Source organism: Streptomyces sp. NPDC002276, from assembly GCF_053891435.1.
Window position 1 is genome coordinate 1 of the sequence record NZ_JBSFCQ010000012.1, and the last position, 115,343, is coordinate 115,343.

Consider the following 115,343-nt stretch of genomic DNA (forward strand, 5'->3'; position numbering starts at 1 on the left):
GCTCGGCGACGGCCAGTTCCGCGCCGTCGGCGACCCGGACCACCACCGCCCGCCCCGACAGCGTGCCGTAATCGACCCCGACGACGTAGGTGTCGGGATGGGTGTGATCGAGGTGCTCGGTGGTCACCGCCGCACCCTCCTTTGTTCGAGATTTCGACCAGTGTTCGATGTGTTGGATGGAGTGTAGGGAAAAATCTCAAAAATGGGGACTTCCTGCGGGGCCCGGCTCAACTTGCCGGGCCCCGGAGGAAGTTGATGTCAGCCGGAGACGGGCGCGACGGTGATGCGGTCGATGTTGGGCGCGTAGGCGCTCGCGTTGGCAAACGTGACGGTATTCGTACCAGCCGTCAGGGTGATCGGGACGGGCAAGTCCCAGTAGGTGGACCAGCTGTAGTTGTTGCGGAACATGACGGTCTGCGCGGTGCCGCCGTTGACGGAGATCTGCGCCGCCCTGGAGACGACGTTGGTGTTGTAGTTGCCGGAGCCGGAGACCTGGTTGTTGGCGTAGCGGACGTTCACGACGTAGCGCCCGGCGTTGGCGGCGCTCACCTGGAAGGTGAGGGTGTTGGCCGAGCCGTTGCCGATGTAGCCGACGTACTTGCCGCCGGAGGCCCAGGTGTCCGAGGTCGCGACGGCGGTTCCGGCGAGGGTGGCGCTCTCGGCCTCGTACGCGGAGACGCCCGTGGTGTCGGCGCTCGCGGACACCCGCAGGTCGCGCAGGGTCAGCGTGGTCGAGCCCGAAGTCGCTGCCGTGATGCGGTTGTTGCCCGCCGACAGGTACAGCCGCGAGCTCTTGTCGGTGAGCGTGCCGCTCGTGGAGGCCAGGGTGACGGCGGTGGCGCCGTCCAGGGTGAGAGTGCCGGACCCGTTCGAGGAGTAGTCGGTGTGGACGGTGTAGTAGCCGTCGGTCGGCGCGTAGACGTCGAAGGCGGCCGAGTTGCCCGAGGTCAGCGCCAGGGCGCCCGCTCCCGTCGTACCGGAGGCCGTGTAGGTGTAGGTCGGCGAGCCGGTGATGTCGGCGTACGTGGCCGGGTACGAGGTGTCGGCGGTGGAGGCCGCGGTGAGGTCGATCTTGTCGAGCGTGACCTCGTTGGTCCCCTTGGCCAGGGTGATCGTGTGCGTCCCGGCGGTCAGGGGCACCGCGGCGCCGGCCGTGGAGCGGTAGGTCCAGTTCAGCGTCGGTGAGTAGTTGATCGTCTGGGACGAGCCGCCGTCGACCGTGAGGGTCTGGGTCGCGGGGCCGCCGGACTGGTTGCCGTAGAAGACGTTGAGGTTGTACGTGCCCGTGGTCGGGACGGTGACGCTGAAGGCGACCTTGCTGCCGGTCTGGTTGAGGCTGCCGACGTCCTTGGTGCCCGAAGTGGCGTATCCGTAGGCGTTGGTGACGCTGCCCTGGGTGTAGACGGTGCCGCTGGTGATGGTCGCGTTCTCGGCCTCGTACGACGCCGACCACGGGGTGCTCGCGGCGGTGGGCGTGCCGGTGCCTGCCGGGTTGACGATGATCCGGTAGGCCGACATCGGGTCGAGGTTGGTCAGCGGCACGGTGATGCTGCCGTCCGAGGCGACCGTGTAGGTGCTGCGGGCCAGGACCGTCGGCGCGGGGCCGGCGCCCTCGTAGCCGCTCCAGGCGGTGCGCTCCACCGAGACGTTGACGGTGGATCCGAACGACGACGGTATGTGCTGCACGACCGTGTTCGCCGAGCCGGAGGTGCCGCCGCCGAGGAGGACCTGGGCCTGCTTGCGGCCCGTGTCGAGGGACGCGATGCCCTGGAGCGTGTCGATGACGTTGGCCTGCGGCGGGGTCACCTTGGCGGTCTGGCCGGTCAGGCCCGCGTACCAACGCAGCAGCCACCAGTCGCCGTTGGGGATGTTGGTCTGGCTGACGTTGCCGTCCAGGTTCCCCGCGATGTCCCAGTAAGCCTGGTCGGCGTAGACCTTGTTGCGCTCGAACATGGACATCCACTGGACCATCTGGCCCGGCACCGAGAGGTCGCGGCGGTCACCGTACTCGTTGATGTTGACCGGGCGGGGGCTGATGCCCGCGTTGGTCTCGATGGTGCGGTAGGCGGCGAGGTTGCCCTCGAAGTTGGACAGGGAGGTGGGGTCCAGCTCGTGCCAAGTGGTCATGTCCGGAAGGACGTTGTTGGCCTTGGCCCACGGGTAGAAGTCGCCCATCAGACGAGCGTCGTAGTGCGTCTCGTTGGGGCCGGCGATGCGCGCGTTCGGGATGATCGAGCGGATCTTGTTGTAGACCGTCGTCCAGTCGCTCTCGAAGCTCGCGAGCGCGCTCTGGTACGTGGCGGTGGTCGAACTGCCAAGCCCCGTGTACCAGTTGCCGTCCGGCTCGTTGAACGGCACCCACACGAACGTGCTCGCGTCGGAACGTGCCGCGACCTTGGTGACCATCGTGTCGACCTTGGCGAGGTAGTCGGTCAACCCGAGGTTCTCATAAGGCCAGTTGGCGTAGATGTCCTGCATGTAGATGAGGTTGTCGCCGCCGCCCCCGCGGGCGAACTCCGGCTGGACGACCAGCGCGTCACCGTTCGGGTGCTGCGTGCCGTCCGGTGCCTTCTGCGCGATGGACGTCATGTGCAGGGGCGTGACGATGTTGTCGCCGGGGACTCCGTCGTCGCTGAGTCCGTACAGGGCGCCGTTGGCTCCGTGCATGACCGCGCCGGTGGTCGTGCCGAGGTCGACGGTCAGCGTCGGGGTGGCCGCCTGCGCGGCGGGCACGGTCAGCGCCGTGCCCACGAGGGCGGCGGTCACCACGACCGTGCCCATGAGAGCGCGGACGGAACGGGGTCTGCGGGGTGTTCGAGGCATGGCTGTCCTCCTCCTCCCGCGGCTCTGCGGGAGGCTGTCGGGGGTACTTCGGGGGTGACCGGGGCGGCTCAACAGGCCCGGCCCGGGGGCTACTTGACGGCGCCGCTCGTGATGCCGGAGACGATGCGGCGCTGCGCGACGACGAAGACGAGGACCATGGGGAGGCTCATCATCACGACGTAGGCGAAGATCAGGTGCCAGTTGTTGAGGTACAGCTGGGCGTTGGCGACCTGGTAGAGGTTGAGCGGCAGGGTGGCCTTGTCGCCGCCGCCGAGGACGAAGAAGGCGTAGAAGATGTCGCTCCAGGCGTAGAGCATCACCATGATCGTGGCGGTGGCGATGACCGGGCGCAGCAGCGGCAGGATGATGCGGAAAAAGACCCGCACCGGTCCCGCGCCGTCCATGCGGGCGGCCTCCTCCAGCTCCTCGGGGAGGGCGCGGATGAACCCGGTCATGAAGAAGATCGAGGTGGACAGGTACATCCCGGCGTAGACGCCGATCATGCCGGGTCGGGTGCCGGCCAGGCCGAGTTGGCGCAGTTCCATGACGATGGTGATGACCGCGGGCGGGAGCAGCAGTCCGCTGATGCTCAGCGCGTACAGGGTGGTGACCAGGCGGCCCTTGCGGCGGGCGAACACCCAGGCGGCGCCCGCCCCCAGGAGCAGGACGAGGACGACGGACGGGGCGACGACCAGGAGGCTGTTGACGAAGCCCTGGACGATCTTGCCCTCGTCGAAGCTCTGCTTGTAGTTGGCGGCGGCCTGGACGTGGTGGGGCAGGGAGAGGTTGGGCTTGATCGCCTCGGCCTGCGGCTTGAAGGAGGTGACCGCCACCAGCCACAGCGGGATGCCGATGGTGACGCCCGCGATGATCAGGACGACGAGCGGCTGGACCCAGCGCAGCGGGCGCCGGTGCGCGGGGATGAACGCGGTAACGGTGGTCACTGGTTGTTCTCCCTGCGGCGCAGGCCGACGATGACGGGCACGGCGAGGACGACGACGATGAGGAAGAGAACGAGGCTCATCGCTGATGCCTGCGCGTACAGGCCCTGGCCGAAGATGCGGAACATGTAGATGTTGAAGACCTCGGTCTCGCTGCCGGGACCGCCTCCGGTGGTCGCCTGCACGATGTCGAAGGTGTTCATGGAGCCGATCAGCGCGGTCGTCACGTTGAAGGTGACCGCCGGCGCGAGCAGCGGGAACCTGACCGACCAGAAGGTGCGCCACCAGCCGGCCCCGTCGATCCGGGCCGCCTCCAGTACGTCACCCGGCATGCTCTTCAGGCCCGCCAGGTAGATCAGCATGGCCAGGCCCATCCACTTCCAGCCGTGGATGAGGGTCACCACGACCAGCGTCCAGGTGGTCGAGCCGAGCCAGGGGGTGTCGACGTGGTGTCCCGCGAGCGATGACAGCACGCTGTTGAGCGCGCCGTCCTGGGCGAGCAGGGCGCGGAAGATGTAGCCGACGGCGAGCGCGGAGATCAGTACCGGGAGGAAGAAGACCGCGCGGAAGAAGCGGTTGAAGCGGGTGTCGCGCTCCAGCAGCAGGGCCAGGGCGAGACCGAAGCCGTTCTGGAAGACGGCCACGAGGACCGCGTACTCCAGGGTGATGCGGATGTCACGGGCCATCGACCCGTCGTGCAGGATGGTGCTGAAGTTCGAGAGTCCCACGAAACCGATCTGCGAGTGGAACGCCGACCAGTCGGTGAACGGGTAGACGAAGTTCAGCAGGTTCGGCAGCAGGAAGAACACGCCGAACACGGCGAGCGCGGGCAGGGCGAACCACCACGGCTGGTTGGCCTTGCTGCGCAGGCGGGTGCGACGGGACGTCCGGTCCTGGCCGTCGTCCTGGGCTCGGTCCTTCGCGCGCGTGGCGTCGATGGCGTCCATCGTGGCGGTGTCCACCACTTTCTTACCTCCGGGTACGGTCCCGGGCCCGCCGCCGACGGGCGGCCCGGGGGAAGGGCTGGCTCGGTGGCGCCGGTCAGAAGCCGGCGACGCCGCGTGCCTTGAGGACCTGCTTGAACTGGTCCTCGGCAGCCTGGGCGACCTGGAGCGGGGTCTTCTTGCCGTAGATCATGTCGGCGAGCGCGAGGTGCATGTCGGGCGCGGTGAGCGCCTTGACCTGGAAGACGCCGGAGGCACTGGACAGGGCCTTGGCCTGGGCGATCGCGGTCTGCGGCAGGCCGTCGGGGTTGGGCACCGAGGGCTCCACCGACACGAGCTTGTTGGCCTTGATGTAGGCCGGGTAGTTGGGGCCGAGCCAGAAGGACATGAACTGCCGGGCGGCGTTCTGCCGCTTGCTGTCACCGGTGTTGAAGGCGACGACGCCGTTCGTCTGGTCCGGGGAGTACTCGGCCTTCGCCGCGCTGTTGGCGATGGGGAACCAGCCGAGCTTCTTGTCGATGTCCGCCGTGCTGGCGGTGGCCTGGATCTCGGACTGGAGAGCGGTGACGTTGACGGCCATCGCGGCGGTGCCGTCCATGATCGCCTTGCCCTGGTCGACGAAGGTCGCCGTCTTGTAGTTCTTCTGGGCCAGGCCGCCGTCGAGGACCTTCGTCTTGTACTTGGTGATCGCGTCGACGATGGTCTTGTTGGTCCAACTGTCCTTGTTCTTGTTGAGGTTGTCCCAGAAGGACTGCGGCAGATCCGTCATCTGGGCCTGCACCTGCCATTGCAGCGGCCACTTGTCGCCGCCGACCTCGAAGAACGGCGCCACGCCTGAGACCTTCGACTTGATCTTCGCGGCGTCGGCGAGCAGCTCGTCGTAACTGGCGGGCATGGTGGTGATGCCGGCCTTCGCGAAGACGTCCTTGTTGTAGTAGACGCCGAGGACCGCGGGGCTGGTGACGATGGCCGCGTAGCGGTGACCGTCGACCTGGCCGAGGGTCTTCTCCGTCGTGCCGAGCTTGGAGACCCAGTCCTCGTTGTCGAGCGTCAGCAGGTTCTTGGCCGGCTGCACGAACGGCAGGGTGCTGCCGGTGGGCTGCCAGAACATGAGGTCCGGCTTGACGCCCGAGGCGAGCTTGGTCGGGACGTTCGACTCGTACGGGTCGGGTATCACCTCGGTGGTGATCTTGGCGCCGGTGGCCTTCTCGAACGCCTCGATGGCCTGCTTGGGCTCCGAGACGCTGTTCTGGGCCACCCACATGGTGAGGTTGACGCCCTTGAGGGAGGCGGTCGGGTTGACCGAGCCCTCGGGCGCTGCGGCTGTGGTGGCACCGGTGCTGTCACTGCACGCGGTGGCGGTCAGCCCGAGGACACAGGCGGTGGCAAGGGCGGAGACGGCTCTTCTCATGGCGGATCCTTGATCGTTCGCAGAAAGGAGGCGGGGCGGTACTGCGGAGATGTGCGATGACTGCGGGGAAGACGGCTGACGGATACGGCGAGGTCGGACGTGCGTTCCGGATCATGCGTTCCGGATCATGCGTTCCGTGGCCCCGAGCTCTCCCGGAGGATGAGGGTGGGTTCGGCCGGCACCGGAGCGGGTTCCTGCCGGTCGGCGTCGAGTTGGGCGCGCAGCAGCCCGAACGCGGCGCGGCCCAGCCCGTGGAAGTCCATGCGGACGGTGGTGAGGGACGGGGTGACGAAACCGGAGTGCGGAGCGTCGTCGAAGCCGATGACGCTGACGTCCTCCGGGACCCGCCGGCCCGCGTGATGCAGGGCCCGCAGCACACCCAGCGCCAGGTCGTCGTTGCCGCACAGGATCGCGGTGACGTCCGGGTTCCGGGCGAGCTTCTTTCCGGCCTCGTAGCCGGCCTGGGCGTCCCAGCCCTTGCCGGACGGCGGGGGCGGGGTGACGCCGGCCGCTTCCAGGGCTCCGCGCCAGCCCTCGGCACGGGGACTCGCCAGGCGCCGGGATCCGGTAGAGGCGGGGAGCGCCACGTAGTGGACGGTCCCGTGCCCGAGCGCCAGCAGGTGTTCGGTGGCGGCACGGGCCGCCTCGCGGTCGTCGGCCCACACCGCCGGACGGCTGGGTGTCCGGCCCGGCGGCGGCGCTTCGACCAGCGCCGCGCACGGTACGTGCGCCGGTACGCGATCCAGAGCAGCGGCACCGAGGCGGTCGAAGCCGATGACCACTACGCCGCCACCGGTGTCGGCCGCCGCGGCGATCGTGCGGTCCAGGTCGTCCTCGGGGGTCACGACCCGTACGCCGAGGGCGTATCCGGCGGCGCGGGACGCCTCCTCCAGGCCTTGCAGGGTGGCTGCGTAGCCGTAGAGGACGGTGTTCGACGTGATGACCGTGACCGATCGGGTCACCCCGCTGGCCAGGGCGAACGCGGTGGCGTTGCGCCTGAATCCCAACGTCTCGATGGCGGCGTCGACCCGCTTGCGGGTCGTCTCCTTGACGTTCGGGTGGCCGTTGATGACCCGCGAAACGGTCTGGTAGGAGACGCCTGCCGCAGCCGCGACATCGCGGATACTGGCGGCTTTCTGTGGCCCCGGCGAGGGGTCTCCGTGGCCGCCTGAGCTTGTGTGACCGGTCACATCCATGCCAGGATTGTGAGCGGTCACAACGTAGGCGTCAAGAGACCGTAACGGGGGATTTACCTTCCGGAGGCAGCGGCCGGAGCGGAAACGAACTCCCCGCCAGGCGAGAAATCCCAGCTCGACGCCTGTACGAGACCTGCAGGACCGAACCGTCCCAGAAGGGGAAAATGCGTTGACCAGTGTCGTAGAAACAGTCGAGAGGTCCCGTGTCTGGTCGCATCCGGCGCTCGGGCTGCATGCCGTCGTCGATGCCGCCGGAGCGGTCCGGCTGGGAGCGCCCGGTCAGGACTGGGCCCGTCTGGTGCCGCTCGTCGAGGTGACCGCGACCGGGCACGGGCGTCTGTGGTCGGGGGAGCGCTTCATCGAGACGGCCATCGGCGACCGGATGACCTACCGCGACCACGAGACCGTACGGGACGGAAGCACGGAGCGTACGACGATCCGGCTGGCGGACCCCATGACCGGACTCGCCGCCGAGGTCACCCTGGAGGCGGGCGTCGGCTTCCTGCGTGCGGGCGTACGGCTCGTCAACGAGGGCGCCGGGCAACTGCGGTTGGAGAGCGTGACGACCCTGACGCTCGGTGGAATTCTGGACGCGGACGCCGGTCTCTGCGGGCTGTCCGTGCACTGGGCGGACAACGACTGGCTGGCCGAGTGCCGTTGGCGGCAGGCCGAACTCCGTGACCAGGTCGTGCCGTTGAGCCGGTCCGCGCACGGGCACGAGGGTCGCGGCTGCTTCGAGCGCTATTCGCAAGGGAGTTGGTCCACCGGACGGCACCTCCCGATGGGTGCGCTCACCGACCGGAACGGCGGGGCGTGGCTGTGGCAGATCGAGTCCAGCGCGGGCTGGCGCTTCGAGACCGGAGAGCGCGAAGGCGCCGCCTACGTCGCCCTGTTCGGGCCGGACGACGCTCACCATCAGTGGCAGCACATCTTGGCTCCCGGTGAGGAGTTCCACACTGTCCCCGCGGTTCTCGTCCGCGCGGAGAGCGGTGGCCTGGACGCCGCCTTCGCGACCCTGACCGACTACCGCCGGGGCATCCGTCGCGACCACCCCGACCATCGCCAACTCCCGGTGATCTACAACGACTACATGAACACCCTGATGGGCGACCCCACCACCGAACGGCTCCTGCCGCTCATCGAGGCGGCGGCGAGTGCTGGTGCCGAGGTGTTCGTGATCGACGCGGGTTGGTACGACGACGATGCCCAGGGCTGGTGGGACTCCGTCGGCGCGTGGGAGCCTGCCACCAACCGTTTCCCGGGCGGCATACAGGTAGTCCTGGACGCCATCACCAAGCACGGCATGACCCCCGGGTTGTGGCTGGAGCCCGAAGTCGTGGGTGTACGCAGCCCGTTGGCGCACACTCTGCCGCCGGAGGCGTTCTTCCGGCGCGGCGGTCTGCGCGTCACCGAACACGGTCGGCACCATCTGGACCTGCGGCACCCGGCCGCCCGTGCCCACCTGGACGAGGTCGTGGACCGGCTGGTCGGTGAGTGGGGTGTCGGCTATCTGAAGCTCGACTACAACATCAACATCGGGCCCGGCACGGAGAACGGGACCGAGAGCGCGGGCGCGGGACTGCTCGGGCATCATCGTGCCCACCTCGACTGGATGGCTGGACTCCTCGACCGTCATCCTCAACTGGTCCTGGAGAACTGCGGATCGGGCGGTCTGCGCATGGACTACGCCCAACTCGCCGTGGCCCAGATCCAGTCCACCAGCGACCAGCAGGACCCGCTGCGCTACCCGCCCATCGCCGCCTCGGCCGGCACCGCCGCAGCACCTGAGCAGGCCGCCGTATGGGCCTACCCCCAGCCCGAACAGAGCCTGGACGAGGTCGCCTTCACCCTCACCGGTCCGTTGCTGAGCCGTATCCACCTCTCTGGTTTCCTCGACCGCATGAGTGACGAGCAGTTCGGTCTCGTCCGCTCCGCGGTCGCCGTCTACAAGGACATCAGGCCGGAGATCGCCGCCGCGCATCCGTTCTGGCCGCTGGGCCTTCCTGGCTGGGAGGACGAGTGGATCGCGCACGGGCTGCGGGGCGTGGAGTCCACGTATGTCATGGTCTGGAGGCGGGAGGCTGGAGCGGGTGCCACCGCCGACCGCATGCTGACCGTCCCCCACCTGCGCGGCGCCCATGTCCATCCCACGGTGTTGTATCCGGCTACCGGCGACGCGGGCGCGGAATGGGACGCGGCCAACGGAAGGGTGACGGTGTCCCTTCCTCGCGCAGACACCGCCGTTCTCATCCGGTTGAGCCAGACGGAATCCTGATCAGCAGTATGAGAGCCGGTACCCACACACGCGGGTGTCGGCCTGTCAGGTAGGAATTCTTGGTCGGACGGGCGGCCTCGGTGGGCGTGATGGTGCAAGCGGTCTCCTCCGACTCGGCCTGGTCCTCGGCTCGCCGGCAGTCGTCGCCTGCGGCCGACCAGGGGATTGGTCGTGACCAGCACCGTGGTGGCGGTGATAGTCCCCATTCACCACCGACCGGTGTATCGCGGCGATCAAGCTCTGCCAGCAGCTACGACAATCCGAGTTCGAGGTAACTAATCCTCGATTTCAATTTATTGTTGGTGAGAGAGCGGTTAGAAGCGGGCAAAACCGACTGAAAGATTGCCTCAAGAAATGATTGCCTGCTTGTCTGGGTTTCTTGCGTCGGTAGGATCTCTCCGTGGCTCGCTGAAATATCCAGCCGCACCACATCGAATTGCGCGGAGGTAGCGAAATGACTCAGATCATCGTCGCCGAGCAGCTCTTCATCGGAAAGTTGGAGGCTCCCAGGATCACTTTGCTCGGCGCCCTGGACGACGAGCAGGGTGTGACCGGAATGGGGCTGGAAAGCCAGACCCCGAAGCCGATCACGGCCATCATCTACAACGGCATCTGATCGCCGGATTTCGTGGCAATGGCTGGTGCCGGTTTCCCCGGCGCCAGCCCGCCGGTGTCTTTGAACTCCGGTGTCTTTGAACTCACGGGTGCGCGGACCGACAGTGGGGATCGAAAATATGCCAAGGCGGATTTGGGTGGCCGAGGGCGTTGCGAGTGACGGGGACATGTACGGGCGTGCTCTGCACCTGCCTGACCGGCGGGGTGTCGAACGTCCGGGTCCGGGCTCCGCCGGCGGAACGGACGTCCAGCGTAGAGCGGGGACGATCCTCAAGAATCATCTGGGCGACATTCCGTCATGTCCCTGCCTGGCGGCTCTGCTGCCTGGTCCGCAGGACGCGTCTGCCCGACAAGCGGAGTCGGCGGTGCCTGTCGTGCCGGTGCGCGCTCTGGAGGCCACCGATGTCTGACAGTGCGTTGAGGGATGGTATCCAGGCCAACTTCAAGGCCGTCTTCGGAGGCCGAGAGGGCACGCTGCTGACCGACGAACCCGAACTCGCCGCGTGGCTGAGGGAGCTCGGGGTGGCGGCCACCACCTTCGACGGGGTTCTCTCCGGGCGTGTCATGCCGCCCGCGTGCGCCGTCGCCGTTCCCCTGGACTACGGGCGTCTGCCGACTCGTCTCGAACTGCGGGACATCTTTGCCCGAAGCAGCGTGCTGTGGATTTCCCTCGCATCGTTCTCCGGTGAACTCGGCGTGGCCAAATATGCGGTTGAGAGATTTTCCGAGATCGACCTCATCGGCGCGGTTGCGGCTAACCGGCGAGTGATATCCCAATTGCTTCTCGCCCGAGAAGAGGTCCGCATGTCCGGACCGGGAACCGATCTCACCATCCGGCTTCCGGAGGTTCTCCAGCTCTCCAGCCGCACCCGCGCGGAACTCTTTTCCGACGAGCACTCCACCATCGGAAACTACTTCGAAGTGGCGATGTCACCCACAGATCTGGCCGGACAGGTCGATTCCGAACTCGTCGTGTCGGGGACCCTGCGCATGGACTCCGTCCTGGTTGCCAAACATCGCGAACTGCAAGGCGAGAGAGCTGAGCATTTCGCCGCGGCGAAGGAAATAGCCGACGACATGCGCAAGGCATGCCCGCTGGACGTCACCATCGAGGACAACCACATCGTCGACGGTTTCGGCCCCTGGGCCGACGGCATCCACGCGACCAGCGGCCGCGAGTACGGCGGCGCGGTCACCGAACTCGCCATCGGCACCGGCCTCCTGGACCCGGCGCGCGTCGACTGGAGCCTCAACTGCCTTCTCAACGAGGGCGCGGCCGGCATCCACCTCGGCGTCGGCAACGGCCTCACCGGCATGCACTTCGACTTCATCTCGACGGAGGCCTGCCTTGTCCGCTGACACCAGCACCCGCCATCGCCTCGTCGACTCGCTACACCTCGAAGCCGAGCCCGACGGTGGTGCCCACGTCGTCGACGACCGCACTTTTTCCGCCGCGCATGTCAACGCGTCCGCCCGAATCGTCCTGGAGGCCCTGCGCCGGCCCCGCACCCGAGAGGACCTACAGGCCGTCCTCGCCGAAGCAGCCGAGTGCACGTCGTCAGAGGCGGCCGGGCCGGTGGCACAGCTGCTGGAAGAACTGATGTCGTACGGATGGATCGAGGAAGCATGAGTCCGAGGGCGTGACGGGTGCTTGTGGGAGCATCCGTCTCCTCGACCACTTCGTCCCAACCGCGTATTTCTGCACCTTGCGAATTCGATTCCTCCTTATCCATTTAGGGTACGTGAAATAGATACGGCAGGTTTCGTGCGATAACCAAGATACCCGTCACCTTGGATGCGGCACCGTCTCGTATTGAAGAACCGACTCCTGGGCAACGGGAAGCTTGCCAGATTGCCCTGGTCAATATGCCTTTCGTCTCCATCTACCAGCCATCCCTTCAAATTGGGCTCCTCAAGGCCCTTGCCGCCGACGCAGGGTTTCGGGCGGAGAGCTTTTACTTCAACCTCGAATTCTCCCAGATCATGGGAAGTCGTGTCTATGAACAGATGGCGCACCACCGGGGCCGAATGTTCGGGGACTCGCTCTTTTCTGTAGCAGCATTCGGTGACGAGGCGCCGGATCATCTTGCTGAAATGCTGGACCGCTTTGCGGACGATACCGATGCGTTGTTGGATGATCTGAAGTTGACCCGTGAGCAGTTGATCAGGATCAGAAACGAAAGTGTCCCCAGGTTCATCGATTCATTGTTGGAGGCAGTGGACTGGGGGAAGTTCCGCATCGTCGGTTTCACGTCCACGTTCCAGCAGAATGCGGCCTCATTCGCGTTGGCGCGACGCATCAAGCACCACTTCCCCTCGACTCTCGTCGTATTTGGCAGAGCCAACTTCGAGGGTGAAATGGGAAAAGAACTGATGGCGAAGACGGACTTCATTGACTACTACTTCGACGGGGAAGCCGACGACTCTTTTCCTGAATTCCTCAGGAGATTGTCCTCCGGCAGAGACTCGGCTGACGTGGCCGGAGTCGTAGCGAAAAGCAGGATCGCTTCGGAATCTCCGGAAGGGGGCGTTCCAGGCAGGCCGCCGCTCGACCACATGGACCGTCTCCCGGTCCCCGACTTCGAAGAATACTTCGATCGGTCCTTGAGTCTAGGGGTGATCTCCGAGGAATCGCGCAGACTCGTGGCCCTGCCTTTCGAGAGTTCTCGCGGCTGCTGGTGGGGACAGAAGCACCACTGCACCTTCTGCGGTCTCAACGGATCGACCATGGGCTTCCGTTCCAAATCATCGGCCCGCGTACGGCAGGAACTTGCTGTGCTCGCCAGGTCCTACGGGAGTGTGCGCTTCGAAGCCGTCGACAACATACTCGACATGAAGTACTTCACCGACCTCCTTCCCGAACTCCAACAAGAGGGATTCAACTACCAGTTCTTCTACGAAGTGAAGTCGAACCTGACTCGGGAAAAGATCAAGGCGCTCAGCGAAGGCGGCGTCGTGCACGTGCAACCGGGGATCGTGCAACCGGGGATCGAATCCCTGGACACCAGAGTACTGAAGCTGATGCGCAAGGGGATCACGGGCATACAGAAGCGGCTCCAGGCGGTCCCACAATTCATCCGACACGATCCACGGCGACGTCCACACACCAGACCGAACCCTCAACTCCCGCGCCGGTCACGGCAGCCAGGACCGATCCACCTCTTTGTGCCAGCCGTTGTTGAACCACATAGTGGGCGGCCAGGATGCTGCTCAGAGGATTGAACTCGATGATTTCCGGAAACTCGAAAAGAGCAGCGAAAAAGCTGAGGCAGCAGGCGAGTTTGGCCCGCGCTCGGAACCTACGCTGAACAACGGGAGATCATCGCCATCGCGGCGTCCGGTAGAGGAAAGCCCACACGCGCTACTGACACGGTCCCCGCGCCGGCGTTCATATCCCGGCGTGGATGTACGCGGCCCAGAACGTGGGAGTTCTGGGGTATTCATCCCGCAGTCGACGTGTGACCTGGTGGAGAGCCTCGGCGGTCCGCTCCGGCCGGAGGGAGGCGTTGTCGCTGTCCAGGAGTTCGACGTAGAGACCGTGGGCAACGCGAGCGGAGATGGCATCGCTGATTGGCCACATTGTGCCGACGACGTGGTGGAATCCGGCGAGTTGGAAGGCGGAGGTGATGTGGACCGCCTCGTCGGCGAGAGCCTCATTGCTCGCGGTCGTGCTGCAGGCGGACAGGACGGCGAGGCGGGCATGAGGGAGTCGGAGTTCCGACAGGGAGGCCACCGTGAGTGGCTGGGTTGTGTGGTCGTGCAGGAGCAGCCTGCTGGCTGCCGGTGTGTCCCAGTCACTGAGCCCGTGGCAGGCCAGGTGGACGATGTCATGCTGGGGTAGGGCTGCGAGCACGGTGTCCCGGGTGGCCTGTGGGCCGATCAGGAACTGCGAGGCGGGCAGCAGCCCGGCAAGGCTCTGTACTTCGGCCTGCGCGCCCGGCAACGCGGGCGCCTCAGGCGTCTCGGGCATGGCGACGATCAGCGCCGTTCCGGGGGTGCTGCGCTTCTCGTCCGCGCCGACAGTGGCGCGTCCGGTGAGGCTGTAGCGCAGGGCGCGGATCGTGGGCGTGTAAGAAGAGACCACGTGGTCCAGCACCGCCCGCCCCGTGCCGTCATGGTGACCGGCCGCGTGGAGTGGAAGGAATGTCATCATCCCGACGGGACACCACCACACGCGGGGTAAGGCCTCGCCCGCTTCGGACGGGCCGATGAATCCGAGGGCCTCCAGGACCGGCGCGGCAGCCTCCTCCCACAGCCATCTCAAGATCTCCAGAACCGTCTGCTGCGCGCGCAGAAGATCACGAGGGGAGGTACTGGTGGTGGCGTCGACAGCGAGGAGACGGTTGGTCTGATCGCGCACGGAGTCGGCCGTCAGCCCAGGCAGCTGGACCACGCGTACAGGAGTCTCGGGATCAGCCGTGAGGATCAATGCGTCGGCGCGGAATCCGCTGACGTTCACCATGACAACCGGACCGTCCGGCAGCGTCCGCCGGATCTCCTCGATGGGCGGTGCCAGGAGGAATCCGTGGAGAGCGGGCAGTCGGCGGATCCGAGCCAGGAGGTCGTCCCAGTCCCGGGCCAGCTTCTGCCGCCGGTCCACCGCATGCCAGGTGCCGGATTCTTCGGCGTCACCGCTCGCTCCGTCAGCACCGGTGGAATACGACACAGTGGGTACATCGGATGAGGCGCGACCCGATCCGATCCGGTCCGTCGTGTCCATTGCCGCACGCAACTGGACGAACTCGGCCGCGAGGTCCGGTGCTGTGGAGGTGAGTTCGCTCAAGTCGCCGTGTGCGTCCATCGCCTCGGCCAACAGCAGTGTCCTTGCCTGGTCGAGCAGTTCGACGGCGCGTTCGGGGCGTCCTGCCTGGACGGCCGCGGCGGCGGCGTCGCTCGCCAGCCCGGCCGTGCGCCCTATTCCGTGCTCCCTGTCGGCCCGAGCCAGCTCACGCGGTACGAGCCGTGGCAGCAGAGCGACCGCTTCCTCGAAGGCCGTCAATGCTGCTGGCGCATCGCCCGCCGCCATGGCGACCCTGCCCTGCCCAGCCCTGGCGATGATCTGTGCTGCGACGGGAGCCGCCGGCGACTCTGCTGCCTCTCGATACGCCTCCCCGGCCGACCGCAGCACATCGCTGTCTCCGGTCAACTCGAACTGCGCCTGTAGCGTGATGCCGTGGTTGCACAGGTAGAAGGCGCGGTTGGTGTGCCCGGACGGGCAGGCGTCAACGGCTTCCCGGCCGATGCGTACCGCCTCCCCGAGAGCGTCGCCGTCGTCGGCACCGAACAGCCGGAACTGGACCTGGAGCACTGCGGCAAGATTGGACAGGCTGCTGGCGTGATCGGAGCTGCCGGGTAGGGCGGCTTCGGCGGCCTCCCTGCCGACCCGCACGGCGTCCGTGAGGATGTCCTCGTCGCCCGTTCGTACCGCGAGAGCATGCAGCGCGGCTCCGAGGTTGGACAGGAACGCCGACCGGCCCTGGGCGTCGTTGGGCGGTATCGCCTCGACTGCCTGCCGACCGAACTCCACAGCCTCGGTGAGTGTCCCCGCGTCCCCGGTCACTTCGTACAGGGACCGCAGAGCCGTCCCCAGACCGCCCATGTGCAGGCTGAACGCTTCATGCCCTGACGGTGTCGCCTCGACCGCCTGCCGGCTGAGCCGGACGGCCTCCCTGAGCAGTGCACCGCTGCCGGTCAGTACCCCCAGAGTCTGCGAGGCCATCCCGAGGCTGAACAGATAGTGGGAGCTCAAAGGATCGCTGGGCGAACTTGCTTGGACGGCCTCGCGGCCCAAGTCCACTGCTTCCCGTAGGGTGTTGGCGTCCCCGGTCAGGTCGAACTCGATCTCCAAGGAATGCGCGAGACCGGCCAGACGCAGGGCCCGCTTCGGATGGTCGGGCGAGCTGACCTCGACCGCTTCCCAGCCTGTTTGGACTGCTTCCCTCGCGACGTCGATGCCTCCCACGAAGGACCAAAGTGTCCTGAGAGCCGCGTTGAGCAGGTACAGCCGACTGGCTCTGGCTGGATGTCCCGGCGGCGCGACGTCCAGAGAGCGGCGGAACGCGTCCACGGTGTCCCTCAGCAGGTCCGGATCGCCGGTTCGTTCGAACTCTTCGTACAGTTCAACGCCTTCCGACACACTCAGGTCATCCACGAATTCGAACATGCGCTGCTCGTCCTCGGGCCGGGCCGACTCCTCGTCGAAGTAGTCGCGCAGTCCAGGAGGTATCTGATCCGGGTACTCCAGGTACACCGCGTGCAGGAGTGGCAGCGCAGCGGCCAGGTTGTCCTGCCCCAGTGCATCCGGAAGATGGTAGTAGCGCGCCAGGAACAGCAGGCCTGCGACCTGGAGCACCTCGAAATCCCGCGTGGGAAGGCCCACCAGGTTGATCAGCTGCAACGCCTCGGACTCGGCCGTGTCGGCCTGCACGGGCGCGGAGTTGTCGTCGAGTGCCAGCTGTTCGAGACGTGCGACGATCGCCGCGATCAGGTGCTTGCGCCGTGCCCTTCGCAGCAGACCCATACGCACTACCCGTTCCCCCGGCACGATCCCGCTGATGAGAAGTCTAGTATTTCGGGGCTTGTCCCAACTCTGTTTATCTACAATCGTCTTGACCTCCCACACGATGAAGACCGACCTGCCGCACCCGAAAGCGGCTTGCGGAGGACGAGAGGCGCGCCGATGGCCGAGACCGCCGGGCGGGTGGAGCACCTGTGCACCTTGCTGGACGATGGCGAGCTGTACGCCTACGCCGAGCAGGCCGGCGCGGACTCGGTCCTGCGTCGCCTTCTGGCAGCGGTACGCGACGGCGGCGCCGATACGGATGTGAAGGAGGACCTCGACGCGTTGGACGAGGCGATGGCCAGATTCGGACTGGGTGCGGTGACTCAACCCGCACGCGCCTACCAGCCGGTCGCCGGAACCTTGCAAAGCAGGCGGGTCGTTCAGGCCTGGGCGTGCCCGACCGGCCGGCCGTGTAGTCGTGTCGAATCCGTCGCCCAGCACGCGCAAGCTCCGATCTGCGCGATTTCCGGACAGCGGCTAACGCTCGTTCGGGTGACGGTGTGAGCGGATTTCTAGACGAGCTGGGCAAGCGGCTCGCGGAACGCTGGCTGACACTGCTCGTCCTGCCCGGGCTGGTCTATCTGGCCTGCGCGGCCGTTGCCGTCATACTCGGCCAGTCGCATGCCTGGGAGGCCGTACGACTCCTCGACATCCTCGACCGGATCGCGGACCGGCCCGCGTTGTCCAGCCCCGGCGTGATCGTCCTCGTCGCCGCAGGCATCCTGGCACTGACCCTCGCGGCGGGCTTCGCCGCCTCGGGCCTGGGATGGACGATCGGACGTCTCTTGGCTGCCGACCTGCGTGGCCGCCCCGTCCGGCTGCTGACGCGGCGCCGCCAGGACCGCTGGAACACGGCCAACGATCTGGTGCAGGCCGCAATCGCCAGGTCTGTTCGCGCGCGCGGCAACTCTTCCCCCGCGTTGGCGCGCGGCCTGTCCGACGCGCTCGCCGAGCGAGAGTCGATCAGCCTGATGCCGCCTGAGCGGCCTACATGGGTCGGTGACCGACTACTGGCGCCCGGCCGACGCATCCACAAGGCATACGATCTGGATATTGCCAGCGCCTGGCCCCGCCTGTGGCTGCTCATCCCTGAGACTGCCCGCGTCGAACTCACGGCCGCCGGTGACGCCTACACAGCCGCAACACGCCTGGCCGCCTGGGCTGTGCTGTACCTACTTCTCACCTGGTGGTGGTGGCCTGCCTGCCTGATCGCCGTCGCCGTCGCGCTGCTCGCCCGGGTACGGGTCCGCTCGGCCGCAGCCGTCCTCGGCGACCTGATCGAGGCCACCGCCGACCTCTACGCCCGGGATCTGGCAGCCCAGTTGGGACTCCTGACCGGCGACACCCTGTCCCGCGAGACAGGGCTGGCCATCACGATTGCACTCCGGAAGGACACGGAGTCCCTACCAGCGCCAAATCCTCACCAGCCGTAGTGCCCCGTTTCGCAACGGCTAACACAATTTGCACTTCAAGACGATCGTGGGCCAGCTCAAAGCCATCGTGAAGCCTCCACGACTCAGGCCGCTTGGAGCGCATCACCGGCGTCGTCCTGGACCTGCTGTTCGACCTGTGGTGCGGCACGCGATCGGGCCGCTGCTCCTCGCCATCGTGTTCTGGTGGCTGTGCTGGCTGGTCGTCGCCCGGACCCCGCTCAGCCGGGTCACCCCCGACAGCGCCTCCTCCAGCGCGGAGCCGCCGTCCTGGCCGGAGCCGCGGGCATGTACGCAACCGCGCCGTTCTCCATCGCGCTCGCACAGGTCGTCGCTCACGCCGTGTTCGACTGCGTCCTGGCGTGGATGGCGCTCGAAGTGTGCCGGTCCCATCGTGTCTCCTTGCGAACAACCCTTCCTCGTGCGGCGGTTGAGCGGTTGCGTGACTGGCAGATCACGATCACGGTCCTTTCTGTATGCATCGTCAGCGGCGTTCTCTCCTACCTCCTGATCCACCTCATCCGCTGGACCGGGGCCGGCGTACCGGTCATGAAGGGCGACCAGATGGCCACCCTCGGCGTCGACAACTTCGGGACCCTCGCCATCGGACTGGTGTCGACGGTGGCACTGGAGGACGCGGTGATCGTCGCCACCACGACCGCCCTGCTGACCGCGTTACCTACTACGACAAGAAGATCAGCCAGGGCAAACACCACACCCGAGCCCTCGTCTGCCTCGCAAGACGCCGAGCCGACGTGCTCTTCGCGATGCTCCGCGACGGCACCTTCTACAACCCCCAACCCACCCCTGCGGGTTGACGAAACCCATAGGGGCACCCCCGGGGCCCCAGCGCCGGTTCACCTCATACGCGATCCGACACCTGATCACCCATCAGGTCGTCTGATGGCGTCATGGCGGCCCGCCCTCCCAGAGCCCCGTGCCCGTGCCCGTGCACGAGGTCACCGACTGGAGCGGCTACCAACAGGCACTTATCCGTACCACGTCGCTGCCCGACGACCAGCGTGGGTGTCGAGGCCGAACAGCACGGCGACGGCCGACGGACCCCGTACGCGATGCCCGGACCCGGTGGGCAGCGGAGTGATGGGCACCTTCCCGCGCGTCCAGTGGGCTCTGCCCGCGTCGGCAGGCCGAGTGTGACTGTGCAAGGGGCCAAGATCTCCCTACGGTTGGATCCGACCGCCCCGCAGGGGCACCGTGGTACGAAGGGGGCTCAGTGGAAGCCGAGTTGACGGCGCTCGCCACGACGGCGGTGACAGCTCTGACCGGCCTGATGGTGACGGAGTCGTGGGAGCAGGCCAGACTGAGGCTCGCCGGGTGGTTCCGGCGTCGCGGCGGGGACGAGAACGCACAGGGTGAACTTCAGGCCGCAGGCGAGGAGTTGGCGCGGGCCCGCGCCGACGGAGACGCGCGGACCGCCGGGCACGTCGAGGAGCGGCTGCGTGAGCGTCTCCTCCGCGTTCTGCGGGACGATGCGGAAGCCGCGGGGGAACTGGCGCGACTCATCAGCGAGTTGGCGCCGGACACGCCGGTCACCTACGTCAGTTCGGTCAGCGGTGGCACGCATCACGGTCCCGCCTTCCAGGGCGCGCACATCCACGGTGACATCACCTTCACCGTTCCGGCGCCCGTACCGGCGGGGGCGAGTCCGCGGCCGAACCAACTGCCCGCCCGGACGTACAGGTTCGTCAACAGGGACGAGAAGATCTACGAACTGGGCCAAGCGTTCCCCGCTGCTCGGGCCGGTTCCGACCGCGTCGACCTCGTGGTGGTGTCGGGGGTTTCCGGCGTCGGGAAGACAGCGACCGCTCTCCGGTTCGCGGAGACGGTTCAGGATCTCTATCCGGACGGCCAGTTCTACGTTCCCTTCGCCGGGCTGCGCGACCAGTTGGCACGGACGCCCGCAGTCGGGAGGGACACCACCGATCTGGGCGCCGCGCTGGCCATCTGCCTGAGCGCCCTGGGTGTCGGAGAGGACGCCATGCCACGGACTATTCAGGCGCGCTCCAACCAGTTGCGGTCCTACACCGCCGACCTCCGCATCCTGCTAGTGCTCGACGATGTGACCGAACCCGCGCACGTCCGCGCGTTCATCCCGAAGGGGCCCGGCAGCGGGGTGCTGGTCACGTCGCACAGGACGTTGGGTGAACTCGTGGCCGAGGACGACGCGACACCGGTCAGCCTGAAGCCGCTCGACGATCATGGTGGTCTGGCCCTGCTGACAGACCTCTGCCCGGGAGCCGTGGACGCCGATCAGGTGGCTGCCGGGCAACTGGTGAAACTGTGCGGCGGCCTGCCCGTCGCCCTGCGGATCGCGGCGGCCCGGCTCAGGACCGAGGAGGGCTTGACCACGGCCGAGCTGGTGGAGGAACTGTCCGACGAGACGGACCGGTTGGCCGGCCTGTCCCTGCCTGCCGAGGAGTTGTCCGTGTCCACCGCTCTGGGTCCTTCCTATCGGCTGCTGCCGCCTGACGCGGCCCGGCTCTACCGCCTTCTCGGCTGGCTGCCGACCGGCCGTTTCGACGCCGGCGTGGCCGCCGTCGCCGCCGACGTCGACACGCGGGTGGCCAAGCGGCTGCTCCGCGTACTTGCGGGTGCGGGCCTCGTGCAGCGGGAGACGGACGGCCGGTACCTCATGCACGACCTCATCCGGCTGCATGCCCGGGAGTGTGCGGACCGGGAGGAGCCCGCGAGCGGGGAAGCAGAACTGATCGGGCGGGTGGGCACGCACTACCTCGTTCTCACCGCGTTCGCCGACCGGGCGATCAAGAAGAACCGGATGCGGATCGCCGACCTGTCCGCACTGCTCCGCGCAGCCGACGACCCCTTCGCCGCCTCTGGTGGCCCGGTGCCGCTCGTCTGGCTGGACGCCGAGCGCGCCGCCATCCTGGGCGCCCTGCGGGCCGCTTCCCGGCACGGGTGGAACACCCTGGTCTGGCAGCTGGCCGAGGCATTCACGGCCCTGTTTCTCCACCGCCGGTATCTTGAGATCTGGCGGGAGTCGCTGGAGCTGGGCGCGCAGGCTGCCGCGGCGGACCCGGACCGGATGGTCGCAGATGCAGCCGAGTCCCGGCTGCGCAGTCTGCTCTCCCGCCCCCTGATGGACCTGGACCGGCATGATGAGGCGCGCACCCAGCTGGAGCGGGCCATTCAGTGCGCCGAGACGATCGACGATCTCGCACTGCGCGCCTCGGTGCTGGAGTTCCAGGGCCGGTACCTGGACCGGCACGATCCCGAGAACGCGGCGGCGGCGTACCGGCGTTCTCTCGCCCTCAACGAACAGGCCGGGGAAGCCCGAGGAGCGGCCATCGCCCGTGTTTTTCTCGGCAGCGCGATGTCCATCCGCGGGGACCACACCGAGGCGCTGGTCGTACTGCGCCGCGCCCACCACGACCTGCTGGCCGACGAGGAGCCGGACGTGCGCATGGCGGCCCGGGCGCTGGCCGCGATCGGCCTCGTACTCGATCGCCTGGGCGACACGGAGGCAGCGGACCGTGACCTGAAGGAGGCGGTCGGGATCCTGCGGGAACGGGACGCGACGCACTACGCGGCCGAAGCCCTGGTGGGGCTCGCCGGCATCGCACAGCGGACCGGTGCCGACACGGACGTGGTGCGGGGTCACCTCGCCGAGGCGTTGGAGATCTATGAGCGCGACGGCAATCCGGCGGCGGATGAACTACGACGGCAGATGCGGGAGTTGGACGAAGCCGGAAGGGCAGGAACCGACGGCTGAAGGCTACAGCGGGTTCACTGGACGTCCCCCGGGCGCAGGCGCAGAACGACGTCCTCCTCCCGTGGATCACCCGTCCGTACCGTGACGCAGGAGCTGTCCATCGGGAGGCCTGCGCGAAGGGCGGCGTAGACGACCGAGGCCAACACCCCCGGATCCCGGGCTCCTCCGGTGGCGGTCGCCTCCACGATCCGGCCGTCCCGGAGCCCTGCGAGGCAGGCCCGTCCTTGTACGTCCGACACGGCCAGGAGGCTTCCCGGAAGCCGGCCGAGCGTGTCCTGGACCCAGCGCATTGCGCCGGCGGTCGTCGGGTCCGTCCGTCGCCGGACGATCACCGAGGCGCTCGCGGCCACTCGCCCGTCGCGTTCGTCGTCGGTGCAGGCCAGATGCGAGAAGCATGTGGGGCCGTCGGGAGCCTCACCGGCGTATCCGGCGACGGCCGCCGGGACACGCCGTACGACGACGGTAGGCCCGCCGATGTCCTTGCCGACCTCGGTGGTCACCCGCCAGGAGGTGACTCGGGCGGTGGGCGGCTCGGGCAGCGGCAGGGCAAGCGGATACGGCGGCTCTGTGGCGGGCTTGGTGAGCTGGAGCAGGCCGTAAAGGGCGGTGCGGAGGCGGGCCAGAGCGTGGCCCGGATCGGCGAAGGCCCGCGCGGCGACCGGCGCGTACCGCTCGGGAACGTGGTCGCGTACGGCGTCCTCGATCTGCTCGTGCAGGTCGCGGCGCGGGTCGAGCCGGGGCGCCAGGTCCGCCATGGCGTGGGCGGCGGTGCCTGGCACCGCGTCGGCGCCGAACGTGGCGAGCAGGAGGGGCGTGCCCAGGGAAGCGCCGTACAGGCTGACCGATCCGTGGTCGCCGATCAGGATGTCGGATGCGACGAGGGCGGGGCGCCAGGCGTGCACGGCGGGCATGAGCAGCAGTCCGGCGTCCAGCGCGGTGGCCTGTAGCGTGCGCAGCTGCCAGGAGCCGTGCGCCGACCAGACGTTGGGGTGGACGATCGCGCCGACCTTGTACTCGTCGTAGGGAAGCCCGGCGAGGAGGCGGGCCGGAAGGTCTGGCTGCGTTCCCAACAGAGAGGTCGGCCCCCATGTCGAACTCACCATGACCAGCCGCTGGTTGTCCGCGACACCCAGCGCCTCCCGGTAGGCCGATCTCATCGGCCCACTGCTCTTCAGCTCGTCGAAGCAGGGGTCGCCCACCAGGAGGGTGCGTCCCGCGATCTTCGGGTGGGTGGCGAGCAGTTGCTCTTCCTGCGAGGGATGGGAGAGGGCCAGCCAGGCCCGGCCGGATTCGAGCAGGGAGTCCGGGACGACACCGGACAGCCGCTCGTGTGGACCGCGCGAGTCCGGGACGAGCTTCTGGAACCCCACGCCGTGCGGCAGCACGAGGACAGGGCAGTCGCCCTCCGGCACGTCGATGTTCTCGCTGGCGGACAGGATGAGATCCGGAGAGACCTCCCCCAACTGCTCCCAGGGCATCACCCGGCACCCGGCCTCGTGAAGGACGGCGAGGACGCCGGAGTCGAAGGCCGAGGTGGGGTCGTGCGCGAAGACGACGGTGACGCGGTGGTCGCCGCGCAGCAGAGCGGGGAGCGTTTCGAGGATGCGTACGGTCGAGGTGAGGGTGCGGGTGGCCACGACGAGGGTGCGTTCGCCGTGGAAGGTGCTCCACCGGTGGGCGTCGTGCCCCACGGGCACGCGAAGCGGCCGACTACCGGACAAGGCACCCGCCTCTAACAAACCAGTTCCCCCAACTGGTCAGCGGCTCGCGGCTCGCGGCTCGCGGCTCGCGGCTCGCGGCTCGCGGCTCGCGGCTCGCGGCTCGCGGCTCGCGGCTCGCGGCTCGCGGCTCGCGGCCACGATCTGGTATCACACCTCAAGCCGCGCTTCCACCCTTCATGTCGGGACGACCTCGCTGGTCGTGAACGGGTACACGGTAACCAGAGCACCGGGCAGTGCCGAAACGGGGCGGCCGTGCCACTGGGCTCAGGTGGGCAGGGGCCAGGGGCCAGGGGCCAGGAGCCCGGAAGCCGCGGTCGCTGCCAAGTATGAGCGGGAAAATTCTCCGCGAGCCTGCTGAAGTACCGCTGCTTGCGCCAGACTCCGCGGTTGCCGAACGTACTCATGTCGAGAGGGTGCGAAGGGAACGGATGGGCCTCGTTGCCGCGAAAGCGCACCTGCGTGGCGGACGACGGCTCCTCCTACGGGGCGGTTCAACTTCCGGTTCGACTACGACCCCGGACCCAACGCACCGCTGGTGCCTGTGCTGGGGTCAGCCCAGTTCGATCAGGCCGAGTCGGACCGCTTCCGCGACGGTGCCTACGCGGTTTTCCGTGCCGAGCTTGCGGTAGATGCGGACCAGATGGGTCTTGACCGTTGCCTCGGCCAGATAGAGGGCGCCGGCGATCGCCCGGTTGCTGTGCCCGTGAGCCAGGAGCCGGACGACCTCGATCTCGCGCTCGCTCAGCAGAGGGCCCGGCCCGGCGGGATGCCCAACGAACTGAGCCGCGGCTTCCGGCGCCAGCACCATGCCCCCCTCCACCGCCGCGCGTACGGCACGGAACAGTTCCTCGGGCGGGCCCGCTTTGAGGACGTATCCGCGCGCGCCGGCCTCCACCGCTCGCAGGACATCGGCCTGGCGGCCGTGGCTGGTGAGGACGACGACCCGGGCAGTGCCGGAGGCGGCCAGGATCCGGCGGGTCGCCTCGATGCCGTCGATGGCGCCGCCCGCCGTGTTGGTGTCCGACAGCCGGAGGTCCATCAGCACCACATCGGGGCGCAGTTGCTCCACCTGACGCACCGCGTCGGCGCCATCGCCGGTCTCGCCGACGACGGCGAAGCCGGGCTCGCTTTCGAGGAGGGCGCGCAGGCCGGCTCGTACGACGGTGTGGTCGTCCACGATCACGATCCGCAGTGGCGGACCGGGAGTCTCGCTCATCGAGTGGCCGCCGGGACCCGGTCCTCGGCCCGCAGGGCCGCCCGGACGCGGGTGCCGTGTCCGGGTGCGCTGTCGATGCTGAGGGTGCCGCCGAAGACCGCCAGCCGGTCACGCGCCGCGGCCAGTCCGAATCCGCGGCCGGCGCCGGCAGGTTGTAGGGCCGTCGAGTCGAATCCCACTCCGTCGTCCAGGACTTCGACGGTCGCGGTCGCCTCGTGGCCGTAGGACAGGGTGACGCTCACATGCCGGGCCCGGGCGTGTTCGCAGGCGTTGGCCAGAACGCCCTGCGTCACCCGCAGCAGGGCCACTGCCTGGTCTGTCCGCAGGGAGCAGGGCTCGTGCTCGGTACGGAAGGTGATCCTGGGCGCCCCGGCGGCGGAGCCGGTGCGGGCACACAGGTCGCGCAACGCCGCCTCCAGGCCGTCGCGCGCGAGCAGGGGCGGGGTGAGATCGTCGATGATGCCGCGGGTCTGCGCGAGATGCTCACCCAGAGCTTCGGTCACCACCCGTACCTGCCGCCGGGCGGCGTCGGGCCGGCGCTCCCAGTCCCGGTCGGCGGCCTGGAGCAGCATGCGGCTGCCGGAGATCTCCTGGGCGAGCGTGTCGTGCAGGTCCCGCGCGATGCGGGCTCGCTCGGCGAGCCGCCCGGCCTCCCGCTGCTTGGACGCCAACTCGCCCCGTGTGGCGGCGAGTTCGCGGGTCAGCCGCTGCTGGGTACGGTAGAGGAGCACGGTCGCCCACAGAGCGGTGACGGGCGGTGCCAGCACATCGGGGTCGAAGCCGCCACCGGCCCGCCGCAAGACCGCGATCAGCAGCGCGGTGAGGACACCGAGCGCCGCGGTCCGTATCGCGCGGGTGGGCATGCGCAGTGCCAGGATGGCGAGCGGCACCGCCAGCCACGCGTACCCGAAGGTGAGCCGGGCCGGGAGGCTCCAGGCCACCCAGGACCACAGCAGCAGGAGAAGGCCGAGCCAGACGGGTCGGGCCCAGGGGACCAGCCGCTCCCACCGGGCCAGTCCGCCCGCATACAGCAGGGCCAGCGCGGCCGTGGGCGGCGCGATGCGCCAGCACAGCTCGTGGTTCAGCTCGAAGAGCCGCACGAGGGTGCCGACGACGGCGATCAGGAACACCAGGTCGGGGAGATACCGCGCGGCGACGAAGGGCCTGCGTACGGCGAGGGCGGTGACGGGCACGGCTGAGGCTCCCTGGGGCGGGCCGGGCGGAGGCGGCGACAGGGCCAGAAGTCTAAGCCGTGACCTGTTTGGACGCCGCAGACACCCGGGTGATGCCGTGCCCGCGCCGATGTCAGCTCCCCGGGTGCAGACCGAGCCAGCCCGGCGACGGGTCGCCCTTGACCTCGCCGAAGTAGAGGGAGAACGTCTGCCGCAGCCGTTCGGCCGCGGCGCGGTCCTCCATGAACCTGGGGAAGCCGTCGACATGGGCGTTGGGGAACTCCCAAACCGGCTTCAGACTGGCGTTCGGAGTGACGTCCGTACGCACCGACCAGCCGTTGAAGCTGGCCATCTGGCGCTCCTGGGAGAGCACCCAGTTCAAGTAGAGCTTGGCGGCGGCCGGGTGGGCGGCGTCCTTCAGGATTGCGGCCCGCTGCCCCCAAGCCATGAAGGGGTGATCGCCCGCCGGTACGACCCACTTCACCGTGGTCGACGTGGAGACCGCGCTGCCCGATCCGCCCACTCCGATGATCTTCTTCTTGCCGTTGACCGCCTCACCCGGGGTGTTCGTGCCCCGGGCGAACTGTGGCTGCTGCGCGGCGAACTTCGCCACCCAGTCCCAGCCGTACTTCTGCTGGTAGAGGGAGTAGAGGTACAGCACCGCGTCGTCGTCGTTCGGGTAGGAGGAGGCGATGGCGCCCTTCCACCGCGCGTCCAGCAGGTCCAGCGGTGTCCTGGGCGCGTCGGTCCCGGCCGCCTGGATGTCGTACAAGAAGCTGAAGGCGATCACCATGAGCGCCGTCCACGCGCCGTCCGGGTCCTTGAAACCCTGGTGGACCTTGGAGAAGCCGGCGGGCTTGTAGCGCAGCAGCTTGCCCTCCCGCTTCCAGCGGGTGAAGTCCTGGAGCGTCTGCAACTGGACGACGTCGGGGACCAGGGTGCCGGTCGCGAGCTGGTTGTCCACACGGACGTCGTGGTACTTGCTGTAGTCCACGGAGACCGTCAGCGGGACCTTCGGGAAACGCGCTGCCCAGGCGGCCCGTACCCCCGCCGCCTGGCCGTCGATGTCCCCGCCCTGGTACAGGACGAGCTTGCCGCCCTCGGCGATGGCGGCCTCGTAGAGCTCGTCGATGGAGCGGGTCTCCTCGCGAACACCGGTGAGTGAGGCGCCGGCGGAGGGAGCAGCCTGAGCACTGGTCGCGACGGCCGCGGCGGCCCCGCCGAGAGCGACGCCGGCTCCGGTGGTGAGCAGCCGTCGCCTGCTGAAGTTCCTGGGCATGGTGGGGGGTCCTCCTGCGGGTTCCGCCGCCGGGCTCGGTTGGGGGCGGCGTACCCATCCTGTCGATGAACCGTGCTGTTCCGCGTCGCCCGAAGGCTGTCTTCGGGTTCAACCGTTAGGTTGAACGCGGACGTTGGACGCGAATACTCCGAGTGCCGAATGGTGCCGCTGCTCAACTTGCCTCTGGCGCGGAAGACTTCCGTACCCCCCTGCACACTCCGCTCTCTGCCGCTCCACCAACCGAGCGTCCATGGCGGGTGCGTCGGGTTTCTCGGATGTGGTCGATGAGAGCAGCGTCCTGCTGGCACACGCACCCGGGGGTGGGGTGCCGGTGGTCGATCATCTCGTCGGGCCGGGGCCCGAAGCGGGTGTCGTACTCGATGCGCCGTGGAGGCCCGCCGACCAGGCCTGTGCCGCGTGCGATCCAGGCGCCGACGACCAGGCAGGCGGCCTGCTGGGCCACGAACGCGGCCGAAGGACGGAACCCGTCGTCCGTTCCACCGGTCAGCTCGGCCGAGTTGATCAGCCCGCACACCGGCCGTCCGAGGAACTGCCCGACGAGTTCGCGCTGTTGATCGTCCAGGCCTTCCAGGCCTTCCAGGTCCCGATAAGCACGGACTCCAGTAGCCCACCGGGTCTGGGCAGGCCAGACTTGGTGGCCGCGTGTGTCTATTATTTACCCCATGTTTTCAGCCCCATCGAGCGGCAGCCCGCTCATTTGGTTAACCTGAGGCAGACGGACAGCAACAAGGGGTCCCACCCACACCCATGGTCCGTCCCGGGGCAGGCCGTTCACAACGGCCCGCTCTCACACGAGTAACCGGCGCCACCGCGTCCGAACTGCCTTCAACCCACACCCGAGCGGGCCTCAGGTACCGGACCGAAGAATGGCCGGTATGCCCCGAGGGTGACCCGACACATAAGGAGTGCGCGGTGACACCGGAAAAGACGAATCGCGAGCAACGCCCCAAGGAACCGACGGAGCGTGCGGGCCACCGGTCCGACGAGCTCGGCAGCCTGGCCGTGTGGGCACGGTCCGCCCCCATCCGGCTCGCCGGTTACGAGGACGACCTCGCCGAGCCCCACATCCTGCCCAGCGTGGACTGACCCCCAAAGGACCCCAAGGGACTCCAAGGGACTCCAAGGGGCCCCACGGGACCCATCGCGATCGCCGACGGCATGGGCGTGCGAAAATCGCGCCCATGCTGATCAGAGAAGCCGCGGCCGACGACTGGCCGCGGATCTGGCCTTTCTGGCACCGGATCGTCGCTGCCGGCGACACCTACACCTGGGCCCGGGACACCTCCGAAGAGGCGGCCCGGGCCCTGTGGACGTCCCCGCCCAAGCGCGTGTACGTCGCCGAGGACGAGGCGACGGGGACGATCGTCGGCTCCGCCTTCGTCACCCCCAACTACGGCGGTCCCGCCGACCGTATCGCCAACGCCGGCTTCATGGTCGACCCCGACCACGGCGGCCGGGGCATCGGCCGCGCCCTCGCCGAACACATCCTCACCGCCGCCCGCGACCAGGGCTTCCGCGGCATGGTCTTCAACGCGGTCGTCGAGACCAACCCCGCCGTCAAGCTCTGGCTCTCCCTCGGCTTCACGATCCTGGGAACGGTGCCGGACGCATTCGAACACCCCCGGGACGGCCGCGTGGGCCTGCACATCATGTACCGCGCCCTCTAGTCCTCCAGCTCTCTAGCCCTGTAGCGGGAACCTTCAGTCGAGCGGCGCGGTCTGCACCCACGGGCGCAGCTTCTCCAACTGCTCCGCCAGCTCCAGCAGCGCCGCCTCCGACCCCGGCCGCCCCACCAGCTGTACGGCACAGGGCGCGCCCGAGGGCAGCGTGCCGAACGGGACCGACATCGCGGGCCAGCCGGTGAGGTTCCACGGGGGAGTCATCGGCGAGTAGTTGGTGTTGGCCAGCACATTTCGCAGCCAGCCCCGTTCGTGCCACGGCCCGGCCTTGGGGGAGCGGCGGGCCAGCGCCGCCGTCAGCAGGATGTCGTGTTCGGCGAAGAACGGCGTGAGGCGTTCGCGCAGTCGCTCACGGCCCTTCCCGGTACGGACGCTGTTGACGAACCGGCGCCCGATCGCCGCGTGCACCCGGGTCCGCCGCGCGAGCTTCCGCGGGTCGAGCCCCGCCGCGTCCACCGCGGTGCCCGCCGTCCAGTGCGCGAGCGAGGTGGTGCTCAGGGACAGCGGATACGGCGGATCGGCGCGGTGCAGCGCGTGCCCCGCCTCGGCCAGCAACCCGGCCGCCTCCCGGACGGCGGTCGTATACGGCTTGCTGACGGCGACCCCGGCGAGCGGGCTGCGCACGGAGACGGCGATCTTCCGGGCGGTGGGCTCATCAGGGCCTACGACCTGGATGTCCGCGATGACCGAAAACATCAGCCGGGCGTCCTCGACGGTCGTCGCCAGTGGGCCGTTTTCGGACATTCCGAACCAGTCGCCGTCGCCGATACCGGCGGGCACGACCCCGAACCCCGGCTTGATGGTGACCAGACCGCAGTTGGCCGCGGGTATGCGCAGCGAGCCCATGCCGTCATTGCCGAGCGCGATCGGCGCCATCCCCGCCGCGACCGCAGCCGCGCTGCCGCCCGACGAGCCCCCTGCGGTGCGGGCGGTGTCCCACGGATTGCGGGCCGTGCCGTAGACACCCTCGGTGGTGCCGAAGACACACAGTTCGGGCACGTTCGTCAGCCCCACGACCACCGCGCCCGCCGCCCGCAGTCTGGCCACGGTGACATGGTCGTGGTCGGCGGGCGTGTCCGGGGTCGCGGCCGAGCCGACCCGGGTGGACTCGCCGGTCACGGAGAGGTTGTCCTTCACGGCCACCGGCACGCCCGCGAGCGGCAGTTCGGCCAGATCGCCCCGCGCGCCCACCGCGTCGGCCTCCGCGAGCGCGGCCTCGGCCCGTACCGCCCGGAACGCGCCGATCCGCCCGTCCAGCCGCTCGATCCGGGCGAGATGCTCGGCCACCACCTCACGGGGCGTGGCCCGCTTCTCGCGTACGGCGGCGGAGATCTCGGCGGCGGTACGGCCGATCCAGCTGGTCACAGGCGCGCTCCTTCAATCTACTCGCGAGTACGTAGGGAGAACTGTGCCTCGGCAGGGGCGTCGCGTCGAGAGGTGACGGGCCTTGGACATTCGCTCCCGTCTTGTTGGACTTTTCACGAGCCGATGCCGGGCGGGCGCCGACTGACCTGCTGGTCATCCGATCAATGGCTCAACTTGGCCGCTCCCAGCACCCGTTGACAGTCCCCGACCGCAGTCCAATCATCAGTCGTCCGATCAATCGCGACCGGTGGAGTGTCATGGCTGAGCGAGGGAAGAGACGTTTCCGGCTGATCGGCTTCGCGGCGGTGTTCGCGCTGCTTGCGGCGTCCGCAGCGCCGGCGGTCGCGGCCCAGCAGGAGCAGGCGGCACCTCCGGTGACCGTGCCCGCGCTGTCCAACTGGACTCCGCAGAGCGGAAGTTACGACTTCGGTGCCGGGGCCCGGCTGGTGGCGGGCAGCGCGAGTGAGCGCAGGGTCGCCGACACCCTCGCCGACGACCTCAAGGCGGCGGGCCACGGAACAGTGCCCGTCGTGCGGGGCGGCGCCGCCCGGCCCGGCGACATCGTGGTCGAAGTCCGGCCGAACCAGGGCTCGTTGGGCGCCGAGGGCTATGAACTCCGGGCGGGCAAAAGGCTGTCGATCACCGGAGCCACCGAGGCCGGGGCCTTCTACGGCACCCGTACCCTCCTCCAACTGCTCGCCCAGGGTGACCACATCCCGGCCGGACACACGGTCGACGTACCGCGCTACAAGGAGCGCGGGGTCGGCGTCTGCGCCTGCTACATCCACATCTCCCTGCCCTGGCTGGAGAACCTGGTGCGCGAGATGGCGTACCACAAGCTCGACCAACTGCTCCTGGAAATCAAGGTGAAGAGCGACGCGCACCCCGAGGCGAACACCTGGGGCTACTACACCAAGGACGAGCTGCGCCGCCTGGTCGCGCTCGGCGACAAGTACCACGTCGAGATCATTCCCGAGATCAACTCCCCGGGCCACATGGACCCTTGGATAGCGGACCGCCCCGACCTCCAGCTCACCGACAGCGACGGCAACAAGCAGCCCGCCCGCCTCGACGTCACCCAGCAGGCCGCGTTCGACTACTACACGAGCCTGATGGACGAGTACGCGCAGGTCTTCACCGCGCCGTCCTGGCACATGGGCGCCGACGAGTACATGCTCGGCTCCGACTACTCCAAGTACCCGCAGATGCTGCGCTACGCCCAGGAGAAGTACGGCGCGAACGCCACCCCGCAGGACGCCTACATCGACTTCATCAACCGCGTCCAGGCCTACGCCGCGAGCAAGGGCAAGCAGCTGCGCATCTGGAACGACGGCCTCACCGGCGCCAACACCGTGCCGGTGGCGCCGGGCACGACGGTCGAGCACTGGCTGAACGTCCAGGAGAAACCGAGCCGACTCATCGCCCAGGGCTACCCGTTGATGAACGCGGCCTACTCCCTCTACCTGGTGCGCGGCGGTTTCCACAGCGACACCGAGTCGCTGTACGACCAGAGCTGGGACCCGCGCAGCTTCGAGGGCGAGAAGCTCACCTCCAGCACCGGAATCACCGGGGCGAAGATCAGCCTCTGGCCCGACAACGGGCGCGGCGAGACCGAGAACGAGGTCGCCGCCGACACCGAGCCCGCGCTGCGCCACCTCGCCCAGGCGACCTGGGGCGACCCCCACCCCGACGCGACCTACGCCCAATTCACCGCACGGGGCACGGCAGTCGGTCACGCCCCCGGATGGCGTGACCTGACCCGGGTACCGGTCGCGGACGGGACGTACACCTTCCAGACGGCCGATGCCTCCTTCGACGCCACCGTGCGGCGCACACCGGACGGCTACGCGACGGTGCGGACCGCCGACGGCTGCCTGGAGATACAGGGCGGCAAGCTCACCCTCAACGTGCCGCTCCAGCCCGGGGTTTCGGCCACCCCGCAGCCCTGCGACGCCGCGAACACCATGCAGCGCTGGGAGTTGGCGCCCACGGCCGGCGGCTACCGGCTCGTGAACGCCATCACGCAGATGGCGCTGAGCGTCGCCGACGACGGCCGCCTCGTCCAGTACCCGCCGGACCAACACCGGCCCGCCGTCTGGCACTTGACCGCCCACTGACCAGAGGAGTCCCACCCCATGACCCTCTCCAGACGTCTCTTCGTCCTCTCGGCCACCGCACTCGCGGCGACCGGCACGGCTACGGCCCCCGCCCTCGCGACGCCCCCGCCCCCGTCCGACTCCCGCTACCGCATTCCCGTCGACCCGGACGACACCGAAGCCGACCTGGTCCGCAAGGCCTCCCAAGTCCGGCCCACCGCACGGCAGGTGGCCTGGCAGCGGCTGGAGCGGACGGCGTTCCTGCACTTCGGCGTGAACACCTTCACCGGCCTGGAGTGGGGGACCGGCGACGAGGACCCGAACGTGTTCCAGCCGACCGGCCTCGACACCGACCAGTGGGCCCGCGCCCTCCGCGACGGCGGCTTCAAGCTCGCCATCCTCACCGTCAAGCACCACGACGGCTTCGTCCTCTACCCCTCCCGCTACACCAACCACACGGTGGCCTACAGCAGTTGGCGTGCCGGACAGGGCGACGTCCTGCGCTCCTTCGCCGACTCCATGCGACGGTACGGCCTCAAGGCCGGCGTCTACCTCTCGCCCGCCGACGAGAACCAGTACCTCCACGGCGTCTACGCCAACGGCAGCGCACGCGCCACCCGAACCATCCCCACGCTCGTCGACGGCGACGACCGCACACCGGACGCCTTCTACACCCTGGACGCCACCGACTACGGCGCCCACATGCTCAACACCCTCTACGAAGTGCTGACCGAGTACGGCCCGATCGACGAGGTCTGGTTCGACGGCGCCCAGGGCCGCATCCCGCCGGGCCACGTCGAGGACTACGACTGGGACAGCTGGTACACCCTGGTCAGATCACTCGCCCCGGACGCGGCGATCGCGGTGACCGGCCCCGATGTGCGCTGGGTCGGCAACGAGGGCGGCATCGCGCGGGAGGACGAGTGGAGTGTCCTCCCGGTCAAGGAGGAGCAGTACGGCCGCACGGACTGGGCGCTGTCGTACGACACCCCCGACGAGGGCAGTCGCGGCGCGCTCGTGGCGGCGCGCCCGAACACCGACTACCTCCAGTGGTGGCCCGCCGAGTGCGATGTGTCGATCCACGACGGCTGGTTCTACCACCCGGGCCAACTCCCCAAGAGCGTCGACGACTTGATCGACATCTACTTCGGCTCCGTCGGCCGCAACGCGGTTCTGCTGCTCAATGTGCCGCCGGACACCGACGGCCTGCTGGCGGACCCGGATGTGGCGCGGCTGCGCGAGTTCCGTGAGCGCGTGGACCGGGAACTGCCCGAGGACCTGGCACGCGGAGCCCGGACGGTCACTTCACCGGGACGGGTCACCGTCGACCTCGGCACCCAACAGGCGGTCGACCGCGTCCGGTTGGCGGAGGACATCGGGCGCTACGGCCAGCAGGTCGAGGCCTTCGTCGTCGAGGCGTACGTCGACGGGGACTGGACCGAGGTGACCCGGGCCGGGACGATCGGCGCCAGTCGCATCCTGCTGCTGCCCGCGCCCGTAGGAGCCCGGCGCTGGCGGGTCCGGGTGACGGCGGCCCGGGACACCGTACGGATCGCGGAGTTCGGGCTGTACCGCTCGCGGGCCTGAGGGCCGGAGCTCACCTGTCCTTGAGAAGCTTCTCCAGGAAGACCACCGACTCGGGGCCGGGCAGCGCCACCAGGCTCAGCCGGTCCATGACCGCGAGATAGCGGTCGACCTCCTCCGCCTTGTCCAAGTACAGGGCGGAGGTGAGCTGTTCGAGGTAGACGACGTCCGGAAGGTCGGGGACCGGGAAGCGCAGCACGGTGATCGGACCGCCGGCCGCCGCGTGGCCGCCCACTTCGAAGGGCAGTACTTGCAGCGTGACGTTCGGCAGGGCGGCCGTCTCGACGAGATGCCGGAGCTGGTCGCGCATCACCTCGGCCCCGCCGAGCGGCCTGCGCAGGGCCGCCTCGTCCACCACGACCCACAGCCGCGGCGCTTCGGGCCGGGTCAGCAACTCCTGGCGGGTCATGCGGAGTTCGACGCGGCGCTGGATCGAGTCCGGGCTGTCGGTGGGGCGGCCGAGCCGGATGACGGCCTCGGCGTACCCGGCGGTCTGCAACAGGCCCGGGATGAACTGGACTTCGTAGGTGCGGATGAGGGAGGTGGCCTCCTCCAGCCCCAGGTGCTGCTCGAACCAGGCGGGGAAGGAGTCGCCGTAGGCGCGCCACCAGCCGGGTTCGTTGGCGCGGCGGGCCGAGTCCAGGAACTCCTGGCGGGCGTCCGGCTCGTGGAGGCCGTACAGCGTCAACAGGTCGGCCACGTCACGCTCTTTGAAGCCGACGCGGCCCAGTTCCATCCGGCAGAGCTTGGCGTCCGAGGCGCGTATGGCCGAAGCGGCCGTGTCCCGCGTGATGTTGAGGGACTCACGCAGCCTACGGAGCCGGGTGCCCAGCATGATGCGCTGGACGGTCGGACCACCGCGCTGAAGGCTCAGTACGTCCGTGCCCAGGGGGGCGTGTTCCGGTTGAGCTGCAGTCATGTTCATCCCCTCGGCGGTCGCGCCGATACTGTCCGCAAGTTCTCGGGACTCAAAACAGGATCGTAGCACCGAGGTTCCGGATAACTGCGGGGAGTGAAGGAGCCGGAAGGTGCCGGCCTGTGTCCGGCGCCTTCCGGCCATCCGCGGGTTTGCCTGACTTCAGCGGCCGGGGAGTAGGCCGTCGAAGTCGCCGTCCTTCACACCGCGGACGAACGCGGAGATCTCGGCGCTGGTGTAGACGAGCGCCGGACCTTCGGGATGGCGCGAGTTGCGCACGGCGATGTGGCCGTCGGAGAGCGCGGCCAACTCGACGCAGTTGCCCTCGGGGTTGCTGTGGTGGCTCTTGCGCCACTCCGCGCCGCTCAGCAGGGTCGCCGACATGCCGTTCGCGTGCTCGATCTGAGGCCTCATCGCTCCCCCGGAAGATCGAATGCAATTGCAGCTTCAATTGCACCCATTGGTGATGTGGAGGACGATAGCCCTCGGGGGCACCGCTCGCAAGATCATCTGCAATTGCAGCGGTAATTGCCGATGCACTTGCGTTCGCAGGGTCAGTCGGAGGACCATGTTCCGGACAGGTGTAGCGCGCGCAGTTGTTCTCTTGGGGTCACAGGGGTCGCGATGTCCGCAGAGCAAGTCGTACGGCCGGTCGACTCCCTGCGGATCGAGGGCACTTGGCAGTGGCTGTGCCGGGCCGTCGACGAGGTGGGTCGACCCGCACCGGGGCAGACCGTCACCCTGGTCCCCACCGTGGGGGACGGAGGCGACCCGGCTCTCTGTTCCGTCCTGGTCGTGCCCCCGATGCCTCAATCGGCGCACGTGGCACGGGACTTCACCCGCGCCGCGCTGGCCGATCGGGCCGGGGACGAACTCGTCGACGACATGGCGGTCACCGTGTCGGAACTGGTGAGCAACGCGCTGCGCTACGGCCGGGCGCCCAACTCCCCGGTGGTACAGCAGCCTTCACTCTGGCTCGCGGTGTGGGACCGGCTGCCGTACGCGGTCTGCGCGGTCACCGACGACAGCGACCGCATACCCGTGGAGGGGCACCCCGACGAGTTCGCGGAGTCCGGGCGCGGTCTCCAGGTGGTCTCCGCGCTCAGCGACTCATGGGGCTGGAACCTGCGGGCGGGCGGCGGCAAGACGGTCTGGGCACTGTTCCGGCTCTGACGCCGGACACACAGGAAGAGCGCGCGCAAGAAAGCGGGGCACCGGCTCAACACCGGTGCCCCGCTTCGCTGTTGCCGCTCAGACCTTGCGGCCGATACCGCAGATCGTGTCCACGCCCGACGGGGCGCGGCCCACGTCGACCGGCTCCGGGCGCCACTGCGAGATGGGGACGATGCCGGGTTCGACGGCTTCGAGCCCCTCGAAGAAGGCCGTGACCCGCGCGGGGCTGCGCAGGTAGTAGGAGCTGGCTGAGTTGGCGTTGTACACCGAGATCGCCTGGTTGAGCGCCGGGTTGGTGTCGGTGCCGTCGGTCAGCGCGAGACAGCTGCCCGGGGGCAGCGCGTCGAGGAAGCGGGCCACGACGGCCTCGGGCGCGTCCGAGTCCGGGATCTGGCCCAGGATGCCGAGCATCGTCAGCGCGATCGGCTTGCTGAAGTCCAGTGTCCGGGCCGCGGCTTCGAGAATCGTCTCGGGGTCGCGGACATCGGCCTCGACGTAGGCGCAGGCGCCTTCGGGCGTGCTGGTGAGCAGCGCCTGCGCGTGCACGAGGACCAGCGGGTCGTTGTCGACGTACACGATCCGGCTCTCGGGCGCGATGCGCTGCGCGACCTCGTGCGTGTTGTCGACGGTGGGCAGGCCGGTGCCGATGTCGAGGAACTGGCGGATGCCCGCCTCCGCGGCGAGATAGTGCACGGCCCGCACCAGGAAGCCTCGTTGGAGGCGAGCCAGCAGGGCGATGTCCGGGAACATCTTGACGATCATTTCGCCGGCCTCGCGGTCGGCGGCGTAGTTGTCCTTGCCGCCCAGGAGGAAGTTCCACACACGGGCGGAGTGCGGCCGGTCGAGCTGGAGCCGGTCGGCCAGCGGGTCTTCGGAAGTCATGGGCAAAGCCTCACACGAAGTACCCGGCGGTGTCCGGCGATTCGGGCTCGAACCGGGAGACACAGCACTTTCACACCCGGGCCGGACCCGTGCTGTCCCGCTCGATCAGCCGCGGCACCGGCACCCGCACCGTCCGTGCCGGTCCGCCGTCCAGCAGCGCGGTCAACTCCTGGGCGGCCGTACGGCCGAACTCCACACTGTCCCGGGACAGCGCCGACAGCCACGGCCGGACCATCCGGCACAGCGCGGAGTCCTCCCAGGCGACCACCGACACGTCCCCCGGTACGGAGCAGCCGAGTTCGGTCGCGGCGGCCACCCCGGCCACGGCCATCACGTCGTTGTCGTAGATCAACGCCGTTGGCGGAGAAGGGACTTCGAGGACCCGGCGGGTCACGGCGGCGCCCGCCGCGTCCGAGTAGTCGGTCGTCACCGAGTGCACCTCGGTCAGCCCGCGGCGCGCGGCCTCGGCGCGCAGGGCGCGGATCCGGCGCTCGGTGTGCGCGAGGCCCGGCAGACCGGCGATGTGCGCGATCCGGCGGTGGCCGCGCGCGGACAACTCGTCGACCACGGACGCCATCGCGCCCGCGTCGTCCGCCCACACCGTCGACAGACCGGGATGGCGTTCGTCCGGCGCACCGCCTATGACGACGGCGGGCAGGCCGAGTTCGTCGAGGAGGTCGGGTCGTGGATCGGCGGTGCGCGGGTCGGCCACCAGGACGCCGTCCACCCGGTGTTCGGCCCACCAGCGCCGGTACACCGCGCACTCGTCGTCGACGTCCTCGGCCATCTGGAAGAGCAGCCCGAGATGACGCTCGGCCAGTATCTCCTGGATGCCCGAGACGAGTTGGAGGAAGAAGGAGTCGACGCCGAGGGTGTCCGCGGGCCGGGCCAGCACGAAACCGACCGTCGCCGCACCCTCCCCGGACAGGGCCCGCGCCGCCGTGCTGGGCCGCCAGCCCAGCTGTTCCGCGACCCGGCGCACCCGGTCGCGGGTGATCTCGGAGACGCCGGGCCGGCCGTTGAGCGCGAAGGAGACCGCGCTCTCGGACACGCCGGCGCGCTGCGCGATGTCCTTCATCGTCGGCCGACGCGCGGGTGACCGCTTGCCTGACAAGCCCGCTCTCCATTCCATCCGTGCCGCGCACTAATGCGCTTGAGCCAGCACACCCTAAAGCGCATTAGTGATCGACCGCAATAGCGCCAACACACCTCTCTGAACAGGGAGGTTGTCTGGATCTGGCCAACTAATGAATTTAGCTGAGCGGAATCCATTGACGCGCCCCGCGAACAGCGTGCAAGGTCTGCCCCGGCACGATTGGCCAACCCCACTGCAAAGGAGCGACCCGCCGTGCGCATCTCCCGCAGAGCCTTCGCCGCCGCTGCCGCCGCCGTAGTCCTCATGCCGCTGAGCGCCTGCGGTTCCGGAGGAGACGACGGCGGATCGACCGACGCCTCGGGCAAGGTCGAGGGCGACATCACCTTCCAGACCTGGAACCTCCGCGCCAACTTCAAGTCCTACTTCGAGGGCGTGATCTCCGGCTTCGAGAAGCAGTACCCCGGCACCCATGTGAAGTGGATCGACCAGCCCGCCGAGGGCTACGCCGACAAGATCAGCGCCGACGCCGCCGGGGGCACCCTGCCCGACGTCGTCAACGTCTCCCCGGACCTGGTCGCCCCGCTCGCCAAGGCGGGCCTCGCGATGGACCTCGACAAGGCCGCCGCGAAGTACAAGGGCGAGTACCTGCCCGGCGCCTGGGCCAGCCACCAGATACCGGGCATGACCGGCACCTACGCCTTCCCCTGGTACCTCAACACCGGCCCGCTCTTCTACAACAAGTCCCTCTTCAAGCAGGCCGGACTCGACGCCGACCAGCCGCCGAAGACCTACGACGAACTCTTCGCCCAGGCACTCCAGTTGGCGAAGAAGACGGACGGCAAGGTCGCCACCCTCGCCAACGTCCCCACCGTCGAGGACTTCGGCCGCTACGGCGTCGAGCTGATGAACAAGGCGGGCACCGCCTTCGCCTTCAACGACGCGAAGGGCATCGAACTCCTCACCAAGTACAAGGAGTTGTACGACGCGAAGGCCCTCGACCCGCAGGCGCTCACCGCCACCCCCGAGTCGTCCGGCAAGAAGTTCCTCACCGGCGCCGTCGCCATGAACCCGGGCAGCGCCCTCGACCTCGACAACTTCAAGAAGCAGGCGCCCAGCCTGTACAAGAACATCGGCATCACCGACCAGATCACCAGCACCGGCCACGTCAACATGTACGTCATGGGCGTGATGGTCAACTCCAAGACCAAGCACACCCCCGCCGCCGTGGCCTTCGCGCACTACGTCACCGACGCCCAGCAGCAGATGTCGTTCGCGAAGAAGGTCGCCATCTTCCCGAGCACCGCCGGCTCCCTCGACGACCCGTACTTCACCAAGGAGGACGGCACCGACGAGACCCGGGTACGGATCGCGGCGGCCAAGTCCCTGAAAAACGCGGTGAATTACACGCCGGTGCTGTTCAGTGAGCAGATGAAGACGGCGCTGCGCAACGAAGTGGCCAAGGCGCTCCAGGGGAAGGAGAGCCCCAAGACGGCTCTTGACAACGCTGTCAAGCAGTGCGACACGCTTCTCCAGCAGCAGGGGTAGTCCACGATGGCCCTCTCCACCGTCTCCCGGGTGCGGCGCCAACTGCCCACCAGCCCCTGGCTGTTCGCCGCCCCCGGGCTGCTGATCACCGGCGCCTTCATCCTCTACCCGTTCGGCTCCACGCTGGCCAACGCCTTCACCGACCGGCGCACCCTGATCCCCGGCCACTTCGTGGGCTTCGCCAACTTCCGCGAGCTGTGGCACGACGACATGTTCTGGACCGGCCTGCGCAACAGCACCCTGTACATCGTCGGCGTGGTCCCCGCGCTCGTCGTACTCCCGCTGCTGCTCGCCCTGTTGGTGCAGAAGAACATCCCCGGCATCACCTTCTTCCGGTCCGCCTTCTACACCCCGGTCGTCGCGTCGATCGTCGTGGTCGGACTCATCTGGGTGTGGCTGCTGGACGAACGCGGCCTGGTCAACTCGCTGTTGGAGACGATCGGCGTCGGCCGGATCGGTTTCCTCAGCGACCAGTGGCTGTTGCTCCTGAGCGCCATGGCCGTCACGGTCTGGAAGGGCCTCGGCTACTACATGATCATTTACCTGGCCGCGCTCGCCAGTGTGCCGCGCGAACTGCACGAGGCCGCCTCGGTCGACGGCGCGGGCGCGGTACGCCGCTTCTTCACGGTCACCGTTCCCGCCGTCCGCTCCACCATGGTCCTCGTCGGAGCGCTGTCCTCGGTCGCCGCCTTCAAGGTGTTCTCCGAGGTCTATCTGATGGCGGGCCCCAGCGGCGGACCGGCCGGCGAGGACACCACCCTCGTGATGCTCGTCCAGCGCACCGGCACCGGCCTCACCGGCCGGGTCGGCTACGCCTCCGCGCTCTCGGTCGTCGTCTTCGTCGTCACCGTCGCACTGATGCTGCTCGTGCTGCGGGCCGACCGGAAGGAGGACGCTTGAGCGTCATCGAACGCACAAGACCCGTACCGGAGACGGCGGTTCGCGAACCCCGCGTCACCGACGAGCACGGCCGCCGTATCCGCGTCTGGGAACTCGCCCTGCGCTACACGCTGTTGCTCGCCGTCCTCGCCATCACCGTCGGCCCCTTCCTCTGGCAGCTCTCCACTTCCCTCAAGGGCCCGACCGAGGACATCTACAGCTCGCCGCCGACCTTCCTGCCCGAACACCCCACCCTGCACAACTACAAGAGGGTCGCCGACACCATTCCCGTCTGGGACTACGCCTTCAACTCGCTGAAGGTCGCCTCCGCCAACGTCGTGACGAACTGCGTCGGTTCGGCCCTCGCGGGCTACGCGCTGGCCCGGCTGCGCTATCGGGGCCGTCGCGTCGCCACCCTCGTCTTCATCCTCGCGATGCTGGTGCCGGTGGAGGGCATCATCATCGCCCAGTTCACCACCATGCGTGAGCTGGGCCTGAACAACACCCTCATCGGAGTGGTCCTCCCGGGCTGCATCGGCGCGATGAACGTGCTGCTGATGCGCAACGCCTTCCTCAACCTGCCGTATGAAATCGAGGAGGCTGCCTTTGTCGACGGCGCCAACGTGTGGCAGCGGTTCCTGCGGATCGCGCTGCCGTCCGTGAAGGGCACGATCGCCGTCGTCGCGATCTTCGCCTTCATGGGCGCCTGGGACGACTTCCTGTGGCCGCTCATCGTGCTCAGCGACCCGTCCAAGTTCACGCTCACCATCGGCCTCAACTATCTGCACGGCACCTTCGCCAACGACGAACGCCTTGTCGCCGCAGGCACGGTGATCGCCGTGGCCCCGCTGATCGCCCTCTTCGCCTGCCTCCAGCGGTACTTCTTCCGGGGCGTGGGCGAAGGCGCCGTGAAGGGCTGACGTCTCCTTGCATGCGGACACGTACTTTCGGACACGCACTACAGAACCAGGATCCCGATGTCTTCTGCCGTGCGCTTCGGCGTCAACTACACCCCCAGCCAAGGGTGGTTCCACCACTGGCTCGACTTCGACCTCGACTCCGTACGCGCCGACCTCGACTCCATCGCCGAACTGGGCCTCGACCACATCCGGGTCTTCCCGCTGTGGCCCTACTTCCAGCCCAACCGCACCCTGATCCGCCCGAAGGCCGTGGAACAGCTCGTCCGGCTCGTCGACGCGGCCTGTGAGCGCGGGCTCGACGTCAACGTCGATGGTCTGCAAGGGCACTTGAGCAGCTTCGACTATCTGCCCGCCTGGACCCGGACCTGGCACCGGCGCAACCTCTTCACCGACCCGGACGTCCTCGACGGCCAGGCCGCCTACCTGCGCACCCTCGCCGCCGCCCTCGCCGACCGACCGAACTTCATCGGCATGACCCTCGGCAACGAGGTCAACCAGTTCTCGGCGGACCCGCATCCGGACCCCGACCGGGCGACCGAGGACCAGGTCGACGCCTGGCTGGAGCGGATGCTCGCCGCCTGCGCGGAGGGCGCGCCCGGCAAGCCGCATCTGCACGCCGAGTACGACGCGACCTGGTACCAGGACGACATGCCGTTCACCCCGGCCCAGGCCGCCCGCCGGGGCGCGATGACGGCCGTGCACTCCTGGGTCTTCAACGGCACCGCCCAACGCCACGGCCGCACCTCCGTGCCGAGCGAGCATCACGCCGCCTATCTGGTCGAGTTGAGCAAGGCCTGGGCCGACGAACCGCACCGGCCCGTCTGGCTCCAGGAGGTCGGCGCGCCCCAGCCGCTGGTCCCCGCCGAGCACGCGGCCGACTTCGCCTCCGCGACCATCGCCAACGCCCTTGACTGTCCCGACCTCTGGGGCATCACCTGGTGGTGTTCCCACGACGTGTCCCGCGACCTCGCCGACTTCCCCGAACTCGAATACGGGCTCGGCCTGTTGACCAACGACCGCCAACCCAAGGACATCGCGCTGGTGCTGGCCGAGGCGGCCCGCGAGCCCACGTACGCGCCCGCCACCCGCGGCACGGCACTCGTCGTACCCGCCGACCCTGCGGTCCGCTCGGTGTGCGGTCCCGGCGGGCCGGTATTCGACGCCTACTTCCGACTCGTCGCCGACGGAGCCCGCCCGGCGACCGTCCTCGACGTGCGCGCGGACGACAAGGAACACCTCGCCGCGCGCGGCATCACCGAAGTCGTCACTCCCGACCAGGTACTCCCCACCCCACAAGGAGACACCAGCTCGTGAACCCCACCAGACGCACCGTCCTGCTGGCCGCCGGCGCGGCGGCCCTGCTGCCCCAACTGCCCCTGCCCGCCTACGCGGTGGGGCAGGCCGCGGTCACCGCGACCCCGCCGTACGCCAACTACTGGTACCCGGACTCCCTGCCCTCCGGCACCCCGGGCACCGGCATCACCTGGCGCAGCCTGAAGACCTGGACGGCCGCCTCGGACACGGACCTCGCCTTCAACGCCGCCGCCGTCCCGCTGGCCGCACGCTTCACCCCGACCCCGGCCAACAGCACCGCCCGCTCAGGCCAGGCCCGTATCCAGTCCCTGGTCTCCTTCGGACCGACGTCGAGCAACCCCTCCCAGGGCGCGGCCACCGCCGACTACTACGCGCTCACCCACTGGTCCTACCTCGACGAACTCGTCTTCTGGGGCGGCTCCTCCGGCGAGGGCATCATCCTGGCCCCCAACGCGCCGATCGTGGACGCCGCCCACCGGCACGGCGTACCCGTCCTCGGCAACATCTTCCTGCCGCCCGTCGCCTACGGCGGTCAACTCCAGTGGACCCGCGACCTGGTGCAGAAAGATGCCGCCGGGCACTACCCGCTCGCCGCCCAACTCGTCGCGGTGGCCGCCGCGTACGGCTTCGACGGCTGGTTCGTCAACGCCGAGACCAGCGGTGGGAACACCGCGCTCGGCACCGACATGCAGGGCTTCGTCGGCGAGTTGAAGTCCCTCGCCGCCGCGCAGGGGCAGCGGGTCACCTGGTACGACGCGATGACCGTGAACGGGACGGTCAGCTGGCAGGGCGCGCTCAACACCTCGAACCAGGCGTTCTTCCAGGCCGCGAACGACATGTTCATCGACTTCCGGTGGAGCACGAGCACACTGGCCGCCTCCGGCACGAAGGCCGACGGACTGGGCCGCAGCCGCTACGAGTTGTGGGCGGGCGTCGACGTCGAGTCCAACGGGTCGAGCACGACGGTGAGTTGGGACGCGATGGTGCCGACGACCAAGGCGCACATCACGTCCGTCGGCTTCTACCGGCCCGAGTGGACCCGCAACCACCTCCCCGCGACCCGCACCCCAGGCGACTTCCACGCCGCCGACGACCGCTTCTGGACCGGGCGTTCACTCGACCCGTCCAAGCCGGACAGCACCGACCCCTGGCGGGCACCGGCGGTCTCGGTCGCCGACCGGTCCACGGTGGGCGGCGCACTGCCGTTCGCGAGCGTCTTCAACACCGGGCACGGGCTGCGCTGGTACGAGGACGGCGCGGTCACCTCGGACGCGCAGTGGAACCACCTCGGACTCCAGGACCGACTGCCGTCCCGCCGCTGGGCGGTGCGCACGACGGGCCAACGGCCCACCGTCACCTTCGACTTCGCGGACGCGTGGCGCGGCGGCAGCAGTGTGCTGGTCGCGGGCGCACTGGACCAGCCGACGACCCTGGACCTGTACGCCACCCAGCTGCCGATCACCGATGACACCGTGGTCGACCTGACCTTCCGCACCGACAGCGGCGGCGCGAACGTCGAACTCGCCGTCGCCACCGCCGAACCGAGCACGGCGGGGGCGACACCGCCGTACACATATCTGCCGGTCGCGGCCTCGGGCAGCGGCTGGCAGACCGTGACCGTGCCGCTCACCGGTCTCTCCGGCACGCTGCACGCCATCGGTGTACGGCTCACCGCGACGCAGGGGCCGGTCACTTGGCGGCTCGGCGGACTCGCCGTGCGCGATACCGACGCGTCACCGACACCGGCCGCTCCCGCCGACTTCCTCATCAGCGCGGCCACCGGCGGCAACCTGCGCTTCGCCTGGGACGCCGCGCCCGGCGCCGTACGCCACTACACGCTGCACCGGCTGCTGCCCGACGGCACCCGGCGGTTCCTCGGCGGGACCTGCCAGCGCGCCTTCTACGTCGGCGGGCTGACGGCCGAACAGGGCGAGCAGCAGGCGTGGTTCGAACTGCGCGCGACAGGGGAGCTCTACACAGCGTCGGCCCCCGTGACCGTCGCGTACGCCTGGTAACACCCGTAGTCCCACCCGCAACCGAGCCACGGAGCACCCCACATGCATGACGACCGCAGCCTGGTCGAAGCCCGCCTCAAGCGTGTTCTCGAAGAGCGCATCCGTCCCGCCGTGTACCCCGAGTCAGTGCCGCTGGAAGTGGCCGTCTGGCACGCGCCCGACGAGCCGGTGCCCGTGGCCGAGGGGCTCGCGGGCACACCCGAACCGATCGAGGTGGGCGCCCGGTGGGGTGCTCCCTGGGGGACCAGCTGGTTCCGTGTCACCGGGACCGTCCCGCAGGAGTGGGCCGGGAAAACCGTCGAGGCGCTGCTCGACCTCGGCTTCGACGAGAACATGCCCGGCTTCCAGTGCGAGGGCCTCGTCTACCGGCCCGACGGCACCCCCGTGAAGGGCCTCAACCCGCGCAACCAGTGGGTCCGGATCGGCGCACCCGTCGCCGGCGGCGAGGAGGTGCGGCTGTACGTCGAGGCCGCGTCCAACCCGGTGGTGATGGACTACCACCCGTTCGTGCCGACGCGGTTGGGCGACAAGGAGACCGCGGGCAGCGAGCCGCAGTACACGCTCACCCGCATGGACCTCGCCGTCCTCGACGAGAACGTCTGGCAGCTCGTCCTCGACCTGGAGGTGGTCGGCGAGCTGATGGCCGAGCTGCCGGTGGACTCCGCGCGCCGCTGGGACCTCCTGCGGGCCATCGAGAAGACGCTGGACGCGGTGGACCTCCAGGACGTCAACGGCACGGCGGAGCACGCCCGTTCACAGCTGACGGGCGTCCTGTCGACGCCCGCCGTGCCGTCCGCGCACCGCATCAGCGCCATCGGGCACGCGCACATCGACTCCGCGTGGCTGTGGCCGCTGCGGGAGACGGTCCGCAAGGTCGCCCGGACAACGTCCAACATGACGGCCCTCCTTGAGGACGAACCGGACTTCATCTTCGCCATGTCCCAGGCCCAGCAGTGGGCTTGGGTGAAGGAGCACCGGCCCGAGGTGTGGGCGCGGGTCAAGAAGGCGGTGGCGGACGGGCGGTTCGTGCCGGCCGGCGGCATGTGGGTGGAGTCCGACACCAACATGCCGGGCTCGGAGGCGATGGCCCGTCAGTTCGTGCACGGGAAGCGGTTCTTCCTCGACGAGTTCGGCATCGAGAACGAGGAGGCCTGGCTGCCCGACACCTTCGGCTTCGCCGCCGGACTCCCGCAGATCATCAAGGCGGCGGGCTCCAAGTGGCTGCTGACGCAGAAAATCTCGTGGTCGCAGACGAACAAGTTCCCCCACCACACCTTCCGTTGGGAGGGCATCGACGGCACCCGGATCTTCACCCACTTCCCGCCCGTCGACACCTACAACTGCTCCATGCAGGGCCGTGAGATCGCCCACGCGGCACGCAACTTCAAGGACAAGGGGGTCGCCCGCCACTCCCTGGCACCCACCGGCTGGGGCGACGGAGGCGGCGGCACCACCCGCGAGATGGTCGCCAAGGCGGCCCGCCTGCGCGACCTCGAAGGCTCCGCGACCGTGGCCTGGGAGACCCCGAAGGAGTTCTTCGAGAAGGCCGAGGCCGAGTACCCCGAACCCCCGGTCTGGGTCGGCGAGTTGTACCTCGAACTGCACCGTGCCACCCTCACCAGCCAGGCCAAGACCAAGCAGGGCAACCGGCGCAGCGAACACCTCCTGCGCGAGGCCGAGCTGTGGGCGGCCACGGCAGCGGTCCGGGCCGGATTCCCTTACCCGTACGAGGACTTGGACCGGATCTGGAAGACGGTGCTGCTGCACCAGTTCCACGACATCCTCCCCGGCTCCTCCATCGCCTGGGTGCACCGCGAGGCCCGGAAGACGTACGAGGGCTTGGCCGCCGAGCTGAACGGCATCATCGACGCGGCCCAGCGCGCGCTGGCGGGGGAGGGGACGCGGGAGTTGGTGTTCAACTCGGCACCCCACACCCGCGAAGGCGTCCTCGCGGGCGGCGCCCAGCCACCTGTGGTCCTGGGCGAGACGGCGCTGGCGTCACGTGTCGGCGGCGGGCACGTCCTGGAGAACGGTCTGCTCCGCGTCGAGATCGACGCCCGAGGCCTCGTGGTCTCCGCCTACGACATCCAGGCCGACCGCGAGACGATCGCCCCCGGCCGGGCCGCCAACCTGCTCCAACTGCACCCGGACTTCCCGAACATGTGGGACGCCTGGGACGTCGACGAGTTCTACCGCAACACGGTCACCGACCTCACGGAGGCGGAGGAGGTCGTAGCCGACGGGAACACGGTGCGGATCGTACGGTCCTTCGGTGCGTCCCGGGTCACCCAACTGCTGTCCCTCGCACCGGGGGAGCGGCGGCTGCTCATCGACACCGAGGTCGACTGGCACGAGACCGAGAAGTTCCTCAAGCTCGCCTTCCCGCTCGATGTGCACGCCGAACGGTACGCGTCCGAGACCCAGTTCGGGCACTTCCACCGCCCCACGCACACCAACACCTCATGGGAGGCGGCCAAGTTCGAGGCCTGCAACCACCGCTTCGTCCACCTGGAGGAACCCGGCTGGGGCGTCGCCGTCGTCAACGACTCGACGTACGGCCACGATGTGACCCGTACGGTCCGCACCGACGGTGACAAGGGGACGACCACCACGGTCCGCGTCTCCCTGCTGCGTGCCCCGCGTTTCCCGGACCCCGAGACCGACCAGGGCGTCCACCGTTTCCGGCACGCGCTGGTGCCCGGCGCGGCCATCGGCGACGCCGTCCGCGAGGGCTGGCGGATCAATCTGCCGGAACGGCGGGTCACGGGTGGGCAGGAGGTCGCCCCGCTGGTGGGCGTGGACCGGGACGCGGTCGTGGTCACCGCGGTGAAGCTGGCGGACGACGGGAGTGGGGACGTCGTGGTCCGCTTCCACGAGGCCCACGGGGGACGGGCCAGGGCGACGCTGACGGTCGGCTTCCCCTTCGACTCCGTCGAGGTCACCGACCTGCTGGAGCGTCCCTTGGCCGATGCCGGGGAGGTGACCCGTGAGGGTGGGCAACTGGCTCTGCGGCTGCGGCCGTTCGAGCTGGTGACGCTGCGGTTCGGACGCGCCTGACAGCACCGCGGCCGCTCCTGTCGCGAGCGACGGTCAGTCCGCCAGAACGGCCTGCATGACCTTTCGCGCGATGGGAGCGGCCAGCTCGCCGGTGGTCGCGTCGGGGTGGGCGGCATCCCCCTCGACGACGACCGCGACGGCCACCCGAGGGTGGTCCGCCGTCATGGCGTAGGAGATGAACCAGGCGTACATACGGTTCGCGTTGTCCGTGTGCTGCTGTGCGATACCGGACTTGCCTCCGACCATGACGCCGTCGATGCGAGCCGCGGATCCGTTTCCCTTGTCGACGACCGCCTTCATGATCAGTTGCAGTTGGCGGGCGTTTTCCGTGCTGAGAGGCTGGGCGTAGCGGGTGACCGCGTGCTTGTCGGTCACGCGGCCGTCGGCCGTCCGGGTCTCGGCGACAAGGTAGGGCTTCATGAGTCTGCCGTCGTTCGCCACGGCAGCGGCGACCATGGCCATCTGGAGTGGAGTCGCGGTCGTGTCGAATTGGCCGAGGGCCGACAGCGCGGTCTGCGCGGAATCCATCTTGGTGTCGAAGTTGCTTCGGGAGATGGGGACGGGGATGGCCAGACTGTCGTTGAAGCCGAACTTCTGAGCTTGGTCGAGCATCTTCCGCTGCCCCAGATCCGCGCCGATCTTGCCGAAGACGGTGTTGCAGGAGACGCGCATCGCGGTCGTGAGGGAGGCGTCGCGGCAGGGCGGGCTTCCCTCGTTGCGCAGTTCGGTGCCGGTGCCCGGAAGGAGATAGGGGAGCGGGGAGTCGGTGGGTTCGGTGACGGTCTGATACAGCCCCGTCTCCAGGGCGGACGCCGCGGTCACCACCTCGAACGGCGAGGCGGGCGGGTAGACCTGGTTCAGCGCGCGATTGAGCAGTGGCGTGTCGCGGTCGGTCCTGAGGTCGTTCCAGGCCTGCTGGTCGCCCGTGGAGCTTCCGGTGATGCTGTTCGGGTCGTAGGAAGGGGTGCTGACCAGGGCGAGGATCGCTCCGGTCGTGGGATCCAGGGCAACCACCGCTCCCTTGTTGCGGCCGAGCCCTGAGAAGGCCGCCTTCTGGGCGGCGGCACTGATCGTGGTGAGGACGTCGCGGCCCTTGTCGTCGTCGGTCGGGGCGAGGGCGGTGTTCTCGGCCTTCTCCAAAAGGCTGGTGCCATGGGTGGGAGAAACGAAGCCGGTGACGGGTGCGTAGAGCGGGCCGTCGGTGTAGGTGCGCTGATATCGCGGGCTGTGACCGGTGTCCTTGCTGGCGGTGACCGGCTTGCCGTCCACCAGGATGTTGCCTCGGGGCCGGTCGGAGGGACCGGTGTCACCGTGTTGGCCGCCGGAGCCCGTCTGGTTGGTGAGCAGAAGGCTCGCGGTGACCGTCCCCGCGGTGAGGAGCGTGGCGACCGCGACCGATCGAGTGCGGGTGAGCCGTACCCGTGGGCGTCGGCGGCTCGCGACCGGCAGACCGGGCGACGGGGCCGGTGCCCTGGCCGGGACCGGGGGTTGGGGGTGGTGTGGGGCGTGGGCGATCGGGATGTCGCCTCGGCCGCCGAACATCCACAACTGGGGGTTCTGATGCGGGGTGACCGCCCGGACCCGGTCTCCCACGTACTCGGCCAGTTCGGACAGCCCCACGATGCCGTCACCGCCCAGGTCCGCGTCACCGGTGCGCAGGCCCTCGACGAGCGCACCGGTGAACAGGGACGGGCCGCGTCGGCCGACGGGCTGCCCCGGCACGTCATTGCCCTCGAAGGCGTATTCCACGGCGCTCGTCGCCGTGAGGACCGCGCGTCCCCGCTCGCCGACGGTGCGGCGCAGCGCCGTGAAGCTGTCCTCGACGTGGACATCGTCGTCCGAGCGGCTGATCATGCCGCGTTCGAACGCGCCGGCGTAGCAGCAGTCGAGCAGCAGTGCCACGCGCTGGGCGCTGCTGCGCATCATCAGCCGTCCGACGTACTCGGCGGGTACGGCGGTTGATTCCAGGCGGCTGCGCACGGTGTCGGAGGCGGCCAGGAAGAGCCGTCCGGTGTCGTCCTTGAGCCCGTGGCCGGCGAAGTGGAGCAGCAGGGTGTCGGCCGTGGCGCGGTCGGCGAAGAAGTCCTCGATCCTGCGCCGGAGGGCGTGCGACGACGGATTGTCGACCAGGGCGACGGTGAAGTCTCCGATCGCCGGGTCCTCCAGCACACGGGCGAGTTGTCTCGCGTCACGGGTGGGTGCCCAGAGGCTGCGCAACCGCTCGTCCTGGTAGGAGGCGGTCGCCACGAGGAGCGCGTACCGGCCGCCGCTCCTGTTCGCCTCGGTCATGGCCGGTCGGCGGTGACAGCGGCGAGCCACGCGTCGGCCAGGCGGCGCTGTTCCGGACCGTCCACGCCGGTGACTTCGAGTCTGTGCCCGTCGATCTCCAGGACCGCGGTCCTTCGCCCGGTCCGGCCCAGCCAGTCGCGTACCACCCGCACCATTTCGGTGAGCAGGGGGATCGTCGGCTCCAGTGCGACGGCGAGGGCGCCGATGGTGTCCACCGCGTGTCCTCGGGTGCCCTGTGGTGCGGGCCCCATGGAACGGGTTCCGACCCGGGCGACGTCCAGATCGAGCAGGTCCGCCCGAAGCCCGTCCACCTGCGTCAGCAGGACGTCAGGGTCTTCGGCAGGCTCTGTGACGGCCGTGAGGTTCAGCTCCGCGCGCAGTGCCATCTGCTCCCCCTGAGGATCCGGCAAGGCCTCATTGTGGCACTTTGTCGGCCCCGGGTACCGGGACAGTTCTCAACTTCCGGCAGGACGGCCGCACTTCGTGGAGAGTCGCCGCGGACGTGCCGATGACCGGCCGGTCCGGACTACGCCCCGGACTACGCCCCGAGCTGCGACCGCAGCCACTCCTCGACCTCGCCCACGTGCGAGGCCGCCGCCGCCCGGGCCGCCTCCGGGTCACGGGCCACCAACGCCCGGTGGATGGCGGCGTGTTCGCGGCGGGTGCGGGTGAAGGCGCCCTCTTCCTGGTAGCCGCGCCAGACCCGGGCGCGGAACGTCCGGGACGACAGGCCCTCCAGGATCGCGGCCATGGTGTCGTTGCCCGCGGCGGCGGCGATCTCGCGGTGGAAGGCGAGGTCGTGGGCGAGGATCTCCTCGGGGTCGTCGGTCGCGTTCATCGCGGTCAAGTGCTTCTCGACCTCGGCCAGTTGGTCCGGGGTGATGCGGGCGGCGGCCAGGGCCGTCGCCGTCGACTCCAGGATGCGGCGGACCTCCAGCAGTTCCACCAGACGCGGGCCGCGGGAGAGGTCGGCGACCACACCGAAGGTCTCCAGCAGGTCGCCGGCCTCCAACTGCGTGACGTAGATGCCCGAACCGTGCCGGGCCTCCAGCACGCCCAGCACCGTGAGCGCGCGGATCGCCTCGCGCATCGAGCTGCGGGAGATGCCCAGTTGGGCCGCGAGATCGCGCTCGGTGGGCAGCCGCTGGCCCGGCTCCAGACGCCCCTCGCCGATCAACGCCTTGATCGAGTCGATGGCGCGCTGCGTCACGGTGCCCTTCGGCGGAGCCGTCTCGTCCACGCAATCCTCCACTCACCGGGTGCGCCGCAGTCTAACCGCTCAGGTGGTCCGACCACTACGGCGGAAATCCCGGAAAAACTGCCACTGCGGGGTGTTGTTTCGGGGAAGTGGTCTGATAAATATGCGGTCATCTGCTCGGACACGCTCAACGAGGAGCCACCAAATGCTCGGCAGGACAGTGGGGATACGCAGCAGGTTGCGCATGGTCGGTGCGGTGGCCGCGGTCACGGGTACCGCGCTCGTGCTCACCGCGTGCGGCAGCACCAAGGACACCGGCGCGAGCAGCGCCGGCGGCAGCGGCGGCACCGGCAAGGTGGGGGTGATCCTGCCCCTGCTGACCTCGCCGTTCTGGCAGTCGTACAACGACTACGTGCCGAAGATGGCGAAGTCCGAGGGTGTCGACGCGCTGAAGACGGTCAACTCCAACAGCGACCCCTCGCAGCAGATCACCGACATCAACAACGAGCTGAACCAGGGCGTCAAGGGCCTGGTCGTCGCCCCGCTGGACAGCGCCGCCATCGAAGCCGGCCTCGACCAGGCGGACCGCAAGGGCGTACCGGTCGTCGCCGTCGACGTGGCGCCCGACAAGGGCAAGGTCGCCATGGTCGTCCGCGCCGACAACGTCGCGTACGGCGAGAAGGCCTGCGAATACCTCGGGGCGCACATCACCAGCGGGAAGGTCGTGCAGATCATGGGCGACCTGGCGTCCGTCAACGGCCGTGACCGGTCGGAGGCGTTCAGGGACTGCGTGAAGAAGAAGTACCCGAAGCTGAAGGTCCTGGAGATCCCCGCCAAGTGGGAGTCCGACACGGCGGCCTCCAAGCTCGACACGCTCCTCAACGCCAACCCCGACATCAAGGGCATCTACATGCAGGCGGGCGGCGTCTACCTCGCGCCGACCCTCCAGACCCTCAAGTCCAAGGGCATGCTGAAGACGGCGGGCCAGGCCGGGCACATCACGATCGTCTCGAACGACGGCATCCCGCAGGAGTTCGACGCGATCCGCAAGGGCGAGATCGACGCCACCGTCTCCCAACCGGCCGACGCCTACGCCAAGTACGGCATGTACTACATCAAGGCCGCGATGCAGGGGAAGACCTTCAAGCCCGGCCCCACCGACCACGACTCCACGATCGTCAAACTGCCCAGCGGCATCCTGGAGGACCAGCTGCCCGCGCCCCTGGTCACCAAGGACAACGTCGACGACCCCAAGCTCTGGGGCAACACGGTCAAATGAGCATCGAGAAAAGCCCGTTGACCCCTCTTGTCGAGGCGCGGGGCATCGTCAAGCGGTACGGCCCCACCGTCGCCCTCGCCGACGGTCGGCTCACCGTCCTGCCGGGCGAGTCCCACGCCCTCGTCGGCCGCAACGGCGCCGGCAAGTCCACCCTCGTCACCGTCCTCACCGGACTCCAGGCCCCTGACGAGGGCACGGTCCGCTTCGACGGCGAGCCCGCGCCCGCGCTCGCCGACCGCGACGCCTGGCGCGCCAAGGTCGCCTGCGTCTATCAACGGCCCACCGTGGTACCCGAGTTGACGGTCGCCGAGAACCTCTTCATCAACCGTCAGCCGACCTCACGCGGCGGCGTCATCAGCTGGCGCAGGCTCCGCACGGAGGCCGCCGAACTCCTCGACACCTGGGACGTGCGCGTCGACCCCGAGGTACGCACCGCCGACCTCAAGGTCGAGGACCGCCAAATGGTCGAGATCGCCCGGGCGTTGAGCTTCGGTGCCCGGTTCATCGTCCTCGACGAACCGACCGCCCAGCTCGACAACCGGGAGATCGAACGGCTCTTCACCCGCATGCGGGCGCTCCAGGAGTCCGGTGTCACCTTCCTGTTCATCTCGCACCACCTCCAGGAGGTGTACGAGGTGTGCCAGACCGTCACCGTGCTGCGCGACGCCCGCTGGATCACCACCGCCCCCGTCGCCGACCTCCCGCGCCGCGCCCTGGTGGAGGCCATGGCGGGGGAGTCCATCACCGAACTGGACGTACAGCTAAGGGAGTTGGACGACGCGGCACCCGTCCTCCTCGACGCACGAGGACTGACCTCCGAGTCGTACGAGAACGTCGACCTCACCGTCCGCCGCGGCGAGGTCGTCGGACTCGCCGGGTCGAGCGGCAGCGGCAAGATCGAGCTGGCGGAGTCCTTCACCGGGCTTTACACACCGACCGGCGGCACCGCTCAACTCGACGGCGAGAAGCTGCCGTTCGGAGATGTGCAGGCGGCTCTGAAAGCCGGTGTCGGGTGCGTGCCGCGCGACCGGCACGGGCAGGGGCTGGTCTTCGGAATGTCCATCGGTGACAACGCCACCATGACCGTCCTGGACCGGCTCGGTCGCTTCGGGTTCGTCGGCACCGACCGCAAACGCGGCTTCGCCACCGAGCTGATCGACCGCCTCGACATCCACGCCGAGGGGCCCGACCAGCCCGTATCCGACCTGTCCGGCGGCAACGCGCAGAAGGTCGTCATGGCCCGCGCCCTAGCCTCCGACCCCAGGCTGCTGGTGCTCATCAACCCCACCGCGGGCGTCGACGTGAAGTCCAAGGAGTCACTGCTCGCCCGCATGGACAGCGCCCGCGACGACGGCACCGCCGTGCTCGTCGTCTCCGACGAACTCGACGACCTGCGGCGCTGCGACCGCGTCCTCGTCCTCTTCCACGGCCGTGTCGTCGCCGAGCACCCGGCGGGCTGGCGCGACCACGAGCTGATCGCCTCCATCGAAGGAGTGGACCATGGCTGACACCAAGGCGGCCCCGCCGCTCGCCGCCCCACGCGCCACCGGGACGGCCTCGGCCCGCACGGTCCTGCTCCGCCGGGCCCGTGAACTCGCCCTCGTACCGGCCCTGTTGGTGCTCCTGGTGCTCGGCGCGATCGTCAACGACTCGTTCCTCACCGAACGGAACCTGATCTCCATCCTCGGCGCCTCCGCCGCGCTCGCGATGGTGGTGCTCGCCGAGTCGCTGATCCTGATCACCGGCAAGATCGACCTCTCGCTGGAGTCGGTGGTCGGCATCGCGCCCGCGATCGGCGCCCTGCTGGTCCTGCCGTCCGCCGAGTCCGGCTGGGGCACGGAGTGGTCGGCGCCGCTCGCCCTGGTCGCGATCCTCGTCGTGGGCGGGATCATCGGCGCCTTCAACGGCATCCTCGTGGTGAAGTTCAAGCTCAACGCCTTCATCGTCACCCTCGCGATGCTGATCGTGCTGCGCGGACTGCTGGTCGGCGCCACCAAGGGCAAGACGCTGTTCGGGATGCCCGACTCCTTCTTCACCCTGGCCACCAGCACCTTCCTGAGCGTCCCGATGTCGGTCTGGCTGGCGGCGGTCTGCTTCGCGGTCGCCGGGTTCGTGCTGAAGTACCACCGCGTCGGGCGCGCCCTGTACGCGATCGGCGGCAACCAGGAGGCGGCCCGCGCGGCCGGTATCCGCGTCGACCGGATGCTCCTCGGGGTGTCGATCGTCGCGGGCGTCCTCGCCTCGGTGGGCGGGATCATGCAGACCGGCTACGTCGGCGCGATCAGCGCCAACCAGGGCAACAACATGATCTTCACCGTGATGGCGGCGGCGGTCATCGGCGGCATCAGCCTCGACGGCGGCAAGGGCACCATGTTCGGGGCCCTGACCGGCGTACTCCTCCTGGGAGTTGTACAGAACCTCCTCACCCTCGCCCAGGTCCCGTCCTTCTGGATCCAGGCCATCTACGGCGGAATCATCCTGGTCGCCCTCATGATCGCCCGCGTCACCACGGGCCGAGCCCAGGACTAGGGCCTGCCCCCCGGCTTCCGGCACCCGCACGGCACCGGATCCCTGTACCCGACCGAAAGGCCTTCCGTGTCACCGATCCCCGGCCCTCCCGCTCGCGTCACCGCGGTCGACACCTACGACATCCGTTTTCCCACCTCGCGCGAACTCGACGGTTCCGACGCGATGAACCCGGACCCCGACTACTCGGCGGCCTACGTCGTCCTGCGCACCGACGCGGCCGACGGGCACGAGGGGCACGGATTCAGCTTCACCATCGGGCGGGGCAACGAAGTCCAGGTCGCCGCGATCCACGCGCTGCGGGACCATGTGATCGGCCGGTCCGTCGACGAACTGTGCGCGGATCCGGGGACGTTGAACCGTGACCTGATCGGCGACAGTCAACTCCGCTGGCTGGGGCCCGAGAAGGGCGTGATGCACATGGCGATCGGCGCCGTGGTCAACGCCGCCTGGGACCTCACCGCCAAGCGCGCGGGCAAGCCCCTGTGGCAGCTCCTCGCCGACGCCGACCCCGAATGGCTCGTCGGCCAGATCGACTTCAGGTACATCACCGACGCCCTCACCCCGGACGAGGCCCTGGACATCCTGCGGCGCGGCAAGGCGGGTGCGGAGGACCGTCGAACTCGCCTTCTGGAGACGGGATTTCCCGCCTACACCACCTCCGCCGGCTGGCTCGGCTACGACGACGAGAAGCTCACCCGGCTCGCCGTGCAGGCCGTCCGGGACGGCTTCCGGCAGATCAAGCTGAAGGTCGGCGCCGACCTCGACGACGACATCCGGCGCTGCCGCGTGGCCCGTTCGGCCGTCGGCCCCGACATCAGGATGGCGATCGACGCCAACCAGCGCTGGGACGTGGCCGAGGCGATCCGCTGGACCAAGGCCCTCACCGAGTTCGACCCGTACTGGATCGAGGAACCCACCAGCCCCGACGACGTCCTCGGCCACGCCGCCATCCGCGCGGCCGTGGCCCCGGTGAAGGTCGCGACCGGCGAACACGTCCAGAACCGCGTCGTGTTCAAGCAGCTGCTCCAGGCCGGCGCCCTCGACATCCTCCAGATAGACGCGGCCCGCGTCGGCGGAGTCAACGAGAACCTCGCGATCCTGCTGCTCGCCGCCAAGTTCGGCGTGCCCGTCTGCCCGCACGCGGGCGGCGTCGGACTGTGCGAACTCGTCCAGCATCTCTCGATGTTCGACTACCTCGCCGTCTCCGGCACCACCGACGACCGCGTCATCGAGTACGTGGATCATCTGCACGACCACTTCCTCGATCCGGTGGTGATCCGCGAAGGTCACTACATGGCACCCAGCACACCCGGCTTCTCGGCCACCATGCGGCCCGAGTCCATCGCGCGCTACACGTTCCCCGGCGGCACCTTCTGGGCCGCCGACATCGACACCCAGAAGGGACACGCGGCATGACCGACTTCGAGGGCCTCAAGGCCCTGGTCACCGGCGGCGCCTCCGGCATCGGCCGGGCCACCGCCGAACTCCTCGCCGAGCGGGGCGCGTCGGTCGCCGTCCTCGACCTGGACCCCAGCAGCGTCGAGAAGCCGCTGCTCGGCTACCGCGCCGACGTCACCGACGACGCCTCCGTACGGCAGGCCGTCGCCTCCGCCGTCGCCGACCTCGGCGGACTCGACATCGTCGTGAACAACGCGGGCATCGGCGCCCAGGGCACCGTCGAGGACAACGACGACGACGAGTGGCACCGCGTCCTGGACGTCAACGTCGTCGGCATGGTCCGGGTCAGCCGCGCCGCGCTCCCGCATCTGCGCGGGTCCTCCCACGCGGCGATCGTCAACACCTGCTCCATCGCCGCCACCGCCGGACTGCCCCAACGCGCCCTGTACAGCGCCACCAAGGGCGCCGTGCAGTCCCTCACCCTCGCCATGGCCGCCGACCACCTCCGCGAGGGCATCCGCGTCAACTGCGTCAACCCCGGTACGGCGGACACCCCTTGGGTCGGCCGCCTCCTCGACTCGGCCACCGACCCGGCCGCCGAACGCGCCGCCCTGGCCGCCCGCCAGCCCTCCGGCCGGCTCGTCTCGGCGGCCGAAGTCGCGGGCGCCATCGCCTACTTGGCGAGCCCGCTGTCCGGCGCCACCACCGGCACCTCACTCGCCGTGGACGGCGGCATGCAGGGCCTGCGCCTGAGGCCGGTGGGCCAGTGAGCACCCTCGGCGGCAGCGGGGTCGAGGTGGGCGGGCTCGGTCTGGGCGCCGCCCCGCTGGGCAACCTGTTCACCGAAGTCGCCGACGAGCAGGCGTACCAGGCCGTCAACATGGCCTGGGAGCAAGGCATTCGCTACTTCGACACCGCACCCCACTACGGCATCGGCCTCTCCGAGCGCCGTCTCGGCGCCGCGCTGCGCGACCGTCCGCGCGCGGAGTACACGATCTCCACCAAGGTCGGCCGTCGCCTGGCACCCGTGGAGACGGTGACCGGCGACGACCTCGCCGACGGCTTCGCCGTGCCCGCCACCAGCCGCCGCGTCTGGGACTTCACCGCCGACGGGATACGGCGCACCCTGGACGCCAGCCTGGAACGGCTCGGCCTCGACCGCGTCGACGTCGTCTACCTCCACGACCCCGACGACCACGCCGAACAGGCCTTCCGCGAGGGCTATCCCGCCCTGGAGAAGCTCCGCGCCGAGGGCGTCGTCGGCGCCATCGGCGCGGGCATGAACCAGGCCGGGATGCTCACCCGCTTCATCCAGGACACCGACGTGGACGTGGTGCTGTGCGCGGGCCGCTACACGCTCCTCGACCAGAGCGCCCTCGCCGAACTGCTCCCGTCCGCCGTCGCCCGGGGCAAGTCCGTCGTCATCGGCGGCGCCTTCAACTCCGGCCTCCTGGCGGACCCCAAGCCGGACGCGACCTACAACTACGCCCAGGCACCGGCCGAGTTGCTGGACCGGGCGCTCCGCATGAAGGAAGTGGCCGAGCGGTACGGCACGACCCTGCGCGCCGCCGCCCTGGCGTTCTGCGCCGCGCACCCGGCCGTGGCGAGCGTCCTGGTCGGCGCCCGCTCGGCGGCCGAAGTACGGGACTGCGCCGAGCAGTTCGCGGCCAAGGTCCCGGGCGCGTTCTGGCGGGAGCTGCGGGACACGGGCCTGCTGTCCGCCGACGCCCCGGTCCCCACCGGGGAGTTGTCATGAGAGTGGCCCTCCACACCAAGGTGCGCGCCGACCGCATCGACGCGTACGAGAGCGCCCACCGCGAGGTCCCCAAGGAACTCACCGCCGCGATCCGGGCCGCCGGCGCCACCTCCTGGACGATCTGGCGCAGCGGCACCGACCTCTTCCACGTCCTGGAGTGCGCCGACTACGCCCGCCTGCTGGCCGAGCTGGACCAGCTCCCGGTGAACGTCGCCTGGCAGGCCCGCATGGCCCAACTCCTGGACGTGGTGCACGACTACACGAGCGAGGGCACCGACGCCGGCCTGCCCGTCGTATGGGAGCTGCCATGACCGTCGACGCCCACCACCACGTCTGGGACCTCTCCGTCCGCGACCAGGACTGGATCACCGGACCCGAACTCCAGCCGATCCGCCGCGACTTCACCCTCACCGACCTCGAACCCGAGGCGCGCGCGGCCGGCGTCGACCGCACCGTCCTCGTCCAGACGATCGCCGTCGCCGAGGAGACCCCGGAGTTCCTCGCCCTCGCCGAGGCGCACGACCTCGTCGCCGGAGTCGTCGGCTGGACCGACCTCACCCGCCCCGACATCGCCGACGAACTGGCCCGGCTGCGCGAACTCCCCGGCGGCCACTACCTGAAGGGCATCCGCCACCAGGTACAGGGCGAACCCGACCCGAACTGGCTGCTGCGCCCCGACGTACGCCGGGGCCTCGCCGCCGTGGCCGACGCGGGGCTCGTCTACGACCTGCTCGTGCTGCCCCACCAGTTCCCGGCCGGCGTGCAGGCGGCCGCGTCCCTGCCCCAACTCACCTTCGTCCTCGACCACTTGGGCAAACCGCCCGTCGCCTCGGGCCGACTGGAGCCGTGGGAGGCCGCCCTGCGCTCCCTCGCCGTGCTCCCCAACACCCACTGCAAACTCTCCGGCCTGGTCACGGAGGCCGACTGGAAGACCTGGAGCACACAGGACCTGCGCTCCTACACGGACGCCGCGCTCGACGCCTTCGGGCCCGGCCGGCTGATGTTCGGCACCGACTGGCCGGTGTGCACCCTGGCGGCGACCTATGGCGAAGTCGCCGTCGCGACAGGTGAGTTGACCGACGGACTCGGTGCGGCGGAGCGGGCCGAGGTCTTCGAAGGCACGGCGACCCGCGTCTACGGCCTCTGAACCACCTTCGCCAGCCTGGTCGGCGGGAAGTACTCCCGCACGAACGTCCGCTCCCAGCACGCGCCCGTCTCCCTCAACTCCCGCCAGTTCGTGCAGCGGTAGCGGAAGAGACGGGCCCGGACGTAGCGCGGGGGCGCCTCCGGCGGGAACGGCGAGCGCCGCAGCAGTCGTAGCGTGTCCCGGTCGTTCTCCAGGAGCCGTTCCACCAACGCGCCGAACCACGGCTCGGCGTAGCCGGGGGAGAGCGCCGCGAACCACATCATCCAGTCCAGCCGCAGATGGTACGGCGCGAACTGGCGTGGCCAGCGGTGCGGTTGGCCCGGCTTGCCCCTGAACTCGTACTCCCGCCAGTCGGACTCCTCGCGCGGGACGGCGTCCGTCGTGCCCTCGATCACCACCTCGTGGCGGACGCGGCTGACGTTGCCGAACGCGCCGTAGGTGTTGACCAGATGGAGCGGGTCGAAGGAACGGTTCATGGTCTGCTGGCGGGAGAGCATGTTGCGGACTGGACGGTGGCTGAGCCACAGCAGCAGGGCGGCGACGGCCAGGACCACGACCTCGTACCAGAGGGGCGGTGGGCCGGGGACGGGTGACGGCGCCGTGCGGGGGAGTCGGACCGCCGAAACGGCCAGTGCGATGGTGAGCCAGTTCAGCCAGGCGAAGTTGCCGGACAGGACCAGCCACAGCTGAGTGGCGATCATCAGGGACGCGGCGGCCGTCGCGACCGGCTGCGGGGTGAACAGCAGGACGGGCACGGCGAGTTGGGTGACGTGGTTGGCGGCGACCTCGATCCGGTGCAACGGCCGGGGGAGATGGTGGAAGAACCAGCTCAGCGGGCCCGGCATCGGCTGTGTCTCGTGGTGGAAGTCCAGGCAGGTCAGCTTCCGCCAGCACGCGTCGCCGCGCAGCTTGATCAGGCCCGCGCCGAACTCGACCCGGAACAGGACCCAGCGCAGCAGGAACAGCACCACGATCGGGGGCGCCACCTCGTCGTTGCCGAGGAGGACGGCCAGGAAACCGACCTCCAGCAGCAGCGACTCCCAGCCGAACGCGTACCAGGTCTGGCCGACGTTGACGATCGACAGATAAAGCACCCACGGCACCAGCCATGCCAACATCCCGCCCCAGAGCGGGAGTCGGGAGTCGAGCCCGGCGGCCAGCGCCACCGACACCGCGCAACCCGTCCACGCGCAGCCCGCGAAGTAGCGGTCCGAGTAGTGGAGTTGGAAGAGGCTCGGGGCCCGACCGAACGGCATCCGGCGGACGAACCGGGGGACCGGCAGCATGCCGCGCTCACCGATCAGCGCGCGGAACTGCACGGCCGCCGTGAGGAACGCGACCAGATAGACCCCGGCCAGGGCCCGCTGGAAGACCAGCCGGCTCAGCCAGTAGTCGGGTGCGGTGAACCATCCCACGACCGTGCGCTCCTCCCTCCATCGTCACACCCCGACCGACCGTCACTCTGTGTCTTCCATGCCTCCGGTTGCGTAACCCAAGCGGGTGAAGCAGACAATAGTGGCGAATCACCCGGCTTGAGGCGGGAGAACACGGTGCGCACATCGACCGGAACCATCGCCACGGCCTGCGCGCTCTCGGCGGCGCTCCTCGTCGCCGGCTGCGGCGGCGACGGCGCCCAAGGCATGAAGTCGAGCGGCAAGGCCACGAAGGCGAGCGGCGAGATCTTCCTACAGCCCGTCGCGGCGCGGGGCCCCGATCCCTTCACGGACTCCACGGCCACCGCGCCGAGTACCCCGCCGCGGGTCACCCGAACGCCGCAGTCGACGCCCACGGGGTCCGCGCCCGCGTTGCCGCCGCCCACGCGGACCGCGTCCCCGGACCGCACGCTCGCCGTCTCCGGCGCCACACCCGGCCTCTACGGCGGCACCGCGCGCAGCGGCAGCTGCGATGTCGAGCGGCAGATCGCGTACCTCACCCGCGACCAGGTCAAGGCCGGTGCCTTCGCGCGGGCCGAGGGGATCTCCCGGAGCGCGATTCCCGGCTATCTGCGCGGGCTGACCTCGGTCGTGCTGCGCGCCGACACCCAGGTTACCAACCACGGGTTCCGTGACGCACGGGTGACCGGTTTCCAGTCGGTCCTCCAGGCCGGCACCGCCGTCCTCGTCGACAACAGGGGCGTGCCCCGCGTGCGCTGCGCCTGCGGCAACCCGCTCAAGGCGGGCGTGGCGGGCGGGAACTCCGGCAGCGGAGGACAGGGCTGGTCCGGGTACCGGCCCGCCGAGGTGGTCGTGGTGACTCCGGCGCCACAGGTGATCACCAACATCACGATCGTCAACGTCGTCGACAACACCTGGATCGAACGGCCCCTCGGCCATCGCGGGCCGCACCACGACCACGTCGTACGACCGCCGGACCATGTGCCGCCGACGCGGCCCGGCACCACGCCGGTCCCGCACGGAAGTACGTCGCCGCGACCGCACGACAGTCATTCCAGCGCCCCGTCCAGTGGGACGAGTACGTCACCGAGCACCTCGCCGGACCCCTCGCTGAGCGCCTCCCCGAGCGCCTCGCCGAGCCACGAGAGCGCGTCCCCCGGTGACGGCCGTAGTACCGCCCCGGACAAGTCCACCCCCGGCTGCGTGACGACCCCGACCGTCACCGTCACCCCGGGCGCGGCGGCCCGGATCCCCGCCCCTGGCGTCACGGCCTGCCCCACCGCGACCGTCACGGCCACCCCCACGACGGTCGCGCCCCGGCCCTCCCAGGTTCCCGGCTCCCCGGACGAGATCGGCCCGCCGACCGTCCCGGAGACCCCCGATCAGCCCGACGGCGGCGGGCTGATCCCCGGCGACGCCACCAGTAGCAGCTTCGACAGCCCCACGGACGTCTTCGGCGGCTGACCGAGGGGTCGGCCGTAGGTGTCCGAGAAGTCGAAGAGTCGGGCAAATCCTGGCAAGGTGGGTCGCATGGTTGATCGGGGAGCGAGCGCCCTGTCACTCCCGGACGACTGGCCCGCCCACCCGGACCCGATCCTGGCGCTCAACCGCATGGGCAGCTTCGACTGGGACCTGGACAACGGCCTGTTCCACATGGACGCCCAGGCCCACGAGGTCTTCGACCTGCGCCCCGACGAATACGACGGACGGCCCGAGACCCTGGCGATCCGGGTACCGCCCCCCGAGGGCTACCGGCTCGACGGTCTCGTCTCCCAGGCGATGAAGGACGGCAGCGAGAACTACGGCGCCTACTTCCGCATGCGCCTGAGAGACGGCACCCTGCGCTGGACCCACACCCAGGGCTACATCCGGCGCGACGAGACGGGCCGCCCGCGCCGGATCATCGGCATCGTGCGGGACGCCACCGAGGAACTCGCCGAGAACGCGGCCCGCCGTGAACAGGCCGCCCTGGACGCGGCCCGGCGCGACCAGACCAACGTCGTCCAGCTCACCACCGCCGCCCTCGCGCACGCCCGTACCGTCCAGGACGTCATCGACGTCCTCATGGACACCCACGGCCTCGTCCATCTCGGCGCGACCAGACTGGTCATGGGGCTGATGGAGGCAGGCCGGATCCGCCTGGTCGCCGAGGGCAGCGTCGTACCCGGAAAGGAGATCCTCCGGATCGACGAGCCGTACCCGATGACGGAGGTCGTACGGACGCTCAGCCCGGCGTTCATCGAGTCGCCCGAGGAGTTCGCCGAGCGGTACCCGCTGCTGTGGCAGCACATCGCCGAACTGCACATCACCGCGGGCGCCTATCTGCCGCTGATCGCCCAGGCCAGGCCCATCGGCACGATAGGCCTGCTCTACAGCGACCGGCGCGGTTTCTCGGCGGAGGAGCGCAACGTGCTCGTCGCGCTGGGCAGCAGCATCGCGCAGAGCCTCCAGCGCGCCATGTTCTACGAGCAGGAGAAGGATCTCGCCCAGGGCCTCCAGCAGGCGATGCTGCCGCGCGCCATCCCGAGCGTGCCGGGCGCCGATGTCGCGGTGCGCTACCGGTCCGCGAAGCTCGGGCGGGACATCGGCGGTGACTGGTACGACCTGATCCCGCTGCCCGGCGGCCGGGTCGGCGCGGTCATCGGTGACGTGCAGGGCCACGACACGCACGCAGCCGCCGTCATGGGCCAGCTGCGGATCGTCCTCAAGGCGTACGCCGCCGAGGGGCACACCCCGGCCACCGTGATGGCCCGTGCCTCCGTCTTCCTGCACGAACTCGACACCGACCGCTTCGCCACCTGCCTCTACGCCGAGGCCGACCTGTCCACCGGAGTGGTCCAGGTGGTCCGGGCCGGTCATATCGACCCGCTGGTACGGCAGTTGGACGGGACCTGTCGGCGGATGTCCGTCGAGGGCGGGCTGCCGCTCGGTCTGTCCGCGGAGTTCGGGCGGCTCGAATATCCCGTCTCCACCGTCGAACTCGACCCCGGCCAGACCCTGGTGCTGTGCACCGACGGCCTCGTCGAACAGCCCGGCGCGGATCTCGACGACGGACTCCAGACCCTCATCGCCCTCATCGCCTCCGGCCCCGACGACGTCCGCGACCTCGCCGACCTGCTCATCGACGTGGCCGAGGAACGCGGCGGCGAGGACGACGTGGCGCTGCTCCTGCTGCGCCGCCGCGGCCTCGACGCCCCGCGCTCCGGCGGCCGGCTCCAGCAGCATGTGGCGCCCGGCGACTCCGAGGCCCTCACCCAGGCCCGGCACATGATCCGGGCCGCCGTCCGGGCCTGGGGCGGGCGCGAGCGCGCCGACGAGGTCGAACTCGTCGCCGACGAACTGATCACCAACGCCCTGATGCACACCGAGGGCGCCGCGATGGTCACCCTCAGGGTCCTCACCGGCTCCGACCGCCGGCTGCGCGTCGAGGTCGAGGACTCCTCCAGCGCCCTCCCGCGCCGCCGCGAGGCGGGCGAGGACGGCGTCTCCGGGCGCGGTCTCCTCCTCGTCGACCTGCTCACGGACGTGTGGGGCGTGGAGGCGCGCGGCAGCGGCAAGTGCGTGTGGTGCGAGTTCGTGGTGCCGGACCGGAGCTGACCCCACGGCCCTCTGATGGCACCCTGGACGTATGCCGGAACTTCCCGAGGTCGAAGCGCTGAAGGACTTCCTGACCGAACACCTCGTCGGCCACGAGATCGTACGGGTGCTGCCCGTCGCCATCAGCGTCCTGAAGACGTACGACCCTCCGCCCACCGCGCTGGAGGGACACGAGGTGGTGGCCGTGCACCGGTACGGCAAGTTCCTGGACGTCGAGACGGACGGCGGCCCGCACTTCGTGACCCACCTCGCCCGGGCGGGCTGGCTGCACTGGAAGGACCGCCTCCCGGACGGCCCGCCCCGCCCCGGCAAGGGCCCGCTCGCACTCCGGGTGGCCCTGGAGACGGGCGAGGGCTTCGACCTCACGGAGGCGGGCACGCAGAAGCGCCTGGCGGTGTACGTCGTGGCGGACCCGCGGTCCGTCCCGGGCGTCGCCCGCCTCGGCCCCGACCCGCTGGCCGACGACTTCGACGAGCCGCGCTTCGCCGCACTCCTCAAGGACGAACGGCGTCAGCTCAAGGGCGCGCTGCGCGACCAGACCCTGATCGCCGGGGTGGGCAACGCGTACAGCGACGAGATCCTGCACGCGGCGAGGATGTCCCCGTTCAAGCTCGCGTCGTCACTGACGGCGGCCCAGACGCACATCCTCTACGAGGCCCTGCGCACCACGCTCACCGAAGCCGTCGAACGCTCCCGGGGCGTGGCCGCGGGCCGCCTGAAGGCGGAGAAGAAGAGCGGCCTGCGCGTCCACGGCCGCACCGGTCAGCCCTGCCCGGTCTGCGGCGACACCATCCGCGAGGTCTCCTTCAGCGACTCGTCGCTCCAGTACTGCCCCACCTGCCAGACGGGCGGCAAGCCACTGGCGGACCGACGGATGTCGAAGCTGCTCAAGTAGCCGGGGCTACTGCCAGAGGTCGGCTCCGTCGCGTCCGCCGGGGTCCGACGTCAACAGGTCCTCCATCGAGGGTTTCCAGCGTCGCGAACACCGCCTCGTACGCGACGGCCCGGGCGAGACGGACAAGGTCGTCCCTGTTCGCCCCGGCGGCCAGCAGCCTTCGGGCGGCCGGGAGTTGATCCACCGCGCCGGGGGTGCCCCAGCCGTCGATCGCGTCGCACCACAGGCCGCGCAGCAGTACGGATCGGGTGTTCTTCGCAGACCGGGTGTCGTCCATCGCCACAGGATGCACTGCCGCAACAGGCCCCCGCGGAGCGGGACTTCAGTGGGACATGAGCCGGACCAGCTGCCGGCCGTCGGCCGTTCGGACGTCGTAGTGGTCGATCTCGTCGGGGTGCATCGCCGCGCCGCCCTGCATCGTGATCATCGAGGCGTCGTGCGCGGGAACGTTCCAACTGGTCACGACCTGCTCGGAACCGTCCCGGCCGACGACCACGAGACGACAGGAGCGGGGGCCCGCGCCGTCCTTGATCTTGAGGGACACGTCACTGCCGTAGTTCTCGTTCGCGGACGTGACCTGTGCCCACACGCCCGACTTGGCGTCGGTCGCGGTGAGTTGTACGGCACCGTCGCCGCCCCCGGCGAACGTCGCCACCGCGGGGCCGCCCACGGCCAGTACCACCGAGGCGGCCACGGCGTAGAGAAAACGCCGCCGTCCGGCCCGTTGGCGGGCGGACACCTCGCCGAGCAACCGGTCGAGCAGCCGGGGCCCGGGTTGCGCCATGGGGTGCACGTAGCGCGGCGTCGCACGCCGGTACAGCATCAACTGCCGTGAGGCGGGACCGAATTCGGTCACATGAGCCGCGCAGCTGGTGCACTCCATGAGGTGATCCTCGAAGCGGAAGGCCTCCGCCTCGTCCAGCACGCCGAGCGCGTACGCGCCGACGTCGCGATGCCTTTCCAGGGACCTCATGACGAATCCTCGTGCCGTTAGGTGCGGGTGGGGTTACTCCTTGCTCCCATCGGTACGCACCAGCCCGTCGAATCACTCAAGGCGCACACAGAATCGCCATCACGAATTCGTAGCGGTCGAACCCATGGATTGGTCCCTGTTTCAAAAAAGATGGATGGCGAGATGGCCGAGCGGCAGACCCAGCTGCCAGGCGGGCGTCCAGACCTTCGGCCCGTCGTCCTCACCGGTCACCGGACCGCCTCCCGGCACCGCGTCCAGATCGGGCGCGAGCAGCTCGGTCTCCTCCAGCCAGCGCCAGGCGTTCTCCGCCAGCGCCAGGTCCGGTGCGTCGACGCCGGCCTCGACAACCTCCGCCGTCAACTTGGACATACGTTCCTGGACCCAGTCCTGCCACGGCTGGTCGTACGCCGTGAGCGAAAGCCAGGTCTCAAGTTGGGTGACCACCCTGATACCGGACAATTCACCGTCCGTGTCGGAGAGGAAGATGGTCAGCGCCAGCGCGTCCCGTCCCGCGCGGAACTCGAAGGACGTCGGCGGCATCAGGTCGCCGGTCCGCAGCAGTTCGTCGGCGATGTACTCGGCGTACAACCAGGCCATGGGGACGGTGAGTTCACCGCCGCCGGTGCCGTCCGTGCTCTCTTGACCTCTGTGCAGCATCCCTTCCTGCCTTCCTCCGGTGCGTGCGCGTCGCCCGGCCCGAGGCTCCGTCAGGAACCCCCGAGCCCCCCAGTCCGGAACACGGATGAGGACAGCCGATTACTCAACCGGGGTCCTGAGCAAGGCGCTTTACGGAGGTTTGACTAAGGAGTTGGTTTCACCGCAGGTCGGCCGCATAGCCGGGAAGCACCCGGCGCAGGGCGCGGAGCGCGTAATAGGCACGGGACTTCACCGTACCGGGCGGAATCCCGAGGGCCGCCGCGGCCTCCGCCACACTCGCCCCCTGGAAGTACACGAGCACCAGGACTTCGCGGTGCTCCGGAGTGAGAGTCTTCACAGCCTCCCGCACATCGAGCGTCGCCGCCGACCGTTCCGCGTGATCGGCACAGACCCGCGCGTTCTCCAGCACCGCGTCCCCGACCTCGGGCGGTCGCGCCTGCCGGGCCCGCCGCGCGTCGATGGCGAGCCGTCGGCCCACCGTCAGCAGCCAGGGCCGTACGGAGTCGAAGTCGTCGGCGCGCAAGGCCTCGGGGTGCTGCCAGGCCCGTACCAGGGTCTCCTGGACGAGGTCCTCGGCGCGCTGGCGGTCGCCGTCGCAGAGCCGGAGCAGCAGTGCGAACAGCGGCCTGCCGTGCTCGCGCTGGAGTGCGGCGAGCTCGTGCTCGGCGGTCGTTCCGTTGGTGAGCGTGGGTCCGGCCGTCATGGCCGTATGGCATCGCAGCGCGCGGCCCGGGGACAGGGCGCGCGCAGGGAGCTGCGGCGGACGGTCGATCGCGTCGGCGAACGGTGCGACGAACGGTCCGCGCCACCCGGCGATCCCCCACACGCGCACACCGGACGGGTCATGAGGGGCCCGAAGCCGTTTGCGGGGGCGCTGAGGTTCATACCTATCGGTGGGTAAATATGACCACAGTGGGGTGAATTGATGATCGCACGCAGACGACAGGTGGCCGTCGCCCTGGTGGGCCTTCTCGCCGCGGCCGCCGCCTGCCAGGCCCAGCACCACGACCCGAAGGCCGCCGGCCGCCCGGCACCCCCCGCCGCCCGCGGCTTCACCCTCGTCGCCGCCGGCGGCATCCTCCCGCACAGCGCCGTCCTCGACCGCGCCCGCTTCGACGCGGGCGGCACCGGCTACGACTTCGCGCCGATGCTCTCCGGCGTCCAACCCCTCGTCTCCCGGGCCGATCTGGCGCTGTGTCACATCGAGACCGCCTACGGCGACCGCACCGGCGCCCCGTTCTTCGACTCCCCGCCCGAGGAGGCCCGGGCCCTCGCCGCGACCGGCTACGACAGCTGCTCCACCGCCTCCGACCACAGCCTGGACGACGGCTCCTTCGGCGTCCGGCACACCCTCGACACCCTCGACGGCGCCGGCGTCCGGCACGCGGGAACGGCGCGCGGTGAGGCCGAGGCGCGCACGGTCACGCTGTTGCGCGCCGGGCCCGCGAAGGTCGCCCACCTCGCCTACACCGCCGGCACGAACGGCGTCCCACTGCCGGCCGGCGAGCCCTGGTCCGTCAACCTCCTCGACCCCGCCCGCATCCTCGCCGACGCCCGCGAGGCCCGGCGCGCGGGCGCCGACGTGGTCGTCGTCTCCCTGCGCTGGGGCACACCGGGCCAGGACGCGCCCGACCCGCAACAGGTCGCGCTGGCCGGGGAACTCACCGCGGCCCGCACCGCCGGCCGCCCCGACATCGACCTGATCCTCGGCACCCACGCCCGCACCCCGCAGCCGTACGAGAAGGTCAACGGCACCTGGGTGGTCTACGGGCTCGGCGACCAGGTCACCGGCGAGATGTTCGACAATGCGGGCACCCAGGACCCCGGCGGCGACACGAGCACCCTCGCCCGCTTCACCTTCGTACCGCCCGCCCGGTCCGGCGCGCGGTGGGAGGTGGCGAAGGCGGAGTTCGTCCCGCAGCTGTTCGACGTCGACGCGGGCCGGGTCGTCGACGTGAACCAAGCGATCGCCCAGGGCGCCGAGTTGACCGGGGACCGCGACCGCCTCCGCGAGGTGGTGCTGAGCCGGGGCGCGGCGAAGGACGGGCTGATGATGGGGAAGTGACGGAGGGTCAGTCCACGTCCACGTGGTCGAAGGTCCTGAGGATCTCGGTGAGCACCCGCACGCACGCGCTGACCTCGGCGCCGGTCAGATCGCCGCCGACCTGGCGGTTGAGGGAGTGCTCGCGGCCGAGGACGGACGTGATGACGGACCGGCCCTCCTCGGTGAGCCGGATCAGGGAGGACCGCTGGTGCGCGGGGTTGGGCGTGACCTCCACCCAGCTGTGGACCACGGCCTCGTTGACCATGCGCTGCACGAACTGCCGGCTCAGGGCCAGGGTCCGGCCCATCTGGGGCACGGTCATGGGCCCGTGCTGCCGCAGCAGGTCCAGTACGGCGCGCACGCCGACGGAGACCCCCTCGACGGGTTCGCCCTGCTCGACCTTGCGCAGGGCGCGCCGGTAGAGCGGGCCCACCAGGTCGAACACCTCGGTGAGGCGGTGGCCGAGTTCGTCGGGGGAGAGGGGAGCGGAGTCGTTCACGAGCCCATCATGACACCTGGGTTGCCAACCTTCCCCGAAGATGACACCTTGGTTGTCATGACAGCTGCTTCGGAACCTGCTTCGGAACTGAGCTTCTTCGCATCTGCCGACGGGGACCTCGCCTACCGTGACGTGGGCACCGGCGACCCCGTGGTCCTCCTCCACTCCGGCTTCGCCGACCACCGCGTTTTCGACGACCAGATACCGGTCCTCGCCCGCGACTTCCGCGTCATCGCCCCGGACATCCGCGGTCACGGCTTCTCGGCCAACGCGAGCGGGCCGTTCCGCTGGGCCGACGACCTCGCGGGACTCCTGCGCCACCTCGACCTGGGCCCCGCCGTCCTGGTCGGCCTGTGCATGGGCGCGGCCGTCGCCACCGACACCGCCCTGGAACACCCCGAACTGGTCCGCGCGATCGTCGTCTCCGGCGCCGGCACCAGCGCGTTCGAGTACACCGACCCCCAACTGCTCGAACACCAGGCCCGCGGCGGGCAGTTGCTCGCCGCCGGTGACCTCGCGGGCTGGCTCGACCACTTCGCCGAAGGCGTGGCGGGCCCGCACCGTGAGGTGGCCGAGGTCGAACCGTCCGTCATCCGGCGCCTGCGCGAACTCACCGCCCACACGCTCGCCAAGCACACACCGGGCGAACGCGACCGGTACGTCCCGCTGGGCGACCCGTGGCCCCGCGTCCCGAAACTCGACGCCCCGGTCCTCGCGATCAACGGCGCCCTCGACTGGCCCGACAGCCTCGCCATGGCGAACCGCTTCACCGACACGGTCCAGAACGGCCGCTCGACCGCGATCGAGGGCGCCGCCCACTACCCGAACATGGAGAAGCCCGAGGAGTTCAACGCGATCCTCCTGGACTTCCTGCACTCCCGCTGACGGCGCCTACGGCACCACCGTCACCGGCCACCGCCCCGCCTTCACCAACCGCACCGCGACCGACCCGATGATCCGGTGGCCGGCCTGCTCGGAGGCGCCGACGATGACCGCGTCGGCCTTCAGCTCGTCGGCGGCCTTCACCAGACCGCCGTAGGGATCGCCGCGGAACGTGTGGAACTCCCAGCGGATGTCGAATATCCCCTTCACCCGCTCGGTCTCGTTCCGGATCTGGGCGACCAGGTCCTCGGCGATCTCGTCGGTCGTCTCGGCGACCGGCGCCCCCACGGCCGCACCCGCCGCCAGCACCGGCTGCACGTACACGATGGCGAGCAGCGCGTGCTGCCGCCGCGACATCCCCGCGGCATAGGCCGCGGCCCGCAACGAGGACTCGGAGCCGTCCACCCCGACCACGATGACCTTCGGCCCGTCCGTGCCCCGCTCGAACTGAGTTGGCTGCTGTTCCGTCACGGCTGGCAGGCTATCGGAACCCGCAGGTCCCGAACCTGCCCGGGGAGCTCTCGACGGGCGCGCGGCCCGCCCTGTTCCTACAGTCGGAAGCATGACTGCCACCGTGGAGGCGCCCGGGTCCAAGGACACCAAGGCTCCGATACGGCCGCCCGGCCACGGCCTCCTCAGCAGGGTGCCCGAGGGCTTCGCGACCTTCTTCGGCGCCCTCGGCCTGCTCTGCGTGCTACTGGCCTTCATCGCCCCGCTGCGCCGGGTACTGCGCCCAGTGGTCCGCTTCCTCGACCTCCTCATCGTCCCCGTCAGCGCCAACCTCGCCTACGCGGTCTTCCTGTTCCTGCTGGCCGCCGCGACCGCCGCCCGCAAGAAGATCGCCTGGTGGCTGGTCGTCGTCTATCTGGGCCTGCTCGTCCTGACCGACGTCCTCGGCGTGGCCCTAGGCCTGTACGCCGAGTCCTTCCCGTCTCTCATCGTCTGCGCCCTGCTGCTGGTCCTGCTGATCGTCGCCCGCAAGCAGTTCTACGCCGCCTCCCGCCGCGCGGCCGTACGACGAGCCCTCGCCGTCCTGTTCGCCGGACTCGCCGTCGCGATCCTGGCCGGCTGGGGACTGGTCTCCCTGTTCCCCGGCACGCTCCCCGAGAGCCAGCACCTGGGCTGGGCCGCCGACCGGGTCTGCGGCGGCCTGGTCTCCGGCCGCTCCTTCGACGGGCGCCCGCCCCGCGCCCTGTTCTTCCTCCTCGGTCTCTTCGGCGCGCTCGCCCTCCTCAACGCGGCCACCGTCCTCTTCCGCTCCCAGCGCCTCGAAGCCGCCCTGCACGGCGACGAGGAGGACCGCATCCGCGCCCTCCTTAAGGCCTACGGCGGCCAGGACTCCCTCGGCTACTTCGCCACCCGGCGCGACAAGGCCGTCGTCTTCTCGCCCAGCGGCAAGGCCGCCGTCACCTACCGCGTCGAGGCCGGCGTCTGCCTCGCCAGCGGCGACCCGGTCGGCGACCGCGAGGCCTGGCCGCACGCCATCGCCGCCTGGCTCGACCTGGCCCGCCGGCACGCCTGGGCCCCCGCCGTGATGGGCGCCTCCGAGGACGGCGCACGAGCCTTCGCCCGCGCCGGGCTCGGAGCCCTCCAACTCGGCGACGAGGCGATCCTGCACGTCGCCGACTTCGACCTCGCGGGCCGCGACATGCGCGTCACCCGGCAGGCCGTGAGCCGCGTGCGCCGCGCCGGTGCCACCTGCCGTATCCGCCGTCACGCCACCCTCACCGACGCGGAGATGGAGGAGGTCGTCGACCGCGCCGACGCCTGGCGCGACACCGAGACCGAACGCGGCTTCTCCATGGCCCTGGACCGCCTCGGCGACCCGGCCGACGGCGACTGCCTCCTCGTCGAAGCCCTCGGCGAGGACGGCAAGTTGCTCGCCCTGCTCTCCCTCGTCCCCTGGGGGAGCGACGGCGTCTCCCTCGACCTGATGCGCCGCGACCGCACCGCCCCCAACGGCGTCATGGAGTTCATGGTCGCCGAACTCTGCGCCACCGCACCGAAGTTGGGCGTCCACCGGATCTCCCTCAACTTCGCCGTGTTCCGCTCGGCCTTCGAGGAGGGCGCCCGCATCGGCGCGGGCCCGGTCCTCCGCCTGTGGCGCCGCCTGCTCCTGTTCTTCTCCAAGTGGTGGCAACTGGAGGCCCTTTACCGCTCCAACGCCAAGTACCACCCCGAGTGGTACCCCCGCTTCATCTGCTACGGCGAGACCGCCTCCCTGGCCCGGATCAGCCTCGCCTCCGGCATCGCCGAGGGCTTCGTCTCCGTACCGTCGCTGCGCCAACTCTGGGGAAAGGGGCACCCGAAGAGCGGCCCGCGGCCCGCGACCACCGCCGATCTGCCGTCCCTGTCGGCGCTCGGCCTCGACAGCGAGGACGAGACCGACGGTCCGGAGAACGGCCTGCCCGAACAGGTCCGCGTCCGGCACCACAAACTCGACCGGCTGCGCGACGCGGGCACCGACCCCTACCCGGTCGGCGTCCCGCAGCGCACCCACACCCTCGCCGAGATCCGCGCGGGGGACCAAGTCACCGTCGCCGGGCGGGTGATGAGGGTGCGCGACCTCGGCGGCATCGTCTTCCTCACCCTGCGCGACTGGTCCGGCGACCACCAACTCGCCCTCACCCGCGCCGAGTCGGGCCCCGCCCTCGACCGCTTCACCGCCGACACCGACATCGGCGACCACATCACCGCGACCGGCCGCGCGGGCACCAGCGACAAGGGCGAACCCACCGTCTTCGTCGCCTCCTGGCAGCTCACCGGCAAGTGTCTGCGCCCGCTGCCCGACAAGCGCCGCGGCCTCACCGACCCCGAGGCCAAGGTCCGCATGCGCTACCTCGACCTGGTCGCGAGCCCCGCCGCCCGCGATGTGGTCCGCGCCCGCTCCACCGCCGTACAGGCCCTGCGCCAGGGCCTGTTGGAGCGCGGCTACCTGGAGGTGGAGACCCCGATGCTCCAGCAGATCCACGGCGGCGCCAACGCCCGCCCCTTCACCACCCACATCAACGCCTACGACCTCGACCTCTATCTGCGCATCGCCCCGGAGCTGTACCTCAAGCGCCTCTGTGTCGGCGGCCTGGAGAAGGTCTTCGAGATGGGCCGCACCTTCCGCAACGAGGGCGTCTCCTACAAGCACAACCCCGAGTTCACGATGCTGGAGGCCTACCAGGCGTACGCCGACTACGACGTGATGCTCGACCTCGCCCGCGAACTCATCCAGGGTGCCGCGACCGCCGCCTTCGGCTCGCCCGTCGCGCGCAAGGGCGGCGAGGAGTACGACATCTCGGGCCCCTGGCCGGTCAAGACCGTCTACGGCGCGATCTCCGAGGCGCTGGGGGAGCCGGTCGACGCCGACACCGAACTGCCCGCACTGCACCGGCTCTGCGACCGCGCGAAGGTGCCGTACGGCGTCGACGACCCGCGCGGGGACGTCGTACTGGAGATGTACGAGCGGCTGGTGGAGGAACCGACCCGGCTGCCCACCTTCTACAAGGACTTCCCGACCGACGTCTCCCCGCTCACCCGCCAGCACCGCACGGACCCGCGGCTCGCCGAGCGCTGGGACCTGGTCGCCTTCGGCACCGAACTCGGCACCGCCTACTCCGAGCTGACCGACCCCGTCGAACAGCGCCGCCGCCTCACCGCCCAGTCGCTGCTGGCCGCCGGGGGAGACCCCGAGGCGATGGAACTCGACGAGGACTTCCTCGACGCCCTCGAATACGCGATGCCGCCCACCGGGGGCCTCGGCATCGGCGTGGACCGACTCGTCATGTTCCTCACCGGTCTGACGATCCGTGAGACGCTGCCGTTCCCTCTCGTCCGGCGCCGCTGAGCGTCCGAACGCTGGGCCGGGCGGGTGTTTTCCTGCCGCCGCACCGGTGTTGCCGTGGGGCGGCGGTGTCCTGCCGGGCGACTGATGAGTCATGAAGAAGGATCAGTCGCTCACGCGCCGACGGGCCCTGCTCGCCGGCGCCGCCGCCGTCGGGGCGGCCGGCACCGCCGGTCTGCTGTACTCCGGACTCTCGGACGACACCCCCGTCCGGGCCGCCGCTCCCGCCGCCGGGCCCCCACCGCGCCTCGCGCGCAAGCCCTCCGCCTACCGCCTCCGGCCCGTGGCCGGATACGGCGCACCCCACACCACCCTCGCCCACGTCCCGGTACGGCACGAACCGTTCCTGCGCATGTCCGGACGCGGCAACACCATGGTGCTCACCTTCGACGACGGACCCGACCCCCGCTACACCCCGCACATCCTGGACACCCTCGCCGAGTACGACGTCCGCGCCACGTTCTTCGTGTGCGGCGAGATGGCCGACTGGAACCGGGACATCCTGGGCCGGATGTCCGACGAGGGCCACGTCGTCGGCAACCACACCTGGTCGCACCCCCTGCTGACCAAGCTGACCCGGAGTCAGATCCGCTCCGAGATGGAACGCACCAGCGATGTCATCGAGGACGCCTACGGGGAGCGCCCCCTCTGGTTCCGCGCACCCTACGGCGCCTGGAACCGGGCCGCCTTCCAACTCGGCTCCGAGCTGGGCATGGAGCCCCTCGCGTGGACCGTCGACACCCTCGACTGGGACACACCCGGCGTCCGCCACATCGTCAACGCGGTCGAGGACGGCGCCGCCCCCGGCGTCGTGGTGCTCTCGCACGACGCCGGGGGCGACCGTTCCCAGAGTGTGAAGGCGCTGCGCGAATATCTGCCGCACCTGCTCGACTCCGGCTATCACATGACGCTGCCGCGCCGCCGGACCACTTGACGGGTCTTCGCCCGCCCGGTCGGGGAAACGCTCAGCGCACCTCGACCAGGCGGGCGAAGACGACGACATTCCCGTCGTAGCCGTTCTGCTTGGAGAAACCGCCGCCGCACGTGATGACGCGCAGTTCCGGAGTTCCCTTGGAGGCATAGACGCGGTCGCCGGGGAAGTTGCTCTTCTCGAAGACCTCGATGCCGTAGATCTCGAATACGGCCGTCTTTCCGTCCTTGCGCTCGACCTCGACGCGATTTCCCTTCTTGAGGGCCCCGAGTCCGTAGAACACGGCGGGGCCCATTTTGTTGTCGACATGGCCGACGACGACCGCCGTGCCCTTTTCGCCGGGGGAGACGGCGCCGGTGAACCAGCCCGCCAGGTTCGGGTCCTCCGGCGGCGGGGCGCCGACCCAGCCGTCCGCGTCCAAGCCCACCGGCATGACCGGGGCGTCGACGCGGATCGCCGGGATCCGCACCCGGTCGGCGACGGAGTACGGCAGCGGGGCCGGGGCCTTGCCGAAGGTGCCGACGCCGGTACGGCTGTCGGCGGCTGCCGCCGACGCCGGCTGCGGCGGCCCCACATCGAACTCTCCCGAACCATTCCGAATGAGCGCGAGACCCGTCAGCAGAACAAGCGCTATCACTCCCCATGGGGCGCGCTTCTTCTGCCGCTCCTCCTCTTCGGCAAGCTCGGACAGCTCGGACGCAGACATTCGCCATCCCCTCTCGACGCGGCCGTCGCCACGTCAATCGCGCATACGAGAACGCTAAGTCCCGAATGCGGAACCGGCGACGGGGCAGGAGCGAACGGGTGGCCCGGACATCCTTATGTGCGCCATATGAGGAGAGGGCGGCAGGTTTTTTCTGACGGTCCGTGACCTGCGGCAATATCCGATTGTCCGGTCTCCCTTCGGCGTGTCCTCTCACCAGGACGGACCATTCCCGAAATGCGGGCGCGTGCAAGGCATCTGAGGGTGCGTCTGGGAGGCGTTTTCTCGCCGATCGACCGGGGACGGGTCCCGGGGCGCCTTCCGCGGAGGATGACATGCGTACAACTCGTGCTCTGGCTGCCGCCGGTGCCGCGGTGGCCGTCCTGGGGCTCGCCGCCCCGGTGGCCCTCGCGGACGGCATGGGGGAGAGCCCCAGCAACATCGTCGCCCTGCCCAGCGTGATCGCCCGCGGTGGCCAGCTGACCGTGACGGTCGACGGCTGCTTCACCGGCGCCACCGCCAACTCGCCCGGCTTCGAACGCCCCGCGAACCTGTCCTCGCTCGTCGGCGGGGCCGGCCAGACCGCCAGCGGAACGGCGCGGATCAGCCGAAACGCCGGCCCGGGGCCGTACAGCATCACCGTGCGCTGCCGGAACGGTTCCGTGCTGACCCGGGACTCCGCCTACACCGTCATCGGCGGTGTCCGCGGTGGTCTCGGCGGCAGCAGCGCCAGCGGGGCGACCCCGACCGACATGGCGATCGGCGGCGGTCTGGTCGCCGCGGCCGTCGTGGGCGGCGGGGTGTTCTGGATGCGCCGCCGCACCGAGCGCTTCATCTGACCTCCTCCCCCCTTCGGAGGTCGAGACGCACGGAACAGGCCTTCGCCCCGGACCCTTTCGGGTTCCGGGGCGAAGGCCTGTGCGGGTGGTGGAACGGTCAGGCGCCGTCCTCTCCGGTACGGCGACGGGAGAAGTGGTACGCGGCCCCGACCGAGCCCGCGATGAGGGCCGCGCCGATGCCGAGCTCCTTGAGATCGAAGCCGGCGATGCTGCCGCCCTCACCGGCCCGGACGCCTCGGGGCATCTGCTGCGACGGCTGGAGCGGCTGGATGTTGTTGTTGGTCCGGCCGGAGGCGATCGTCAGACCCGTGGAGCCGCTCTCGCCGCCGCACGTGAACGTCACCTGGTACACCGCGCCCGGCCTGGCGTCCCAGTCGACCATCGCGGTCGCCGAGGACTGGCCCGGCGAGATCCTGACGGTGTCGAAGACCCCGGAGGAGACCGTGGCCGAGCCCCGGCAGCCGCCGCTGTCGCGGTCGAGTTGCAGGGTCACCTGGCCGCCCGCCGCGATCGTCGAGGGCAGGACGCTGAAGCCGAACGGCGTGATGTTGTGGTTGCCGTCGCCCTTCGCGACGGCGGCCGGCGCCGCGAGGGCGAGGGCGCTGATGCCCAGCAGTGCGGCCGAGGCGACGCGTATCGCGCGCATGGTGATTCCTCCGGGTCCCCGAGGAGCAGCCGCGGACCTTTTCCGCTGGCGCCGTAAATGCACCTCGATGTCCGAAACGCTAGGAACATGTGTGCGCTCCCGCGATCCCAGTCGCGCGAATGGGGCAACCGTGTGGGCCGCACAGGGGACGCCGTTCCTGCGACCGGGGGACGCCCGCGGCGCGGCGGACGTCCCCCGGCGGGCGGTCCCGGTGAGGGGCCGTCAGCCCTTGATGTGCGGGAAGAGGTTCAGGAACGGCTCCGCCGACGCCGTGATGCCACGGCTGTACGGCGCGTCGAAGTCCCAGATCAGGAACAGCAGGAAGGCGATCAGTGCCGAGAACAGCCCGGCGAGGATCAGTTCCCGTGTCGTACGCCGGATCTGTAGCGCGAAGACCATGCCGATGGTGATCACGGCCCCGGCGAGCAGCCCGAACCACACCACCGACGGCATGGTCGCCCCGGTGGAGTTCGAACGGGCGCTGCGTGCCGAGTCCAGGGCGGCGACCTGGTCGACGAGCGGCTGGTAGGCCTGCGCCTGGAAGTCGGTCTTCGGCTGGTAGTCCGTGACATCCGCGCGGATGCGCTCCAGGAGGTCGGCGCCGCGCTGGGTGAGCTTCTCGTGGTCGGCCATCGTCTTCCACTCGACGTCGACGACCTGTGAGACGTACGCCTCGATGTCGGCCCGGACCCGGTCGCGTTCGTCCGCCGGATAGACGCGCACCCGCTCCGAGATCTCGTGCAGCGCCTGTGCCTCCGCCTGCACATGGTCCTGGGCGGCGCTGCGGGCCTCCCAGACACCGGCGATCGCCAGGCCCAGGACGATGGCGTACACCACGCCGATCCACATCGTCATGTACTCGATGACGTCCGGGGTCTCGCTGGGGTCCTCGTCCTCGGACGCCGCGCGTTCGCGCAGGAAGGTGACGATGACGACGACGACACAGGCCGCCGCCATCGCGAGGACGAGAACAAGCCATTCCGACAAGGGGTTCCTCCGGGGATCAGCGCGGACGCAGCGCGGCGATGGCGACCACCGCGGGCATGGTGATGAGCAGGACGTAGACGACCGGCGGCGTCCGGCTGGGGGCGGGCCGCGGGTGCGGCTGGGCGTGGTACTTCGGATAACTCACCGGGGTCGCCGCGGGATGCGGGGCGGGCCTGGGTACGGGCTTCGGCTTCGGCGCCGGTTTCGGCGGCGGGGTCGGTGTGGGCGTGGGCGTCGGGGCCGGCCGGGGCAGCGGAGCCGCCGGTGCCGGACGCGGCGCCGGAGCGGGCGGCGGAGGTGTGGGTTTCGGCGTGGGCTTCGGGGTCGGCGTCGGCCTGGGTGTCGGAGTCGGGGTGGGCTTCGGCTTCGGCGGGGGCGGCGGTGTGGGTTTCGGCGGTGGCGGAGTGGGCGTAGGGGAGGGGCAGGGCGGCGGGGGCGGTTTCGGGGTCGGCTTCTCGCAGACCGGGGGCGTCGGCCAGGAGCCGCTGCCGGCGACCGCCACCGCCTCCGTGCCCTCCGGCCCCGTCGAGGCGTACGCGCACGCGTCGGCCGCCGCCAGGCCCGCCGGTGCGCCCGCCAGCAGCCAGGTCAGCGTTACCAGGGTCAACACCCTTGCGACGAGGGCGGTTCGGGTCGGTTCGGGTCCATGCACGACGGAGATCATGAGGCTTCGCGGGCCGGGGCGCGCCGGGGCGCGGAAGGATTGCCCCGAAGGAGTGGAAGGCGCTGTACGGCGGTTTGACGAACAGGGTCCCGGAGGTGGCCGGATGCGTACGTACATACGAAGTGGCAGCCGTGACACAGGAGTCGGAAAGAATTTTCTGCGGCCGTTGAACACTTCCGTGGTCCCCACCCGTACCTAGGACCGTGCGGCGGCACAGACGGGCGCTGCAACATCCAGGTGATTATGGGGAGTTGACGATGAAGACCTCCTGGCGGAGCGCCTCACTCGCGGCGACGGCCGTGTCCGTCATGGCGTTGACGGCGGCGTGCGGTTCGGAAAATGTGACCACACCTTCCTCTGCGGCACAGAACGTCGGTGCCACGGCGGCGGCCGGAGGTTATGGCAGCGTCGGGGCCGCCACATCGAGCCCCAGCGCCGCGAGCAACGGCTACGGAGCCGACGGCCAGCAGGCCGCGGCGGCCGAGCCCGCGGGCCAGCTGACCGTTGCCAACAACCCCGACCTCGGCAAGGTGTTGAGCGACGGAGCGGGTCTCACCCTCTACCGCTTCGACGCCGACACGGCCAATCCCCCCAAGTCCAACTGCGACGGCGACTGCGCCACCGCGTGGCCGCCGGTTCCGGCCGACGACGCCACTGCCGGTGCCGGTATCGACAAGTCCCTCATCGGCGAGGTGACCCGCACCGACGGCACCAAGCAGCTGACCATCGGCGGCTGGCCCGCCTACCGGTACGCCAAGGACGTCAACGCCGGTGACGTCAACGGCCAGGGCGTGGGCGGCAAGTGGTACGCGCTCGCCCCCGACGGCAAGAAGGCGACCCTCGCCTCGCTGCCCGGCCTCTCCGTCCGCAAGGACGCCAAGCTCGGCGACATCGTCGTCGACAAGAACGGCCACACGGTCTACCGCTTCCTCAAGGACAAGGCATGGCCCAAGTCCGTCTCGAACTGCGTCGGTGCCTGCGCGGAGAAGTGGCCGGCCGTCGGGATCGTCTCGGCGAACGACACCAAGGGCGTCGAGAAGAAGGGCCTCATGGGCTTCACCCGGTCCGACGGCGCCAAGCAGATGACCGTCGACTGCTGGCCGATCTACACCTTCTCCGGTGACACGGCCGCCGGACAGACCAACGGTCAGGGCGTGGGCGGCACTTGGTACGCCGTCTCCCCTGAAGGGAAAGCGGTCGGCGCGCCCGCGGCGTAGCGAGAACCTCCCCAGGGTTGATCGCTCCCCCGCCCAACTCGGCACCGAAACGCGGAAGGGAGGGTCGCGGGCAAGCGACAGAAATGCCGAACAACACAGCGCGCGCGACCCCAGGTCCGCCCCCTCCGCACCGCACGGAGGGGGCGGGCCGCTTTCGCATTTCCCGTGCGGCGAATTCCGGCATTCTCCGCGCTTCTCCGCGTGTCCCCGCAGGTCAATTCGGCACGTGCCGCAGGCAGTGACCGGGAACGGACGGTCAATTTCCGTTTCCGCTCGCTCCTTTGGCGGGCGATCAGTAGCCTCAGCTCGAACACCGGATCGCCTACGCCTTGGAGAGATACATGGAGCGTCCCGCCTGGGCACCACGGAGCATCGACATCTCGGTGCCGAGCGTTTCGCGTATCTACGACTACTACCTGGGCGGTTCGCACAACTTCGAGGTCGACCGGGAAGCGGCCCGCAAGGCCATGGAGTTCCTCCCGGGACTTCCCAAGATCATGCAGGCGAACCGGGCGTTCATGCGTCGCGCCGTCCGCTTCGCGGCGGCCGAGGGCATCACCCAGTTCCTCGACATCGGCTCCGGAATTCCCACCTTTGGCAACGTCCACGAGGTGGCCCAGGCGGCCAGCCCCGGCGCCCATGTCATGTACGTCGACCACGACCCGGTGGCGGTCGCGCACAGCCAGGCCGTGCTGGCCGGCAACGAGACCGCGGGCGTCGTCGCGGCCGACCTCCGCAAGCCCCAGGAGATCCTGGCGAGCGCCGAGGTTCAGCGCCTGATCGACGTGAATCGGCCAGTGGCCTTACTTCTCGTTGCCATACTGCACTTCGTGGAAGACGCGGACGACCCGTACGGAGCGGTGGCACAGCTGCGCGACGCACTCGCGCCCGGCAGCCTGCTGATCCTCACCCATGCCTCGTACGAGGGAATCCCGCTGCCACCGGAGCGGGCGGAGGGCGCGGTCGACGTGTACAAGGACATTCGCAATCCGCTGATCATGCGCTCGCGCGACGAGATCGCGCGGTTCTTCGAGGGGTACGACATGGTGGAACCCGGACTGGTGCCGATGCCGGACTGGCGGCCCGACACCGCACCGGAGGACGAGGATCCGTACTCCTTCTCCGGATTCGCCGGCGTAGGACGCGCGGCGTGATCGCGGAGCCGGACGGGCCGGAGGACAGACTGCGCAGGTTCGCGACCATCTGGAGCCGGGCGGTGTTCCCGGCGACCTCGACCTCGCTGACCCGCCCGGAGTTCGAGGAGCTGCTCCTGCCGCTGGCACGGCGGTTGAGCGACGCGCTGCGCGCCAGGACCTTCGAGGCCGAGGAGGGCAAGCAGGTCGGCGCCGCCCTCGTCGCCGCGCACTGCACCGACCCCGACGCCCTCAGCCGCACCCTGGAGTGCGTCGACGCCTACCTGGTGCTCTACTGCGGCGGCGACGGCTCCCAGGAGGACCTGCGGATCCGCTCCGCCCGCCTCCAGCACGCGATGGCCGCCGGCTTCGCCCAGGAACTGCGCGAGCGCACCCTCGCCGAGCAGGAGGCCATCTCGGTGGCCGCCCTCCAGGCCCAGGGTGTCGTCGCCCAGGCCCTGCACGCGACGGAGGCCCGCTTCCGCGCGGTCTTCGAGGGCGCGGCCATAGGAATCGGCATGGCCGACCTCGAAGGCAACATCCTCCAGGTCAACGGCGCGCTGCTGCGCATGTTCGGGATCTCCGACCAGACCATGGGCGGCCGCAACGTCCGCGAGTGGACCCACCCCGACGACGCGCCCCAGACCTGGACCCTCTACGACGAACTCGTCCGCGGCGAACGCGAGCACTACCACGTCGAGAAGGCGTTCTACCGGCCTGACGGAACGGTCCTGTGGACCAACCTCACCGTCTCCCTGCTGCGCGACGCCGACGGTAACCCGCAGTACCAGCTCGCCCTCATGGAGGACACCACCGAGCGCCGGCTGCTGAACCTGCGGCTGCGCTACGAGGCGACCCACGACGCCCTCACCGGCCTCCCCAACCGCACCCTGTTCTTCGAACGCCTGGAGAAGGCGCTCGGCGCGGGCAACAACCAGCGGTTCGGCCTCTGCTACCTCGACCTCGACGGCTTCAAGACCATCAACGACAGCCTCGGCCACGCGGCCGGCGACCGACTGCTCGTCGAGGTCGCCGACCGGCTCCAGTCCTGCGCGACCGCGCCCGGCGAGATGGTCGCCCGGCTCGGCGGCGACGAGTTCGTGGCGCTGACCACGGGCCCCGACACCGAGCGCGAGGTCGACGAACTCGCCGGCCGCATCATGAACGCGCTCATCACCCCCGTCAGCATCGACGGCCGTGACCTCACCGTGCGCGGCTCCATCGGCATCGTCGAGGGCCCGGCAGGCGAGCGGGGTCCGGCGGAGGTGCTGCGCAGCGCCGACATCACGATGTACCGGGCCAAGTCGGCGGGCGGCAACCGCTTCGAACTCGCCGACCCCGAGGCCGACGCCCGCGCGATCACCCGCCACGGTCTGACGACGGCACTCCCGGCCGCCCTGGACCGCAACGAGTTCTTCATCGAGTACCAGCCGCTGGTCCACCTCGGCGACGGCAGCGTCCGCGGCGCCGAGGCCCTGGTCCGCTGGCTGCACCCGCAGCACGGGGTCCTCGGCCCCGACCGGTTCATCCCCCTCGCCGAACACACCGGTCTCATCGTGCCGTTGGGCCGCTGGGTCCTCGACCAGTCCGTCCGGCAGGCCAAGCAGTGGCAGGAACGACACGGCGGCAACGACGCCACCGGCCCGCTGCGCATCAACGTCAACCTCTCGCCCTGCCAGCTCAGCCACCCCGGCCTGGTGCAGGACACCGTCGACATCCTGGAGCGCGCCGGAGTCAGCCCCGACGCCCTCTGCCTGGAGGTCACCGAGTCCGCGCTCATCGGCGCCGACGACGACCTCCTCAAGCCGCTGCGGCGCCTCGCCGAGATGGGCGTCGACATCGCCCTCGACGACTTCGGCACCGGCTACTCCAACCTCGCCAACCTCCGCCGCCTGCCCGTGAGCATCCTCAAGTTGGACCGTTCCTTCACCCAGGGCATGCAGCAGTTCCCGGCGGACCCCGTCGACCTCAAGATCGTCGAAGGCATCGTCTCCCTCGCCCACAGCCTGAACCTCTCGGTGACGGTCGAGGGCGTCGAAACAGGCGCGCAGGCCGAGCAGTTGCGGATACTCGGCTGCGACACGGCCCAGGGCTGGTACTACGCCCGCCCCGGCCCGCCGGAGCGGCTGCACGACCTGGCGTTGGTCGACGCGACGGGCTGAGCGACCGCTGCCTCAGGGCAGCGGGACCGACCGCAGGCTGTGATGCGTGCCCGCCTGCACGAGGACATGGCCCGGGTCACCGCCCGGCACGGCGAGCCTGGGGTACTCCCCGCCCCTCGCCTGCGAGTACCGCGGGGACATGCGCGGCGCCGCGTCGCCGGTCCCCTTCGGACCGGCGCGCAGGTCGATCGACATCACCCGGTCCCTGAAGGCGGCGTCGTTGCGCGGGGTGAAGGTGAGGAACCGGTCACCCGCCAACTCCCCCTCCTCCGTGGTGTCGTAGTAGCTCCACAGTCTCTTGGGGTGGACCAGGTCGTACGCGTTCCAGGAACCGGCGCTGGAGTCCTCCGCGTTGGCCTCGTACAGAACGAGCACACCGTCGGGCGAGATCACCCCGCGCTCGGGCTTGTCTCCCGTGTCCTCGGCCGTCTTCATCGGCCGGAGCGTGACCGGGTCCAGCCGCTGGAGCGGCGGAAAGACGTCACCGGCGGAGTACGGGCTGCCGGTGCACACGAGGTAGTGGCCGCCGGAGACGAGGTTGTCGCATTCGACGTCCTTGGGGGTGGTCGCCAACGGGTCGCCGGTACGCGCGTCGCGCGCGGTGACCTTCATGCCGTCGGTGGTGTAGACACGGCCCCCGAAGGCGGCGACGCCCCCGTACGAGTCCCCGTGGAAGGTGCGGCTCCACAGCGACTCGCCGTCGGACATCCGGAAGGCGGCCAGGGTGATGACCCGGAGGTTCACGTCCGGATTCTCGACGGCGTAGACGGTGCCGTCCGCCGCGCCGAGGACCGTGGGGATGCTCGCGTCGGCCAGCGGGCGGGTCCAGGCGGCCTTGCCCGTGCGCAGATTCGCCGCGCGCAGCGTCTTGCCGGAACTGGTCACGGCCCGTTCGGTGGCCGAGTCGACGACCAGGTCCGCGTCCTTGCCGCGCTCGGCGGGTGGAACGGTCCAGGTGACCTCGCCGGTGCTCCGTGACCGCCCGACGAGACCGCCGGAACCGGTCCGGCACACGACCTGGTGAGCCGTCGCCTCGCAACGGCCCTCCGCCGCGGAGTAGTTGACGGTCCACGCGTTCCACCCCGCGCCGACGGCGCTCGGCGAGGCGGTCGGCGAGGCGCTGGGCGTTTCGGGTACCTCGGGTACCGAGACCGTCGTCCGGTGCGACTCACCGGAAGGCGTACCTCCCGAACCCGAGCAGCCCGCGAGTATCAGCCCGACCAGCGGCACACTGGCCGGCCATGTTCTCCGCATCTCTGGTTCCCCCCTCGTACGCGAAGGGTTCATCGTACGGACGGTCAGCGCTCCAGCAGCATCCGCTGCAACTCCCTGGCCGCTCGCGGCGGAGCCACATCGCTGCGATGCGCGAGCGCGATCGTCCGATGCAGCCCGGGCCGCGCCAACGGGGTCACCCGCAGCCCCCGCCCGGACTTCGTCGCGACCATGCGCGGCACCACGGCCACGCCGAGCCCCGCCCGTACGAAGCCGAGGACCGCGTCCATCTCGCCGCCCTCCACCGCGAAGTCGGGCTCGAAGCCCTCCGTGCGGCACGCGGCGACGGTCAGTTCCCGCAGGTCGTAGCCGTGCCGGAACATCACCAGACGCTCGCCCTCCAGATCGGCGATCCGGACCGTACGCCCACGTCCCGGCACCGGCGCCTCCGGTGACGACACGACCACCAGATCCTCGCGCAGCAGCTCCACCGTCGTCAGCGCCGGTGACGGCGTGGGCAGCGGCAGCACCACCAGGGCCAAGTCCAGGGCGCCGCGCGCGAGTTCGCGTACGAGATCGTGCGAACCGCCCTCCTCGATCAGCAGCCGGATGCCCGGATAGCGGTCGTGGAAGGCGCGCAGCACATCCGGCAGCAGGCCCGTGCAGAGGCTCGGGGTCGCCCCCAACCTGATCCGGCCGCTGCGCAGTTGGACCAGTTCGAGGACCTCGTGCCGGGCCGTGTCCGCGTCCGCCAGGATCCGCCTGGCCAGTGGCAGCAGCGCCTCGCCCGCGTCGGTGAGCGTGATGTTGCCCCGCGCCCGCAGGAACAGATCCGCGCCCAACTCCCGCTCCAGCGCCTTGATCTGCTGGGACAGCGAGGGCTGGGCGACATGCACGAGATCGGCGGCCCGGGTGAAGTGCCGGGTCTCGGCGACGGCCACGAAGTACTGGAGCTGCTGGAACTGCATGCAGCCATGATAGCCGTAGCCTATGGAATCCAGGCGGATCATGTCTTGGACCGATCGACCTCCCGCCGCCTAACGTCCGTAGACATGGCTCTGGCAACGCGGACGGACCGACGGCCGTCGATGGCGCGCACGGTGTGGGACAGCTCCGTCGGCAAGAAGACAGTGATGGCGGTCAGCGGCCTGATCATGCTGCTGTACCTGGTCGTCCACATGATCGGGAACCTGAAGATCTTCTTCGGCGCGGGGGAGTTCAACCACTACGCCCACTGGCTGCGCACCGTCGGCGAGCCCTTCATGCACTACGAGTGGACGCTCTGGCTGATCCGGATCGTCCTCGTCGTCGCCGTCGTCGCGCACGCCGTCTCCGCGTACCAGCTCAGCCGCCGCGACATCAAAGCGCGCCCCAGCAAGTACGTGCACAAGAAACCCCGGGCGACCTACGCGACCCGCACCATGCGCTGGGGCGGGATCATCCTCGCCCTGTTCATCGTCTGGCACATCCTCGACCTGACGACCGGCACCGTGCACTCCGGCGGCTTCCAGGAGGGCCACCCCTACCAGAACGTCGTGGACACCTTCTCCACCTGGTACGGCGACACCATCTACATCGTCGCGATGCTCGCCCTCGGCCTGCATGTCCGGCACGGCTTCTGGAGCGCGGCCCAGACCCTCGGCGCGGGCAGCCGCAGCCGCGACCGCGCCCTGAAGACGACCGCCAATGTCCTCGCGCTGCTGCTCACGGCCGGCTTCATCGCCGTGCCCGTGGGCGTCATGACCGGAGTGGTGAGCTGAAATGGCCCCCGAAGCTGAAATCGCCCTTGAATACGCGGACTTCACGACCGGCGAACCCGTCACCGACACCAAGTCGCCCACCGGCCCCATCAACGAGCGCTGGGACACCCGCCGTTTCGAGGCCAAACTCGTCAACCCCGCCAACCGGCGCAAACACACGGTGATCGTCGTCGGCACCGGCCTCGCGGGCGGCTCCGCGGGCGCCACCCTCGCCGAACAGGGCTACCACGTGGTCCAGTTCTGCTACCAGGACTCCCCGCGCCGCGCCCACTCCATCGCGGCCCAGGGCGGCATCAACGCGGCGAAGAACTACCGCAACGACGGCGACTCCGTCCACCGCCTCTTCTACGACACCGTCAAGGGCGGCGACTTCAGGGCCCGCGAGTCCAACGTCCACCGCCTCGCGCAGATTTCGGTGGAGATCATCGACCAGTGCGTGGCACAGGGCGTGCCGTTCGCCCGGGAGTACGGCGGCCTGCTCGACACGCGCTCCTTCGGCGGCGTGCAGGTGTCGAGGACCTTCTACGCGCGCGGCCAGACGGGCCAGCAACTCCTCCTCGGCGCCTACCAGGCGCTGTCCCGGCAGATCGCCGCCGGGAACATCGAGATGCACCCGCGCACCGAGATGCTCGACCTGATCGTCATCGACGGCAAGGCGCGCGGGATCGTGGCGCGCGATCTGATCAGCGGCCGTATCGACACGTACTTCGCGGACGCCGTCGTGCTCGCCAGTGGCGGCTACGGCAACGTCTTCTATCTGTCGACGAACGCCATGAACTCCAACGCCACCGCCGTCTGGCGGGCGCACCGGCGCGGCGCCCTGTTCGCCAACCCGTGCTTCACGCAGATCCATCCGACCTGCATCCCGCGCACCGGCGAGCACCAGTCGAAGCTCACCCTGATGAGCGAGTCGCTGCGCAACGACGGCCGGATCTGGGTGCCGAAGGCGAAGGGGGACGAACGCCCGCCGAACCAGATCCCCGAGGCGGAGCGCGACTACTACCTGGAGCGCATCTACCCGTCCTTCGGCAACCTGGTGCCCCGCGACATCGCCTCCCGAGCCGCGAAGAACGTGTGCGACGAGGGCAGGGGAGTCGGCCCCGGCGGACAGGGCGTCTACCTCGACTTCGCCGACGCCATACGGCGGTTGGGCCGCAAGGCCGTCGAGGAGAAGTACGGCAACCTCTTCGACATGTACGCCCGGATCACCGCCGAGGACCCGTACACGGTCCCCATGCGGATCTATCCCGCCGTGCACTACACGATGGGCGGACTGTGGGTCGACTACGACCTCCAGACCACGATCCCGGGCCTGTTCGCGATCGGGGAGGCCAACTTCTCCGACCACGGCGCCAACCGGCTCGGCGCCTCCGCGCTGATGCAGGGCCTCGCCGACGGCTACTTCGTGCTCCCGGCGACCATCAACGACTACCTCGCCCGGCACCCCGGACACGAGGAGATCGGCGTCCAACACCCCGCCGTACAGGAGGTGTTGGCGGAGACCGAGGACCGCCTCAACCTGCTGCTCGCGGTGGACGGCGACCGCACCCCCGACTCCTTCCACCGTGAACTCGGCGAACTCATGTGGGAGTTCTGCGGAATGGCCCGCACCGACAGCGGACTGCGCAAGGCGCTGGAACGCATCCCGCAGATCCGCGAGGAGTTCTGGCGGCGGATCAAGGTCCCGGGCACCGGCGAGGAGTTCAACCAGTCGCTGGAGAAGGCGAACCGCGTCGTCGACTACCTCGAACTCGCCGAGCTGATGTGCCTCGACGCACTCAACCGCGCCGAGTCCTGCGGCGGCCACTTCCGCGAGGAGTCGCAGACCCCGGACGGCGAAGCGGCGCGCAGGGACGAGGAGTTCGGCTACGCCGCCGCCTGGGAGTTCACCGGTACGGGCTCATCTCCCGTGCTGCACAAGGAAGACCTGGTCTTCGAGTACGTCCACCCCACTCAGCGGAGCTACGCATGAAGCTCACCCTGCGCGTCTGGCGGCAACGCAACGCAGACGCCGAAGGCGCCATGTCCACCTACCAAGTGGACGGAATCTCCACGGACATGTCGTTCCTGGAGATGCTCGACACCCTCAACGAGGAGCTCATCCTCAAGGGCGAGGACCCGGTCGCGTTCGACCACGACTGCCGTGAGGGCATCTGCGGCGCGTGCAGCCTGGTCATCAACGGCGACGCGCACGGCCCCGAACGCACCACCACCTGCCAACTCCACATGCGGTCCTTCGAGGACGGCGACACGATCGACATCGAGCCGTGGCGCGCCTCGGCCTTCCCGGTCGTCAAGGACCTCGTCGTGGACCGTTCGGCCTTCGACCGGATCATCCAGGCGGGCGGCTACATCACCGCGCCGACCGGCGCCGCGCCCGAGGCGCACGCCACCGCCGTGCCCAAACCGGACGCCGACTTCGCCTTCGAGCACGCCGAGTGCATCGGCTGCGGGGCGTGCGTGGCCGCGTGCCCGAACGGCGCCGCGATGCTGTTCACCTCCGCCAAGGTCAACCACCTCAACGTCCTCCCGCAGGGCGCACCGGAGCGCGAGACCCGCGTCCTCGACATGGTCGCGCAGATGGACGACGAGGGCTTCGGCGGCTGCACCCTGGCCGGCGAATGCGCCACCGCCTGCCCGAAGGGCATCCCGCTGGTCTCCATCACCAGCATGAACAAGGAGTGGCTGCGGGCCACCCGCAAGGTCGCCAAGCGCTGAACTCCCCCGCGAACTCCCTTACGGGACAAGAACGTTCGCCGACAAGATGCGGACGGGCGGGACCGGGAGTGGTGCTCATCCCCGGTCCCGCCAGGCATCGCGGCCCTCGGTAGGCTGCGCGCATGATCTTCACAGGCAGGGGAAAGGAGCGGTTCCTCGACGCCGTGACGGCGTTCGAGACCGCTGTGCGCGAGCGGGACGGTGAGCGGGCCCAGCGCCTGCTCCAGGACATGTACGGCCGGTTCGACAAGGCGGCGGAGCACGAACTCGTAGCCGCCGGGCCCCGTCTCGCGGCGCTGCTGCCGGACATGCCCGAAGGGCCGCGCGCCCTGACGGCGGTGGCGGTCGGCGCCTGTGTCGAGCGGGGCGCCGACGCGACCCTGTGCGGTCCGCACGTCTTCGCCGGGCTCGCCGCGGCCCTCGGCTCCGCCGGGGAGTTCTGCGAGCGCTGGGTGGCGACCGGAGGAGGAGACCTGCCCGATCCGGACTCGGGCGACCCGGAACCCGCCGTACTCGAACGGGCCGGACGGGACGCCACCCTGGGCTGGTGGCTGCTGCCCCGCTGGGAGATGGCCGCAGTGGCGATGCTGAACCGCCCCTCCGTGCGCACGTCACTCGAACCCGCCCCGCGCACAGGCCTGTTGGATGCCCTCCGCGTCGTACAGGAGGCGTCCGGCGACAGCTTCAAGTGCCTGCACCACGCCCTCCTCGTCCTCGACGACGAACCGCTCCTCGCCCTCCACCGCCCCTCCGGCACCGGCTACCTGCTCCGGATGACCGGCATCGGCGACACCTTCCAGCTGCACACCCTCCTCGCCGACGTCCTCATCGGCGGCGGACACGTGCCCGGAGAGGCGCCCTCCGCGCAGGAAGCGGCCGTGTGCCGGGACGCCCCGGGGCAGGTGCCGACCACCGGAGCCTTCAACCTCGTGACCCCGGGCGGCGAATGGGTGTGGAACGAGGGAACTCCCACCGACATCCCGGTCGTTGAAGGCGTACGGGTGCTGGTCCTCGACCCGCCGCCGTACCAGCGAGGGTGGCCCGCCGGCCGGTTCTTCCCCGGAATGACCGGTGACCTGGTGCTGGAGCGGGTGCTCGGCGCCGAAGAGGCCCGGGAGTGGCTGGGGCGGTGTGCCCCGCCGAAGTGAACGGCTCACCCTGAGGGCCCGGGTGTGGGGACGCCGTTCAACAACCCCACATCCCTGCTCCGGGCACAGGTCACGCGCAGGACGCCCGGCATCGGAAGAACTGTTGCGACCGGACATACGGAACCGGCCAGCCAGTTCGTCCGCCGAACCCGGCCCGTGATCAGGGAGAGCCATGACCGGCGTTTCCACCCTCGACCGTCCCTCGCAGCCCGACGCGCCGACCCGCTACACCGTCACGCTCGCCCGTGACGAGGACGACGTACGTGCCGCGCAGCGGCTGCGGCACGACGTCTTCGCCGGTGAGATGGGCGCCCACCTGTCCAGCCCGCAGCCCGGCCTGGACGTGGACGCCTTCGACGCCTACTGCGACCACCTCCTCGTCCGCGACACGGTGACCGGGCAGGTGGTCGGCACCTACCGGCTGCTGCCGCCGGAGCGCGCCGCGGTCGCCGGACGGCTCTACTCGGAGAGCGAGTTCGACCTCGCCCCCCTCGACTCGATCCGCCCGGGACTCGTCGAGGTCGGCCGCTCCTGCGTCCACCCCGACCACCGCGACGGCACGGTCATCGGCCTCATCTGGGCCGGTATAGCCCGCTACATGGTCGACCGCGGCCACGAATGGCTGGCCGGCTGCTGCTCCATCCCGCTCGCCGACGGCGGCGCCCTCGCCGCCGGCACCTGGGACCGGGTCAGCGCCAAGCACCTCGCCCCCGAGGAGTTCCGGGTACGCCCGCTGCTGCCCTGGAGCCCGGACGGCGTCACCCGCCCCACCGACCGCGTCGAACTCCCGCCGCTGCTGCGCGGCTACGTCCGCCTCGGCGCCTGGGTCTGCGGCGAGCCCGCGCACGACCCGGACTTCGGGGTCGCCGACCTGTACGTGCTGCTGTCGATGCGCCGGGTCAACCCGCGCTATCTGCGGCACTTCCTCTCGCTCGTCCCGGCCTGATGAGCGTCTGGCTGCCCAGCGCGCCCTGCACCCCCAGGACGTGCATCGAGAAGACGGGGGACATCACGGCCGTACCGCGCGCCGTGCTGCGATTCGTGGCCGTACTGGTCGTGGTGGCCGCCGGGGCCGCCCTCACACCCATCGGCGGGCGCATCCCAGCCCGCGCCGTGCGCTGGTGGTGCCGGACGATCGTCCGGGCCGCCGGCATCCGGCTGCGCATCACCGGCAGCACGACGCCCACCGGCGGACTGCTGCTGGTCGCCAACCACATCTCGTGGCTGGACATCCCGCTGATGGCCGCCGTACGCCCGGCCCGCATGCTGGCCAAGGCTGAGATCCGGCACTGGCCCGTCGCCGGGACACTCACCGCGGGCAGCGGCGCCCTCTTCATCGACCGTGACCGGCTGCGGGCCCTGCCCGAGACGGTCGCCGCCATCGCGGGCGCCCTGCGCGCCGGGGGAGCGGTCGCCGTGTTCCCCGAGGGCAGCACCTGGTGCGGCCTGGCCCAGGGGCACTTCCGGCGGGCCGTCTTCCAGGCCGCGCTGGACGCGGGCGTACCCGTCCAGCCGGTCGGCCTGCACTACGTCACGGACGGCGGTACGGCCAGCACGGCGCCCGCCTTCGTCGGCAGCGACTCCCTGCTCACCTCGGTGTGGCGAGTGGTGTCGACACGCGGACTGGTCGCCGACGTAGAGGTGGGGGAGACCATAGCTCCCGGCAGCCACCTCGACCGCCGCTCCCTCGCCCACGCGGCACAGACCGGGGTGTCGCGCTGGGCCCACCACCCGGACCACTGCACCTCGGTGGCCCGGACCCCGGTGAAAATTCGCAGGACGACGCGGAGGCGTCCTGCTAGCGTCGCGGCCATGAGGATCATCAGGCACACCAACACCGCGACCGCGCGAGCGACCAGCTCGCCGGCCGCCGACGCCTGATCTCACCCACCTCTCCCGGCGGCCGGAAACGGACCGCCGGGACGTGTCGTTTCCAGCCTCTTCACAGGTCTCCCCGCGGTTCCTTTCCGGTCCCCACCCGACCAGAAGGACCCGACCGCCATGAACACCGACGACACCGTCCGCGCCTTCCGCGACTTCTACCGCGAACGCGGGCACGAGCCGATCACCGGCAGCACACTCCTGCCACCGCCCTCCGACCCGGTCCTGTTCACCACCTCCGGCATGCACCCGCTCACGCCGTACCTCCAGGGCCGCCCCCATCCACAGGGGCGGCGCCTGGTCAACGTCCAGCGCTGCCTGCGCACCACCGACCTCGACGAGGTCGGCGACCCCACCCACCTGACCGTGTTCGAGATGCTCGGCTCCTGGTCGCTGGGCGACTACGACCATCCGCGGAGCCTGCGCTGGGGGTACGAGCTGTTGCGGGACGGCTTCGGTATCCCGCCCGAGAAGCTGCACGTCACCGTCTTCGACACCGACCGCGAATCCCTCTACACCTGGCGGGAGTTGGGCCTCCCCGTGGAGCCGACCCACGACGACAACTGGTGGTCCAACGGACCGACCGGCCCCTGCGGCCCCGACTCCGAGATCTTCTTCTGGACCGGCGACGGCCCGCCGGAGGGCAGCCCGACCACCGATTCGCGCTGGGTCGAGATCTGGAACCACGTGCACATGCGATACGAACGTCGCGAGGACGGCGAACTCGTGCCGCTGCGACAGGTCAACGTCGACACCGGCATGGGGCTGGAACGGCTCGTCTCCGTCCTCCAAGGGCGCCGGTCGGTCTACGAGACGGACCTGTTCGAGCCGTGGATGCGCCTGGTTCCACCGCTGTGGGATCTGGACGAGCACGGGGTGCGGGTGGTCTGCGACCACCTGCGGTCGAGCATCGTGGTCCTCGGCGACGGGGCGCGGCCGTCCAACACCGGCCGTGGGTATGTCCTACGGCGCCTGGTGCGGCGGTTGCTCACGGTTCTGCGGCGCGAGGATCCTTCGCGCACGCTCGGTGATCTGGCGGGGGAGGTTGTCGAGCACACGCTCGACCATTTCCGGCAGTCGCTCGGTGTCGACACGGTGCGAGACGTGTTGATGGACGAGGAGCGGCGGTTCGGTCGACTTCTTGAGCGGGGGCGGCGGGTGTTGTCACGGCCGGAGTTCAGGGGCCCGCTGAGCGAGGAGGACTATCACTACCTGCACGACACGCATGGGTTGCCCCGTGACCTGGTCGCCGGGTTGTCGGGCGAGGAGCCCCCGGCTTCGGTCACCACCCTTTGACCATGATCAGCAGAATGATCCCCACGGCGTACAGCGCCACTCCTCCGTACCCGACCGGAACCACCACGCCGAGGTCCACCATCCCCGGTCGGTCCTCGTGGAACTCGGCCCTGGGTTCGCCTTCGGGCAGGCGGAACTCGTAGGAGACGCGGTACCGTCCGCCGCCGGCGTACTCCTGGCGCAGGCATGCTCACGACCAAGATCACGCATATTCGATGGGAACTACGCACCCTTGTCCAGGAAAAAGGCACTCAGGGCGTCGCCAGCGCCCTGCTCAAATAAGGGGCCGTGGTGCTTCCTGACGCCTCTGCCACATCCCTCGGTAGGCCCGTTGCCATGATCCGGCCGGCGTCCAGGTCGATCACCCAGTCCGCGCCCGCCACCACCGCCATGTCGTGTTCGACCACCACGACCGTGTGGCCCGCGTCGACCAGTCCGTGGAGTTGGCGGAGCAGGACCTCGACGTCGGCGGGGTGGAGGCCGGTGGTCGGTTCGTCGAGGAGGTAGAGGGTGTGGGTGCGGCGGGTGCGTTGCAACTCGCTCGCCAGTTTGATGCGTTGGGCCTCGCCACCGGACAACTCGGTGGCGGGCTGGCCCAGTCGGAGGTAGCCGAGGCCGACGTCCAGGAGTGTGGTGAGGCTGCGGGTCACGGCCGGGGTGTCCGTGTCCGCGAAGAAGTCCGCCGCGGCCTCCACCGTCAGGTCGAGGACCTGGGCGATGTTCCGTCCCCGGTACGTCACTTGGAGGGTCTCGGGGTTGTAGCGGGCGCCGCCGCAGTCGGGGCATGGTGCGTATGTGCTCGGGAGGAAGAGGAGTTCGACGCTGATGAATCCCTCGCCCTGGCAGGTCTCGCAGCGCCCGCCCGGCACGTTGAAGGAGAACCGCCCCACGCCGTAACCCCGTTGCCGCGCCTCGTCGGTGGCCGCGAACACCTTGCGGACGACGTCGAAGAGGCCGGTGTAGGTGGCGAGGTTGGAGCGCGGGGTGCGGCCGATCGGTTTCTGATCGACCGACACCAGCCGCCCCACGCCCGGCAGTTCCTCGGTGATCTCACCGATGAGGGTCGACTTTCCGGAGCCCGAGACGCCGGTGACGGCGGTGAACACGCCCAGCGGGAAGTCGGCCGTCACGTCGCGCAGGTTGTGCCGGGTGATCGGGCCGACCTTCAACTCGCCCTGCGGGGAACGGACTTCGCGAGCCGGTGCGGGGGCGCGGTCGAACAGGTAGCGGGCAGTCACCGACTCCCTCACCTTCGCCAGATCGGCCACCGGACCGCTGTGCAGCACCCGGCCGCCGTGTTCGCCGGCCAGTGGGCCCACGTCCACCAGCCAGTCGGCGGCGCGCATCACGTCGAGGTGGTGCTCCACCACGAACACCGAGTTGCCCGCCGACTTCAGTCGCGCCAGCACCGTGAGCAGGGCCTCGGTGTCGGCGGGGTGCAGTCCGGCGGACGGTTCGTCCAGGACGTAGACGACTCCGAAGAGACCCGAGCGCAACTGCGTTGCCAGGCGCAGGCGTTGCAGTTCGCCGGGGGAGAGGGTGGGGGTCGCGCGGTCCAGGCTCAGATGGCCCAGGCCGAGTTCGAGGACGGGGGCGATACGGGACTTGAGGTCCTCGGTGAGGACGCGGGCCGCCTCCGAGGTGCCGCCCAGCGTGCCCGCCAGCTCCGCCAGCGGCAGCGCGGCCAGGTCGGCGATCGTGCGGCCCGCGACGGTCACCGCGAGGGACTCGGCGCGCAGTCTGCTGCCTCCGCAGAGCGGGCAGGGGGCGCTGGTCAGGAAGCGTTCCGCCTTGGCCCGTAGGGTCGGGCTCTTCGTGTCCGCGAAGGTCTTCATGACGTAGCGGTGGGCGCTCATGTACGTGCCCTGGTACGGGCGTTGGATGCGGTCGGCGTCCCGGACCGGATGGACCGTGACCACCGGCTGCTCGTCCGTGAACAGGATCCACTTCCGCTCTTCGGCGGGGAGTTCACGCCACGGCACGTCCACGTCGTGACCGAGTGTGTCGAGGATGTCGCGCAGGTTCTTGCCCTGCCAGGCGCCCGGCCACGCGGCGATCGCGCCCTCGCGGATCGACAGGGAGGGGTCGGGGACCAGGGACTCCTCGCTCGTGCGGTGCACCCGGCCGAGGCCGTGGCACTCCGGGCACGCGCCCGCCGCCGTATTGGGGGAGAAGGCGTCCGAGTCGAGGCGTTCGGCGCCGGGCGGGTAGTCGCCCGCGCGGGAGAACAGCATGCGGAGGGAATTGGAGAGGTTGGTGACCGTGCCCACCGAGGAGCGGGAGGTGGGGGTCGAGCGGCGCTGCTGGAGTGAGACGGCGGGCGGGAGGCCGGTGATCTCGCCGACCTTCGGGGCGCCGACCTGGTGGATCAGCCTGCGGGCGTACGGCGCGACCGACTCGAAGTAGCGGCGCTGGGCCTCGGCGTAGATCGTGCCGAAGGCGAGGGACGACTTCCCGGAGCCCGAGACGCCCGTGAACACGGCCAGCACGTCCCGCGGGATGTCGACGTCGACGCCCTGGAGGTTGTGCTCGCGGGCGCCACGGACGCGGACGTAGGGATCGTGGGGGCTGTGCATGACGCGGCGAGTCTATGCGACCCCGCCCGGTGACGCCCGCTGACCTGCGGGGGTGCGGTGGTGTCCGTGCTGTGCCACGTTGGAAGACACGGAAAGCGGTCGCCGCGGAGTCGCGTGTGCCCACCGTCCCGCGTCCGACCAGGCCGTATTCGCATCCCTCCGGGAGACAGGCATGAGCAGCTATCGAGTCGCGCAAGTCGGTGCCGCCGGCGGCGAGTTCGAGGTCGTCGAGCGTGAGGTGCGGCAGCCGGGCCCCGGACATGTGCGGATCGCCGTGGAGGCCTGCGGGATCTGCCACAGCGACACCTTCTTCGTCGATGCCGGAGTGCCGGGCGTGCGGTTCCCGCTCGTCACCGGGCACGAGATCGCCGGGCGGATCGACGCGCTCGGCGAGGGCACCTCGGACCGGGGCTGGCGGGTCGGCGACCGGGTGGCGGTCGGCTGGTTCGGCGGCAGTTGCGGCCACTGCACCCCGTGCCGGCAGGGCGACTTCATCGTCTGCGAGAACCTGAAGGTGCCCGGCTGGGCCTACGACGGCGGCTTCGCCGAGATGACGATCGCGCCCGTCGACGCGCTCGCCCGCATCCCCGAGGGACTGTCGGCCAGTGCCGCGGCGCCCATGGGCTGCGCGGGCGTGACCACCTTCAACGGGCTGCGGCGCAGCCCGGCGGGGCCGGGCGACCTGGTGGCCGTACTCGGACTCGGAGGTCTCGGTCACCTGGGTGTGCAGTACGCGGTCGCGATGGGATTCGAGACCGTGGCGATCGCGCGCGGCGCCGAAAAGGCCGACTTCGCCAAGCAGTTGGGCGCGCACCACTACATCGACAGCACGGCGGACACCGAAGTCGCCGAGGCGCTGCGGGCGTTGGGCGGCGCGAAGGTGGTGCTGGCCACGGCGGGCAACGCCGACGCCGCGTCGGCGACCGTGGAGGGACTGAGGCACCGGGGTGAACTCGTCGTCATCGGGGCGGACACTGCGCCGCTGGGGATCAGCCCGTTCCAACTGATCATGCCCGGCAAGGTGGTTCGGGGTCATCCCTCCGGCACCGCGCAGGACGTGCAGGACACCCTGGCCTTCAGCACCCTGCACGGCATCCGCCCGATGGTGGAGACCGTACCGCTGGACCATGCGGGCGAGGCCTATCAGCGGATGCTGTCCGGCGCGGCCCGTTTCCGGATGGTGCTCACCCCCTGAGCGAGGCGAGCCGCCGGTAGGAGTCCACCAGGGCCTCACGGTCGTAGGTGCTGGTGGTGACGAGGACCTCGTCCGCGCCCGTCTCCTTCAGCACCGTCTCCAGCTCGTGGGCCACCTGCTCCTCGGTGCCCGCGAGCTGTCCGGTGAGCCCGGCCTCGTAGAAGCCGAACTCCTTGCCGGACATGGCCAGTTGCTCCACCCGCTCGGCGGGCGGCAGCGGCGGGAAGGTGCCGTGGGTGCGCGAGTACGCCATCGACCAGGCCTCCGGGACGAGGAGCCGTCGGGCCGCCTCGGGGGTGGCGGCCACGGCGATCGTGCCCGAGACGACGACGTACGGCTGCGGCGCCCAGGGCGAGGGGCGGAAGCGGGCGCGGTAGTGGTCGATGCCGCGCCGCATCTTCTCCCAATTGCGCAGGTCGCCGATCACCATCGGAAGACCGGCCCTGGCCGCGATGTCGGCGCCCTCGCCCATGGCGAGCACGAACGGCGGGACGCTCAGGCCCTCGGAGGGCCGCGCGTGCGCGCCGGTCGGCGAGGTGCCCCGGAACCAGCCGAGGAGTTCGTCGAGTTGTCCGGCGAAGTCGTCGGCGTCGTCCTTGTCACGGTCCAAAGCCTTGCGCACGCCGTCGGTGAAGCCGACCGAGCGGCCGAGGCCCATGTCGATCCGGCCCGGGAACAACGACTCCAGCACCCCGAACTGCTCGGCCACGACCAGGGGTTGGTGATTGGGCAGCATCACCCCGCCGGTCCCGACCCGGATGCTCCGGGTGGCCGAGGCGACGGCGGCGGCCAGCACGGTCGGCGCGGAACCCGCGACCCCGGGCACACCGTGGTGCTCCGACACCCAGAACCGGTGATAGCCCAGCTCCTCGATCTCCATCGCCAGCCGCACGGTGTCACGCAGCGCCTCCGCGGGCGGGTGCCCCTCACGGGTCCGGGAACGGTCCAACACGGAGAACGGGGTCGAGGCGATCAAGGAACTCACATCAGGTTCAACGCCCGCGAGCCCTCGGCATTCCCCGAGCCGGCCGGAGCGCTCACCGCCGGGACCGGACGCGTGCGTCCCGTGGCGGGTCGATGAACTGCAACTCCAGCGTCACGGGCGGCTCCGCGAGCCCCGGCCCGCCCGCCGCCGCCCACTCCAGGACTTCCTCCGTGCAGTCGTCGTCCATCGCGAACCCGACCCAGGTGGGGCGCCCGCCGGCCCGCCGCCCCGCGGCCGACGGCTGCACCACGATCACGTTGGCCTGGTCGCACGGGCCGAGGCAGTCCGTCGTACGCACCGCGAATCCGTGCTCGTCGCCACCGGACCGCAGCCGTTCCAACTGCCAGGCGTGGTCCGTGCCCGGGTGCTTGCGCGGGTCGCCGCAGCAGCAGCCCCGGCAGACGACCAGGGTGCAGGGCCGTTCACGGGCGGCGCCTATGAGGAACGTACGGGGAGCGGGAGTCGCGGCAGACATACGAGAAGCATGAGGCCACGGCCTCGGGCGGCCGCCGCCGGGGTGCGGGGGCTGCCTAAGGTGGCCCGGTGACAGCTGACAGCAGGCGGCCCCTCGCCGTGTTCGACCTCGACAACACCCTCGCCGACACGACGCACCGGCAGTGGTTCCTGGAGATCAGGCCGCGTGACTGGGACGGTTTCTTCGGTGCCGCGGCACAGGACCCGCCGTTGGCGGAAGGCGTCGCACTCGCGCTGGAGTGTGCGGAGGAGTGCGAGGTCGTCTATCTGACCGGGCGGCCCGAGCGCTGCCGACGCGACACGCTCGACTGGCTCGACGCTCAGGGGCTGCCCGAGGGGCGGGTCTTCATGCGGCGCAACGACGACCGCAGACCCGCCCGCCGCACCAAGCTGGAGGTTCTCAAGCGGCTCGCCCGGGACCGGGACATCCGGGTTCTCGTGGACGACGACGAGCTGGTGTGCGACGACGCCGAGCGGGCCGGGTTCAGGGTCGTACGAGCCCGTTGGACCGTTCCATCCGCCGCGCTGGAGGCGGCGCAGGAGGGCGAGGGCCGGACCTGAGAGGACGGTGGTACCCGCTCCGCCCTCCACTCGCCTTGACGCATTCCCATATGGGCATACGATGGCCGCATGGCACGAGCAGCGACGACGTCGGACGTCTTCAACGCGATCGCCGAACCGCAGCGCCGGGAGATCCTGGCCCTGCTGCGGGCCGGTGAGCGACCGGTGACCGAGCTGGCGCACGAGCTGGGGATGAGCCAGCCGGGGGCGTCCAAGCATCTGCGGGTGCTCCGGGAGGTAGGCCTGGTGCGGGTCCGCGAGGCGGGCAAGCAGCGCCTCTACGGCCTGGACGCCCGCGGGCTGCGGCCGATCCACGAGTGGACCGGCGGATTCGAGCGGTTCTGGAACGAGAGCTTCGACCGGCTCGACACCTATGTGCAGGACCTCAAACAGGCACGGCAGGAGGACTGACCGATGGCAGGGACAAGGCAGGAAACGGGGGCGGGAGCGGAGTCGGCGACGGCCGAACGGGAGATCGTCGTCTCCCGGGTCGTCGACGCGCCCCGGGAGCTGGTGTTCGAGGCCTTCACCGAGGTCCGGCATCTCTCGCGGTGGTGGGGTCCGGACGGGTTCACCACCACCACGCGGTCCTTCGAGTTCCGCGAGGGCGGTGAGTGGGTCTTCGTGCTGCACGGCCCGGACGGGACCGACTACTCCGAGTGGATCCGCTGGACGCGGATCGTCCCGCCGGAGCGGATCGAGCTGCTGCACGGCGAGACCCGCGACGACCCGAACGCCTTCGAGTCGGTCCTCGCCTTCACGGCGGACGGCGCGGCGACCCGGCTCGTCATGCGCACGCTGTTCCCCACCAAGGAACTGCGCGACGAGGCGGCCGAGAAGTACCACGCGATCGAGGGCGGCGAGCAGACCCTGAGCAGCCTCGCGGCCTACGTCACCGACCTCGCGCGGAAGGGGGCGGAGGGCTGATGGCCGGCAAGGTGTTCTTCAGCGTGTCGATGTCGCTGGACGGCTTCGTCGCACCCGAGCCCGTGCCCGACCAGGACACGCTCTTCGCGCCCGAGAGACGGGACGACCCGGACGTACGGCGCTGGCTGGCGCAGTGGACGGAGTTGCAGCAGTGGGTGTTCCCGCTGCGGTTCTTCCGGGAGAACCTGAAGCTCGGCGAGGGCGGCGAGGAGGGCCTCGACAACGACATGGCACGGGAGACGTTCGAGCGGACCGGCGCCAGCGTCATGGGAAGGCGCATGTTCGACCTCGGCGAGCAGTCCTGGCCGGAGGAGGCGCCCTTCCACACCCCGGTCTTCGTGGTGACGCACAAGAAACGCGACCCGTGGGAGCGGCCCGGCGGCACCACGTTCCACTTCGTCGACGACGGCATCGAGCACGCCCTCGACCAGGCCCGCGCCGCCGCCGGGGACCGAGACGTTCGCATCGCGGGCGGCGGCACGACGATCCTGGAGTACCTGAACGCGGGACTGGTCGACGAGTTCTCGATCACGCTGTCACCGGTGCTCTTCGGCACCGGCACCCGCCTGTTCGACGGTGTGGACGCGTCCAGGGTCGCGCTGGAACCGGTCCGTTCGCAGGCTTCGTCACGGGTGACGCACCTGACCTACACGGTGCGCTCCCGGTAGCTCCCCGTCAGTCCTCGTCCTCGATGCGGAAGCCGACCTTCAGACCGACCTGGTAGTGCTCGATCCTCCCGTTCTCGATCTGGCCCCTGACCTGCGTCACCTCGAACCAGTCGAGGCTGCGCAGGGTCTGCGCGGCGCGGGCGACGCCGTTGCGGATGGCCTGGTCGATGCCCTCGTGAGAGGTGCCGACGATCTCGGTGACCCGGTACGTGTGCTCGGACATGCGGGTACTCCTCTCGGCCGTGACGGGCGCGTCACGCGTCACTCCACCGTGCCCCAAGGTGCGGCGGTACGCGAGACGGCCCGTCACCCCGCTGTCATCCCACCGTCAGCGCACCACGCTCAGTGACAGCGCGAAGCGGCCCTCCCGGTCGGTCCACCAGTGGGCCAACTCCAGCCCGGCCGCAGCCAGTTCGGTCCGCACACCCTCCTTGCGGAACTTCGCCGAGATCTCGGTGCGCAGTTCCTCACCGGCCGCGAAGTCGACGGCGAGATCGAGCGCCGGGATCTTCACGGTCTGGTCCGTACGGGACCGCAGCCGCATCTCGATCCACTCGTTGCCGGCGTCCCAGAGGGCCACGTGGTCGAAGGCGGAGGCGTCGAAGTCGGCGCCCAGTTCGCGGTCGACCACGGTCAGGACGTTCTTGTTGAACGCGGCCGTCACCCCGGCCGCGTCGTCGTACGCCCTGACCAGGACCTGCTCGTCCTTGACCAGGTCGGTGCCCAGCAGCAGCGCGTCGCCGGGTGAGAGCAGCGCGCGGAGCCCGGCGAAGAACGTGGCACGTTCGGCCGGGAGCAGATTGCCGATCGTGCCGCCGAGGAATGCCAGCAGCCGGGGACCGGGTGTCTCCGGGAGGGCCAGGGGCCCGGTGAAGTCGGCGATCAGGGCGTGTACGTCGAGCCCCGGCCGCTCCTCGATGAGGGCGTGCCCGGCCTGGGTGAGCGCGCTCTCGCTGACGTCGACCGGGACGTACAGGGCCAGGTCGGTGAACGCGTCGAGGAGGTGGCGCGTCTTGTCCGAGGAGCCGGAGCCCAGCTCGACGAGCGTCCGTATGCCGGTCGCGGCGGCGATCTCTCCGGCCCGGTCGATGAGGATCTCCCGTTCCGCGCGGGTCGGGTAGTACTCGGGCAACTCGGTGATCCGCTCGAAGAGTTCGCTGCCGTGGGCGTCGTAGAACCACTTCGGCGGGAGGGTCTTCGGGGTGCGGGTGAGGCCTTCCAGGACGTCGGCGCGCAAGGCCGCGTCGGTGGCGTCCTCGGGCAGGGTGCGGGTGAGAAGGAACGGACTCACGTGCGGGGCTCCTTCGGTGGTGCGAGGTCTTTCAGGGGGGTGAGGAGGACCTCGGCGCGGGTCGCGGTGAGCAGAGTGCGGTCGGGGACCTCCTGCCAGTGCGGGTCGTCGTCGTAGGGCTCGGAGGCCACGACCGTGCGGCGGCCGGGGTCCGAGAGGTACCAGAGGGAGTCGCCCCAGGCCGTCGCGGCGATCAACTCACCATTGGTGAGGAGGAGGTTGAGGCGGGAACCGGGGGCCGCGTGGGCGACCTCCAGCACCGTGTCGGCCAGTGCCTGGCTCTCCTCGTCGCCCACCCGCAGCCGGGCGAGGACCAGCGCCCAGACGAGTGCCGAGTCGCAGCGGGCCTCCAGCGACAACAGGTCGACCGGGGGCAGGCGTTGGGCGAGCGCGGCGAGCGTCTGGGGCCAGCCGGTGACGGCGCCGTTGTGGCTGAACAGCCAGGGGCCCGCGGCGAACGGTGCCGCCGCGGCCTCCCCGTCCGCGCCCGCGAACGTCGCGTCCCGTACGGCGGCCAGCAGCGCGCCGGAGCGGACCACCCGTGCCAGGTCGGCGAAGGACTGGTCGCCCCAGATGGGCACGGCCCGCCGGTAGCGGCCCGGCACCGGGTCGCCCTCGACGTACCAACCCACCCCGAAACCATCGGCGTTGACCGTGCCGTGCTGCTGCCGACGCGGTTCCCAGGACTGGCGGTACAGGCTGTGCTCCGGGTCCACGAGGAGTCGGCCGAGCGGCTCCTCGGGTCCCAGGTACGCCAGGTGACGGCACATCAGACGGCCCCCGAGCGGGCCGTACGGAACCCGGAGAAGATCTGCCGCCGGATCGGATAGTCCCAGTTGCGGAACGTGCCCCGGCAGGCGACCTCGTCCACCGCGAACGAACCGCCCCGCAGCACCTTGTACTCGGGACCGAAGAACACCTCCGAGTACTCCTTGTACGGGAACGCCCGGAACCCCGGGTAGGGCAGGAAGTCGCTCGACGTCCACTCCCACACGTCACCGATCAACTGCCGTACGCCCAGCGGTGATTCGCCCGCCGGATAGCTGCCCGCGGGGGCCGGGCGGAGGTGGCGCTGACCGAGATTGGCGTGCTCCGGGGCCGGGTCGGCGTCGCCCCACGGGTAGCGCGTCGAGCGGTCGGACGTCGGGTCGTGGCGGGCCGCCTTCTCCCACTCCGCCTCGGTGGGCAGCCTGCGTCCGGCCCAGCGGGCGTAGGCGTCGGCCTCGTACCAGCACACGTGCAGGACGGGCTCGTCGGACGGCACGGCCTCCGTCGCGCCGAAGTGGCGCCGCAGCCACTGCTTGCCGTCCTTGCGCCAGAACAGCGGCGCGACAACGGAGTTGCGGCGGATGTGCGCCCAGCCCTCCTTGGTCCACCAGCGCGGGTCGTCGTAGCCGCCGTCCTCGATGAACGCCAGATACGCGCCGTTGGTCACCGGCGTCGTGTCGATGAAGAAGGGGGCCACCTCGCGTCGGTGCGCGGGCTTCTCGTTGTCCAGCGCCCACGGCTCGGTGGAGGTGCCCATCGTGAACGGGCCGCCGGGGACGAGGACTTCGGACGGGCCGGTGAACAGCGGGACCGGCTCCGGGTCCGGGGCCGTCAACGCCTGTGGTCCGGTGCTGAGTTGATGGGTGATCAACATCGTTTCGTCGTGCTGCTGTTCGTGCTGGGCGACCATCCCGAAGGCGAAGCCCGCCTCGGTCAGCCGCGTCCCGCGGAACGTCGAGTCGGCCAGTACGTCCGTCACCCGGCCGCGTACCTCGGCCGCGTACCGGCGGGCCTCCGCGGGCGGCAGCAGGGGCAGCGAGGGGCGTTCGGAGCGCGGGTGCTCGAACGCGTCGTAGAGGCCGTCGATCTCGGGGCGCATCGCGTCCCGGCCGCCGACGGCCCGCAGCAGCCACAGCTCCTCCTGGTTGCCGATGTGCGCGAGGTCCCAGACCAGCGGGGACATCAACGGCGAGACCTGCGCGGTGAGTTCGGGCTCGTCCACACAGCTCGTCAGGAGCGTGGTGCGGTCCCGGGCCGTGGTGAGGGTGGTCAACGCCCGTTCCCGGAGCGCCTCGATATCGATGTCATCAACGGTGGTGTCGGCGTCGGTCATGTGCGGATGTCCTTCCCGTGCGGGCGGCTGTCCGTGCCGCGCACGCGGTCGAGCAGATCGTCGGCGGGGCAGCGGCCCCGGATGACATAGCGGTCGAAGTACGCGCGGACGGCGTCCACGACCCCGGGGCTCGCGCCCAGCCGGGGCAGCGCCTCCAGCGCCGTCGCGAAGCACACGAGCGCCACCTCGTGCAGTTCCGGGTCGGACAGGCCGTAGCGGGCCGCGTCGATCCACAGCGGATTGTGCGGCGCGGGCAGCCCCAGGGACCGTTCGGCCAGCGGCTTCACGGCCCGGTACGCCGTCTCGGCGGCCTCCGGGTCGTCGAACAGCGCCGTCGTCACCGCGAGCGGCACGATCCAGCCGTCGTCCCCGGGCTGCGCGTCGATCATGCGCAGTTCGAGATGGCCGCGCGGTCTGACCGGCGGGAACAGGGTGGTGAGGTGGTAGTCGAGGTCGTCACGGGTCGGGGGCGTGGACGAACGGGTCCACTCCCGGAAGGTCAGCCCCTCGGGCACGTCCCACGGGCCCTCCTCGCGCCGGACGCACATCACCGGCGAGTCGAGGACGTGCTCCGCCCAGGCGCCGCGCGGTTCCGCGTCCAGCGCGGGCGCGCCCGCCCGGCCGGGGCCGATCTCCATCCAGATCAGCTGCCGGGAGGAACGCCAGCCCGTGGGGCTGCGGCCGATCAACGGGGAGTTGGCGAACGCGGCCACCAGCACCGCGCCCAGCTGGTGCGCCAGCCACCAGCGCCGCCCGTGGCCGAGCGGCCCCGGCTCCTCGTATCCGGCGTCCAGACACACCTGCACGGATGCCGTGGTGCACATCATGCGGCGGCCCGCGGGGCCGGTGCGGTCGAGACAACGCTCCATCGCGTCGTAGCGCGGCTCGTGCAGGAACCGGCGCGGCGGGTGCCAGGGGTCGTGGCCGACGCCGACCAGCCCCAGGTTTTCGCGGGCCAGCACCGCGCGGACGGTGTCGAGGTCTTCGGAGACGGAACCGATGCACTCCATCAGGGAGGTGGCGGGCGACGAGCTGAGTTCCAGCTGGCCGCCGGGCTCGACGGTGAGCGCCGACCTCAGGTGCACGGTCTTCAACGCGGCGTAGGCCGCTTCGAGTCGTTCGGGTGTCACGGGGAGCTGCGGCAGCCGCAGCTCGTGGACGAGCCATTCCACTTCGACCCCGAGGGTTCGGGGCGGACCGGTCTTGAAGCAGATGCCCCTGACCAGGGCCTCCACCTCGGGTTCGGTGACCGCGGTACGGGGCTCCGTACAGTCGCTACAGTCACTTGCCGTATCGGACATGTCGGGATCCTCCTGAGATTCCACCATGCCACCGGCCCGGTTTCGGTTGGGCCCGGGTCGGCACACTCGTACCACCCAAGACCCTCGCGGCTGGTCGCACAAGGGTGCGTATTGCCACGTTCGGGATCGGTAATCTCCGGTTCGCCGGCCGTTCGCGGGGCCCGGAAACTCCGTTGCACCGCACGACCAGCATCGCTCACGATGCATGTATGAGCACGACGGGGGAGAACACGAGGGAGATCGCGGGGCGCGCTCTCATGGCGTACACGGGGGTTATGCCATGAGCGCGCGCCTGCGCGGTATCGCGCGGCAGACCGAGGAGATCGTCGCGGCCGGGGGCTACCGCACGGCGGACGGGCGCGAGGTGTCCATCGCGGACGGGACCGAGGCGGCCCGGACCGGCACGAGCCTCCACGGACCTGAGCCGGTGCGCATACCGGCGTTCTCACCTGCGGACACGTTCATCGAGGTCACGGGCGAGAGCAGCCTGGAGGCCGCCAGCCGGGTCACCGGCCCGGTCGCCGTACTGAACTTCGCCTCGGCCCGCAATCCCGGCGGCGGTTTCCTCAACGGAGCCCAGGCCCAGGAAGAGGCCCTGTGCCGCGCCTCCGCGCTGTACACCTGCCTGCTTGAGGCCCGCGGTTTCTACGACCACCACCGCGCCCACCGCGACCCGTTCTACACGGACCGGGTCATCCACTCACCGGCCGTCCCCGTCTTCCGCGACGACAAGGGCCGCCTCCTCGACGAGCCGTACACCGCCGGATTCCTGACGGCCGCAGCGCCGAACGCGGGGGTCGTGCTGCGCACGGTACCCGAGCGCGCGGCCGAACTGCCGGGCGCCATCGCCGTACGGGCGGAGCGGGTGCTGGAGACGGCGCTCGCGCACGGTTACCGGCGGCTGGTCCTGGGGGCCTGGGGCTGCGGGGTGTTCCAGAACGACCCGGTGCGGGTCGCGGGTGCCTTCCGCGCGCTGCTCGGGCCGGGCGGACGGTTCGCCGGGGCCTTCGAGCACGTGGTGTTCGGCGTCCTGGACCGCACACCGGGTGCCACGGTCCGGGACGCCTTCGTACGAGCGTTTCCGGAGCCGCAGCTCCAGAGCTAGCCGCTCAGGTCCAGCCGTAGCGCTCGTGCAGCCGGTGGCGGACGAGGTTGAAGCGCATCTGGTCGATCGCGCATGCCTCGCGGCGCATGCCGTCCTCGTGCAGGCGCAGGATGCGGTCCACGTCGACCCAGGAGTCGCGGCCGGACTTGTCCCACGGGCCGTTGCCGATCGCCACCCACTCGCGGTCGGCGTCGTGCCGCTTGCTGGAGAGCTGGACGGCGAGCAGCGTCCCGCCGGGCTCACGGGCCACGACGAGCACCGGGCGGTCCTTGCCCCGGCCGTCGTTCTCCTCGAACGGCACCCAGGTCCAGACGATCTCACCGGGGTCGGGATCCCCGTCGTGCGCGGGGGAGTACTCGGTACGCACCTTGCCGACCTCGCGCGGGTCGGCCTCGGTGGTGGCGGAGGGGCCGTAGCGGCCCGGGACGTTCTCATCGGTAAACGCGGTCACGGGGGGCACCTTAGAGGGTGTCCCCCGCGACCGGTGCGTCAGCCTCCCGTTGACGTCACTTCTCGTCCTTCTCCACCGGCACCTTCTGCGACGGCGGCGGTGTGCTCCCGTTCAGGGCCGAAGTCCCGTTCGGGGTCTGGCCGTTCTGGTTCATCGAGGAGAGCAGCTGACGGGCCAGACCGAGGCCCGTGCCGCCCATGGTGAGCGCCTTGGCGAGCATCTCCGCCATGCCGTCGGCCCCGTTGAGGACCACCATGTTGTCGACGCTGCCGAACGCGGACGCGCCGGCCTTCACGATCTCCGGCCAGTTCTCGGCGAGTTGCTGCGCGACCACCGCTTCCTGGTTCTCGGCGAGGGCCGCGGCCCGCGCCTTGATGGCCTCCGCCTCGGCGAGACCCTGGGCCCGGGTCGCCTCGGCGGCGGCCAGACCCTTCGCCTGCGCGGCTGCCGCCTCGGCCTCACCGGTGGCCCGGGTGGCCGTCGCGGCGGCGGCACCTCGTGCCTGGGTCGCCTCGGCCTCGGCGTTCGCGGCCGTCTTGATCCGGCTCGCCTCGGCCAGGGCCGCCAACTCGGTCTCCTTCGCCTTGGCTTGAGCCGCGGAGATCCGCGCGTCACGCTCGGCCTCGGCACGGGCCCGGGTCTCGTACGCCTGGGCGTCCGCGGGCTTGCGGACGTCCGCCTGGAGCTGCTGTTCCCGGCGCAGCGCGTCGAGTTCGGCGATCCGCGTCTCCTGTACGACGACGTCCTGCCGGGCGGCGGCGTCCGCGAGCGGTCCGGCCTGCCGGGCCTTGGCCGCCGCCTTGTCGCGCTCGGCCTGGTAGCCGGCCTGGAGGATCTCGCTGTCCCGGGTGGCCTCCGACATGTGTGCCGCGGCCCGCTGCTCGGCCTCGGTGGCCAGCCGGTTCGCCTCGGCCTGCGCGATACGCGCGTCCCGCTGCACGGCGGCGGCGTGCGGCATCGCGAGGTTCTTGATGTACCCGGTCGGGTCCTCGATCTCGTGGATCTGGAGCGAGTCCACGATCAGACCCAGCTTCTCCATCTCCGTACCGCACGCGGCACGGGTCTGGCCCGTCAGCTTCTCCCGGTCGCGGATCATGTCCTCGACCGTCAACCCGCCCACGATGGACCGGAGATGACCGGCGAACACGTTGTGCACCCGCTCCGACATCATCTTCTGCTGGTCGAGGAAACGACGGCCCGCGTTGGCGATCGACACGAAGTCGTCGCCCACCTTGAAGATGACCACGCCCCGCACCTTGAGCGGAATGCCCTGGGTGGTCACGCAATCCACGTGCAGTTCGGTCTCGTTGAGGTCCAGCGAGATCTTCCGCACCGCCTGCACACCCGGCAGCACCAGCGTGCCGCGCCCCGTGACGATGCGGAACCCCATGCCCTCTTCGAGGCCTTCGGTACGGTGTTTCGAGCCCGAGATGATGAGTGCCTCGTTGGGCTCGGCGACCCGCCACATCGACTTGAACAGACCGATCAGTACGAGGACGGCGACAAGCGCCACCCCCGCTACGACGCCGATGACCATCGGCATACGCCCCCTAGTGATGGTGCCCTTTCGGCACCGAACGAAGGGAGTGTGCGCCTGTGCGACACCGGGGTACAGGCGTTGACGGATCCTTGTTGCAATCTTGACGCGAACACCCTTGAAACGGCTCTCACCTGCGGGGGAGCACGCTCAACTGTCGTATGCCGCTGTTACGTAGACGGTACGCGGCGGGAGATATTCCACGACCATCACGACGGTGCCCCGCTCGATCCGGTCGGTGCCCGTGGCGGCGTACGCGAGGAAGTGCTCGGCGCCGCCGCGCACCCGGACGATCACCTCACCGACGAGCCCCGGTCCGACCGCCCCCGTGACCCGCCCCATCAGCCCGACCATCGAAGCGTCTTCCATGGTCACAGGGTACGGGCCGAACGCTCCTGTGCCGCCGGGGAATCCGCGTCGATCGGCTCCGGCCACCGCTCGTGCCAGCGCAGCTCCGCCTCCAGCTGGGCGGCCAGCGACAGCAGCAGCGGCTCGCTGTTCGCCGGGCCCAACAGCTGGGCGCCGACCGGGAGTCCGCCCGCGACGAACCCGGCGGGGACGTTGACGCCGGGCCAGCCGAGGATGTTCCACGGCCAGGCGTAGGGGCAGGCGGCGATCATCGCGCGGTCGGTGGCCAGTCCGTCCAGGTCGAGCATCGCGCCGATGAGGGGCGGGGGAGCGGCAGTTGTCGGCGCGAGGACCAGGTCGTATCTGCCGAAGAACGCGCCGAACCGGTCGTGCAGGGTCGCCTCCGCGCGCCGGGCCGCCCGCAGCGGTGCCCCGCCGAGCAGCCGACCGAGACGGGCGGCCTCCAGGGTGCGGCGGTCGAGGAGCTCCGGGTGCGGTGCCTCGCGGACCCGCTCGGCGAGACCGACGGTGGCGCGGGGGAGGAAGGTCAGCCCGATCTGTCCGTAGGGCGGATCGTCCTCCACGACCGTGTGACCCAACTGGGCCAGTTTCTCGGCGAGTTCGAGGACCCGGGCCCGTACGTCCGGGAGCAGTCGGGCCGGGAGCGCGGTGAACGGCGGCTTGAGGGAGAGCGCGATGCGTAGTCGGCCGGGATCGCGCCCCACAGCCTCGGACATCCGCAGCGCGGGCGGCCGGTGTGGGTCCTGGGTGTGGTTGCCGCTGGCCGCGTCCAGGAGCAGGGCCGCGTCCGCGACCGTACGGGCGAGGGTGCCGTTGACCGTGATGCCCTGGAAGGACTCGCCGCGCGGCCAGGTCGAGATACGGCCGCGCTGCGGTTTGACGCCGACGAGGTGGGTCCAGGCGGCGGGGATGCGGACCGACCCGGCGCCGTCCGAGCCGAGCGCGGCCGGGACCAGTCCCGCCGCGACGGCCGCCGCCGAGCCGCCGGACGAACCCCCGGGCGTATGAAGGGAGTTCCACGGATTGCGGGTCGAGCCGAACGCGGGCCCCTCGGTGAACGGCCACTGCCCGAGCTCGCAGGTGTTGGTCTTCCCGACGATCACGGCACCGGCCGCCCGCAGCCGTCGTACCGCCTCCCCGTCCTCCGCCGCCGGTGGGAACTCACCCTCGCAGCCGAACGCGGTCGGCTCGCCCGCCACGTCCGTGTCGTCCTTGACGGCGATCGGCACCCCGAGCAGTGACTTGCGCGTCCCGGCGGCCAGTTCGCGGTCCGCCGCGTCGGCCTCGGCGAGCGCGGCCTCCCGCCGTACGACTCGAAAGGCGTTCAGGGAGGCCTGAGTTGCCTCGATCCGGGCCAGTGCCCGCTCGGTGAGGGCGCGGGAGGTCACCTCGCCGGCGGCCAGCGCGCGGGCGGACTCGGCGAGGCCGGGGGAACGGTCGGGCGTCATGGCGGCACCTCCGGAGCGGGTGGTCCACCGAACGGTAACGGCCGGGCGCCCGGTGCGGTGCGGATGCGGCAACTTCCCGCGTGGCGTGGGTGGTTGACGCTCCGCCACCAGGTCCGTTACCAGGTCTGCCACAGGCTTCCCACAGAGATCTTCCAGCACTGCGCAAACCATTGACGTGTTCCTGACCCACCCCTACCTTCTGACCGAATTCACGAACCGCGTTCGACATGGCGAACGTCCGAGTCTCCGGGAGAGCCGCCCGTGACCACACGTCCCCCCACACCGTCCCGCCGCGCCCTGCTGCGCGCGCTGGCCGCCCTGCCCGCCTCCGCACTCGTCCTGGGCGAGGCCCCGGGCCTGCTCGGCACTGCCCTGGCCGCCCCCGCCGCCGGCTACGCGACCCGCTACACGATCGTCCCGTTCCTCAACAGCGACGACGGCACCGTCAACGTCTACCAGTCCGACGACGCCACCGACTTCCGCCTCGTCCAGTCCTCCGCCTACACCCCGCCCAGCAACCGCATCCGCGACGCCAGCGTGTTCAAGCACACCGACGGCTCCTACTACCTGACGTACACCACCCACACCTGGGAGGACGTCAGCACCACCATCGGTTTCGCCCGCAGCTCCGACCGGGTCAACTGGACGTTCCTGTACGACTACACGGTCCCGATCACCGACCTGTCCCGCGCCTGGGCCCCCGAGTGGTTCGTCGACGCCGACGGCAGTGTCAACGTCATCGTGTCCTGCTCCACCACCGACGACGAGTGGATCTTCACGCCGTACCGGCTGAAGGCCACCAACTCCGCGCTCACGGCCTGGAGTTCACCGGTCGCCCTGTCCGGCATCGGCTCCAACCACATCGACACCTACATCGTGCGCATCGGCTCGACTTACCACGCCTTCACCAAGAACGAGACGGCCAAGTACATCGAGTACGGCACCGCCACCAGCCTCACCGGCCCCTACACGATCTCGAAGACCGGCGACTGGGCCGGCTGGGGCAGCTACCGCGAGGGCCCCTCGGTGGTCCAGCTCGACAACGGCGGCTGGCGGATCTTCTTCGACGGCTACGGCGACGGCAACTACTACTACAGCGACAGCTACGACACCTTCGCCACCTGGTCCGCGCCGACCGCGCTCACCACCCTCTCCGGTACGGCACGCCACTTCACGGTCATCAAGGAGACGGTGTCCGGCGGCCCGAGCCTCGCGACCGGTGTCACCCGCTCCTTCCAGTCCGCCAACTACACGACCCGCTACTGGCAGGAGGTCTCCTCTCTCCTCAACCTGCCGGTGGTGACCAGCGCCAGCACCAGCGCGCTGAAGCAGGCGTCCACGTTCACCGTCGTCGCAGGGCTCGCCGACGCGACCGGCTTCTCCTTCCGGGACAGCGCGGGCAACTACCTTCGCCACTACGACTTCCGGGGCCGCTTCGACGCCAACGACGGCACGACGACGTTCGCGCAGGACGCCACGTTCTACGCCCGGACCGGCGCCACCACCGGGTCGCTCCGCTTCGAGTCGTACAACTACCCCGGCTACTACCTGCGCCACTACAACTACCAACTGCGGGTGGACCCGACGGACGGCACGGACCTGTTCCGTACGGACAGCTCGTTCGTGCCGGTGACGGCCTGGGCCTGAGCGCGGGCGGGGCTCAGTCGGTGAGACCGAGTGCCCCCGCTGCCTGGATCGCCAGCCAGACCTCGGCCAGCGCGCCCGTCGACGTGAGGTCGCGGTGGGTGAGGGTGCCGAAGCGGCGCAGCCGGTAGGCGAGGGTGTTCGGATGGATGTGCAGGGCCGCCGCGGCCGTGTCGGTGCGGCGGTCCCGCTCCATCCAGGTGCGGGCGGAGACCAGCAGCTGCGAGTCGTGGGCCTCGTCGTAGCGCAGCACCTCGCCGAGCACGTGCTCGACCAGTGCCGTCAGGACGGCCGGGTCGTCGGGCAGCCAGCGGCCGGTCGCGTCGTCGCCGTAGCGGACGACGGGACGGCCCGACTCCACCGCCTTGGAGACCGCCCACAGTGCCTCGCGCTGGGCGACCCGCAGCGCGGCTCCGGGGAGGAAGGGGCGGCTCATCCCGCTTGCCACGCCCGGGAGTTCACCGATGGCCACGGTCAGCTCCGGCGCGCCCAGGACGTAGCGGTCCTCGCCCCGGGTGAGCAGCAGATGGGGGTGGTCCTCCAGACAGCGCAGCAACGCCTCGTCGGTGGTGTGCCGCACGACGACGAGTACGGTGTCGCCGTCGATCGCGTGCCGGGCGAGTCTGCGGCGCGCCGCCTCCGGGTCGAGGACCTCCTGAAGGAGTTCGGCCAGGGTCTCCGCGCCCTCGCGGCGCAGTGTCTCGCGTTCGTTGCGGACCATGGCGAGCCGCAGTGCCGCCACGGTGGCGATGTGCTGGGCGACGGCGAGCCCGGCCGGTTGGGCGCCCTGCCGCTCGTAGGCGACGAGGAAGCCCGCCGGGCCGCCGGGCGCGGGCACCGGCAGGACGAATCCGCCGGGGACGGTCGGCGGGGCGTCGACGGAGGCGGGCAGGACGGTCGGATCCGGCACGGGGACGCCTGGCAGCAGCGGGCGGCCCTGTGGCGTGCACAGATAGACGTCGTAGCCGGAGAGGTCTTCGAGGCGGCGCAGCAGGGTCGGGGTGTCCAGGTCCTCGGCGACCAGCCAGCGCAGCGCGCCGAACACCTGGAGCTGCGCGCCCAGCCGGTGCCCGGCGTCCTCCTGGACGGAGGCCGCGACTTCCTGGGCGATCGCGATGAACGGGACGGCGAGCGGCACTTCGAGCACCGGGAAGCCGCGCTCCTCTGCTGCCCGGAAGAACGCCTCGTGCAGCGGCGGCATGTGCAGCTGCGCGGAGAGCGCGAGCGCGGACACCCCGGCGTCGTCCAGCCGCTCCAGATAGGCGCGCTGTCCGGCCGCCGTACGCGGCACCGCGAGACCCGTCGTCATGATCACCTCGGCACCCAGCAGCCAGGGTGTGGGATCGGTGAGTTCGCTGGCATGGGCCCAGGACACGGACCGGCCGAGCCCGCCGCGACCGGCCTTCACCGACAGCTGTAGAGCCGGGAAGGCGAGCAGATCCTCGACGGTCACTTTGTTTCCAGCCACAAAAGGAAGCGTACTGCTCCGTGACCGACACAATTGTCGCCGATCGTGCGCGGGCCACAGACTGTGGAACCGGCCCCCCGCATGAACGGAAGGTGGAGCGCCAGTGACGACCTCGATCACCGAAATCGAGACCTACGGCGTCGAACGGATCCCGGACGAGGACCGCACGGCCCGCCCGATCGACCTGTTCCGGCTCGCCTTCGGCGGTGCCAACACCTTCGCCACCTGTGTGCTGGGCGCCTTCCCGATCCTCTTCGGCCTTTCCTTCTGGCAGGGCCTCGCGGCGACCGTCCTCGGCCTGGTCGCGGGCGCGCTGCTGCTGGCCCCGATGGCCCTGTTCGGCCCCACCAACGGCACGAACAACGCCGTCTCCTCCTCCGCCCACCTCGGTGTGCACGGCCGGGTCGTCGGCTCGTTCCTCTCCCTGCTCACGGCCGTCGCGTTCTTCTCGATCTCGGTGTGGTCCTCGGGCGACGCGCTCGTCGGCGGCGCGCACCGCCTCGTCGACGTCCCCGAGTCGGACGTCACCTACGGCATCGCGTACGCGGTCTTCGCCGGGCTCGTGCTGGCCGTTTGCGTCTACGGCTTCAAGTTCATGCTGCTGGTCAACAAGATCGCGGTGCTGGCCGCGTCGGCCCTCTTCGTGCTCGGCGCCTTCGCCTTCGCCGGCGACTTCAACCCCGGCTACGCGGGCACCTTCGCCTCCACCGCCGACCCGCTGTTCTGGCCGTCGTTCATCGGCGCCGCGCTGATCGTGCTCTCCAACCCGGTCTCCTTCGGCGCGTTCCTCGGCGACTGGTCGCGCTACATCCCGGCCGGGGCGCCGCGCCGCCGGGTGATGGGCGCCGCGTTCCTCGCCCAGCTCGCCACCCTGCTGCCGTTCCTCTTCGGCCTGACCACCGCGTCGATCATCGCCTCGAAGGCCGCCAAGTACGTCGACCCGGCCGCCCCCAACTACGTCGGCGGCCTCCTCGCGATCTCGCCCGGCTGGTACTTCCTGCCGCTCTGCCTGATCGCCCTGATCGGCGGCCTCTCCACCGGCACGACGTCCCTCTACGGCACGGGCCTCGACTTCTCCAGCGTCTTCACGCGCTTCAGCCGCGTCCAGGCCACCTTCTTCATCGGCGCCCTGTCGATCGCGTTCATCTTCGTCGGCCGCTTCGCGCTGAACCTCACGCAGTCCATCTCCACGTTCGCCACGCTGATCATCACCTGCACCGCGCCCTGGATGATCGTCATGACCCTCGGTTACGTCACCCGGCGCGGCTGGTACGACGCGGAGGCCCTCCAGGTCTTCAACCGCCGTCAGCGCGGCGGGCGTTACTGGTTCGCGCACGGCTGGAACTGGCGCGGCATGTCCACCTGGCTGGTCTCCGCCGTCGTCGCCCTCCTGTTCACCAACCTCCCCGGCCAGTTCGTCGGCCCGCTCGGCGACCTCGCGGGCGGCACGGACATCTCGCTGCCGGTCGGCCTCGCCCTCGCGGTCGTCCTCTACCTCGCTCTGCTCACCGTGTTCCCCGAGCCGCGCGAGGTGTACGGCCCGGACGGCCCCCGCTTCGTCCGGGCGTCCGACACACCGGTGCCGCCCATCACCGGCGACGGCACCGAAGCGCCCGCCCCCGAGCCCGCCGCGGCCAACTGAGCCCCCGCAAGGAGCAGTTCATGAGCACCACCGTCCAGGAAGTCCGGGCCGCCGCC

Annotated in this window: 98 protein-coding genes and 3 pseudogenes (1 of these 101 running past the window's edge); 55 read left to right on the top strand and 46 right to left on the bottom strand. The window is 70.0% G+C overall.

Annotated elements, in window-relative coordinates:
- Positions 1–258: 258 nt before the first annotated feature.
- The 5 genes from ACWIHT_RS27980 to ACWIHT_RS28000 all read right to left on the bottom strand — a co-directional run bounded on the left by ACWIHT_RS27980 (position 259) and on the right by ACWIHT_RS28000 (position 7,315).
- Positions 259–2,823, bottom strand: a complete 2,565-nt coding sequence (locus ACWIHT_RS27980) for a CBM35 domain-containing protein (protein ID WP_456171050.1) — start codon at positions 2,821–2,823, stop codon at positions 259–261.
- A gap of 89 nt (positions 2,824–2,912) precedes the next feature.
- Complete coding sequence (locus ACWIHT_RS27985) at positions 2,913–3,767, bottom strand: carbohydrate ABC transporter permease (protein ID WP_456171052.1); 855 nt, start codon at positions 3,765–3,767, stop codon at positions 2,913–2,915.
- Positions 3,764–4,729 carry a carbohydrate ABC transporter permease gene (locus ACWIHT_RS27990; RefSeq protein ID WP_456171054.1) on the bottom strand — a complete coding sequence of 322 codons (966 nt, stop codon included), beginning with the start codon at positions 4,727–4,729 and terminating at the stop codon, positions 3,764–3,766. The genes ACWIHT_RS27985 and ACWIHT_RS27990 overlap by 4 nt, the downstream gene beginning before the upstream one ends.
- Before the next feature lie 76 nt (positions 4,730–4,805).
- Positions 4,806–6,119 (bottom strand): ABC transporter substrate-binding protein, encoded by a 1,314-nt coding sequence (locus ACWIHT_RS27995; protein WP_456171056.1) that lies wholly within the window; start codon positions 6,117–6,119, stop codon positions 4,806–4,808.
- A 125-nt stretch (positions 6,120–6,244) separates the two neighbouring features.
- Complete coding sequence (locus ACWIHT_RS28000) at positions 6,245–7,315, bottom strand: LacI family DNA-binding transcriptional regulator (protein ID WP_456171058.1); 1,071 nt, start codon at positions 7,313–7,315, stop codon at positions 6,245–6,247.
- 169 nt (positions 7,316–7,484) lie between these two features.
- Between ACWIHT_RS28000 and ACWIHT_RS28005 the strand changes: the two genes are divergently transcribed.
- The 5 genes and pseudogenes from ACWIHT_RS28005 to ACWIHT_RS28025 form a co-directional block, all read left to right on the top strand.
- Positions 7,485–9,590, top strand: coding sequence for a glycoside hydrolase family 36 protein (locus ACWIHT_RS28005; protein WP_456171059.1), 2,106 nt, complete (start codon positions 7,485–7,487; stop codon positions 9,588–9,590).
- A gap of 454 nt (positions 9,591–10,044) precedes the next feature.
- The gene (locus tag ACWIHT_RS28010) at positions 10,045–10,206 is read left to right on the top strand and encodes a hypothetical protein (protein ID WP_456171060.1); all 162 of its coding nucleotides are present in this window, start codon (positions 10,045–10,047) and stop codon (positions 10,204–10,206) included.
- Positions 10,207–10,607: 401 nt separating this feature from the next.
- Entirely contained in the window at positions 10,608–11,564 is a 957-nt protein-coding gene (locus tag ACWIHT_RS28015) for a hypothetical protein (protein WP_456171061.1), read from the top strand.
- Positions 11,554–11,835 carry a PqqD family protein gene (locus ACWIHT_RS28020; protein ID WP_456171062.1) on the top strand — a complete coding sequence of 94 codons (282 nt, stop codon included), beginning with the start codon at positions 11,554–11,556 and terminating at the stop codon, positions 11,833–11,835. Before ACWIHT_RS28015 ends, ACWIHT_RS28020 begins: the two co-directional genes overlap by 11 nt.
- Positions 11,836–12,071: 236 nt before the next feature.
- Positions 12,072–13,193, top strand: a pseudogene (locus ACWIHT_RS28025) (RiPP maturation radical SAM C-methyltransferase); the annotation flags it as partial.
- 45 nt (positions 13,194–13,238) lie between these two features.
- Here ACWIHT_RS28025 and ACWIHT_RS28030 read toward each other — a convergent pair.
- Positions 13,239–13,328: pseudogene (locus ACWIHT_RS28030) on the bottom strand (IS5/IS1182 family transposase); the annotation flags it as partial.
- 265 nt (positions 13,329–13,593) lie between these two features.
- Positions 13,594–16,827 carry a CHAT domain-containing protein gene (locus ACWIHT_RS28035; protein WP_456171063.1) on the bottom strand — a complete coding sequence of 1,078 codons (3,234 nt, stop codon included), beginning with the start codon at positions 16,825–16,827 and terminating at the stop codon, positions 13,594–13,596.
- A gap of 57 nt (positions 16,828–16,884) precedes the next feature.
- On the opposite strand from ACWIHT_RS28035, the gene ACWIHT_RS28040 reads away from it, so the two are divergent.
- On the top strand, positions 16,885–17,271 hold the full coding sequence (locus ACWIHT_RS28040) for a hypothetical protein (RefSeq protein WP_456171064.1): 387 nt from the start codon (positions 16,885–16,887) through the stop codon (positions 17,269–17,271).
- Positions 17,268–18,200 carry a hypothetical protein gene (locus ACWIHT_RS28045; RefSeq protein ID WP_456171065.1) on the top strand — a complete coding sequence of 311 codons (933 nt, stop codon included), beginning with the start codon at positions 17,268–17,270 and terminating at the stop codon, positions 18,198–18,200. Before ACWIHT_RS28040 ends, ACWIHT_RS28045 begins: the two co-directional genes overlap by 4 nt.
- 102 nt (positions 18,201–18,302) lie before the next feature.
- Here the strand turns inward: ACWIHT_RS28045 and ACWIHT_RS28050 are convergent, their stop codons facing one another.
- Complete coding sequence (locus ACWIHT_RS28050) at positions 18,303–18,590, bottom strand: hypothetical protein (RefSeq protein ID WP_456171066.1); 288 nt, start codon at positions 18,588–18,590, stop codon at positions 18,303–18,305.
- 284 nt (positions 18,591–18,874) lie between these two features.
- Between ACWIHT_RS28050 and ACWIHT_RS28055 the strand changes: the two are divergent.
- Together ACWIHT_RS28055 and ACWIHT_RS28060 are read left to right on the top strand one after the other, a co-directional pair.
- A pseudogene (locus ACWIHT_RS28055) lies at positions 18,875–19,015 on the top strand (IS110 family transposase); the annotation flags it as partial.
- A 416-nt stretch (positions 19,016–19,431) separates the two neighbouring features.
- A complete protein-coding gene (locus tag ACWIHT_RS28060; RefSeq protein WP_456171067.1) occupies positions 19,432–21,948 on the top strand; it encodes an NB-ARC domain-containing protein in 2,517 nt (838 codons plus the stop codon).
- A gap of 14 nt (positions 21,949–21,962) precedes the next feature.
- Here the strand turns inward: ACWIHT_RS28060 and ACWIHT_RS28065 are convergent, their stop codons facing one another.
- From ACWIHT_RS28065 to ACWIHT_RS28080, 4 genes are all read right to left on the bottom strand, one after another.
- Entirely contained in the window at positions 21,963–23,645 is a 1,683-nt protein-coding gene (locus tag ACWIHT_RS28065; protein ID WP_456171068.1) for a hypothetical protein, read from the bottom strand.
- A gap of 574 nt (positions 23,646–24,219) precedes the next feature.
- A complete protein-coding gene (locus ACWIHT_RS28070; RefSeq protein ID WP_456171069.1) occupies positions 24,220–24,885 on the bottom strand; it encodes a response regulator in 666 nt (221 codons plus the stop codon).
- A complete protein-coding gene (locus tag ACWIHT_RS28075) occupies positions 24,882–26,078 on the bottom strand; it encodes a histidine kinase (protein ID WP_456171070.1) in 1,197 nt (398 codons plus the stop codon). Before ACWIHT_RS28075 ends, ACWIHT_RS28070 begins: the two co-directional genes overlap by 4 nt.
- A 112-nt stretch (positions 26,079–26,190) precedes the next feature.
- A complete protein-coding gene (locus ACWIHT_RS28080; RefSeq protein ID WP_456171071.1) occupies positions 26,191–27,336 on the bottom strand; it encodes an ABC transporter substrate-binding protein in 1,146 nt (381 codons plus the stop codon).
- A gap of 933 nt (positions 27,337–28,269) precedes the next feature.
- Here ACWIHT_RS28080 and ACWIHT_RS28085 point away from each other — a divergent pair.
- The gene (locus tag ACWIHT_RS28085) at positions 28,270–28,443 is read left to right on the top strand and encodes a hypothetical protein (protein ID WP_019068289.1); all 174 of its coding nucleotides are present in this window, start codon (positions 28,270–28,272) and stop codon (positions 28,441–28,443) included.
- A gap of 95 nt (positions 28,444–28,538) precedes the next feature.
- Entirely contained in the window at positions 28,539–29,024 is a 486-nt protein-coding gene (locus ACWIHT_RS28090; RefSeq protein WP_456171072.1) for an N-acetyltransferase family protein, read from the top strand.
- A gap of 33 nt (positions 29,025–29,057) precedes the next feature.
- Here the strand turns inward: ACWIHT_RS28090 and ACWIHT_RS28095 are convergent, their stop codons facing one another.
- Complete coding sequence (locus ACWIHT_RS28095) at positions 29,058–30,401, bottom strand: amidase (RefSeq protein ID WP_456171073.1); 1,344 nt, start codon at positions 30,399–30,401, stop codon at positions 29,058–29,060.
- A 257-nt stretch (positions 30,402–30,658) separates the two neighbouring features.
- On the opposite strand from ACWIHT_RS28095, the gene ACWIHT_RS28100 reads away from it, so the two are divergent.
- Together ACWIHT_RS28100 and ACWIHT_RS28105 are read left to right on the top strand one after the other, a co-directional pair.
- Positions 30,659–32,518, top strand: a complete 1,860-nt coding sequence (locus tag ACWIHT_RS28100) for a family 20 glycosylhydrolase (RefSeq protein ID WP_456171074.1) — start codon at positions 30,659–30,661, stop codon at positions 32,516–32,518.
- 18 nt (positions 32,519–32,536) lie between these two features.
- On the top strand, positions 32,537–34,084 hold the full coding sequence (locus tag ACWIHT_RS28105) for an alpha-L-fucosidase (RefSeq protein WP_456171075.1): 1,548 nt from the start codon (positions 32,537–32,539) through the stop codon (positions 34,082–34,084).
- Between the two features lie 10 nt (positions 34,085–34,094).
- On the opposite strand, the gene ACWIHT_RS28110 is transcribed toward ACWIHT_RS28105, so the two are convergent.
- Together ACWIHT_RS28110 and ACWIHT_RS28115 are read right to left on the bottom strand one after the other, a co-directional pair.
- Positions 34,095–35,000, bottom strand: coding sequence for a helix-turn-helix domain-containing protein (locus ACWIHT_RS28110; RefSeq protein WP_456171076.1), 906 nt, complete (start codon positions 34,998–35,000; stop codon positions 34,095–34,097).
- Positions 35,001–35,159: 159 nt separating this feature from the next.
- Positions 35,160–35,411, bottom strand: coding sequence for a DUF397 domain-containing protein (locus ACWIHT_RS28115; RefSeq protein WP_200709817.1), 252 nt, complete (start codon positions 35,409–35,411; stop codon positions 35,160–35,162).
- A 210-nt stretch (positions 35,412–35,621) separates the two neighbouring features.
- Here ACWIHT_RS28115 and ACWIHT_RS28120 point away from each other — a divergent pair, with 210 nt between their 5' ends.
- On the top strand, positions 35,622–36,170 hold the full coding sequence (locus tag ACWIHT_RS28120) for an ATP-binding protein (protein ID WP_456171077.1): 549 nt from the start codon (positions 35,622–35,624) through the stop codon (positions 36,168–36,170).
- A gap of 78 nt (positions 36,171–36,248) precedes the next feature.
- Here ACWIHT_RS28120 and ACWIHT_RS28125 read toward each other — a convergent pair whose 3' ends face one another.
- Both ACWIHT_RS28125 and ACWIHT_RS28130 read right to left on the bottom strand, forming a co-directional pair.
- Complete coding sequence (locus ACWIHT_RS28125) at positions 36,249–37,052, bottom strand: SAM-dependent methyltransferase (protein ID WP_456171078.1); 804 nt, start codon at positions 37,050–37,052, stop codon at positions 36,249–36,251.
- Positions 37,053–37,122: 70 nt separating this feature from the next.
- Positions 37,123–38,130, bottom strand: a complete 1,008-nt coding sequence (locus ACWIHT_RS28130; protein ID WP_456171326.1) for a LacI family DNA-binding transcriptional regulator — start codon at positions 38,128–38,130, stop codon at positions 37,123–37,125.
- Between the two features lie 270 nt (positions 38,131–38,400).
- Between ACWIHT_RS28130 and ACWIHT_RS28135 the strand changes: the two genes are divergently transcribed.
- The 6 genes from ACWIHT_RS28135 to ACWIHT_RS28160 all read left to right on the top strand — a co-directional run bounded on the left by ACWIHT_RS28135 (position 38,401) and on the right by ACWIHT_RS28160 (position 47,878).
- Complete coding sequence (locus ACWIHT_RS28135) at positions 38,401–39,693, top strand: ABC transporter substrate-binding protein (RefSeq protein ID WP_456171079.1); 1,293 nt, start codon at positions 38,401–38,403, stop codon at positions 39,691–39,693.
- A 6-nt stretch (positions 39,694–39,699) separates the two neighbouring features.
- Positions 39,700–40,593, top strand: coding sequence for a carbohydrate ABC transporter permease (locus tag ACWIHT_RS28140; protein ID WP_456171080.1), 894 nt, complete (start codon positions 39,700–39,702; stop codon positions 40,591–40,593).
- A complete protein-coding gene (locus tag ACWIHT_RS28145) occupies positions 40,590–41,492 on the top strand; it encodes a carbohydrate ABC transporter permease (protein WP_456171081.1) in 903 nt (300 codons plus the stop codon). Before ACWIHT_RS28140 ends, ACWIHT_RS28145 begins: the two co-directional genes overlap by 4 nt.
- Positions 41,493–41,561: 69 nt before the next feature.
- Positions 41,562–42,806 carry a glycoside hydrolase 5 family protein gene (locus ACWIHT_RS28150; protein WP_456171327.1) on the top strand — a complete coding sequence of 415 codons (1,245 nt, stop codon included), beginning with the start codon at positions 41,562–41,564 and terminating at the stop codon, positions 42,804–42,806.
- Complete coding sequence (locus tag ACWIHT_RS28155) at positions 42,803–44,821, top strand: endo-beta-N-acetylglucosaminidase (RefSeq protein WP_456171082.1); 2,019 nt, start codon at positions 42,803–42,805, stop codon at positions 44,819–44,821. The genes ACWIHT_RS28150 and ACWIHT_RS28155 overlap by 4 nt, the downstream gene beginning before the upstream one ends.
- A 42-nt stretch (positions 44,822–44,863) precedes the next feature.
- A complete protein-coding gene (locus ACWIHT_RS28160; protein WP_456171083.1) occupies positions 44,864–47,878 on the top strand; it encodes an alpha-mannosidase in 3,015 nt (1,004 codons plus the stop codon).
- Positions 47,879–47,911: 33 nt separating this feature from the next.
- Here the strand turns inward: ACWIHT_RS28160 and ACWIHT_RS28165 are convergent, their stop codons facing one another.
- The 3 genes from ACWIHT_RS28165 to ACWIHT_RS28175 all read right to left on the bottom strand — a co-directional run bounded on the left by ACWIHT_RS28165 (position 47,912) and on the right by ACWIHT_RS28175 (position 51,407).
- Positions 47,912–50,167, bottom strand: coding sequence for a caspase, EACC1-associated type (locus ACWIHT_RS28165; RefSeq protein WP_456171084.1), 2,256 nt, complete (start codon positions 50,165–50,167; stop codon positions 47,912–47,914).
- On the bottom strand, positions 50,164–50,577 hold the full coding sequence (locus tag ACWIHT_RS28170; RefSeq protein ID WP_456171085.1) for a hypothetical protein: 414 nt from the start codon (positions 50,575–50,577) through the stop codon (positions 50,164–50,166). Before ACWIHT_RS28170 ends, ACWIHT_RS28165 begins: the two co-directional genes overlap by 4 nt.
- A gap of 128 nt (positions 50,578–50,705) precedes the next feature.
- On the bottom strand, positions 50,706–51,407 hold the full coding sequence (locus ACWIHT_RS28175) for a FadR/GntR family transcriptional regulator (protein WP_019068307.1): 702 nt from the start codon (positions 51,405–51,407) through the stop codon (positions 50,706–50,708).
- 163 nt (positions 51,408–51,570) lie between these two features.
- Here ACWIHT_RS28175 and ACWIHT_RS28180 point away from each other — a divergent pair, with 163 nt between their 5' ends.
- From ACWIHT_RS28180 to ACWIHT_RS28215, 8 genes are all read left to right on the top strand, one after another.
- A complete protein-coding gene (locus ACWIHT_RS28180; RefSeq protein ID WP_456171086.1) occupies positions 51,571–52,644 on the top strand; it encodes a sugar ABC transporter substrate-binding protein in 1,074 nt (357 codons plus the stop codon).
- Positions 52,641–54,152, top strand: a complete 1,512-nt coding sequence (locus tag ACWIHT_RS28185) for a sugar ABC transporter ATP-binding protein (protein ID WP_456171087.1) — start codon at positions 52,641–52,643, stop codon at positions 54,150–54,152. The genes ACWIHT_RS28180 and ACWIHT_RS28185 overlap by 4 nt, the downstream gene beginning before the upstream one ends.
- Positions 54,145–55,173, top strand: a complete 1,029-nt coding sequence (locus tag ACWIHT_RS28190) for an ABC transporter permease (RefSeq protein WP_456171088.1) — start codon at positions 54,145–54,147, stop codon at positions 55,171–55,173. Before ACWIHT_RS28185 ends, ACWIHT_RS28190 begins: the two co-directional genes overlap by 8 nt.
- 66 nt (positions 55,174–55,239) lie before the next feature.
- Positions 55,240–56,589 carry an L-fuconate dehydratase gene (locus ACWIHT_RS28195; RefSeq protein ID WP_456171089.1) on the top strand — a complete coding sequence of 450 codons (1,350 nt, stop codon included), beginning with the start codon at positions 55,240–55,242 and terminating at the stop codon, positions 56,587–56,589.
- Positions 56,586–57,341, top strand: coding sequence for an SDR family NAD(P)-dependent oxidoreductase (locus tag ACWIHT_RS28200; RefSeq protein WP_456171090.1), 756 nt, complete (start codon positions 56,586–56,588; stop codon positions 57,339–57,341). Before ACWIHT_RS28195 ends, ACWIHT_RS28200 begins: the two co-directional genes overlap by 4 nt.
- Positions 57,338–58,327 carry an aldo/keto reductase gene (locus ACWIHT_RS28205; protein ID WP_456171091.1) on the top strand — a complete coding sequence of 330 codons (990 nt, stop codon included), beginning with the start codon at positions 57,338–57,340 and terminating at the stop codon, positions 58,325–58,327. Before ACWIHT_RS28200 ends, ACWIHT_RS28205 begins: the two co-directional genes overlap by 4 nt.
- Complete coding sequence (locus tag ACWIHT_RS28210; protein ID WP_456171092.1) at positions 58,324–58,638, top strand: L-rhamnose mutarotase; 315 nt, start codon at positions 58,324–58,326, stop codon at positions 58,636–58,638. The genes ACWIHT_RS28205 and ACWIHT_RS28210 overlap by 4 nt, the downstream gene beginning before the upstream one ends.
- Positions 58,635–59,474, top strand: coding sequence for an amidohydrolase family protein (locus tag ACWIHT_RS28215; RefSeq protein ID WP_456171093.1), 840 nt, complete (start codon positions 58,635–58,637; stop codon positions 59,472–59,474). Before ACWIHT_RS28210 ends, ACWIHT_RS28215 begins: the two co-directional genes overlap by 4 nt.
- Here the strand turns inward: ACWIHT_RS28215 and ACWIHT_RS28220 are convergent.
- The gene (locus tag ACWIHT_RS28220) at positions 59,462–60,889 is read right to left on the bottom strand and encodes a lipase maturation factor family protein (protein ID WP_456171094.1); all 1,428 of its coding nucleotides are present in this window, start codon (positions 60,887–60,889) and stop codon (positions 59,462–59,464) included. The two genes, ACWIHT_RS28215 and ACWIHT_RS28220, sit on opposite strands and share 13 nt — an antisense overlap.
- Before the next feature lie 135 nt (positions 60,890–61,024).
- On the opposite strand from ACWIHT_RS28220, the gene ACWIHT_RS28225 reads away from it, so the two are divergent.
- From ACWIHT_RS28225 to ACWIHT_RS28235, 3 genes are all read left to right on the top strand, one after another.
- Complete coding sequence (locus tag ACWIHT_RS28225) at positions 61,025–62,332, top strand: DUF6777 domain-containing protein (protein ID WP_456171095.1); 1,308 nt, start codon at positions 61,025–61,027, stop codon at positions 62,330–62,332.
- Between the two features lie 66 nt (positions 62,333–62,398).
- Positions 62,399–64,465, top strand: a complete 2,067-nt coding sequence (locus ACWIHT_RS28230) for a SpoIIE family protein phosphatase (RefSeq protein WP_456171096.1) — start codon at positions 62,399–62,401, stop codon at positions 64,463–64,465.
- 31 nt (positions 64,466–64,496) lie between these two features.
- Positions 64,497–65,360 (top strand): Fpg/Nei family DNA glycosylase, encoded by an 864-nt coding sequence (locus tag ACWIHT_RS28235; protein ID WP_456171097.1) that lies wholly within the window; start codon positions 64,497–64,499, stop codon positions 65,358–65,360.
- On the opposite strand, the gene ACWIHT_RS28240 is transcribed toward ACWIHT_RS28235, so the two are convergent.
- From ACWIHT_RS28240 to ACWIHT_RS28255, 4 genes are all read right to left on the bottom strand, one after another.
- Positions 65,353–65,637 carry a hypothetical protein gene (locus ACWIHT_RS28240; protein WP_456171098.1) on the bottom strand — a complete coding sequence of 95 codons (285 nt, stop codon included), beginning with the start codon at positions 65,635–65,637 and terminating at the stop codon, positions 65,353–65,355. The two genes, ACWIHT_RS28235 and ACWIHT_RS28240, sit on opposite strands and share 8 nt — an antisense overlap.
- A gap of 45 nt (positions 65,638–65,682) precedes the next feature.
- Positions 65,683–66,333 carry a zf-HC2 domain-containing protein gene (locus ACWIHT_RS28245; protein ID WP_456171099.1) on the bottom strand — a complete coding sequence of 217 codons (651 nt, stop codon included), beginning with the start codon at positions 66,331–66,333 and terminating at the stop codon, positions 65,683–65,685.
- A gap of 141 nt (positions 66,334–66,474) precedes the next feature.
- Positions 66,475–66,990 carry a hypothetical protein gene (locus tag ACWIHT_RS28250; RefSeq protein WP_456171100.1) on the bottom strand — a complete coding sequence of 172 codons (516 nt, stop codon included), beginning with the start codon at positions 66,988–66,990 and terminating at the stop codon, positions 66,475–66,477.
- Between the two features lie 157 nt (positions 66,991–67,147).
- Positions 67,148–67,693, bottom strand: coding sequence for a sigma-70 family RNA polymerase sigma factor (locus tag ACWIHT_RS28255; protein WP_359614403.1), 546 nt, complete (start codon positions 67,691–67,693; stop codon positions 67,148–67,150).
- 222 nt (positions 67,694–67,915) lie between these two features.
- Here ACWIHT_RS28255 and ACWIHT_RS28260 point away from each other — a divergent pair, with 222 nt between their 5' ends.
- Positions 67,916–69,055: a CapA family protein gene (locus ACWIHT_RS28260; RefSeq protein ID WP_456171101.1), complete on the top strand. Its 1,140-nt coding sequence runs from the start codon at positions 67,916–67,918 to the stop codon at positions 69,053–69,055.
- Positions 69,056–69,062: 7 nt separating this feature from the next.
- Here ACWIHT_RS28260 and ACWIHT_RS28265 read toward each other — a convergent pair whose 3' ends face one another.
- On the bottom strand, positions 69,063–69,533 hold the full coding sequence (locus tag ACWIHT_RS28265; protein ID WP_456171102.1) for a MarR family winged helix-turn-helix transcriptional regulator: 471 nt from the start codon (positions 69,531–69,533) through the stop codon (positions 69,063–69,065).
- Between the two features lie 57 nt (positions 69,534–69,590).
- Between ACWIHT_RS28265 and ACWIHT_RS28270 the strand changes: the two genes are divergently transcribed.
- Entirely contained in the window at positions 69,591–70,418 is an 828-nt protein-coding gene (locus ACWIHT_RS28270; protein WP_456171103.1) for an alpha/beta fold hydrolase, read from the top strand.
- 6 nt (positions 70,419–70,424) lie between these two features.
- Here the strand turns inward: ACWIHT_RS28270 and ACWIHT_RS28275 are convergent, their stop codons facing one another.
- Positions 70,425–70,886, bottom strand: a complete 462-nt coding sequence (locus ACWIHT_RS28275; protein ID WP_456171104.1) for a universal stress protein — start codon at positions 70,884–70,886, stop codon at positions 70,425–70,427.
- 91 nt (positions 70,887–70,977) lie between these two features.
- On the opposite strand from ACWIHT_RS28275, the gene lysX reads away from it, so the two are divergent.
- Both lysX and ACWIHT_RS28285 read left to right on the top strand, forming a co-directional pair.
- Positions 70,978–74,250, top strand: coding sequence for a bifunctional lysylphosphatidylglycerol synthetase/lysine--tRNA ligase LysX (gene lysX / locus ACWIHT_RS28280; protein WP_456171105.1), 3,273 nt, complete (start codon positions 70,978–70,980; stop codon positions 74,248–74,250).
- 91 nt (positions 74,251–74,341) lie between these two features.
- Entirely contained in the window at positions 74,342–75,181 is an 840-nt protein-coding gene (locus ACWIHT_RS28285; RefSeq protein WP_456171106.1) for a polysaccharide deacetylase family protein, read from the top strand.
- A gap of 31 nt (positions 75,182–75,212) precedes the next feature.
- Here ACWIHT_RS28285 and ACWIHT_RS28290 read toward each other — a convergent pair whose 3' ends face one another.
- Entirely contained in the window at positions 75,213–75,884 is a 672-nt protein-coding gene (locus ACWIHT_RS28290; protein ID WP_093623622.1) for a class F sortase, read from the bottom strand.
- A gap of 332 nt (positions 75,885–76,216) precedes the next feature.
- Here ACWIHT_RS28290 and ACWIHT_RS28295 point away from each other — a divergent pair, with 332 nt between their 5' ends.
- Positions 76,217–76,720, top strand: a complete 504-nt coding sequence (locus ACWIHT_RS28295) for a hypothetical protein (RefSeq protein ID WP_456171107.1) — start codon at positions 76,217–76,219, stop codon at positions 76,718–76,720.
- Between the two features lie 97 nt (positions 76,721–76,817).
- On the opposite strand, the gene ACWIHT_RS28300 is transcribed toward ACWIHT_RS28295, so the two are convergent.
- The 3 genes from ACWIHT_RS28300 to ACWIHT_RS28310 all read right to left on the bottom strand — a co-directional run bounded on the left by ACWIHT_RS28300 (position 76,818) and on the right by ACWIHT_RS28310 (position 79,005).
- On the bottom strand, positions 76,818–77,366 hold the full coding sequence (locus ACWIHT_RS28300; protein ID WP_456171108.1) for a hypothetical protein: 549 nt from the start codon (positions 77,364–77,366) through the stop codon (positions 76,818–76,820).
- Between the two features lie 222 nt (positions 77,367–77,588).
- Positions 77,589–78,353, bottom strand: coding sequence for a bestrophin-like domain (locus ACWIHT_RS28305; RefSeq protein ID WP_456171109.1), 765 nt, complete (start codon positions 78,351–78,353; stop codon positions 77,589–77,591).
- Positions 78,354–78,369: 16 nt separating this feature from the next.
- Positions 78,370–79,005, bottom strand: coding sequence for a hypothetical protein (locus ACWIHT_RS28310; RefSeq protein WP_456171110.1), 636 nt, complete (start codon positions 79,003–79,005; stop codon positions 78,370–78,372).
- Between the two features lie 269 nt (positions 79,006–79,274).
- Between ACWIHT_RS28310 and ACWIHT_RS28315 the strand changes: the two genes are divergently transcribed.
- The 3 genes from ACWIHT_RS28315 (at position 79,275) to ACWIHT_RS28325 (ending at position 83,529) form a co-directional block, all read left to right on the top strand.
- Entirely contained in the window at positions 79,275–80,234 is a 960-nt protein-coding gene (locus ACWIHT_RS28315) for an SCO0930 family lipoprotein (RefSeq protein WP_456171111.1), read from the top strand.
- Positions 80,235–80,575: 341 nt separating this feature from the next.
- A complete protein-coding gene (locus ACWIHT_RS28320) occupies positions 80,576–81,388 on the top strand; it encodes an SAM-dependent methyltransferase (protein WP_456171112.1) in 813 nt (270 codons plus the stop codon).
- Entirely contained in the window at positions 81,385–83,529 is a 2,145-nt protein-coding gene (locus tag ACWIHT_RS28325) for a putative bifunctional diguanylate cyclase/phosphodiesterase (RefSeq protein WP_456171113.1), read from the top strand. The genes ACWIHT_RS28320 and ACWIHT_RS28325 overlap by 4 nt, the downstream gene beginning before the upstream one ends.
- 12 nt (positions 83,530–83,541) lie before the next feature.
- Here the strand turns inward: ACWIHT_RS28325 and ACWIHT_RS28330 are convergent, their stop codons facing one another.
- Together ACWIHT_RS28330 and ACWIHT_RS28335 are read right to left on the bottom strand one after the other, a co-directional pair.
- Positions 83,542–84,783: an outer membrane protein assembly factor BamB family protein gene (locus tag ACWIHT_RS28330; RefSeq protein WP_456171114.1), complete on the bottom strand. Its 1,242-nt coding sequence runs from the start codon at positions 84,781–84,783 to the stop codon at positions 83,542–83,544.
- 44 nt (positions 84,784–84,827) lie between these two features.
- Positions 84,828–85,709: a LysR family transcriptional regulator gene (locus ACWIHT_RS28335; RefSeq protein ID WP_456171115.1), complete on the bottom strand. Its 882-nt coding sequence runs from the start codon at positions 85,707–85,709 to the stop codon at positions 84,828–84,830.
- A gap of 120 nt (positions 85,710–85,829) precedes the next feature.
- Between ACWIHT_RS28335 and ACWIHT_RS28340 the strand changes: the two genes are divergently transcribed.
- From ACWIHT_RS28340 to ACWIHT_RS28370, 7 genes are all read left to right on the top strand, one after another.
- Complete coding sequence (locus tag ACWIHT_RS28340; RefSeq protein ID WP_456171328.1) at positions 85,830–86,501, top strand: succinate dehydrogenase; 672 nt, start codon at positions 85,830–85,832, stop codon at positions 86,499–86,501.
- Position 86,502: 1 nt separating this feature from the next.
- Positions 86,503–88,473, top strand: coding sequence for a fumarate reductase/succinate dehydrogenase flavoprotein subunit (locus tag ACWIHT_RS28345; RefSeq protein WP_456171116.1), 1,971 nt, complete (start codon positions 86,503–86,505; stop codon positions 88,471–88,473).
- Positions 88,470–89,219: a succinate dehydrogenase/fumarate reductase iron-sulfur subunit gene (locus tag ACWIHT_RS28350; RefSeq protein ID WP_456171117.1), complete on the top strand. Its 750-nt coding sequence runs from the start codon at positions 88,470–88,472 to the stop codon at positions 89,217–89,219. The genes ACWIHT_RS28345 and ACWIHT_RS28350 overlap by 4 nt, the downstream gene beginning before the upstream one ends.
- A 122-nt stretch (positions 89,220–89,341) precedes the next feature.
- Positions 89,342–90,367 carry a hypothetical protein gene (locus tag ACWIHT_RS28355; protein WP_456171118.1) on the top strand — a complete coding sequence of 342 codons (1,026 nt, stop codon included), beginning with the start codon at positions 89,342–89,344 and terminating at the stop codon, positions 90,365–90,367.
- A gap of 172 nt (positions 90,368–90,539) precedes the next feature.
- Complete coding sequence (locus ACWIHT_RS28360; protein WP_456171119.1) at positions 90,540–91,313, top strand: GNAT family N-acetyltransferase; 774 nt, start codon at positions 90,540–90,542, stop codon at positions 91,311–91,313.
- Positions 91,313–92,248, top strand: a complete 936-nt coding sequence (locus ACWIHT_RS28365; protein WP_456171120.1) for a lysophospholipid acyltransferase family protein — start codon at positions 91,313–91,315, stop codon at positions 92,246–92,248. The genes ACWIHT_RS28360 and ACWIHT_RS28365 overlap by 1 nt, the downstream gene beginning before the upstream one ends.
- Before the next feature lie 120 nt (positions 92,249–92,368).
- A complete protein-coding gene (locus ACWIHT_RS28370) occupies positions 92,369–93,544 on the top strand; it encodes an alanine--tRNA ligase-related protein (RefSeq protein WP_456171121.1) in 1,176 nt (391 codons plus the stop codon).
- Positions 93,545–93,795: 251 nt separating this feature from the next.
- Here the strand turns inward: ACWIHT_RS28370 and ACWIHT_RS28375 are convergent, their stop codons facing one another.
- Complete coding sequence (locus tag ACWIHT_RS28375; protein ID WP_456171122.1) at positions 93,796–96,120, bottom strand: ATP-binding cassette domain-containing protein; 2,325 nt, start codon at positions 96,118–96,120, stop codon at positions 93,796–93,798.
- A 172-nt stretch (positions 96,121–96,292) separates the two neighbouring features.
- Here ACWIHT_RS28375 and ACWIHT_RS28380 point away from each other — a divergent pair, with 172 nt between their 5' ends.
- Positions 96,293–97,315 (top strand): alcohol dehydrogenase, encoded by a 1,023-nt coding sequence (locus ACWIHT_RS28380; RefSeq protein ID WP_456171123.1) that lies wholly within the window; start codon positions 96,293–96,295, stop codon positions 97,313–97,315.
- Here ACWIHT_RS28380 and ACWIHT_RS28385 read toward each other — a convergent pair.
- Both ACWIHT_RS28385 and ACWIHT_RS28390 read right to left on the bottom strand, forming a co-directional pair.
- Complete coding sequence (locus tag ACWIHT_RS28385) at positions 97,305–98,300, bottom strand: LLM class flavin-dependent oxidoreductase (protein ID WP_456171124.1); 996 nt, start codon at positions 98,298–98,300, stop codon at positions 97,305–97,307. The genes ACWIHT_RS28380 and ACWIHT_RS28385 overlap by 11 nt on opposite strands.
- Positions 98,301–98,352: 52 nt before the next feature.
- A complete protein-coding gene (locus tag ACWIHT_RS28390) occupies positions 98,353–98,775 on the bottom strand; it encodes a (2Fe-2S) ferredoxin domain-containing protein (RefSeq protein WP_456171125.1) in 423 nt (140 codons plus the stop codon).
- Positions 98,776–98,843: 68 nt separating this feature from the next.
- On the opposite strand from ACWIHT_RS28390, the gene ACWIHT_RS28395 reads away from it, so the two are divergent.
- The 4 genes from ACWIHT_RS28395 to ACWIHT_RS28410 all read left to right on the top strand — a co-directional run bounded on the left by ACWIHT_RS28395 (position 98,844) and on the right by ACWIHT_RS28410 (position 100,930).
- A complete protein-coding gene (locus tag ACWIHT_RS28395; protein WP_456171126.1) occupies positions 98,844–99,335 on the top strand; it encodes a phosphatase domain-containing protein in 492 nt (163 codons plus the stop codon).
- Between the two features lie 69 nt (positions 99,336–99,404).
- Positions 99,405–99,746, top strand: a complete 342-nt coding sequence (locus ACWIHT_RS28400; RefSeq protein WP_456171127.1) for an ArsR/SmtB family transcription factor — start codon at positions 99,405–99,407, stop codon at positions 99,744–99,746.
- Between the two features lie 3 nt (positions 99,747–99,749).
- Positions 99,750–100,262, top strand: coding sequence for an SRPBCC family protein (locus ACWIHT_RS28405; RefSeq protein WP_456171128.1), 513 nt, complete (start codon positions 99,750–99,752; stop codon positions 100,260–100,262).
- Entirely contained in the window at positions 100,262–100,930 is a 669-nt protein-coding gene (locus tag ACWIHT_RS28410) for a dihydrofolate reductase family protein (RefSeq protein WP_456171129.1), read from the top strand. The genes ACWIHT_RS28405 and ACWIHT_RS28410 overlap by 1 nt, the downstream gene beginning before the upstream one ends.
- Positions 100,931–100,937: 7 nt before the next feature.
- Here the strand turns inward: ACWIHT_RS28410 and ACWIHT_RS28415 are convergent, their stop codons facing one another.
- The 5 genes from ACWIHT_RS28415 to egtA all read right to left on the bottom strand — a co-directional run bounded on the left by ACWIHT_RS28415 (position 100,938) and on the right by egtA (position 105,623).
- Complete coding sequence (locus ACWIHT_RS28415) at positions 100,938–101,153, bottom strand: dodecin (RefSeq protein WP_329262863.1); 216 nt, start codon at positions 101,151–101,153, stop codon at positions 100,938–100,940.
- Positions 101,154–101,258: 105 nt separating this feature from the next.
- On the bottom strand, positions 101,259–102,221 hold the full coding sequence (egtD, locus tag ACWIHT_RS28420) for an L-histidine N(alpha)-methyltransferase (RefSeq protein WP_456171130.1): 963 nt from the start codon (positions 102,219–102,221) through the stop codon (positions 101,259–101,261).
- A complete protein-coding gene (egtC, locus tag ACWIHT_RS28425) occupies positions 102,218–102,991 on the bottom strand; it encodes an ergothioneine biosynthesis protein EgtC (protein ID WP_456171131.1) in 774 nt (257 codons plus the stop codon). The genes egtD and egtC overlap by 4 nt, the downstream gene beginning before the upstream one ends.
- Positions 102,991–104,322 (bottom strand): ergothioneine biosynthesis protein EgtB, encoded by a 1,332-nt coding sequence (gene egtB, locus ACWIHT_RS28430; RefSeq protein ID WP_456171132.1) that lies wholly within the window; start codon positions 104,320–104,322, stop codon positions 102,991–102,993. The genes egtC and egtB overlap by 1 nt, the downstream gene beginning before the upstream one ends.
- Positions 104,319–105,623: an ergothioneine biosynthesis glutamate--cysteine ligase EgtA gene (gene egtA / locus ACWIHT_RS28435; protein WP_456171133.1), complete on the bottom strand. Its 1,305-nt coding sequence runs from the start codon at positions 105,621–105,623 to the stop codon at positions 104,319–104,321. Before egtA ends, egtB begins: the two co-directional genes overlap by 4 nt.
- Before the next feature lie 280 nt (positions 105,624–105,903).
- On the opposite strand from egtA, the gene ACWIHT_RS28440 reads away from it, so the two are divergent.
- On the top strand, positions 105,904–106,728 hold the full coding sequence (locus tag ACWIHT_RS28440; RefSeq protein WP_456171134.1) for a TIGR02452 family protein: 825 nt from the start codon (positions 105,904–105,906) through the stop codon (positions 106,726–106,728).
- Between the two features lie 4 nt (positions 106,729–106,732).
- Here the strand turns inward: ACWIHT_RS28440 and ACWIHT_RS28445 are convergent, their stop codons facing one another.
- The 4 genes from ACWIHT_RS28445 to ACWIHT_RS28460 all read right to left on the bottom strand — a co-directional run bounded on the left by ACWIHT_RS28445 (position 106,733) and on the right by ACWIHT_RS28460 (position 110,533).
- On the bottom strand, positions 106,733–107,179 hold the full coding sequence (locus tag ACWIHT_RS28445; protein ID WP_200709130.1) for a type II toxin-antitoxin system PemK/MazF family toxin: 447 nt from the start codon (positions 107,177–107,179) through the stop codon (positions 106,733–106,735).
- 55 nt (positions 107,180–107,234) lie between these two features.
- Complete coding sequence (locus ACWIHT_RS28450) at positions 107,235–108,722, bottom strand: flotillin family protein (RefSeq protein WP_456171135.1); 1,488 nt, start codon at positions 108,720–108,722, stop codon at positions 107,235–107,237.
- 144 nt (positions 108,723–108,866) lie between these two features.
- Positions 108,867–109,085 carry a hypothetical protein gene (locus ACWIHT_RS28455; RefSeq protein ID WP_234467570.1) on the bottom strand — a complete coding sequence of 73 codons (219 nt, stop codon included), beginning with the start codon at positions 109,083–109,085 and terminating at the stop codon, positions 108,867–108,869.
- Between the two features lie 2 nt (positions 109,086–109,087).
- Positions 109,088–110,533, bottom strand: coding sequence for an amidase (locus ACWIHT_RS28460; protein ID WP_456171136.1), 1,446 nt, complete (start codon positions 110,531–110,533; stop codon positions 109,088–109,090).
- Positions 110,534–110,794: 261 nt separating this feature from the next.
- On the opposite strand from ACWIHT_RS28460, the gene ACWIHT_RS28465 reads away from it, so the two are divergent.
- Complete coding sequence (locus tag ACWIHT_RS28465) at positions 110,795–112,180, top strand: glycoside hydrolase family 43 protein (RefSeq protein WP_456171137.1); 1,386 nt, start codon at positions 110,795–110,797, stop codon at positions 112,178–112,180.
- Between the two features lie 13 nt (positions 112,181–112,193).
- Here ACWIHT_RS28465 and ACWIHT_RS28470 read toward each other — a convergent pair whose 3' ends face one another.
- Complete coding sequence (locus ACWIHT_RS28470; protein ID WP_456171138.1) at positions 112,194–113,645, bottom strand: PucR family transcriptional regulator; 1,452 nt, start codon at positions 113,643–113,645, stop codon at positions 112,194–112,196.
- Between the two features lie 103 nt (positions 113,646–113,748).
- Between ACWIHT_RS28470 and ACWIHT_RS28475 the strand changes: the two genes are divergently transcribed.
- Together ACWIHT_RS28475 and ACWIHT_RS28480 are read left to right on the top strand one after the other, a co-directional pair.
- A complete protein-coding gene (locus tag ACWIHT_RS28475) occupies positions 113,749–115,287 on the top strand; it encodes a purine-cytosine permease family protein (protein WP_456171139.1) in 1,539 nt (512 codons plus the stop codon).
- A 20-nt stretch (positions 115,288–115,307) separates the two neighbouring features.
- Positions 115,308–115,343, top strand: the 5' end (the start) of a protein-coding gene (locus ACWIHT_RS28480; RefSeq protein ID WP_456171140.1) for a nuclear transport factor 2 family protein. It continues 363 nt past the right edge of the window; 36 of the gene's 399 nt are visible here — the first part of the coding sequence; the start codon lies at positions 115,308–115,310; its stop codon lies beyond the right edge, outside the window.

Excerpts from the sequence above, each read along its gene's own strand:
- ACWIHT_RS27980 (WP_456171050.1), bottom strand. The coding sequence starts at position 2,823 with ATGCCTCGAACACCCCGCAGACCCCGTTCCGTCCGCGCTCTCATGGGC.
- ACWIHT_RS27995 (WP_456171056.1), bottom strand. The coding sequence starts at position 6,119 with ATGAGAAGAGCCGTCTCCGCCCTTGCCACCGCCTGTGTCCTCGGGCTG.
- ACWIHT_RS28000 (WP_456171058.1), bottom strand. The coding sequence starts at position 7,315 with ATGGATGTGACCGGTCACACAAGCTCAGGCGGCCACGGAGACCCCTCG.
- ACWIHT_RS28010 (WP_456171060.1), top strand. The coding sequence starts at position 10,045 with ATGACTCAGATCATCGTCGCCGAGCAGCTCTTCATCGGAAAGTTGGAG.
- ACWIHT_RS28015 (WP_456171061.1), top strand. The coding sequence starts at position 10,608 with ATGTCTGACAGTGCGTTGAGGGATGGTATCCAGGCCAACTTCAAGGCC.
- ACWIHT_RS28040 (WP_456171064.1), top strand. The coding sequence starts at position 16,885 with ATGGCCGAGACCGCCGGGCGGGTGGAGCACCTGTGCACCTTGCTGGAC.
- ACWIHT_RS28050 (WP_456171066.1), bottom strand. The coding sequence starts at position 18,590 with ATGGGACCGGCACACTTCGAGCGCCATCCACGCCAGGACGCAGTCGAA.
- ACWIHT_RS28070 (WP_456171069.1), bottom strand. The coding sequence starts at position 24,885 with ATGAGCGAGACTCCCGGTCCGCCACTGCGGATCGTGATCGTGGACGAC.
- ACWIHT_RS28080 (WP_456171071.1), bottom strand. The coding sequence starts at position 27,336 with ATGCCCAGGAACTTCAGCAGGCGACGGCTGCTCACCACCGGAGCCGGC.
- ACWIHT_RS28090 (WP_456171072.1), top strand. The coding sequence starts at position 28,539 with ATGCTGATCAGAGAAGCCGCGGCCGACGACTGGCCGCGGATCTGGCCT.
- ACWIHT_RS28100 (WP_456171074.1), top strand. The coding sequence starts at position 30,659 with ATGGCTGAGCGAGGGAAGAGACGTTTCCGGCTGATCGGCTTCGCGGCG.
- ACWIHT_RS28105 (WP_456171075.1), top strand. The coding sequence starts at position 32,537 with ATGACCCTCTCCAGACGTCTCTTCGTCCTCTCGGCCACCGCACTCGCG.
- ACWIHT_RS28110 (WP_456171076.1), bottom strand. The coding sequence starts at position 35,000 with ATGACTGCAGCTCAACCGGAACACGCCCCCCTGGGCACGGACGTACTG.
- ACWIHT_RS28115 (WP_200709817.1), bottom strand. The coding sequence starts at position 35,411 with ATGAGGCCTCAGATCGAGCACGCGAACGGCATGTCGGCGACCCTGCTG.
- ACWIHT_RS28120 (WP_456171077.1), top strand. The coding sequence starts at position 35,622 with ATGTCCGCAGAGCAAGTCGTACGGCCGGTCGACTCCCTGCGGATCGAG.
- ACWIHT_RS28125 (WP_456171078.1), bottom strand. The coding sequence starts at position 37,052 with ATGACTTCCGAAGACCCGCTGGCCGACCGGCTCCAGCTCGACCGGCCG.
- ACWIHT_RS28130 (WP_456171326.1), bottom strand. The coding sequence starts at position 38,130 with ATGAAGGACATCGCGCAGCGCGCCGGCGTGTCCGAGAGCGCGGTCTCC.
- ACWIHT_RS28140 (WP_456171080.1), top strand. The coding sequence starts at position 39,700 with ATGGCCCTCTCCACCGTCTCCCGGGTGCGGCGCCAACTGCCCACCAGC.
- ACWIHT_RS28160 (WP_456171083.1), top strand. The coding sequence starts at position 44,864 with ATGCATGACGACCGCAGCCTGGTCGAAGCCCGCCTCAAGCGTGTTCTC.
- ACWIHT_RS28165 (WP_456171084.1), bottom strand. The coding sequence starts at position 50,167 with ATGACCGAGGCGAACAGGAGCGGCGGCCGGTACGCGCTCCTCGTGGCG.
- ACWIHT_RS28180 (WP_456171086.1), top strand. The coding sequence starts at position 51,571 with ATGCTCGGCAGGACAGTGGGGATACGCAGCAGGTTGCGCATGGTCGGT.
- ACWIHT_RS28185 (WP_456171087.1), top strand. The coding sequence starts at position 52,641 with ATGAGCATCGAGAAAAGCCCGTTGACCCCTCTTGTCGAGGCGCGGGGC.
- ACWIHT_RS28190 (WP_456171088.1), top strand. The coding sequence starts at position 54,145 with ATGGCTGACACCAAGGCGGCCCCGCCGCTCGCCGCCCCACGCGCCACC.
- ACWIHT_RS28200 (WP_456171090.1), top strand. The coding sequence starts at position 56,586 with ATGACCGACTTCGAGGGCCTCAAGGCCCTGGTCACCGGCGGCGCCTCC.
- ACWIHT_RS28210 (WP_456171092.1), top strand. The coding sequence starts at position 58,324 with ATGAGAGTGGCCCTCCACACCAAGGTGCGCGCCGACCGCATCGACGCG.
- ACWIHT_RS28215 (WP_456171093.1), top strand. The coding sequence starts at position 58,635 with ATGACCGTCGACGCCCACCACCACGTCTGGGACCTCTCCGTCCGCGAC.
- ACWIHT_RS28230 (WP_456171096.1), top strand. The coding sequence starts at position 62,399 with ATGGTTGATCGGGGAGCGAGCGCCCTGTCACTCCCGGACGACTGGCCC.
- ACWIHT_RS28235 (WP_456171097.1), top strand. The coding sequence starts at position 64,497 with ATGCCGGAACTTCCCGAGGTCGAAGCGCTGAAGGACTTCCTGACCGAA.
- ACWIHT_RS28240 (WP_456171098.1), bottom strand. The coding sequence starts at position 65,637 with ATGGACGACACCCGGTCTGCGAAGAACACCCGATCCGTACTGCTGCGC.
- ACWIHT_RS28245 (WP_456171099.1), bottom strand. The coding sequence starts at position 66,333 with ATGAGGTCCCTGGAAAGGCATCGCGACGTCGGCGCGTACGCGCTCGGC.
- ACWIHT_RS28250 (WP_456171100.1), bottom strand. The coding sequence starts at position 66,990 with ATGCTGCACAGAGGTCAAGAGAGCACGGACGGCACCGGCGGCGGTGAA.
- ACWIHT_RS28255 (WP_359614403.1), bottom strand. The coding sequence starts at position 67,693 with ATGACGGCCGGACCCACGCTCACCAACGGAACGACCGCCGAGCACGAG.
- ACWIHT_RS28260 (WP_456171101.1), top strand. The coding sequence starts at position 67,916 with ATGATCGCACGCAGACGACAGGTGGCCGTCGCCCTGGTGGGCCTTCTC.
- ACWIHT_RS28270 (WP_456171103.1), top strand. The coding sequence starts at position 69,591 with ATGACAGCTGCTTCGGAACCTGCTTCGGAACTGAGCTTCTTCGCATCT.
- lysX (WP_456171105.1), top strand. The coding sequence starts at position 70,978 with ATGACTGCCACCGTGGAGGCGCCCGGGTCCAAGGACACCAAGGCTCCG.
- ACWIHT_RS28285 (WP_456171106.1), top strand. The coding sequence starts at position 74,342 with ATGAAGAAGGATCAGTCGCTCACGCGCCGACGGGCCCTGCTCGCCGGC.
- ACWIHT_RS28290 (WP_093623622.1), bottom strand. The coding sequence starts at position 75,884 with ATGTCTGCGTCCGAGCTGTCCGAGCTTGCCGAAGAGGAGGAGCGGCAG.
- ACWIHT_RS28295 (WP_456171107.1), top strand. The coding sequence starts at position 76,217 with ATGCGTACAACTCGTGCTCTGGCTGCCGCCGGTGCCGCGGTGGCCGTC.
- ACWIHT_RS28300 (WP_456171108.1), bottom strand. The coding sequence starts at position 77,366 with ATGCGCGCGATACGCGTCGCCTCGGCCGCACTGCTGGGCATCAGCGCC.
- ACWIHT_RS28315 (WP_456171111.1), top strand. The coding sequence starts at position 79,275 with ATGAAGACCTCCTGGCGGAGCGCCTCACTCGCGGCGACGGCCGTGTCC.
- ACWIHT_RS28320 (WP_456171112.1), top strand. The coding sequence starts at position 80,576 with ATGGAGCGTCCCGCCTGGGCACCACGGAGCATCGACATCTCGGTGCCG.
- ACWIHT_RS28330 (WP_456171114.1), bottom strand. The coding sequence starts at position 84,783 with ATGCGGAGAACATGGCCGGCCAGTGTGCCGCTGGTCGGGCTGATACTC.
- ACWIHT_RS28335 (WP_456171115.1), bottom strand. The coding sequence starts at position 85,709 with ATGCAGTTCCAGCAGCTCCAGTACTTCGTGGCCGTCGCCGAGACCCGG.
- ACWIHT_RS28340 (WP_456171328.1), top strand. The coding sequence starts at position 85,830 with ATGGCGCGCACGGTGTGGGACAGCTCCGTCGGCAAGAAGACAGTGATG.
- ACWIHT_RS28345 (WP_456171116.1), top strand. The coding sequence starts at position 86,503 with ATGGCCCCCGAAGCTGAAATCGCCCTTGAATACGCGGACTTCACGACC.
- ACWIHT_RS28350 (WP_456171117.1), top strand. The coding sequence starts at position 88,470 with ATGAAGCTCACCCTGCGCGTCTGGCGGCAACGCAACGCAGACGCCGAA.
- ACWIHT_RS28355 (WP_456171118.1), top strand. The coding sequence starts at position 89,342 with ATGATCTTCACAGGCAGGGGAAAGGAGCGGTTCCTCGACGCCGTGACG.
- ACWIHT_RS28360 (WP_456171119.1), top strand. The coding sequence starts at position 90,540 with ATGACCGGCGTTTCCACCCTCGACCGTCCCTCGCAGCCCGACGCGCCG.
- ACWIHT_RS28365 (WP_456171120.1), top strand. The coding sequence starts at position 91,313 with ATGAGCGTCTGGCTGCCCAGCGCGCCCTGCACCCCCAGGACGTGCATC.
- ACWIHT_RS28370 (WP_456171121.1), top strand. The coding sequence starts at position 92,369 with ATGAACACCGACGACACCGTCCGCGCCTTCCGCGACTTCTACCGCGAA.
- ACWIHT_RS28375 (WP_456171122.1), bottom strand. The coding sequence starts at position 96,120 with ATGCACAGCCCCCACGATCCCTACGTCCGCGTCCGTGGCGCCCGCGAG.
- ACWIHT_RS28380 (WP_456171123.1), top strand. The coding sequence starts at position 96,293 with ATGAGCAGCTATCGAGTCGCGCAAGTCGGTGCCGCCGGCGGCGAGTTC.
- ACWIHT_RS28390 (WP_456171125.1), bottom strand. The coding sequence starts at position 98,775 with ATGTCTGCCGCGACTCCCGCTCCCCGTACGTTCCTCATAGGCGCCGCC.
- ACWIHT_RS28400 (WP_456171127.1), top strand. The coding sequence starts at position 99,405 with ATGGCACGAGCAGCGACGACGTCGGACGTCTTCAACGCGATCGCCGAA.
- ACWIHT_RS28405 (WP_456171128.1), top strand. The coding sequence starts at position 99,750 with ATGGCAGGGACAAGGCAGGAAACGGGGGCGGGAGCGGAGTCGGCGACG.
- ACWIHT_RS28410 (WP_456171129.1), top strand. The coding sequence starts at position 100,262 with ATGGCCGGCAAGGTGTTCTTCAGCGTGTCGATGTCGCTGGACGGCTTC.
- ACWIHT_RS28415 (WP_329262863.1), bottom strand. The coding sequence starts at position 101,153 with ATGTCCGAGCACACGTACCGGGTCACCGAGATCGTCGGCACCTCTCAC.
- egtC (WP_456171131.1), bottom strand. The coding sequence starts at position 102,991 with ATGTGCCGTCACCTGGCGTACCTGGGACCCGAGGAGCCGCTCGGCCGA.
- egtB (WP_456171132.1), bottom strand. The coding sequence starts at position 104,322 with ATGACCGACGCCGACACCACCGTTGATGACATCGATATCGAGGCGCTC.
- egtA (WP_456171133.1), bottom strand. The coding sequence starts at position 105,623 with ATGTCCGATACGGCAAGTGACTGTAGCGACTGTACGGAGCCCCGTACC.
- ACWIHT_RS28440 (WP_456171134.1), top strand. The coding sequence starts at position 105,904 with ATGAGCGCGCGCCTGCGCGGTATCGCGCGGCAGACCGAGGAGATCGTC.
- ACWIHT_RS28450 (WP_456171135.1), bottom strand. The coding sequence starts at position 108,722 with ATGCCGATGGTCATCGGCGTCGTAGCGGGGGTGGCGCTTGTCGCCGTC.
- ACWIHT_RS28455 (WP_234467570.1), bottom strand. The coding sequence starts at position 109,085 with ATGGAAGACGCTTCGATGGTCGGGCTGATGGGGCGGGTCACGGGGGCG.
- ACWIHT_RS28460 (WP_456171136.1), bottom strand. The coding sequence starts at position 110,533 with ATGACGCCCGACCGTTCCCCCGGCCTCGCCGAGTCCGCCCGCGCGCTG.